We start from the raw sequence: 112,881 nt of genomic DNA, 5'->3' as shown, positions 1-112,881 counted from the left end.
GGCCCATACACCATTTACCCGGACAGATCCTGCGGAACTCCTGGCCGAGATCGGCCGGGTGCGCGTACAAGGATATGCGGTGATAGATCAGGAACTGGAGATCGGACTTTGTTCGATCGGCGTTCCCCTGCATGACGCACGCGGTCGGGTCGTGGCCGCCATCAATGTCGGCGCGCCGTCTGCTGTCCTGCCTGCCGCCGATCTGGCCGGTCATTGCCTTGACGCAATGCACGAGGTTCAGGCGCGGCTGAGATCGCTGCTGCCATAGCCGGATCTGGTCAAGTTTAGGCCAGGCGACGCATTAGCTGCTCTTCACCTCGCGGGCGGCCTGGCGGATGGTGCCCATCAGCGTCGTGAGGGGCAAGGCTGGAATGGCATCGGTTCGGACGGTGAGGCCGACAGGGCCTTTGGTCTCACTGGTGTCGATCGGCAGGCTCGCCAGAGTGCCATCATCGAGGTCGGCGGCTACCACGCCTGCGGAAATAATCCAGATTGCGTCGGTGTTACGCACAAAGGCGCGCCCGAACGAATCCGACACGGTTTCGATCTGGGTCGGAAGAGCCGAAATGCCGTTGGCAATCAGATAGCGCTCGACAAAGGGTCGGATGATCGAGGCGCGGGTGGGCATCAGCACCGGATAACGCTCGAGTGCCGCAAATACCGCCGAGCCTTCGGTGAGCAGGGGATGTCCGGCGCGAACGCAGAAAATCACCTGCTCGGAATAGAGGTGCTCGAAGGAAAATCCGGTCATCTGTTCCGGCGCAGCCAGTCGGCCGACCACGAGATCGAGATCGCCGATGCGCAGTTGTTCGAGCAGAACAGCATTCTCGCCCGTGACGATCTTGATGCGTGCCGGAATGTCCTCCTGCAGGAAAAGAGTCATGGCGCGGGGCATGATGCGGGTCGAGACCGTCGGCAGGGCGCCGATGCGGATCGGTGGGGCATCGGCGTGGACGGCATGGGACACGGAATCGAAGCCCTGGCGCAAGGCGGTCAGCGCCGCTCCGGCATGTTTCAGGAAGGCTTCACCGTAGCGGGTGATACGAATGCCGCGGCCGTCGCGTTCGAAGACCGCAACCCCGAGGACGTCTTCGAGTTCCCGGATCGTCTTCGTGACCGCGGGTTGGCTGATATTCAGCAATTGAGCCGCCTTCATCACGCTTTTCTGGCGGGCCACTTCGACGAAGGTTTGCAGATGGCGAAATTTGATGCGGTTGTCGATCATGAAGATTCATAACTCATGAGTTAATGATTGATTGGAAAACATCATTTTACCTAACCAAACGCTGCAAGCAATATGGCAGCATTGGAGGAGACATTCGTGCAATTTGTTCGTGTTAACGGCATCACGCTGCATCACCAGATCATTGGTGGTCCGGCGAGCCGCCCCGTCATCGTGTTCATCAATTCGCTTGGCACAGACTATCGCATCTGGAGGGATGTGCTGGTGCGGCTGGCGGGGGATTATCCACTGGTCGCCTACGACAAGCGGGGCCATGGCCTGTCGGATGTCGGTACCGTTCCCTATAGCATCGACGATCATGTCGATGATCTGATCGGGCTTCTGGAGCACCTGAACGTCACCCAGGCGGTGCTCTGCGGTCTGTCTGTCGGTGGACTGATTGCGCAAGGGCTCTATGCGCGGCGTCCCGATCTTGTGCGGGCCTTGGTGCTTTGCGATACGGCGCCCAAGATCGGTTCCCCGGAGATGTGGGATGCCCGCATCGCTGCGGTGAAGACGAATGGCATCGAGCATATTGCGGATATGGTGATGGAGCGCTGGTTCACCCCGCATTTCCGCCGCTCGGGCAATCTGGACTACCCTGGCTATCGCAACATGATGATCCGTCAGCCGGTTGACGGCTATATCGGAACTTGTGCTGCCATCCGCGACGCCGACCTTACCGAAGAGGCGTGCCGCATCGCGGTTCCGACGCTTTGCGTCGTCGGCGATCAAGATGGCGCGACGCCGCCTGATGTCGTGCTGGCCATGGCCAGGCTCATTCCCGATGCCCGTTACGAGGTTGTCTCCGGGGCCGGACACCTTCCCTGCATCGAGCAGCCGGAGATGATGGCCGCGATGATTACCGCTTTTCTCACGCCGCTTGTTTCAGGAGAAAAACAACATGGCTGATGCATCTGGTTCATCCGAACGATACCGGCAGGGGATGGCGACCCGTCGTTCCGTTCTGGGCGATGCCCATGTCGATCGTGCATCCGGCATGGCGACCGGGTTCGACCAGCCTTTCCAGGAGATGATCACGGAAGGCGCCTGGGGGACGGTCTGGTCGCGCCCCGGCTGGAGCAAGCGCGAACGCTCGATGGTGACGATTGCACTTCTGGCCGCGCTTGGTCACGATGAGGAAGTGGCGATGCATGTGCGGGCAACCGCCAATACGGGTGCAAGTCGCGACGATATCTGCGAGGCGTTGTTGCACGTGGCCGTCTATGCCGGGGTTCCGGCGGCCAATCGCGCATTCAAACTCGCCAAGCAGGTGTTCGAGGAAATGGATGCCGGGCAGGGGTTGGGAGAAAAACATGAGTGACCTGTCGAACAAGAAGCCGGAAACGGGGGCCTTCTTCGGTCGAGACCGGAGCCAGCATCCGCCGGCCTATACGCCCGGCTACAAGACGTCCGTGCTGCGCGCGCCGCAAAAGGCGCTGCTGTCGCTGGACGGGACCGTTTCGGAAATCACCGGGCCGGTGTTCGGCCATTCGATACTCGGCGAACTCGACAATGACCTGATCCACAACTTCGCCAAGTCCGGCGAAAGTGCCATCGGCGAGCGCATTATAGTGCATGGCCGGGTCCTGGACGAGCGGGCGCGGCCGGTGCCGGGTGCGCTGGTCGAATTCTGGCAGGCCAATGCCGGTGGTCGCTATCGGCACAAGAAGGAAAGCTATCTGGCGGCGCTCGATCCGAATTTCGGCGGCTGCGGTCGTACGATCACCGACGAGAACGGCTACTATATCTTCCGGACGGTCAAGCCGGGCGCTTATCCCTGGCCGAACGGCGTCAATGACTGGCGCCCGGCACATATCCATTTCTCGATCTTCGGCCATGGGTTCGCCCAGCGACTGATCACCCAGATGTATTTCGAAGGTGATCCCATGATCTGGAAATGTCCGATCGTGCTGACGATACCGGATCGCGCGGCGATCGAGCAACTGGTGGCCGCGCTCGACTGGTCGGCGACCATTCCGATGGATGCACGCGCCTACAAATTCGATATCGTTCTGCGTGGCCGTCGTTCGACATTGTTCGAAAACCGGCTGGAGGGAAATTGATGGTTCAGCCTCTGGGTTACCTCAAGGAAAGCGCGTCGCAGACCGCCGGTCCATACGTGCATATCGGGTTGACGCCCAATTTTGCCGAGATCACCGGCGTCTATCCCGTCGATCTCGGGACTGCGATGGTCAACGACAAGACGCAGGGTGAACGCATCACGGTCACCGGCCGCGTCATCGACGGTTCGGGTACGCCGCTGAAGGACGCGCTGATCGAGATCTGGCAGGCGGATGCCGCGGGGCTTTACAACAGCCCGTCCGAGATGCGCGGCAGTGCGGATTCGAATTTTACCGGCTGGGGGCGCTGCCCCTGCGATCTCGCAACCGGCGAATATCGTTTCGAGACAATCAAGCCGGGCCGAGTTCCATTCAAGGACGGTCGCCTGATGGCGCCGCATATCTCGTTCTGGATCGTTGCGCGCGGCATCAATCTCGGGCTGAATACGCGGATGTATTTCGGCGACGAGGAGACGGCCAATGCCGAGGATCCCATTCTGGCACGGGTTGAGCACCGCGTCCGCGTACCCACCCTGATTGCCAGCCGCGAAGGTTCCACCTATCGCTTCGACATCCATCTCCAGGGAGACAGGGAAACGGTGTTCTTCGACATCTGATCTCGATCCAGCGGGCCCCCATGAGCATTTCCGTCTTCGACCACCCCATGCTGGCCGGCCTCCTCGGCGACCGGGAAATTGCCGCGCAGTTTTCCGTTGCGGCGGAACTTGAAGCGATGCTCGCATTTGAGGTCTCCCTGGCAAGGGCCGAGGCGGAGGAAGGGTTGATTCCGCAAGCGGCGGCCGATGCGATCCTTGAACTGCCGGGGCGTTTCGAGCCCGATGTCGATGCCATTCGCGATGCTACAGGGCGCGATGGCGTCGTCATTCCCGAGCTTGTGCGGCAATGGCGCGCGGCATTGGGTGCGCATGGCGAATATATTCACTTCGGCGCGACCAGTCAGGATGTGATCGATAGCGGGCTGATGTTGCGTCTGGTGCAGGTGGTTCGCCTGCTTGATGCACGGCTTGAAGCGGTAGTCGATGCGATCGATGCGCTTGACGCGCGGTTCGGTAAGGCGCCGCTGATGGGGCAGACCCGCATGCAGGCGGCAATCGAGATCTCGGTGGGAGACCGCTTTTCATCCTGGCGCGCGCCGTTGGGGCGGTATCGACGGATGCTCGAGCCCTGGCTTCAGGGAGGCCTGCCTGTGCAATTCGGCGGCGCCGCTGGTACGCTGGATAAGCTGGGTGACAAAGCCGCTTCGGTCCGGGCGCGGCTTGCCGCCGATCTGGCACTGGCCGACCGGTCGCAATGGCATAGCCAGCGTGACGTGATTGCCGAGTTTGGCGGACTGCTGTCGCTGGTCAGCGGCAGCCTCGGCAAGATGGGGCAGGATCTGTCGCTCATGGCCGGTGCCGGCACGGCACTGATCGGCGGTGGCGGCGGATCCTCGGCGATGCCGCACAAGCGCAATCCGGTCAAGGCCGAGGTGCTTGTGACGCTGGCCAGGTTCAACGCGGTTCAACTGTCCGGCCTGCATCAGTCGATGGTGCATGAACAGGAGCGGTCCGGCAGCGCCTGGACGCTGGAATGGATGATCCTGCCGCAGTTGGCGGTTGCAACCGGTGCGGCACTTCGGACCGCTGCCGATGTACTTGGTTCCATCGAGCGGATCGGGGACGCCTGATCAATCGGATGCCGCGTCGTCTTCGGCCTTACCCGTTGCGAAATGTCGGCTCATGCGGCTGATCATGCGGATCTGGCGGCTGAAATTGCGGCATTTGTCGCAGGCAAGCAGATGGAGCCGCAAACCGATGGTTTCGCGCGCGTTGAGCCGACGGTCGAGGCCGTCAGAGGCGAACTTTGTCGCGTCCTCGCATTTCAGCATCAGCAGGTCTCCTTCGGGGCGAACCAATGGCCTTCAAGGCAGTTTCTCAGCCGCAGCCGTGCCCTATGCATCAGCACATGCAGGTTGGAGATGCTGATGCCGACCTCCGCGCAGATCTCAGGTGTCTGCATGTCGACGAATTCCCGCATCATGAACACACGGCCCTGATCCGGCGGCAGATGATCGAGGCAGGTCTCGAAGACCCGCCAGAAATCCTTGCCGAGCAGTTCCGCTTCCGGGTTTCCCCAGTCACTGGGCGCGTGTTCCGGGAGCCAGTGGCGACGCATATCGAAGAAAACCGGCTCCACATCGTCGCTCGCGGGTGACGGCAAGGGAATGACCGTTGCCTGCCGGCGCTTGAAACGAAGCTGATCGGCGATCTTGTTGCGCAGAATGGCAAATACCCAGGTGCGAAACGCCGAACGCCCGGCAAAGGCGCCGGCGTTGCGCAAGGCGCCGGCCAGCGCTTCCTGCACGGCATCTTCGGCCATAGAAACATCGGAGAGCTGAAGCGCCGCAAATTTCAGCATGCGTTCGCGCAACTCGGCCAGATAGGTGCCGTCGGCCAGAAAGGTGGCTGCCGGAAGCGCTGATGGCGCTTCAACCCGCCCGCTGTTTTTCATCGTCGCAAATCCCCTCGCCAAAGCCCAGACTAACCTTCGCATGGCGCTTTGCAAACTCGGCTCGTCGAAACATTTGTCGTCTGGCGAATTCGGTTCTTACACAAGGGGCGAAAAAATATCTGCCGGATGCGGTTGGCACGGTGTTCGCGGCGGCGATGCTGCATCCTACGAAACCGGCATCGGTGGAGCTGGCGTCCGTGGAACTGGCAAAAGGCTATCTGTCGGAACCGATCCGTTCCATTCCAGGCACACTTGCGTGTGCTGGCTTTGCCGCAGCCTGATGCCGGCGTTCTTCCGCATAAGCCATCATCAGCGGCGCGACGCCCTTGATATCATCGGCCCGCAGATCCTCGGTCAGATAGTAAGCGACGCTGCCGTCCCTGTAGATGCCCTGAAATGGGCCCAGACCGGCAACGCAACAGATATTGTTCAAGTGAACCCGGCCATCGGCGTCGCCGTACAACTCGTGTTCGACCAGCGCATGCAAGGCCTTGCGACCAAGCTCGGCATCGGTGCCGAGCCCTAGCCGCTCTGCTTTTTGCAGGGAATAGGCAAACATCGCAGTCGCGGAGCTTTCCGGATAATTGCCCGCAATCTCCGGATGATCGATCACCTGAAGCCATCGGTGGTCGGTCGTAGCGCATGTTCTGAGCTGCGCGTTCAATGCGGCGAGGCGGATGGCGAGATCGTCCCGATCCTGGCCGTGCGGCAGATTGTCGATGATATCCACGAAGGCCATGGCAAGCCAGCCAATCGAGCGCGCCCAATGGGCCGGAGACAGGCCGGTTCGTTCATCGGCCCAGGCCTGGAGGCGGGCCTCGTCGTAGCCGTGGCGATAGAGGCCGGATGCCTTGTCGAATGTGAGATCAAGCGCTGTCGCGAACTGATCAACCGCGTCGGACGCCATGTCGGTCGCTGAAAGTGCATTGGCGAGTTCGAGCTTGAAGGGTAGGGCCATATAGAGCCCATCCAGCCAGATCTGGTGCGGATAGCGAAGCTTGTGCCAGTAGGGGCCCGCCTTGGTGCGGGGATGATGCTGCAATTGCAGGCCGAGCGGCCGAGCCGCGTCGAGATAGCGCCTGTCGCCCGTCACGCGGTGCAGATAGATCAGCGCGCGTCCCGGAAGGACGTTGTCGATGTTGAATTCATCGATCCTGTATCCGGCAAGCGCACCGTCCGATCCGATCTGGCCATCGACGAGACGCGTCAGATGCTCGAGCCAGCGGGCTTCTCCCGTCGCCTCGTGCAGGCTGATCAGGCCGCGATACAGGCAGCCGTCCTCGTAGCACCAGGCGCCACCTTTGTAATAATCATAGTCGCGGGCGTAATTGTCGAAATAGGAGGTCAGCATGGATTTTCACAAGTTCGGGTGAATGGAATGTGGTGACAGCCGGGCGAGCAGGCTGAAGCGGGTGTTTTCAGCGACAATGCCCGCATGGAGCAGTTGTGGAAGGTGGCACGCCATTTCCGGCAAGCCGGGCTTGGCGCCTTCGGCATAGACGATACTCAGTCCATCGACCGACACCGCGTCGATCTCACACTCCGGCAAGCCGTAGAAGACGGCGGCCGCAGTCTCTGCACCCGATACAACCACATCCCGGATGGTAATGTTGCTGATGCGCGGTGTCTCGATCGAAAGAGGCAAAGGATTGCGGGACTGGACATATTCAGAACGCCCATCTGCATCGCAGAAATAGAAGGCGTTGACAGCAATCGGGGTTGCGACGTCGTCCATCCTGCATTGGCTGAGATGGATGTCCGAGACAGCGCCGCCGCGCCCGCGCCTTGTCTTTATACGCAGGCCGCGGTCGGTTCCGACAAAATGGCAACGGCTGATCGAGACGTCGTGAATGCCGCGGCTCATCTCGCTGCCCATGACCACCGCGCCATGGCCACGTTGCATCAGGCAGTTGCTGATTTCGACGCGCCGTGTCGGACGATCCGGCCCGCCGCGCGGATCACGCTTGCCGGCCTTGATTGCGATACAGTCGTCGCCCACGGAGATGTCGAGGCCGATCAGACGTATATCGCTGCTTGCTTCGGGGTTCAGTCCATCGGTGTTGGGCGAGAGCGGATCGTTGCGGATCGTCAGGCCCGCCGCGAGCAGGTGATCGCACAGGACCGGATGCACCGTCCATGATGGGGAATTCTGCACCGTGATTCCGGACAGGATCACATGTTTGCAGCTGGACAGGAAGATCGTGCGCGGGCGCCGCGCCCCGTCGCGGGTTTCCTTCGGCCATGTCCACCAGTCGCCCCGGTCGCCGCCGCCGTCAATTGTGCCGTGACCGGTGATCGTCAGGTTGTCACAGTCGATGGCATTGATCAGGCTGGCAAAACACGGTTCGGCAACGCCTTCCCACGTGCCGAGCACGCGGCCATCTGCATGACGGGCTGGCAGAACCTTGCGGCCCCGGCGGGAACCGGTATCGGCAAGAATTGCGCCTTCCTCCAGCAGAAGCGTCATCTCGCCTTTGAGAAATATCGGGCCACTCGACCATAATCCGGCGGGCAGACGCAGTGTCCCGCCGGCCGGCAATGAAGCGATCGCGGACTGGATCGCGCGCGCATTGTCTGCGCTCTCCGTCGATGCGCCGAAGTCGCGAATGTCGAGCAGGGCTGTTTCATTTGCGGTGGCGAAGGTAAAGCCGCCATCCGCTGTTTCCAGTCGGTAGTGTCGTCCTGGTTCGAGATTGCCCAGGTTGAGCACGACCGAATGTACTTGTCCTGTCGCCACAACCAGGCCATCACCCTCGCTGAGCTGCCAGTCGAGCGCGCCATCACGGGCAAACAGAAACCTGTCCGGCGCGATCAACAGCGTTGCCGTGCGGGCACCGGCAGTCAGCAGGGTGATGAACTGGCTGGTCACGATTGTCCTCTCAAATGCCGGTCAGGGCGTCGTTGATGCCGTCGATGATTTCTTGTGCAGCATCGGCTGCCGATGCCTGGCCATAGGCGAAGGCTTCGAACGTGCTGTCGAAAACGTCGGTGACACGCGGATGTTCGTTAAGCGGGGAGACCCCGACGCCGCTTGCCTCCAGCACTATCTTGTTGGCCTCGATCTGGACCGGCTTGATCTTGCCTTCCTTGCCCAGCACTTCAAGTGCGATCTTGCTCGACGGTATGCCGCGCGTGGCGCCGAGGATCTTGATCGCCTCGGGGTCGTTGAGCATGCAATTGATCACCTGCGCCGCCGCCTTTGGATCCTTGCTGTTCTTCGAGATGGCAAACAGCATGGACGGCTTGCGATAGACGCCTTCGGTAGTCGCGCCTTCGACCGTCAGCAGCTTGACCGGAACGAGGACCTGGCCGTCTTCCATCGGGCCGGAAATCTTGCCGTAGGTGCTGTCCCATTGATAGGTGCCGGCGACCTTGCCCTTGGCCCATTCCGGATTTTCATGCAGTGGCGCGTTGCCGCCGGCAGCTACTGTCTTCCACGATTCAATGACGCCCTTGTCGACCAAGGTCTGGTAGAATTCCAGGCCTTCGGCGAGCTCCTCCGGTGTCCATGCGACCTTGTGGGTGGTCGGATCGATCAGGTCCTTCCCGGTTTTTTGCGTGGTGCGCAGGATGACGACGAGCCTGGCGTCGAGTGCGGCGCCTTCGAAGGGGTAGTAGTCCTGGCCGAGCTTTTCCTTCATCACCGGGGCAGCGGCGATCAGTTCGTCCCAGGTGCTCGGGATGGCAAGGCCTGCCTTCTCATAGGTGGTCTTGTTGAACATGAAGACACGACCTGTCGTCGAGACGGGCAAGCCGTTGAGCTTGCCATCGACCGAGCCGCTGTTCAGGTCGTTCTCCGACCATTGACCAAGATCGATAACGTCCTTGTACTGGTTGAGATCGGCAAAGCCGTCGCCGCTCTTGGAAAAGATCGGCAGCCAGGGCCAGTTGATCTGCATGATGTCCGCCTCGGTCTTCCCGGCGAGCTGGGTTGTGACCTTTTCCTGGTGGCCGGTCCAGCCGGTGAATTCCGGGGCGATGGTGTGACCGAACTTGCCACCGCAGAGCTTCAATGCTTCCTGCGTGGCAAGGTGGCGATCGTCGCTGCCCCACCAGGACATGCGAAGATCGCTGGCATAGGCAGTGCTGAGGCTGGTGGCTGCGAGCAGTGCAGCGGTTGCAATCAAGGTTCTCATTTTGGCTCCTCCCAAGTTGAAACGATGAAAATGTCAGTTGGCCAGAGAGATGTTTTCCCCGCTCTGGCGGTCGAAGATATGCATCTGGGCGATGTCGGGGGTCAGCCAGATACGATCGTCGCGGATGGCGCCGCGGTCGAACTGGCTCGACGGGACGACGGCGATGACCCGCTCCGCTCCGATGTCGACATAGAGGTAAACCTCGTGTCCCATGAATTCGACATGGCTGATCCGGCCGCTCAAAGTGCCGCGCGTTTCGGGGGCGGCTATGCGCAGGTGCTGCGGGCGGATGCCCATGGTCACCTGTTGAGGTGCATTGGCGATCAATCGGTTGCGCAGGCCGTCGACAAGCGGAACAGTCTGGTTTGCGACGATGATCTCGTCGAGTGCCGTCAGCTTGGCCGAAATGAGGTTCATCTCCGGACTGCCGATGAAGCCGGCGACGAAGGCATTGGCTGGGCGGTTGTAGAGCGTTACCGGATCGGCGACCTGCATGATGTGGCCGTCCTTCATCACGCAGATCCGGTCACCCATGGTCATGGCCTCGGTCTGGTCATGGGTGACATAGATGACGGTCGCGGCCATGCCGTCGGCCTTCAGCCGCTTGTGCAGGTCGGTGATGCGCACACGCATCGAGGCGCGCAGTTTGGCGTCCAGGTTGGACAGCGGCTCGTCGAAGAGGAAGACCTGCGGCTTCTTGATCAGGGCCCGGCCAACGGCAACGCGCTGAGCCTGGCCGCCGGACAGCTGTTTCGGCAGGCGGTCGAGCAGGGCGCCGATTTCCAGCGTGTCGGCGACCTTGTCGGTTTCGGCATCGATCTCGCTAGCCGGGCGGCGTTTCAGGCGCATGCTGAAGGAGAGGTTCTTCTTCACCTTCATATGCGGATAGAGCGCGTAGTTCTGGAAGACCATGGAAATGCCGCGGTCACCGGGCGAACGGTCATTGACCAACTGGCCGCCGATGCGGATCTCGCCGCCGGTCACCTGTTCCAGTCCGGCGATCATGCGCAGCGTGGTCGACTTGGCGCAGCCTGACGGGCCGACCAGCACCATGAACTCGCCGTCCTCGACGTCGAGATTGATGCCATGCACGGCGCGGAAGGATCCGTAGTCTTTTTCGAGGTTCTTCAGTTGCAGCCTGGCCATCGGATTATCCCTTGATGCCGCCGGCGGAAATGCCGTCGATGAAGTATTTCTGGGCGAGGAAGAAGACCGCGAGCGCCGGCGTCAGCGCCAGCACCGACATTGCCAGCACACGGTTCCATTCGAAGGCCTCGGTCGTGTCGATCGACAGCTTGAGCGCCAGCGATACGGGGAATTTTTCGACCGAAGAGATGTAGATCAGGGGGCCGAGGAAGTCGTTCATCGTCCACATGAACTGGAACAGGCAGACGGAGATCAGCGCCGGCATCAGCAATGGAATGATGATGAAGACCAGAACCTGCCATGTATTGGCGCCATCGACACGGGCAGCCTCTTCCATGTCGCGTGGTATTGCGCGCAGGAACTGGACCAGCATGAAGACGAAGAAGGCATCGCCGGCAAGCGCCGAAGGCACCCAGAGCGGCAGGAAGGTGTCAAGCCAGCCGAGATCGCGGAACAGCAGATATTGCGGAATGCGGGTCACTACATTTGGCAGCAGCAGCGTAGCGATCAGGGTGGCGAAGAGCAGCTTCTTGAACGGGAACTCGAAGCGGGCAAAGCCGTAGGCGACCGCCGTGCAGGAAATTGCCGTGCCGATCATCTTGGGCAGGACGATCCACAGCGTGTTCAGGAAAAAGGTGCCGAAGCTGTAGGGCGTAGATGTCTTCCAGCCACTGATATAGCCGTCGAGCGTGGGCTTGCTCGGCCAGAAGCCGGGATTGGCAAATATCTCCGAATTCGTCTTGAAAGAGGCGCCGATCAGCCAGACCAGCGGATAGATCATGATCAGGCCGACAAGCGTCAGGACCGTGTAGCGGATCACGGTGGTGATCCGCTGGCGGCGCAGGTCGCGGCTACGGGCGAGCGAGACATCGTCGAGTTCTGCAGACAGGGAAGCGAGTGCGTGTTCGGCCATGGTCAGCTCCTCTTGTCGCCGGCGTAGTAGACCCAATGGCGTGACGACCAGAAGGCGATGAGGGTCAGTGCCATGATGATGACGAACAGCACCCAGGCGATGGCCGAGGCGTAACCCATGTCGAAGCGCTTGAAGGCCTCGTCGTAGATGTAGATCGGCAGCAGATAGGTGGCTTTGAGCGGCCCGCCCTGGGTGATGATGTAGGGGCCGTTGAATTCCTGGAATGCCTGGACCATCTGCATGATGAGGTTGAAGAAGATGACCGGCGTGATCAGCGGCAGGGTGATGTGGACGAAGCTCTTCCACTTGCCGGCGCCATCAATGGAGGCGGCTTCATAGAGGTTCTTGTCGATGCTCTGCAGTGCGGCAAGAAAGATCACCATCGCCGAACCGAATTGCCAGAGCCGCAGCAGCGTGATGGTGAACAGCGCATTGACCGGGTCGCCGAACCAGTTGACCGGCTCCAGGCCGATCATGCCAAGCGCCATGTTGACCAGCCCGACATCGGCGAACATGTAGCGCCATAGCACGGCAATCGCGATCGAGCCGCCCAGGATCGACGGCACATAGAAGGCGGTGCGGAAGACGTTGATGAATTTCAGCTTGTAGTTCAGGATCACTGCGACGAAGAGCGCGAAGGCAAGCTTCAGCGGCACCGTGGTGAACACATAGATCAGCGTCACCCAGAGCGACTTGCGAAAGGTGCGGTCGGCGGTGAACAGGCGGATGTAGTTGTCGAGGCCGGTGAAGATCGGCGCGCTCATCAGGTTGTAGTCGGTGAAGCTCAGGTAGAGCGACACGACGAAAGGCAGCGTGGTGAAGACCAGCAGACCGAGAATGTACGGGGAGAGGTAGAGCAGCCCGAGATAACGGTTGTCTCCGCTCATGCCGCATCCTCCTTCTCGACGAAGCCTTGATGCGAACGGTATTTCATGGTGCAGGTCGCAATGCGCCGGGCTCCGTGGCGGAGCTGCGCGACATGTTCTCTTTTATACATCGCAATACTCAAGGGTGCGCTTTCAGCTGATCCCGCCACTGCGCGGGGCCGGGTGTCGCTGCCCTTCTCCTCCAGATTTCCTCCCCGGCCTTCCCAAGAGAGCCGGTCCTATGGCTAATATCCCGCAGACGGTCCGGCGCGAAAATCGACGAATAGGGGGAAAATGATGGAGGAAACTGAAGGTCAGGTTTTGGCCGGTATTCCGATGAATGCGCTGGCGCTCAACCTGACGCGCTCGACAATCCGGATGCAGCACGCCCAGACATGGCGGATCGACAAGTCTAACCGTGTCCACGACCTGGTGATCTGCCTGACGGGCAGTGCACGGTACGAGATCGAGGGCGAGACGCTATCGATGGTGCCGGGCAGTGCGATGTTGCTGAACGCCGAAACCCGGTTTGTCGGATACTCGACCTCGTCCGAGCCCTACACCGGCATTGCGCAGCATTTCACCCTCGATCTTTTCGGGCGCCTTGATCTGATGGGGCAAATGCAGTTGAAGCGATCCGTCGCGCTGGCGCGCTGGGATATGCTGGAAAAGGTGGTCCGGCATTACCGTGAAACCGCGCCGCCCTATTCGACGACGCTGCAACAGCATCACATGTTCATGTTCCTGCTGACCGAATTCATCGAGCAGGCGTTTGTCGGCTGGCGCGAGCAGTCGGTCGGCAATGTCGCCAATCCCGATCAACTGTCCCTGGCGATCATGGTGGCGGCAAGCCAGATAGCCGCAGATCCGCTCGGCGAGCATATCGTCCGGCAGGTGCTGGACGCCGCGCCGTACAATCTGGACTATTTCAAACGCGAATTCCGCAGGCGAGTCGGCTGGACGCCTGATAAGTTTCAGGAGTTCAAACGCATGGAGCGGGCCATGGGGCTTCTCGCTGGCGGTTGTACGGTAAAGCGGGCGGCGGCGCTGTCAGGCTATGCCGACGCCTATTATTTTTCGCGGATGTTCAAACGCTATATCGGTGTGAGCCCGCAGGGGTACCGCGATGCCGAACGCAGAAGCCGCGAAGGCGCCTTTCCGCGTGGTGAAGAGGATGGCCAGATCGTCTATCCTCTCCCACGGTCATGACCAACCTGTCATATGTTTATAGCAACATGCTCTTTTTTGAACGTATGGTTTCGGGCCGATTTACGTCTGTCGGTTGTCAAAAGCAGAACTTCTATCCGTCTAGGCCGCTTTCCAGCTTGTGGTTGCTCCCTCAACCTGTATGATGAGTTTAAATACATGTTCGGGAGGTACTATGACGCATACTGATTTCACCAACCGGTTTGCAATCGATCCTATGACGGCCGCGGGCTTCGGTACCGATCAGTTGCGCGAGCATTTCCTGCTGCCGCCGCTGTTCGTGATGGGGCGGATTCAATTGCACTACACCAATTATGACCGGATGATCGTGGGCGGCGCCATGCCCGGCGCCGAGCCATTGACCCTTGAAACAATCAAGCCGGCCGGCACCAAGGAGCTTCTGGCGCGGCGCGAATTGATTGCCGTCAATATTGGTGGCCCGGGTGTCGTGACGGTGAGTGGCGAGGCCTTTGCGACCGGCCCGCGCGACATGGTTTATGCCGGCATGGGAACTTCGGTGACGTTCGCCTCCGCGTCCGCCGAAAATCCGGCAAAATTCTATCTGCTCAGTGCGCCGGCACATGCCTCTTATCCGGCTCGCCATATCGGCATAGCAGACGCCAAACGCATCGATCTGGGTGCACAGGAAACCAGCAACGAGCGCTCGATCTTTCAGTTTGTTCATCCGGAAGGCGTCAAGACCTGCCAGCTCGTGGTCGGCATGACCAGTCTTGCCAAGGGTTCCGTGTGGAACACGATGCCCTGCCATATCCATGACCGGCGTATGGAAGCCTATCTCTATTTCGACATGCCGGAAAAGGCGCGTGTCTTCCATCTGCTCGGCGAGCCTGACGAAACGCGCCACATCGTCATGAAGAACGAGGAGGCGGTCCTGTCTCCCGGCTGGTCGATCCATTCGGGTGCCGGCACCGCGAACTACTCCTTCATCTGGGCGATGGCCGGAGACAATGTCGACTATACCGATGTCGACCCGGTGGCGATCGAGGAACTGCGCTAAACCCGAATTCGCTCACGCTTCTGTTCCTAGGGCCCCCCATCGATGTAAGGGCGGGCCAGCGCCTGTCCCTCCGTGCCGTGTGCGGGATTGTCCATCCCGCACACGCATTTGCCGTGACCTCATGATGGGGGTCGCGGGCATCATTCGGGCTCTGCAATGGGCGACAAACTCCAGGGGCATCAGCCTCATCGACCGCTACTTTAGTTACGGGCCATTAAGGCGGTGTTAGCTATCCGTCACCTACTCTCGGCCGATTAGGCGTGAATGTTTCCGGTTCGCTCGGGCCCACTTTTGGTGCCGCGATTGAGACATTTGGAGGAGAGGGTAGTCCGTGTTTATTGATCGTATTTTGTCGCGGTTTAACATCCAGACCAAGGTGTTGATCTTCATTCTTCCCTTTGTCATCAGCATTTCAGCCGTCGGGTTTACCGGCCTTTATGCCTCCGGACTTCTCCAGGGCCGCATCGAAATCTCCAACAGCGTCCTGCAGTCGTTGAGCGGCTTCCGCGATGTGTCGGCCGCGATGAGCAGTTTCCTTGCCGAGACGACGGCCGCCGGACGCGAAGACGTGACCAGCCGGCTGAAGCAGCAGCAACAGGTCCTTCAGGACACACTTGCGCAGTTGCCGGCCAATGCCGATGGCCGGACCGAGCTTGAGCAGGCCGGCCAGCTGGTTGATCAGGTGGTCAAGCATATCGATGAACTCTGGCGTCTGCATGAAACCGAATCTGGGCTCGTCCAGTCGCTTCAGCAGGGTGTGGGCGTGGTTGTCGCCTCGCAGGCATTGGCGACCGATGCCATGGCCAAGGTGGAAAGCGCCGTCCAGGCCGACGATACCGCCGCCAAGTCCATGCTGCGCGATGCGGACCGCATTCGCAGCACCGGTACGTTCCTGACCGAAATGAACTCGGCCTACACCAAGGCCAAGTTGCCGGACGAAAAGTTTGCCGTCATCGCTTCGCGCCTCGACGAGATGAAGCAGCGCCACGGCGTCCTGATGACGGCCCTGCCTGAAGCCAACAAGTCGGCTGCCAAGACGATCGACAAGATCATGGGCGAGCTGACGGCCATCCTGGCGGCGAATGACAAGTCCGAAGCCGTCATCACCGACGTCACCGGCAAGCTGCGCAACTTCACCCAGCTGAACGCTTACCTCGGCCTCGCCGCACAGCAGAAGATGAAAGAAGCGACGATCAAGTTCGGCGAACTCGATGCGCCGCTGGCAAAGGCACAGGCGGTGTTGAGCGATGGCCGTGTGCTGGTCAGCTCCAGCTATCAGACGCAGATCATGATGGCGCGCTTCCTACTTGAGCCCACCGAAGAAAACCGTGCTCTTCTCGAGAGCCGGATCGCCGCAATGCGCGATGACCTTGCGACGCTGGAAAAATCCGCAGCCGACCTGCCGTTCATGGCGCAGCTCAAGGCGGACCTGTCGCCGGCCATCGAGGTCATGCAGACCGCCAGTGTCGAACTGGTCAAGATCAGCCAGGATCGCAAGGCGAGCTACGGCCAAGCCGGTGCCGATCTGAACACGATCTGGACGCAGCTGACATCGTTTGCCGAATTGCAGAAGGTCAGCGCCGGCGAAGAACGCCGCGATGCCAATTCGATTTCGATCGGTGCCACGGGCCTCGGCATCCTGATCTCCATCTTCGCCGGCATCGGTCTCGTCCTGACCTTCAAGGGGCCAATCGGCCAGATCACCGCCGCCATGCGGCGCCTCGCAGACGGCGTGCTCGATACCAAGATCAACGGCGAGGCTCGCGTCGATGAAATCGGCGAAATGGCGCGCGCGCTCGGCGTGTTCAAGCAGAATGCCCTTTCGAAGATCGAAATCGAAAGTCGCAGCGAAGCGGAGCGGGCGGAAGCTGAGGAAGATCGTCGCCGCAACGACCGCGAAAAGCAGGATGTCGACAGGCAGATCGACTTTGCAGTCAACGCACTTGCCGCCGGTCTAGGGCGAATGGCGCAAGGCGATATCTCGAAGACGATCGACACGCCGTTCCACGGCCGTCTCGAACAGTTGCGCACCGACTTCAACCAGTCGCTTGAGCGTCTGCAGGATACGGTCACGCGCATCCGGTCCAATACCTACATGATCCAGCGCAATGCTGCCGAGATGAGCAGTGCCGCTGACCAGTTGGCCAAGCGGACCGAACAGCAGGCCGCCTCGCTCGAGGAAACGGCAGCTGCGGTCGATGAGATCACCGTGACCGTCAAGTCGTCGGCCGAACAGGCCGAGGAGGCCAACAGCATCGTTGCCGACACCAAGGGTCGCGCGGACACCTCCTCGGTGGTCGTCGCCAGTGCGATCGACGCCATGGGCCGGATCGAGGATGCGTCTGGCCAGATCGTGCAGATCATCGACGTGATCGACGAAATTGCCTTCCAGACGAACCTTCTTGCGCTTAATGCCGGTATCGAAGCGGCACGCGCCGGGGAGGCCGGCAAGGGCTTTGCAGTCGTGGCGCAGGAAGTCCGCGAGCTAGCCCAGCGTTCGGCGGGGGCTGCCCAGCAGATCAAGGACCTGATCCACAAGTCGAGCACCGAAGTGTCCTCAGGCGCCAAACTGGTCCAGCAGACCGGGGCGGTGCTCGCAGAAATTTCGGCCAATATCATCACCGTCTCCGAGCGGGTCTCGATCATCGCCATGGCGAGCCGCGACCAGTCGAATGCTCTTGGCGAGGTCAATTCCTCGGTCAACGAGATGGATCAGATGACGCAGCGCAATGCGGCGATGGTGGAAGAGACCAATGCCGCAACACGGCAACTCGCCGATGAGGCGGATGCGCTGATGCAGCTTGTCGATCAGTTCAAGCTTGCGCCCGAAAGCCAGCGACGCGCTGCCGGCCCGCATTCCCGGGCAGCCTGAGCGGTTCCGGATGCTTCAAGATCAAGCCGCCAGCGACTGCTGGCGGCTTTTCTCGTTCGGCTGATGCGTCGTCGAGAGGCGGATGCGTGGTCGGCCCTTGGAAAGTTGCGCGGGGCTCGGTATCCTTGATCTCGGAGGAGGACCGAGTTTGACGACATCGAAGGCCGCAGGAAGGCCCGCAAGACCGTGGCAGCGCGTGGCGATGGCACGGCGCACGATTGGCATTCTGGTCGTCTTGCTGGTGATCGCCGCTGTCGGTGTCATGACTGCGGGTCAAAGGCTACTCACCCGCAGCGTGATGGACGAGGCCTCGTTGCAGGCCGAGAGCGCGCTGCGACTGGCCGTCGCTGCGCTCAGCGGTCACCTCAAGCGCTACGAGCCGTTGCCGGCGCTGATTGCAGACGATCCGGACATGAAGGAACTGGCGCGTCGACCCGATGATGCGGGCCCGCGCGCGCATGCCAATGCCTATCTGAAGGCGATCAACGGCCTGCTCAAGTCTTCCGACATCTACATCATGACCATGGACGGCGTGACCATTGCGGCCAGCAACTACGATGGCCCGGCCAGTTTCGTCGGCGAAAACTTCAGCTATCGTCCCTATTTTCAGGAGGCCGCGGCCGGGAAACAATCGCGCTTCTACGCGCTGGGCACGACATCGGCAAAGCGCGGCTATTATTTCGCCTCACCGATAAATGTGGATGGCGCCGTGCGTGGGGTCATCGTCTTCAAGGTCGATATCGACAGCATCGAAGCATCCTGGCGCGGCGGCGAATACAAGATCCTCGTCTCCGATCCGGAAGGCATCATTTTCATGACCGGGAGCCCGGGCTGGCTCTATTCGTCGGTATTGCCGCTCACGACCGAGCGACTGCAGCGCACGACCGCATCACGTCGCTACTCCGATGCCGTGCTCAAGGAGTTGCCGATCAAGCGCAGTCAGTTCGACAATCATGAGCTTGTCACGGTGCCGACGAACGGGGTTTTCCGTGAATACCTGGTCAAGTCGGACTACATGATCGATGCCGGCTGGAATGTCAGTGTTCTTCTGGACACCGGCTCGATCCGTGGACAGGCCCGCACCATGCAGATCGCCATCCTCCTGTCCTTGTGCCTGATGTTTCTGCTGCTTGCTGTCGTGATCCAACGCCGCGCCCGGCTGGAAGAGAGAATGCTGATGCAGGTCGAGGCTCAGACGGAACTGGAGCGGCGTGTCGACGAGCGCACCGCCGATCTGGCGCGGGTCAACTCTCAACTCCGCCAGACCCAGGCGGATCTGATCCAGGCCGGAAAACTCGCCGGTCTTGGCCAGATGTCGGCGGCTCTTTCGCACGAGTTCAACCAGCCGCTCGCCGCCGCCAAGACCTATGCGGACAGCGCGGCTATGCTGATCGATCGTCAGCGGGTGGGCGAGGCGCGCGAGAACCTGACGCGCATTTCCGGCCTGATCGACAGGATGGCTTCGATCAGCCGGCATCTGCGCAACTTTGCCCGCAAGCCGAACGAGAAGCTTGCGGCGGTGGCGCTAGAGGATGTGGTGCATGATACGCTGGAGATCATATCCGCACGCCTGTCCACAGCCGATGCCGAACTGATCATCGATATCGCCCCTGATCTGCCGCCGGTCCATGGCGGCTCGGTGCGCCTGCAGCAGGTGCTGGTGAACATCCTCTCCAACGCCTGCGATGCCGTGGAAGGTCTCGACAACCGCACAATCCATCTCAATGGGCGGCGGGAGGGTGATCGTGTGGTGATCGAGATCGGCGACCGGGGCCCGGGCGTGCCGCCGGCGATCACCGAGCGCATCTTCGATCCGTTCTTCACCACCAAGGGCGTCGGACGGGGGCTCGGCCTCGGCTTGTCGATCTCCTACAATATCATCAAGGATTTCGGCGGCAGCCTGACGGTCGGTCCGCGCGACGGCGGTGGTGCGCTGTTCAGGATCGAGCTTTGCGTTTCGGAAGCCGTCAGTGAGGCTGCAGAATGAGCGATGGTCTTGTGCTTCTGGTTGATGACGAGGAGGAATTGCGGTTCTCCACCGCGCAGGCGCTTGAGCTGCACGGATTGAAGGTGAAGGCCTTTTCCTCGGGCGAGGATGTTCTGGAGCGGGTTGGCTACGGCTTCGACGGGGTCGTGGTGACGGATATCCGCATGCCTGGAATCGATGGCATGACGTTGCTGCACCGGATCCGGGAACTCGATCATGAAATTCCGGTGATCCTCGTTACCGGCCATGGCGATGTGCAACTGGCCGTCAAGGCCATGCGCGAGGGTGCCTATGACTTCATCGAGAAGCCGTTTGCCAGCCAGGGTCTGGCGGGTGTCGTGCGGCATGCGCTGGATCGTCGGTCGCTGGTGCTGGAAAACCGGCGCCTGCGGGCCGTGGCCGGCAAGCGCGACGACATCGAGAGCCGGCTTCCGGGCCGGACACCGATCATGGTTGACCTGCGCTATCGGATCCGGGCGATCGGAGCGACGGAAGCCGATACGCTGATCATTGGTGAAACCGGCGTGGGCAAGGAAGTCGTGGCACGCAGCCTGCATGATATCAGTGCGCGCGCCAAGGGGCCGTTCCTGGCGATCAATTGCGCCTCGCTGCCGGAAACTTTGATCGAGAGCGAGCTTTTCGGCCATGAGGTCGGGGCGTTCCCGGGGGCGCTGAGGGCACGCTACGGCAAGTTCGAACACGGCCGCGGCGGGACGATCCTGCTCGATGAAATCGGCTCCATGCCGATCGATCTGCAGGCGAAATTCCTGCGGGTCCTGCAGGAGCGGACGATCACTCGGCTCGGATCGAACGAGACCGTACCACTGGACGTGCGCTTTCTGGCGACCAGCAAGGTGGATCTGGCCGAAGAAGTCGCAGCCGGACGGTTTCGCGCCGATCTCTTCTACCGGCTGAACGTGGTCACCATCCGCGTGCCCTCGCTCGTCCAGAGGCGGGCGGATATTCCCCTGCTGTTTCTCCAACTGGTGCGCGAGGCCTGCGCCCGCTATGGCCGCGACGACATGCAGGTCGCGCCCGAGATCATTTCAGAGATCGCCGAACGGGACTGGCCGGGCAATGTTCGCGAACTGCGCAACGCCGCCGACCGGCTGGTGCTTGGCCTTGAAACTGGGCTCGATTCCGCCGCAGCCGATGTGCGTGCGGGCCTGCGGCTGATCGACAAGGTCGGCGCCTATGAGAAGCAGGTCATTGCCGGCGCCATCGCGGCGCATGGCGGCAGTCTCCGGCCGGTCTATGAACAGCTCGGCATTTCGCGCAAGACGCTCTACGAGAAAATGCAAAAATACGGCCTCGACAAGAAACTGGCGCTTGGCGAGCGCGATTCCGACGCATTCGGCGCGGAGAATTGAGTATTCCTTACAATGGCTGACGGCGATTGCAGCAAGATGGGTGGAATTCCACCCGTCGCTTTTCTTGCATGGGAACGAATCCACCCATGATGCGGCGCAGCACGCGCCATAAGTCCATTCTGCGTATCTTCCGAGCATTGCGCGACGGGCAAATGCGGCAAAAAACTGATCCATCCGAGACCGGCCTGGGAGGAGCCAAGCCGGCGGGAGACGTCATATCGGGAGGATTCGATGACATTTCTGAAGTCGCTTTTCAGCGCAACCGCCATTGCCGCTACGCTTTTTTCCGCACAGGCATCCGCCCAAGGTTATCCGGAGCGTTCGATCACCATGGTCGTGCCCTTTGCCGCCGGTGGTCCGACGGATACCGTTGCCCGTCTCGTGGCGGAAGCCATGTCCAAGGATCTCGGCCAGCAGATCCTGGTCGAAAATGTTGGCGGAGCGGGTGGTACGCTGGGTGCCGGTCGCGTCGCTTCATCCGAGCCGGATGGCTATACACTGCTGCTGCATCATATCGGCATGGCGACCTCTGCCAGCCTTTATCGCAAGCTCGCCTATGATCCGCTCAATGCCTTCGACTATGTCGGCCTTGTCACCGATGTGCCGATGACGATCGTCGCGCGCAAGGATTTCGAGCCGGCCGATCTGAAAAGCCTGGTCGAGTATGTCAAGGCGAACAAGGATACGGTGACCGTCGCCAATGCCGGTATCGGGGCGGCGTCGCATCTTTGCGGCATGCTGCTGATGAGCCAGATCGAGACGCCGCTGGTGACCGTACCCTATAAGGGGACCGGTCCTGCCATGACCGATTTGCTCGGTGGCCAGGTCGATATCATGTGCGACCAGACCACCAACACGACGAAACAGATCCAGGGCGGAACGATCAAGGCCTATGCCGTGACGTCGCCCGCACGCCTCGACGTGTTGCCGGATGTGCCGACGGCTGTCGAAGGCGGACTGGCCGATTTTCAGGTTGGTATCTGGCACGGCGTCTACGTGCCGAAGGGTACGCCCGGCGAAGCCATCGACAAGCTCAACGCATCGCTGAAGAAGGCGTTGACCAACGAGAACGTGGTTGCCCGCTTTGCCGAACTGGGCACGGCTCCGTCGCCGGAAGCTGATGTGACGCCGGCTGCGCTGAAGGCCAAGCTGGAAAGTGAAATTGCCCGCTGGAAGCCTGTCATCGAAGCGGCTGGCCAGTATGCCGACTGATACCTGACAATCGAAGCGTGCGCGGATCCGGTCATCTGGCCGGATCCGCCAATCGTTTCGCCGGGCTGCCATACCCTGTCGCGAAACCATTCATTTCGGGGGACCCAATGAAATCTGTTCGTCTCGATCCAGCCAATACGCTTTGCGGTCTGCTCTTCATCGGGCTTGGTCTTTTCTTCGTCTATCAATCCTTCCAGCTTGAACTCGGCACGGCCTTCCGCATGGGGCCGGGCTATTTCCCGCTGGTGCTTGCCATCATCCTCGCCTTGCTCGGCATCGTGATCCTTGTCCAGGCGACCCGCGTCGCGGGTGAACCGATCGGGCCGATTGCCTGGCGCGGCATGCTGTTCATCCTACCGGCCCCTGTCGTCTTCGGGCTTCTGGTGCGCGGTGCGGGTTTCGTGCCGGCGCTGTTTGTCGCGGCTTTCATCGCAAGCTTCGCGTCCGAGCGACTGCGCGTGCCGGCGGCGCTGGCGCTGGCGACCGGTATCACCATCTTCTCCGTGCTCGTGTTCAGCTATGGCCTCGGCCTGCCGTTCGAGCGTTTCGGCCCCTGGCTCCGCTTCTGAGGTCCCGACATGGAATTCATCGACAATCTTGCGCTTGGCTTTTCGACGGCAGGTTCGATCGAAAATCTCTTCTTCTGCCTGATCGGGGTCATTCTCGGCACCTTGATCGGCGTGCTTCCGGGCATCGGCGCGACGGCCACCATCGCCATGCTGTTGCCGATCACCTTCCAGCTTGAACCGGTGTCATCGCTGATCATGCTGGCCGGCATCTATTATGGCGCGCAGTATGGCGGCTCGACGACGGCGATCCTGATCAACATGCCGGGAGAATCCTCCTCGGCCGTCACTGCGATTGACGGCTACCAGATGGCCCGAAAGGGGCGGGCGGGGGCGGCCCTTGCGATCGCGGCTATCGGCTCGTTTTTTGCTGGCACCGTCTCGACATTCCTGGTTGCGATCTTTGCGCCACCGCTGACGGCAATCGCGCTCCAGTTTGGCTCAGCCGAATATTTCTCGCTGATGATCGTCGGTCTCGTGTCGTCCATTGCCCTGGCACACGGTTCAATCATCAAGGCGCTTGCGATGGTGTCGCTCGGCCTGCTGCTCGGCCTGGTCGGCACCGACATCTATTCCGGCACGCCGCGCTTTACCTTGGGGATTACGGAATATGCCGATGGCCTGAATTTCGTCGCGGTCGCCGTTGGCGTCTTCGGGGTCGCGGAAATCCTGCGCAACCTGGAAAGCGACCGGAACCGTACAGTGCTTATCTCCAAGGTCAGCGGACTGATGCCGACACGGGATGATTTCCGTCGGATGTTATGGCCGGTTCTGCGCGGCACCGGCATCGGCTCGGCTCTTGGCATTCTGCCCGGTGGTGGCGCGATCCTGGCCTCCTTTGCCTCCTACACCGTCGAAAAGCGGATGTCGAAGACCCCGGAGGAATTCGGTCACGGAGCCATCGAGGGCGTTGCCGGTCCGGAATCGGCCAACAATGCCGGCGCGCAGACCTCCTTCATTCCATTGCTGACACTCGGCATCCCGGCCAATCCAGTCATGGCGCTTATGGTTGGCGCGATGATCATCCAGGGCATCGTTCCGGGACCCAATGTCGCTGTCGAACAGCCGGCGCTGTTCTGGGGCATCATTGCGTCGATGTGGATCGGCAACCTGATGCTGCTGGTGCTGAACCTGCCGTTGATCGGCCTCTGGGTGAAGCTGCTGACGATCCCTTACTACGTGCTGTTCCCGATCATCATGGCTTTCTGCTCGATCGGCGTCTACAGCGTCAATGCCAATATCTACGACCTCTATGCCGTCGCCTTCTTCGGCTTCATCGGCTACCTGCTGGTCAAGTTGCGCTGCGAGCCGGCACCGCTCCTGCTCGGCTTCGTACTCGGGCCCTTGCTGGAGGAAAACCTTCGCCGTGCAATGATCCTTTCGCGAGGCGATCCGTCGACCTTCGTGACCCGACCGATCAGTGCGACGCTGCTCCTGATCGCGCTCGCCGTCTTGATCATCGTCTTCCTGCCAAGCGTGAAGAAGAAGCGCGAGGAGGTTTTCCAGGAAGAGGATTGATCGAAATCCTCGCTCATCCTTCATGCAGGGCCCGGCACACGTGTCGGGCCTTGTCGATTCAAGGATCGGGTGCGGTGAAGAGCGCGGTCCAGTTGCGGATGAAGCGTTCGCGCGTGGCACGATCCTGCGCTGCAAGCAGTGCTGGTCCGATACGGATCGGTCGACCAATGCCGGACTCGATCAATGAAGCCGGGCCTTCAACTCCGTCGGGCAGGGGGTCGTCCTCGGAGAGGAAGAATGCCTTTTCGCGCGCGACCGTCTTGCCACGGGACGAGAATAGGTAATCTATAAAGCGGCGGGCAAGATCGGTTTGCTGCGATTTTACCGGGATCAGGGCTGCGCGTGGCAGGATGAGCGCATAGTCGCGCGGTATGACGACCCGCAGGTCGGGGTTCTTGAGGAAAGCCGCATAGGCATAGGAGCCCAGGATATTGTAGGCGATGCGCAAGCGCCCGCTGGCAATCTGGTCCAGTACCTCGTTGTTGCAACATCCGGTCACGACTTCCGCACGGCTGAAGCTTTCCAGCAGTCGGCCGTAGATCGTCGGCGCCTGGAGTGCATCGTGAAAGGCCAGCAGGTATCCGACGCCGGAGAGCTGGATATTGTAGGTTCCTATCCTGTCGCGGTATTCCTCCGGCTTGCGGCGCAGGAGATCGGCAATGTCCGCATGGCTGCGCGGTACATCCGCTTGAGGAACACGCGACGCATCGTAGACGATGACGGCGGGCTCGAAGACAAAGCCGAAGACCTCGTTTCGCCAATTCGCCCAGCTGGCGAGCGCATCGGTCTCTGAGGAGCTGTGGGGTATGGCACAGCCGTCATTGGCCAGCTTGACCAATTGGTCGGCCGAGGATGAAATCAGCAGGTCACCGTAATTTTGCCCTGTGCTGCAAGCCCGCTCGGCCTCACGGAAAAGGTCATTGGAAACGTAGTCATTGAATTCAACGGTGACGTCCGGCGCCAGTTGCTGAAAATCCAGTATCAGCGGTTTGATCGCATCGGCATCCGTAACGCCGTTGATGACCAGCCGGGATTTCTCAGCGCTTGGTGACTGGAACACCGTCTTCTCTCCCTCGATCGCCGAAGCATGAACAGGCGAAAGCAGGACAAGGGCGGCAAAAAGCAGGGGTTTCTTCAGCATCAGCTTGTCATCTCGGCGTGAAGCGGCAGTTCAAGCACAATGGTAAAGCCTTTTTCAGGCGTCTTTTCACGGAAGGAAAGGCCGCCTCTCAGCGCGATTGCGACTTCGGAGGCGATGGCGAAACCAAGGCCGGAACTGCCGCTGCCTGATTTCGACGACACGAAGCGCTTGGTCACTTGGCTCCAATCGGCCGGTGGTATTCCGGGGCCGTCATCTTCAACTTCGACGAGGGCGAAATTGCCGCGTCTGAGGACGCGCACGTCCAGCTTGAACCGGGTGCCGTGGCGCAGGGAATTGTCGATGATATTGACGATGGCCTCGCGCAGGCTGAGGCCGTCCCCCAGCACGATCAATGTTTCGTCCGGGCCTTCGAACGACACGACCGTGTCCGGATCGATGGTGATGGGTACGGCGGCCCGGAAGGCCTTTCGCGCGATCTCGGTCACATCGAGCGGGCCCAGTTGGGCGCTGTCGAAGCGGTGAATGACCATGGCATGGTTGAGCAACTGGCCCGTGAAGTGGGCGAGTTCGCCGGCGCGGTCCTTGACGCGTTCCAGATGCCGCCGATCACTGTCGGAGAGCGCATCTTCGTGGATCAGGCTGACCTGGGCCGACAATGCCGTGAGCGGGGTCCTTATCTGATGGGCGCTGTCGGCAATGAAACGCTGCAGCAGGCGGACGCGCTCATCAAGCCGTCGCATGAAATGATTGATGGAGTCGACGAAGGGAGAGAGTTCACCCGGCACGGCGACCGAGAGCGGTGTAAGATCCTGGGGATCACGGCGCAACAGCATGTCCCCGAGCTGATTGACGGGGCGCAAGGAATAACGGATGGCAAGCGCCGTGCCGGCAAGCGCCACCGCACTCATGATCAGGACGATGACGAGCGCGCGGGTGGTGAGCTCGGTGACGAATTCCTTTCGCGCTTCTGTCGTTTGCCCGACGAGCACGTAAGCCCATCCACCGGTCGCTGCCTCGCTGATGGCGCGGCCGACGATGCCGATGCGCAATGGCACGTTGCGGTAGTCCTCGGAGAGAAAGACCGGGCCGGAGCGGGCGGGTGTGAGGTCGGCGGACACCGCCAGATCGTCATAGCCGGTCAGCGTCAAGCCATCGGGCGAGACGACGCGGTAGAATATGCGATCGCGCGGCGCCTGGCCGAGGAGCTCGAAGGCGGCCGGGGGCAGGTTTATGCCGATGCGCCCGTCCTCCACGGACAGTCCGTCAAGGATCTGGATCGCTGCCCCTTGCAGCAACCGGTCGTAGGCTTCGTCGGCTGCTGCCTTGGCATAAAACCATGCGGCCGTGATCAGGACGGCGGCGCCGACGGACAGAACCAGCGCGACGCGGACGACCAGCCGGTAAAACAGCGAGCGTCTATTCTTCGTCATCAGACACCAGCTGATAACCCAGTCCGCGCACCGTCACGATCCTCGCCCTGGCGCCCTCCAGCTTCTTGCGCAATCGGCCGACATAAAGCTCGATCGCGTTTGGCCCGGCCGGTTCGTCGAATCCAAAGATCTGGTCGAGCAGTTGATCCTTGCTGAACACGCGGCCGGGACGCGAGGCGAGGATTTCAAGAAGCGTCATTTCCCGGCGCTTGAGCTGTACTTCGCGTTTGCCGACATGCACCGAACGATTGGTGCGATCGAGCATGACGTCGCCGCAGGCGATGACGTTGGTCGCCTCGCCGCCGGAGCGTCGGCGCAACAATACGCGCGCTCTCGCCTCAAGTTCTCTAAAATCGAAAGGCTTGACCAGGTAGTCGTCCGCTCCCAGGTCGAGGGCACTGACCCGGTCGTCGATTTCCGAACGGGCCGTCAGGACCATTACCGGGACGGCGTTGCGGTTCTGGCGCAGCCGCTTGAGGATTTCGAAGCCGTCAAGGCCGGGCAGCATGACGTCGAGAATGACCAGGTCGTAGTCGGTGAAATCGAGGATCTCCGAGGCTGCGCGGCCATCCGTTTCCCAGTCGACCGTATGGCCGGTTGTCTCGAACCGGCGACTGATCGCTTCCCCCACGTCGTGTGTGTCTTCCACCAGCAATATTCGCATGGCGCAAAACCTGTCACGGATCGACAGGTCGATCAAGGTGGAGCAGGGGCCTTGCCGTCGATCAGGAAACGGCGCCGGCTTTCGGGTGGTGTTATTCGACGATGGGTTTCGCCGGAGGAGCGGACATCGCCTCGATCAGTGAATTCATGATGGCTGTGCGCAGGGCGTATGTGTTGGCCGTCGTTTTCTTGTGATCCAGCCGCTGGGCCGCAACCACAAGATTGGCGCCATGATGCATGATAATCTGCTGAGCCCGGACCATGGCCCAGGTCTCCAAGTCTGCTTGCTGTTCCATGTCCGCCACCTCAGCTAAATCATTTAGCCTGCGAGACTTTCTCGAATCAGTCTCTATTGGACAGAGTATTCGATTATGCGCATCTGATAAATCGGCGGCCAAAAAAGGTCAGCCTGGAACAGCGCCGGTTCCGATTTCTCCCGCTGTCAACGGCTCGCCGGGTCGCCTCGTCCGCCACCCAGCACAGTCTGGAACAGCAGCTTGATGTCGCCGGCCAAGGTCTGGTTATCCACGTAGCTCCGGTCTGCCGCCGCAAGGCGCTCCGGTTCCGACATGTCAATACCGGCAACCTGGGCTGGACCCGTTATGCCCGGGCGCACCGAAAAGACGTTCTGGGCGCGGCGCGCGACAATCACATCTGCCTGATTTGGCAGGCACGGCCTTGGGCCGACAAGGCTCATCTCACCCTTCAGCACATTGATTAGCTGCGGGAGCTCGTCGAGCTTGTAGGCGCGCAGCCAGCGGCCGGTGGGGGTGATCCAACTTGTGGATGCGGCATGCGAGGCCACGTCGGGCGTGCCGGTCGCCATGGTGCGAAACTTCAAGCAAGTGAAGGACGCTTCGTTGCGTCCCACTCTCGTTTGCACGAAGAGCGCCGGGCCGGGCGATGTCTGCCGGATGATGACGGCAAGCACCGCCATGATCGGACTTGCGATGATCAATCCGAGCAGTGCGGCGGTGATGTCGAATGAACGCTTCAGCATGGGCTCACGCAGGGATTGTCGGCGCAGATGATCTGGCATCGGCGCGGAGCATGATGGAAATGGCAAAGACCGCAGCGCCGGCGAGCAGGAAGAAACTCTCTCCGATCGCCAGGCGGTTGTTCGAATTGGAGGCCATGGTGATGAAGAAAAACAGGCTCATGCTGAACAGATACAGCATCAGACTGGACGGGATGATGCCGCGTTTCCATGCCAGCCTGATGCGGTAGAAGGCCGTTGCGGAAAAGATCAGCAGCATCGCCATTCCGAGCAGGCCGTGGCGCACCAGGATTTCGAGATAGCCATTGTGGATCAGGGTAAACCTGACGTTAGCATATTTCGCGTGCTGCCAGTGCTCCAGCCAAAGGTTGCCCGACCCTACGAGGGGTGATTCAAGGAATATGTCTATGGCATTTGTCCAGAGCATCAATCGCTCTCGCATAGATTTCGGTGTTTCAGGCATCCCCACGGAATTTTCCATGGCCTTTTCGATTTCTTCCTGGCTCACGGCTTGCTCTGAAAGGCGCAGGGCTGCCGAAACAGTTGGACCGGCATAGTGCTTTATGTTGTCGTAGGTGGCCCCGGCTGCAAGCATGCAGAGCAGCAAAGCCAACGCACCGGGAACGAGCATTCGCCGGCGACCATAGTGGACGACAGCCGTAACACTCATGAAGCCGAACACAAGTGAAAAGGCGAGCCAGACGCCTTTCGACTTGGCGGCAAATATGCCGACTAGACAGAGCATTGCGGTTGTTATTGCGATGGCCGCCAGAGCTTTTCCGCGGACTGTTTTCAGAGCGTTTGTGTCAGCAGCGTAAGCCAGCCAGTAAACGCTGGAAATGAACAGCAATCCGCAGCCTACCGCAGCATGGATAGAATTGTGGTGATAAAGCGGGCTGAAACGACCGCCTTGGATGAGTGCCGGAAAATCCAGCGTGAGAAGTAGGCCAATGAAACCTGCAACGATCACAAACGTCACCGCGGCGAAGAGGCGGTCACGCGTGACGTAGAGGCAGGCGCCAAGCGATGGTATTAGCAGTGGAAAGACGTAGAGCCATTCTGATGCCCCTCTCTCTCCATGGACGACGATGCCCCAAGTAAAGCGGAATAAGGCATAGAACGCCCACGCGAAGCACATTTTGGCCAGCCAATCGTCTTTGATGAGCTTCAGGGCGTCGTAATGAAATGCGCAACAGAAGATAAGTAGAGCGATTGCCGCATAGCGGTATATATCGCTTTCCACCAACATTGCAGATGCCATAGATGCCCATCCTATGGAAACTAGGATGGGCCAATAAGGCATTTGTAGAAGGCTTTGTTTTCTTGAGTTATTTTTCAGGACAAGCAATATCGTATCCTGCGAATGTAGTCCAAGGCACGCAGGAGGTGAGTAATCGCGCGGCGAGGCCCGCGGAACTTACCTTTTCGATAGTCGTCGCGCGTTGCGATTTCGGTCGTTTTACTCGCTGAGCTTAGATTTAGAACGTTCAGTCGCACAGTAAAAACACCAAGTTCGGTGTGCCAGCCACGCTCAAGGGCAACATCGACGGGATAACGCATGACTTTCATATGTTTCAGAATTTTCTCAGCCCCGGAGCGGGTAATGAGATAACATGCAGCCGATCCCTGTGGGCCGTGGATACTGCGCCCAACCTCGTCTCCCAGTCGACTGGTCGCCCTTTTTCGGAACCATTTAGTCCGATGATTGAGGAGTTTGACCAGCTCGGCCTCAGGAACGGCTTCAAGGATCGCGGTGGCCCTCTCGACAAGGCCGGCTGCCAGTTCGACGTCATCTTCCAGAATGATCGCTGCTTCATGTTCGCTGGCTTGGAACTTCGAGACTGCAAGGAGGTGGCTACGATAGCAGCCGTATTCACCAGGCAAAACGGCTCGACCGTTCTCGCGTAGAAAACTTGTCAAGTCGAGATCATTGCGCTCTTCTGTTGCAAGGGCCGCGCCATCGACGCCTTCAACGCGCTCAAGCAAGATGCCAAGTTTGTCAGCCTTCTGGCTCAAGCCATCCCAACGTGCACGCGATCGCGCGAGATTTATGACATAGATGCCGATCTTCATATTTTCGCTCAGTTTCTGCCTGGCCCTCCGGCCGGGGCAGCATTTCATAGTTTCAGCTGGATATTTTAGCAATCTATTGCCGTTTTATTGCTCAGCCAACGGTGTTGCAATGTTGGGTGGACACATTCATCCGCCAATCCCCAAGGCTATGCTCGGACGTCTAGGAACGTGCGCCGTTTTGCTGTTTGCGGTGTTCGCCACAACCGCTTCAACTGAGCGCGCTGGAACTCGCATCTCCTAGCGCGGCGTTGTTGCACAATACCGAGCGAGCACGCGCGATCCTGTCCTCGAATACGCTGCACATCTATGCCCCTGTTTTACGATTTCTATCCGTCCTCACTCTGTTTCCGCTTGCAGGCCGAGCAAAAACCGTCCGTCGTGCGATGGTCAGTTCCATCATTGACGATGTGCGCTATGCAGGATGAGATGTTATGCGTGCGGAAGCTGTGGTTTCTCATGGTGCAAGTTATCATACTCGCCCGTAGCTCGTACTGTCTGGATTGGGCAGTTCTGCCGAATCCTCAGTCTGCTCGGCGTTACGCAGTACAACAAGGTCAACCACTTCAGCACTGGGCCGATAGCCCGTGACCAGTGATGACAGTATCTCCCTGCTCCCCGCCGCGTCGCCAGCATCCATCGTCTGTTCCAATTGCCGCAGTTTTTCTTCAAGCTTTTTCCATGGAAGAAACTCGTCGCGCGCTTTCATGATCAGCGGATGTGGCGTTGGCCCGGGATTGTCGCCTATCAGTAGCTCTTCATAAAGCTTCTCGGCCGGGCGAAGACCCGTCATGACAAACGCGATGTCGCCATCCGGGTGCTTGTCGTCCTTGACCGTCAGGCCTGAAAGCTCGACCATCCGGCGTGCAAGGTCGATGATCTTGACTGGTTCACCCATGTTGAGAACGAACACATCTCCGCCCTCAGCCATTGCACCAGCTTGAATCACCAGTTGCGAGGCCTCCGGAATGGTCATGAAGAATCGCGTAATCTCTCGATGGGTCAAGGTAATGGGCCCGCCGCTCCGAATCTGCTGGCGAAAAAGCGGGACCACGGATCCGGACGAGCCCAGCACGTTGCCGAAACGAACCATGCAAAACGTCGTGGTCCGGCAATTTTGTGCGAGTGCCTGAAGCAACATTTCAGCGATCCGCTTGCTCGCTCCCATGATGTTGGTCGGGCGGACCGCCTTGTCGGTGCTGATCAGTACGAATTGCGGCACTTCCATTTCAATGGCAACTTTAGCCATGACTTCGGTGCCGAAGACATTGTTCTTGATGCCTTCGATCGGATTGTGTTCGACCAGCGGCACGTGCTTGTAGGCGGCGGCGTGGTAGATTGTGTCAACAGGCCAAGATCGAAGAATCTCCCGCATGCGACGGCGATCACGCACGGAACCTAGCAAAGGCAGTATTGCTGCTGCCTTTTCGCCATAATCGCGCGTCAGTTCGGCGTGGATCGAATAGAGGGCGTATTCGTTTTGCTCAACGAGGAGCAGTCGATTGGCCCCCACTGCCATGATCTGTCTGCAGAGTTCACTGCCGATCGAGCCACCCGCCCCGGTTACCATTACCGTCTTATTTGCAATGTTGCGTGTTAGGAGTTGCGGATTTGGTGCGACTGCATCACGTCCCAAAAGATCCTTGATGTCGAGTTCGTGAAAATCAGAAAAATTGACGCGGCCTTGAGCGATTTCGCTAACATTCGGTACCAGCCTTACGGCAACATGAGCGCCTCGCAGACTTTCTATGATCGCGTTGCGTCTGGCAGAAGATATGTTGGGGATCGCCAAAAGGACCGTGCGGACGTCAAGCTTTTCTACAAGCGCGTTCAATTCCTTCGGATCGTAGACCCGCACGCTGCCGATCATCGAGCCATGAAGACTCTTGTCATCGTCCAGAAAGCCCTTAACCTTCAGATCAGCACCGTTTTCAAGCGCGCTTGCCAACTGACGTCCCATCGTGCCCGCTCCGTAAATCAGAACATGCGACTGACTCTCACTTCGCAATATTCGGCGGTATGATTCCCCGAGCATGGAACGGGTAAAGAGACGCGAAAGTCCAACCGCAATCAGAAGTAGTAGTGGCTGAAGTATGCCGACGGTGCGTGGAACGCCGGAAACGCTGATCAACGTGAAAATTGTCATGTAGATCAGGCCGTATAGCGATATCGCCTTCAATATCGAGAGAAACGCAGCCCATCCGATGTAGCGGAAAATCGCACGGTACAGCCCAAGCTTTATAAATATCGGGATGGCGATGGCGATCGAGATGGGAATGGTCAGCCATTGCACGCCCGACAGGATGACCCATTGATCCAGTCGAAAACAGAAAGCAAACCATACAGTTAACGAGCACAAGACCATATCGACGACGAGCGCAACGCAACGCTTGAGCCAGCGCGGCAAACGCAAGATCTGAATTATGAAATCGTCCGGCATCATTCCCAATACCAACTGCCTTGCGCGCGACATGCCGCGAAGGCAACTCTTGTAGAGATCTTATGATATCCCTGCCATCAGAGCCACAGCAAAGCAACGTTTGGTTGGGCTTTTCCCAGATATCGTTGTTCGATATCGTTGTCGCTGCTCAGGTCGGCCGGGCGATCGTGCAGGTTACGCCGGCTGTTTCCAGTGCGGCGCGGACGTCTTGGGGCGGTGTGCCGTCGGTGACGAGATCCGTCAGGTCGCTGAAATCGCAAACCTTGACCAGGCCGCTGCGATTGAACTTGCTTTGATCGGTAACCGCGATCCGCCTATCGCCGCGGGTCAGCAACGTGCGGGCGAATTCGGCTTCCTCGAAATCGAAGTCCAGTATGCCCGAACCGGCGCTCACCGCGCCCACCGAGATGACGGCATGCAGGACGTGGAAACGGCTGATGAAGTCGATCGCTGTCGAGCCGAACGCGGCGCCATTGTCCGAGCGTAGCTCGCCGCCGGCCATATAGACCCGGTTTTCGTTGCTGGTCGCCAATGTCCGGGCGATGTCGGACGAGTTGGTGATCACCGTCAGGCGACGGTGGCCGAGCAGTTCGCGCGCCAGAATGCTCGTTGTCGTTCCCGTGTCGAGCATGATGGAATCGCCGTCGCGGATGGTTGCAGCCAGAGTGCGTGCAATTGCCTTCTTGGCTTGCGCATTTTCGCGCAGTCGCCTTTCAAACGGCGCCTCGCCGACGATCGAGGGAAGCGCTACGGCACCGTGCATGCGCACGATCGTGTGGCGGTCGGCAAGCGGCTTGAGGTCGCGCCGGATAGTCTCAAGCGAGACTCCGAGGCGTCCGGCAAGGTCGGCGATCGACAATGTGCCGTCTTGCTGGAGCAGTTTCAGAATGTCCCGGTGTCGTTTCGACTCAACCATGTCTGATATCTCTGGGTCTGGTGTCTCTGGCTTCGTCCTCGCTCAGCGATGCAGTCGCGCGGCAGAAATGTAAAGTCACTAAATCGGGCATATTACCACAAAATACCACAATTTCCGATTGACAGCGTGTGTCTGCTGGATGAAGCTCCATCATCTTCGGGTTACCCAACGAAAAAAACGGGGACGGGACCTGGAGGCAGGACTGTATCTGTTGGACTGCATTTGTTGAACCGCTGGGAGGTCATGCGTGCTTTATGCGAACAAGGCGTCGCGCCGATGAGCGTGACGGACGTTGCGACCGGCGAGGTTGGTAAGGCCAGTGCAAACAGGGATCGCATCCGGCACTTGCCCTGCTGGAAAGGCCCGATCGAAATCGCCCTCCTCAAGGGCGGCATCAGCAATGAGAGTTACGTTGTCACCGATGCGGTCGACCGCCATGTCGTGCGTTTCGGTCAGGATTATCCGTTTCATCATGTATCCCGGAAGCGCGAATTGATGGTGGCGCAAAGTGCGCATGCGGCGGGTTTTGGGCCGGAAGTCCGGTATGCCGAACCCGGCGTGATGGTGACGGCGTTTCTGGGTGCCAAGACCTATGGTGCCGAAGATGTTGTCGCCAATGCGGAGGCTGTTGCCCGGCTGTTAAAACGTTTTCATGAAACAATGGCCCGCTATGTCAGCGGCAGTGCCTATCTGTTCTGGCCTTTTCACGTTGTGCGGGACTATGCGCGGACGCTCGCCGCCGGCGGAAGCCGGATGGTCCTGCAGCTGCCCGGCTACCTTGATCTGGCCGAAACGCTGGAGCAGGCGCAGGTGCCGCTGCCGATCGTCTTTGGCCACAATGACCTGCTGCCAGCCAATATACTCGATGATGGCGAAAGGCTCTGGCTGATCGATTTCGAGTATGCCGGCTATTCCACCGCAATGTTCGATCTGGCGGGCGCAACGTCGAATTCCGGCTTTTCCGACGATGCCAGCCTTGAATTTCTTGCCCACTACCTTGGCCGGACGCCCGACCCGGATTTCCTCAAGGCGTTTGCCGCCATGCAATGTGCGTCCCTGCTGCGTGAAGCCATGTGGAGCATGGTTTCCGAGCTTCATCTGAATGCACCCGGTGCCGACTACGTCACCTACACCGCTGAAAATCTCCTTCGCCTTCAGGTGGCTCTCGACCGCTATCGTTCTCTCTATGGAAAGACATCCGCATGACCACGCTTCCCTCCCATGCCCAGATCGTCGTCATCGGCGGCGGCATCATCGGCTGCTCGACCGCCTATCACCTGGCGCGAGATCACAAGGCGGACGTCGTTCTTCTGGAACAGGGCACGCTGACGTCCGGTTCGACCTGGCATGCAGCGGGCCTGGTCGGTCAGTTGCGCTCGTCGGCCTCGATCACGCGGGTGCTGAAATATTCCGTCGACCTCTACAAGGGGCTGGAGGCGGAGACGGGACTTGCCACCGGTTGGAAGATGACCGGTTGCCTGCGTCTGGCAACCAATCAGGACCGCTGGAAGGAATTCCGCCGGCTTGCCACGACCGCCGGCAGTTTCGGCATGGACATGCACCTGATCTCGCCGGAAGAGGTCAAGCAGATGTGGCCGCTGTTGAATGTCGACGATCTCGTCGGCGCAAGCTGGCTGCCGACCGACGGGCAGGCGAGCCCGTCCGATATCACGCAGTCGCTCGCCAAGGGCGCACGCATGCATGGCGCGAAGATCGTCGAGAATGTCCGGGTCACCGGTTTCGAAATGCATGATGGCCGCATTCTCAAGGTCAAGACGACGCTTGGCGACATCGCCTGTGAAAAGGTGGTCAATTGCGCGGGCCAATGGGCTCGCCAGGTCGGGGCGATGGCGGGCATCAATGTGCCGCTGCAACCGGTCAAGCATCAATATATCATCACCGAGAAGCTGGATGGCCTGTCGACGGATGCGCCGACGATCCGCGATCCGGATCGGCTGACCTATTTCAAGGAGGAGGTTGGCGGCCTCGTGATGGGCGGTTACGAGCCGAACCCGCAGCCCTGGACGACGGGCGACGTGCCGGACGAATGGGCGTTCCGGCTGTTCGACGATGACTTCGATCATTTCGAGCAGCATATGGTGCAGGCGATCGAGCGTATCCCGGCGCTGGAAAAGGCTGGGGTCAAGCAGATGATCAACGGGCCTGAGAGCTTTACACCCGATGGCAATTTCATTCTCGGCGTGGCGCCCGAGTGCAAGAACATGTTCGTCGGCGCCGGGTTCAACGCCTTCGGTATCGCATCCGGCGGCGGCGCGGGTTGGGTGCTGGCGCAGTGGGTGGTCGATGGCGAGGCGCCGCTTGATCTCTGGGTGGTCGATATCCGTCGCTTCGCCGGCATGCACCGGGATCGCCAATGGGTGCTCGACCGCACGCTCGAAGCCTATGGCAAGCACTACACGATCGGGTTCCCGCATGAAGAATACCAGAGTGGTCGGCCGCGGCTGGTCTCGCCGCTCTATGATCGGCTGAAAGGACACGGTGCCGTGTTTGGCTCGAAGCTCGGCTGGGAGCGACCGAACTGGTTTGCGCCTGCCGGCACCGAAGGCCGGGATGTCTATTCCATGGGGCGGCAGAACTGGTTCGATGCTGTCGGCCAGGAGCATCACCACGTGCGCGAGGCGGTCGGCATATTCGATCAGTCCTCGTTTGCCAAATACGAGATGAGCGGTCCGGACGCGGCCACGGTTCTTGATCTTATCTGCGCCAATGACGTGACGAAGCCGGTCGGGCGGTTGAGCTATACGCAATTGCTCAACACGCGCGGTGGCATCGAAGCGGATCTGACGGTGGCCCGGATTGCGGAGGACAAATTTTACATCGTGACCGGTACCGGTTTTCGCACGCATGACTTCGGCTGGATCGCCGATCATATCCCGTCCGATGCCAAGGTCAGCTTCACCGATGTCACCGAGGAATGGGGGACGTTGTCGCTGATGGGGCCGCGGGCGCGTAATGTGCTTTCACAGGTGACAAAGGCGGATGTGTCGAATGGTGCATTTCCATTCGCGCAGGTGCGAGACATAGAAATCGCCGGCAGTCCTGTCCGGGCATTGCGTATCACTTATGTCGGCGAACTCGGTTGGGAGTTGCATGTGCCTATCGCCGCGATCGGAGAGGTTTTCGACGTGTTGATGGCAGCCGGTGCTGCGCATGGAATAAAGCCGATCGGCTACCGGGCGCTGGAATCCCTGCGGCTGGAGAAAGGCTATCGTGCCTGGGGATCGGATATCACGCCGAACGATACACCGCTGGAAGCGGGCCTTGGCTTTGCGGTCAAGATGAAGAGCGATGCCAATTTCATCGGGCGTTCGGCATTGGCTGCAGTCGCCGGCCAACCGTTGAAAAAGCGAATGGTTGGATTTACCGCCGGAGCGGATGTGGTCCTGCTCGGACGCGAGACGATCCTGCGCAATGGGGAGCCGGTCGGCTATCTGACCAGCGGCGGCTACGGATATACGCTCGGCAAGGCAATTGGTTATGGCTACGTCCGCCATGCCGATGGGGTCTCGGATGACTACCTGACAGAAGCGACGTATGAACTTGTGGTCGCGATGGACAGGGTGCCGGCGCAGGTTCACCTCGGCCCGATGTTCGATCCATCTATGGCCCGGATCAAGGCTTGATTGGTGCTGGACACGGAGCCGGAGATCAGAAGCCGCGTTGGCGGCGTGACCTCCGGCACTTTGACCTCAAGCCACGGCCTTCCGGTTTGGCCGAAAGCTGATCAGGCGTGACGGGTCGGTGCATTGGGGCATGCCCGTCTCGTCGGCGGCTGCGATAAAGGCTGCGCGTGCCAGTTCACTGGCGCGTGGGCTGCGCAGCGCGTTTCGGCAGAGAAGAACGGCACGTTGATAGGCGATGCCCCTTCGCGTCGGCCATTCCGCCTCGAGAAAATCGAGCGCGTCATAGACATTGCAAAATCGTCTTGTCAGGCCGCAGTGCAGATCCAGTTCGACGGGAATAGTCCATGCGATATTCGCTTCGGTCATGCAGTCCTCCATTTCGATCCCACGAACTCGCGAGATGGCATGGAAGTTCCCGGCAAGGGCGCAAATAAACTTGCTATTTATTTGATTTTTCTGTGAACATCGCCTCGCGTTCCGCGAGCCACTCCGCCGTGGTGCGGCTGGCATGCAAGGCTGCATCGGTGATTTTTGCGCCATTCAGCAGACCGTTTATCAGGGCGCCGCTGAATGTGTCTCCGGCGCCGATTGTGTCGCGCACTGTGACATGGAGGGGGACCGGGATCCTGCTCTCGCTGTCGCCATCGAAAATGGAGGTCGGCTCCGGACCGTCCGTCATGACGAGATGGCGAAGCCTAGCACCGGCAAGCGCCTGTGCGTCCCGCCAGATGGCCTCGATTGACCTGCCGGGCATGTCGGCCTTGGAGCCGACGATGACATCGGCAGGGCGCGGTTCGCCGTTGCGCAGCGGCAATTGCGAGACGACCAGCGGGGCGGTGCTCAGCGACTGGCGGATGGTTTCGCAAAGATGCGGACCGTTGATGTAGAAGGCATCCGCCGTGACCGGCTCTGCCAGCGCGAATGTGCGGGCGAGACGCCGTTCGTTGGAGAGGATGGTGCGTTCTCCGGTCGGGTCGAGAAGGATGTCGGCAAAATCCGTTTCACCCTGACGTTGCGTGATCAGGCCGGTGTCGAAGCCTTGCTCGGCAAGCGCAGCAATCGCTTCCTGGCCATGGCTGTCGCTCATCAGGTTGGACAGGATGCGAACATGGTGGCCGAAATCAAGCAGGCGGCGGGCCGTGAAATAGCCGCCACCACCCAGTCGCGCCTCGCGGGAGCGCCAGGCAATTCGCCCGCCGGCGCGCAATGGCTCGGTCAGGTGCCAGATCCTGTCGTGGTTGATGTGACCGATAACGATGACGGTCTTGCCGGTCTTGGTGTCGGTCATGCAGGTAGATCCAGTGGAGCAGGCTTGCTGGAGTCTCTGAGGATCAGTTCGACCGGCCACAGTTCGCGAATCTCGACGGGGTCGCGGCCCGCCAGAATTTGCAGCAGCAGGTCCGCAATGCGGCTGCCCGCGGCGCGGATCGACGAGCGTGTGGTCGACAGGGACGGGGCCATGTTCTCTGCGGTCAGGTAGGGAAAGACGTCGTCATGGGCGATTACCGAGATGTCCGTGCCGATGCCAAGGTTCATCGAGCGTGCCGCCCGGTAGACGCCCAGGGTCGTCATCATTGAGCCGGCAACAAAGGCTGTCGGCCGTGGCTGCATGGCGAGCGCCGCGCGGGCAAGCCGAAAACCGACTTCATCGGTGAAGTTGCCATGGCCGACAATGCCGGCATCGTAAGGAATATCCCTTGCCTGCAGCGCCGAACGATAACCAAGATCGCGATGTCGGGTGAAGGTCAGGCCTTCGTTTCCATTGATCAGGGCGATCCGCCGGTGGCCTAGATCCAGCAAATGGTCGGTGGCACGGCGTATGGCGCCTTCGTTGTCGATGTCGAGCCACGCATGCGGAACATCGGTTTGCGAGCGACCGTGAACGATGAAGGGTATCTTCAACCGGTGCAGCAGGGCGATGCGCGGATCGTTCGGGCGCGGGGAGTGGATCACCATGGCGTCGACCCTGCGGCTTTCAGCCAGGCGTTTGTAGATCTGAAGCTCGTCGCGGCTGTCCTGCTCGGCCATGGGCGAAACCAGAATGTCGATGTCTTCGCGGCCCAGTCGTTCCGCCATGCCGCCCATGAATTCGGAGAATTGGTATTCCCCAGCTTGGCTCATCGCCACGCCGATGGCACCGGCGCGCCCTGTCGCCAGGCGTACCGCATTGATGTTCGGCCGATATCCAAGACGGTTGGCCTCGTCCATGACGCGTGTGCGCGTTGCTTCGCTGACCTCCGGATAGCCACTCAATGCACGACTGATCGTGGTTTGGGACAGGCCGATCTTCAGGGCGAATTCCTTGAGCTTCATTGCCTTGTTCATCGCTTCAACGGGTGGAAATTCCTGCAGCATGAATGGCAAGGTTTTGCTGGAGGAGCAAGAAGATAAAAGGGCGAAAGCGCTTTCAATAAAATTCGACATGCGTTTGTTCAAACGAGAATTGTCGTGTCCCTATTTGTCTCAATAGTGGCTATTTTTTAACAGAATGTTTTTTGACAAAGACCTGGTATTTTGCCAGTTTATCGTAGCCAAAGCGGTTTCAATTCAATGTGTGCATGGATCCGTTCGGGTGATCATACATTGTAGAGGCCAGTCAGTGCCGCAGGGATGTGGCGTGTGAAAAAGGAGAGTTTACGTGCCAATCAGAACCGTTGTCTGGGGAGAAAACATTCATGAGCTGGAGAATGCTGTCGTTCGCGGCATTTATCCCGATGGCATGCATGCGACGATTGCGGCTGCACTCAATGTCGATGGTGAGATCGAGGCCACGACCGCGACGTTGCAGGAACCGGAGCACGGTCTGCCGGTCGATCGGCTGGCCAAGACGGATGTACTGGTCTGGTGGGGACACAAGGCTCATGGCGATGTCTCCGACGAGATTGTCGAGCGGGTTGCCCGCCGCGTCTGGGAGGGAATGGGCTTGCTCGTTCTGCATTCAGGACATTTCTCCAAGCCGTTCAAGCGGTTGATGGGAACGCCCTGCGCCTTGAAATGGCGGGAGGCGGGCGAGCGGGAGCGTCTCTGGACCGTCAATCCTGGCCATCCGATCGCGGCCGGCATTCCGGAAAACTTCGTGCTCGAAAACGAGGAGATGTACGGCGAATTCTTCTCGGTGCCGGAGCCGCTTGAAACCGTGTTCATTTCCTGGTTCGCCGGCGGCGAAGTCTTCCGGTCGGGCCTGACCTGGCGGCGCGGGGCGGGCAATATCTTCTATTTCCGCCCGGGTCATGAGACCTATCCGACCTATCACGACGCGAACGCGCAGCAGGTGATCCGCAACGGGGTGAAATGGGCCTATAATCCGATGCCGCGCTATGGAGCGGTGCATGATGCGCCGAATGTTCCTGTGGAAGCAGCGCTGGAGCCGATTACAGAGCGTGGCCCGCGCCTGCATCAGGCTGGCGAGGAAGGTTACAAATGATGAAGTCGATCCGTCTGCTCGTGCTCGGCACCGGTGGCATGGCCAATACCCATGTGATGCATTTTTCCACGATCAGCGATGTTCAAATCGTTGCCGCGGTGGATGTCGATATCGCCACGGTGCGCGCATTCGCCACGCGACACGGCATTCCCAACACATTCACGTCCCTCGAGGAGGCGATCGCCTGGGGCGAGTTCGATGCGGTCACCAATGTCACGCCCGACCGCATCCACTATCCGACGACGTTGCAGCTTTTGGCGGCGGGCAAGCATGTCATGTGTGAAAAACCGCTTGCCGAAAACTATGCCAAGGCCGATGAAATGGCGGTCGCGGCAGAGAAGTCCGGCCTGGTCAACATGGTCAACCTGACCTATCGGAATGTCGCGCAGGTGCAGAAGGCACGGCAGATGGTGATCGGCGGCGAGATCGGACGGGTGCGCCACATCGAGGCCTCCTATCTGCAGAGCTGGCTGGTCTCCAAGGCTTGGGGCGACTGGGCGACGGAGAGCCAATGGCTCTGGCGTCTGTCGACCAAGCATGGCTCCAACGGCGTGCTTGGCGATGTCGGCATTCACATCCTCGACTTCGCGGGATATGGCGCCGCGACCGATATCGATCATGTCTTTGCCCGGCTGAAAACCTTCGACAAGGCCCCCGGCAACAAGATCGGCGAATATGACCTCGACGCCAATGACAGCTTCACCATGACAACCGAATTCACCAATGGTGCAATGGGCGTGATTCACGCCAGCCGTTGGGCAACCGGGCATCTGAACGAATTGCGGCTCAGGGTGCATGGCGACAAGGGTGCGCTGGAGGTGATCCACACGCCGGAAGACTCCTCGCTGCGGGCCTGCCTGCAGGACGATGTGGAAAAGGCGGTCTGGCGCGAGTTGGAGGTCGATCCGGTCGAGACCAACTACCAGAAATTCATCACGGCTATTCAGGCGGGCAATATTGCCCAGGAGCCCGGCTTTCGCCATGCCGCCAATCTGCAGAAGATCCTCGATCTGGCTATGCTGACGGAAGTTGAAAGACGGGAAATGGCGGTCTGAGCGGCCCTGGCCGGCCCAAAAACAAAACGCCGCCCGAGGAGGTTCGGGCGGCGCTTCTGTTTGGTGCAGTCAAAAAGTGACCGCGCCAAAATACTGGTCACTCGAGATCAGTAGGCAACCTTCACTGCGGTCTTTTCCTTGGCGGCCTTGATGGCAGCGTCGGCCAGCGCGAGCGCGATCAGGCCGTCTTCCGCCGACGGCGACATGGCGGTTCCCTGTTCCAGGCTGTCGATGAAGGCCGAGATTTCGGCCGCATAGGCGGCGGTGTAGCGGGTCATGAAGAAGTCATGCAGCGGCGGGCGGGTGTAGCCGTCCTTGTTGGCGACCTCGATGGAGACCGGGCGCTGGTTTTCGGCCGAGACGGAGCCCAGCGAGCCGTGCACCTCGATGCGCTGGTCGTAGCCGTAGGAGGCGCGACGCGAATTCGAGATGATCGCCTGGCGGCCGCTCTTGGTGGTCAGGATCAGCGAGGCGCTGTCGAAATCGCCGAGTTCACCGATCTTCGGGTCGACGAGCACAGCGCCCGAGGCCATCACGGTCTCGATTTCCTCGCCGAGCAGGAAGCGTGCCATGTCGAAGTCATGGATGGTCATGTCGCGGAAAATGCCGCCGGAAACCTTGATATATTCCGCCGGCGGTGCGCCCGGATCGCGGCTGGTAATCGTCACCATCTCGACCTCGCCGATCGAGCCCTTGTCGATTTCCTTGCGCACGGCCTGGAAATGCGGGTCGAAGCGTCGGTTGAAGCCGAGCATGACCTTGCCGCCGACAGCGCGCACTGTTTCCAGGCAGGCCTTAGCTCGGGCAACATCAAGATCGATCGGCTTTTCGCAGAAGATCGCCTTGCCGGCCTTGGCGAAACGCTCGATCAGGTCCGCATGGGTATTGGTCGGCGTGCAGATGATGACGGCGTCGATATCCTTGTCGGCCTCGATCTCCTCGATCGTTTTCACCGCGCAGCCGGTCTGGGCGGCGATGGCGTTTGCAGCCTCGGCAAAGGCGTCGGCGACCGCCACCAGCTTGGCGCGCTTGTCTTCCGCGATGGCTTTCGCATGTACCTTGCCGATGCGGCCGGCGCCCAGAAGTGCCAATCTCGTGACCATGTTCATTTCCTCCCTTGCACGCTCTGCCGAGGTCCATCGGCGGCGGCGTTGTTGCTGTGGCGGACCCGACTTTCGGCAGGAGCCAGCCTCGTGACTGGTCCCGACATCCATCTCCTCGATGATTATTCCAGATCCGCATTTGGAATATACGTTCTATTTTGCTAGATTGTGATATGGTTCGTGTCAAGCGTGGTTCGTGGAAAGGGCGTGAATGGAAGAGATCGGTGGGCCGGCAACGGTGAAGGCGTTCGAGGAGCGGTTGCTGGAGGTCTCCGGCAGCTTGCCAAAACGGCTTCGCCAATGCGCAGATTTTGTCGCGGCCAATCAGGATCGCATTGCCGTTTCCACTGTGGCCGAGATGGCGGAAGGGGCGGGCGTTCAGCCGTCGGCCTTCATGCGGTTTTGCCAGATCATGGGTTTTTCCGGGTTTTCCGAAATGCAGCGGCTGTTTCGCGACAGCTTCGTCGGTGGCTGGCCGGACTATTCGACGCGGCTCGACCGCCTGCGCGAAAAGGCCGAGGACAGCCCTTCGGCACTGCTCGCCGAATTCGTCGAGGCGGGCCGTCTGTCGCTGGAAAATCTCGTGAAAACCGTTGATCCGCAGGCGCTGGACAAGGCGGTGGAAACGCTTTCCTCGGCGCATATGATCCATATCGTTGGCCTTCGGAGATCTTTCCCGGTGGCAAGCTACATGGCCTACGCATTCGAAAAGATGGGTGTGCCCGCCATGTTGCACAGCGTGGTCGGGCGGCTGGAAAATCATCATGCTATCCGAGATGGCGATGCCCTTTTGGCGATCACCTTTGCGCCCTATTCGACAGAGACGATCGATCTGGTCGAGCAGGCGTCAGCTCGCGGCATTCCGGTCGTGGCGGTGACCGACACGGCGGTCAGTCCGCTGCGCCGCTTCGATGCAATTGCGCTCTCGGTTTCCGAGGTTGATTTCGGAGCCTTTCGGTCACTCTCGGCGACACTTTGCCTGGCGATCACGCTGTCGGTTGCGGTTGGGACTGCCCGACAGGATGGCTGAATATTTGTGTTGAAAGTTCTAAAAATAGAATTTATAGTCCATTTCGGAAGAGGAATTTGATCGGCATTCCATTCGAATGCGATCGGCAACGGCTGGCGAGGCATTGAGACCCCGCGACCGTCAGGGAGTTTTCAGCGTGGCAGCACTCGATCTCATCACGATCGGCCGATCATCCGTGGATTTGTACGGCGCCCAGGTGGGCGGTCGTCTGGAAGATATGGCTTCCTTCAACAAATATATCGGCGGGTCGCCGACCAATATCGCCGCCGGCACCGCGCGGCTCGGCCTGAAATCGGGTCTGATCACCCGGGTCGGCAACGAGCACATGGGGCGCTTCATCCGCGAACAGCTGGTGCGGGAAGGGGTCGATGTCCGCGGCGTGGTCACCGATCCGCAGCGCCTGACGGCACTGGTTCTTCTTGGCATTCGCGACGAACACCAGTTCCCGCTGATCTTCTACCGTGAAAACTGTGCCGACATGGCGCTCTGCGAAGACGATATCGATGTGGATTTCGTCTCCGAGGCGCGCTGCGTCTGTGTCACGGGCACGCATCTGTCCAATCCGCGCACCGAACAAGCCGTGCTCAAGGCGCTGGAAATCTCGCGCCAGCATGGCGGCCTGACGGCGCTCGACATCGATTATCGCCCCAATCTCTGGGGCCTTGCCGGCCATGGCGATGGCGAAAGCCGCTTCATCGAATCCGCCAAGGTGACCGCCAAGCTGCAGTCGACACTGCATCTGTTCAACCTGATCGTCGGCACTGAGGAAGAATTCCACATCGCCGGCGGCTCGACCGACACGATCGAGGCGCTCAGGGCCGTTCGCCAGGTGTCTCCCGCGACGCTGGTCTGCAAGCGTGGGCCGATGGGCGCGGTCGTGTTCGAGGATGCCATCCCGGACAGTCTCGACGAGGGGCAGACCGGCGAAGGCTTCCCGATCGAGGTCTTCAACGTGCTCGGGGCTGGTGACGGCTTCATGTCTGGTCTTTTGAAGGGCTGGCTGACCGGTGAGGACTGGCCGACCTCACTGAAATTTGCCAATGCCTGCGGCGCTTTCGCCGTCTCCCGCCACGGCTGCACACCCGCCTATCCGAGCTGGGAAGAGCTGCAGTATTTCTTCAGGACCGGCATCCAGAACAAGGCATTGCGCAAGGACAAGGCGCTGGAGCAGGTGCATTGGTCGACCAATCGCAAGGGCGACTGGTCGACGATGCGGGTCTTTGCCTTCGATCATCGCATGCAGCTCGAGGCCATGGCCAAGGAGGCGGGCGTCGCCGATAGCCGTATCGGCGCGTTCAAGACGCTTTGCCTGAATGCTGTGCTCAGCGTTGCGGATGGACAGGCCGGCTACGGCATTCTCTGCGACAGCCGCGTTGGCCGCGACGCGCTTTATGCCGCGAGCGGTTCAGGACTGTGGATCGGCCGTCCGGTCGAATGGCCAGGGTCGCGGCCCCTGACGCTGGAGCCGGAGATCGGCCCGGATTTCGGTGGCCTCAACGAATGGCCGGTCGAAAACGTCGTCAAGGTTCTGTGCTTCTACCATCCGGACGATACGGCCGAGATGAAGGCCGAGCAGGAAGAGACGGTTGTCCGGCTGTTTCATGCGGCGCGCCGCAACAATCTCGAATTCCTGCTCGAGATCATTCCATCGAAGGTTGGTCCGGTCGATGACCATACGGCTGCCAAGATCATCGAGCGTTTCTATGAAATCGGCGTTTATCCGGACTGGTGGAAACTCGAGCCGATGAAGACCAGGGCGTCATGGGCCAATGCCTGCGCCGCTGTCGAGCGCAATGACGCCTATACGCGCGGCATCGTCGTGCTTGGCCTCGATGCACCGCAAGCCGAACTTGAGGAAAGTTTCGCGCTTGCCGCCGGGTTCGACCTGGTCAAGGGATTTGCTGTCGGCCGAACGATCTTCGGCGATGCGGCGCGCAAGTGGCTTTCGGGCGCGATCAGCGACCAGGAGGCCGTGGAGGATATGGTGAGGCGTTATCGCAATCTCTGTGCGGTCTGGGACAAGGCCCGCGAAGGGGCCGGCAGCGGGGTAGGCGCTGCCAAGGGAGAGAAGGCATGAAAACGGTAAGACTGACGGCGGCACAGGCGCTGGTGCGCTATCTCGCCAACCAATATAACGAGCATGGCGAGGCCTATATCGCCGGTGTCTGGGCGATCTTCGGCCATGGCAATGTCGCCGGCCTCGGCGAAGCGCTGCATGGCATTCGCGACGAGCTGCAGACCTATCGCGGCCAGAACGAACAGTCGATGGCCCATGCCGCGATTGCCTATTCCAAGCAGATCGGCCGTCGCCGGGCGATGGCGGTGACGTCGTCGATCGGTCCGGGCGCGCTGAACATGGTGACGGCAGCAGCACTCGCCCATGTCAATCGCCTGCCGGTCCTGTTCATCCCCGGCGATGTGTTCGCCAATCGCGGGCCGGATCCGGTGCTGCAGCAGATCGAGGATTTCGGCGACGGCACGATGTCGGCCAATGACTGCTTCAAGCCTGTCAGCCGTTATTTCGACCGCATCACGCGTCCGGAACAATTGCTGACGGCGCTGCCGCGTGCCTTCCGCACGATGACCGATCCTGCCGATTGCGGACCTGTCACGCTTGCCTTCTGCCAGGACGTGCAGGCGGAAGCCTATGATTATCCGGAAAGCTTCTTTGCCAGGAAGGTCTGGCATCAGCGGCGCCCGGAGCCGGATGCGCAGGAATTCGAGGCGGCGATCGCAGCCCTGAAGGCGGCGAAGAACCCGATCGTCGTCGCTGGCGGCGGCGTGCACTTTTCCGGCGCGACCGAGACGCTGAAGGCTTTTGTCGAAAAGCACCAGATCCCGGTCGTCGAGACGCAGGCTGGCAAGTCTGCACTGTCCTGGGATCACAGCCTCAACTTCGGCCCGGTCGGGGTGACCGGTGCGGAAAGTGCCAATGTGGTTTCCGAGAAGGCCGATCTGGTGATCGGCGTCGGCACGCGCTTCCAGGATTTCACCACCGGTTCCTGGGCGCTGTTCAAGAACCCGAACCGCAGGATTCTGGCCCTCAACGTCCAACCCTATGACAGTGCCAAGCACGAGGCGACCCCGTTGACGGCCGATGCCAAGGTCGGGCTTGAAAAGCTCAGCAAGGCGCTTGGCGATCATCGTTACGGTGCGCCGGATAGCGGTCTCAAGGCACAGTGGTTTGCCAAGGCCGATGCGGTGACCGCCGCACCGAAGGATGGCAACGCGCTGCCGACCGACATGCAGGTGATCGGGGCCGTCCAGCGTGCCTCGCGCGACAATACCGTGGTCATGTGCGCGGCCGGCACCATGCCGGGCGAGTTGCATCAGCTGTGGAAGGCCAAGCTGCCGCTGTCCTATCACATGGAATACGGCTTCTCCTGCATGGGTTATGAAGTGGCGGGCGGTCTCGGCATCAAGATGGCAGAGCCCGATCGCGACGTTATCGTCATGGTTGGCGACGGCTCCTACATGATGATGAACTCGGAACTGGCGACGGCCGTCGGCATGGGGTTGAAGATCACGCTGGTGATCACCGACAACCGTGGCTACGGCTGCATCAACCGGCTGCAGATGGGCACCGGCGGCGCCGAATTCAACAATCTCTACGCCCACACCAACGTCAATCCGATTGCCATCGATTTTGCCGGTCATGCGGCCTCGATGGGGGCGGTGTCGCACAAGGTTTCTTCGATCGCCGAACTGGAAAGGGCGCTCGATGTAGCGCGAGACAGCACGGCAACCACGGTGATCGTCATCGACACCGACCCTTATCCGACGACCGGTGCCGGTGGTTACTGGTGGGATGTCGCCGTGCCGGAAGTCTCGGCGCGCCAGGAAGTCAACAAGGCTCGCGCGGCCTATGAAGCAGCGCTCAAGGAAAGAACGTAATCATGATCCTGTTTGGTACCAATCCGATTGCCTGGACGAATGACGATGATCGCTCGCTCGGCGCCCATATCAGCCTCGACCAGTGCCTCGACGAGACGGCCAAGATCGGTTTCGACGGCATCGAGAAGGGTCACAAGTTCCCGCAGGATCCGGCCGGCCTCAAGGCGGTTCTTGAGCCGCGTGGCCTGCGTTATGTGTCCGGCTGGCACTCACTCAACCTGCTGACCCAGTCGATCGAGGAAGAGAAGGCGGCGATGCAGCCGGCTCTCGATCTGCTCAAGGCCATGGGTTCGAAGGTCATCATCGTCTGCGAAACATCCAACGCCATTCACGGCGCTGACGACACGGCGGTCAACAATCGCCCGAAGCTCGCTGATGCTGACTGGAAGGCGTTCGGCGCCGGCGTCGAGGCGCTGGCCGAATATGCCGCCGCCCAGGGCATTGCCCTGGTCTACCATCATCACATGGGCACGATCGTCGAAAGCCCGGAAGAGATCGACAAGCTGATGGCCAATACCGGGCCGCATGCCAAGCTGCTGCTCGATACCGGCCACTGCCTGTTCGGCGGCGGCAATCCGGAAGCGCTTGCGAAAAAGTACATGAACCGCGTTGGTCATATCCACGCGAAAAATGTCCGACCGGTCATCGCCAAACAGGTGCGTGACGAAAATCTCTCCTTCCTCGAAGGCGTGCGTCGTGGCGTGTTCACGGTTCCCGGCGATAGCGAAGGCGGCGTCGATTTCCCGCCGGTGCTGAAGCTTGCGGCAGAGAACGGCTATCAGGGCTGGATCGTCATCGAAGCCGAACAGGACCCGGATGTGCGCAATCCGTTCGAATACCAGAGCCTCGGCCTCAAGTCGCTGAAGGCCATGGCCAAGGAAGCCGGTCTCAACTGAAGCCATGGCGAAGGCCGCCTGCGGGATGGCCTTCGCCTTTGACACACTGCAGGTTTGCGGAATAACTGCAGATCAGTTTTCCGCGACTTTCAGGAGCAGCCGTGCAGATCCTCGACCCGAAGCATCCGTTTTTCAAACCTCTCTGGCGGCGCATTCTGACCGTTCTTCTGCCGGCAGCCTGGGGCGGTGTTGAGCTTTATAACAATGCCATGGGCTGGGCCGTCGTGTTCCTCGGCGCTTCTGCTTTTGCGGCATACGAATTGCTGTTCATGTACGGCCACACAATAGCGAAGGCCAAGGCTGCCGAGGAGGCTGCGAAGGCCCGACAGGAAGACGAGGGAGATGACGATGACGGGCCTGCTCCGCAAACCGGTGGCCAAGACCGGTAAAGTCCATGATATCACGCCGGCCAGCGCCAATTGGGGCTATGTCGGCTTCGGGCTCTATCACCTGCGGCCCGGTGAAAGCGCATCTGAAGTGACCGGCGAGACAGAAGTCATTCTCGTTCTCGTCGAAGGCAAGGCGACGGTGTCCGGCGGGGGCAAGGATTTTGGCGAACTCGGCGACCGCATGAATGTCTTCGAAAAGAAGCCGCCGCATTGCGTCTATGTCCCGGCCGGTTCCGACTGGTCGGCGACCGCGACCACCGACTGCGTACTCGCCATCTGCACGGCGCCCGCCATGCCCGGCCGCGAAGCCCAGAAGATCGGGCCGGAGGGCATTGCCTATGTCCAGCGCGGCAAGGATGCCAATACCCGTTACATCTATCCGATCGCCATGGAGGACCGTGACGTGGCCGACAGCCTGCTGGTGACGGAAGTGTTCACCCCGTCCGGTAACTGGTCGTCCTATCCGCCGCACCGGCATGACGAGGACAATTATCCCGAGATGACCTATCTTGAGGAGACTTATTATCACCGGCTGAACCCCGCCCAGGGCTTCGGCTTCCAGCGCGTGTTCACCGAGGACGGTTCGCTGGACGAGACCATGGCGGTGTCGGATGGCGACGTGGTTCTGGTGCCGAAGGGCCATCATCCCTGCGGCGCGCCCTATGGCTACGAGATGTATTATCTCAACGTCATGGCAGGTCCCTTGCGCAAGTGGCGCTTCCAGAACCACCCGGACCACGACTGGATCTATCAGCGCGACAATCCGCCGTCCTGACAGGCGACCAGTCGGCGCGATGATATTTTGATCGCGTCACGACAAACCGGACGATGTCGGTCTGCGTACTGGATGCACATTGCACCAGTCATGGAGACGCGAAATGTCCAAGGTCGGATTTGCCCTTTTCGGTTTAGCACTGAGTTTGATGTCGTCCGCAGGCCATGCCGCGGACGCCTTCACCTTCGAGGACTATTTCACCGGACGGACGGAAGCGGTGGGATCGTTCCGGGCGATCAACGGCGTCAAGCGCAGCTTCACCGTCGACCTGACCGGCAAGTGGGATGGACGAACATTGACGTTGCGCGAGGATTTCGTTTTCGATGACGGTACGAAGGATCGCAAGACTTGGCGCTTCGTCAAGACCGGGCCTTCGACCTATTCCGGCACGCGAGAGGATGTGATCGGCGAGACCAAGGTGACGCTGAACGGGCCGGTGGCGAAGTTCAACTATCTGGTCTATCTGGATTCCGCCAAGCAGGCGAACAAGGTGCATTTCTACGACAAGATGGTCTTGCGCGAAGACGGCACGGTGCTGAATACCGCGCTTGTGACCAAATTCGGCTTCCCAGTCGCCAAGACCACGGTCGAGTTTCGCAAGCCGGGTCTGAAGAAATAGCCGATATGGAACTGAGTTTTCTGGATGCCGCTCAGTTGGCGGCGAGCCAAGCGTTGATGCCGCTTGCCGCCGCCTTGCCGGTGGCAAAACACGCAGTCAGCAGATAGCCTCCGGTCGGGGCTTCCCAATCGAGCATCTCGCCAGCGACAAATATGCCGGGCAGCGCCTTCAGCATGAAATGCGGATCGACGGCGTCCAGGGTCACGCCGCCGGCAGATGAAATCGCCTCGGCAATTGGCCGTGGCCGGGTGACCCGCAGCGGCAGGGTCTTGATCAAGCTTGCCAGGGCATCTGCCGGCAATCGGTTGGCATCGGGGTCAACCTCACGCAGCAATGCCGCCTTGACGCCGTCGAGGCCGGTTGCTTTTTTCAATCGCGTCGCAAAACTTGCCTTGGCATCCTGCCTCTCCAGATCGAGGGCAAGGCGGGCCTGCTCACGACCGGGTGCCAGATCGAGCGACAGAGCGGCTTGCCCGGTGTCGATCAGCGCATCCCGTAGCGCGGCTGCATGGGCATAAATCAAGCTACCCTCGATGCCGCCACGGCTGATGACGAATTCGCCTTGCGTGGTTCCGGCTGTCGATGTGGCCTTGACGGATTTGACCGGCGTACCCGAAAACCGGGCATCGAACATTGCGCTGAAATCGCAGTCAAAGCCGCAGTTTGCCGGCAGGAGATCGCGGATGGCGACGCCCTGTCCGCGCAGGAGTGCCACCCAGGCTGCATCCGATCCCAGCCTCGGCCAGCTCGCTCCGCCAAGCGCGAACAGCGTCGCGTCGGGCTCGATCTGGGCAGGGCCATCCGGCGTTTCGAATGTCAGGGCCCGGCCGGCAAAGCCGGTCCAGCGATGGCGGGTCAGAATGCGAATGCCTTGCGCTTCCAGCCGCTTCAGCCAGGCGCGCAGCAATGGCGAGGCTTTCATGGCCTTCGGGAAAACGCGTCCGGAGGTGCCGACGAAGGTTTCCGTGCCGAGTTCCGCTGCCCAGATGCGGATATCCTCCGGTGTCATCAGGTCCAGCGCGCTTCTCAGCCAATCGTTGGCCGCGCCAAAGCGGGTGACGAAGCGAGTATAGTCTTCGGCATGAGTGATGTTGAGCCCGGATTTTCCGGCGAGCAGAAACTTGCGCGCGACCGTCGGCATGGCATCGTAGACGGTCACGGCATGGCCTTTTCGGCTCAGCGTTTCCGCTGCCATCAAACCCGCCGGCCCGCCACCGACAATTGCGATCTGCCGCTTGCTCATGCTGGATCTCAGTCGAGGGTGAAATTGGAGAGGCGCGCGGTCAGGCCACGGATCGTTTCGCTGTCGGCATTGGCAAAGGCAAAGCGCAGATAGGCCTCCTGGCCTTCGCCGAAATAGGCGCCGGGAATGCAGAGAATGCCGGCGCGTTTTGCCAGTTGCTCCGCGACCACTGCCGAAGGCTGACCTTCGAAAGGATGGCGGATGAAGGCGAAATAGGCGCCGAGCGAGTCCATCTTCCATGCCGGCAGCTCGGCCATCACGCTTTTCAGGGTATCTGCCCGGGTGAGGATTTCGGCGCGGTTGACCTCGCGCCAGTCGCGCAGTGCCGGGATGGCCCTGGCAACGGCTGCCTGCGGCGCGCGTGGAGCGCAGATCTGCAGATTGTCCATGACCTTGGCAATTTCGGCGACGGCGCGTGGGCCGGCCGTGATCGCGCCAAGGCGATGGCCAGGAATGCAGAAGGACTTGGAGAAGGAATATAGCAGGATCAGATTGTCTTCCCAACCGGGGACGGACAGGAGGTCGTGCGGGTGTTCGTGGCCCGGCAGAAAGTCGCGATAGGTCTCGTCGAGAATGAGGAAGGCGCCGGCGCTGCGGCAAGCCTCGAAGATGTCGCGCAGCAGTTCTGCCGGATAGATTGCGCCGGTGGGGTTATTGGGCGAGACAAGTGCAATCGCCTTCACGCCTCTTGAAAGGACGGTCCGGACGCCCTCGATTGTCGGAACGAAACCGGTTTCCGGTGCCAGGGGCAGGAGTTGGCGACGGATGCCCAGCATGCCGAGCGTCGTTTCCTGATTGAAATAGAAAGGCTCCGTGAGACCTATACTATCGCCATTGCCGGCGAGTGCCATGGCGGCGGCTATGAAGGCCTGATTGCAGCCGGCGGTGATGTGGATGTTGTCGGCGGTGACGTTCGCGCCATAGATCGCTTGTTGTTCGGTGGCATAGGCGGTCCGCAATTCGGTCTCGCCCTCGATCGGGCCATAGCCGGCATAGGCGCGGGATCCGGCCGATTCGGCAAGCCAAGCCAGCATGTCCGGATGCGGCGGATAGCCGGGGACGGCCTGCGAGAGGTCGATCAGCGGTCCGCACGCGCCATTATAGGCGCGGCCCCAGGCAAAGACCGATGGTACGGGCGGAGGCGAAAGCTTGGAGACGAGTGGATTGAAGGAGGCAGCGGGCATTGGGTCGATCCTTATGCGGTCATTCCCCGTCTTCAACGGACTGGGGGCTGGTTGCGCGGCGGCGTGGTGTCGGGACGATGGTGCGGGTGGTCTGGCGGGCGATCGGTCTTGGCTGGACCGCCCGTTCCGTTTCGATGGTGTCGAAGAGCCAGTCGATGAAGACCTTGGCGATCGGTGCGCCGCGGACTTCGTTGCGGGCAGCAACATAAAATGCGTCGGCTGCAGGGACAGCCAGGTCGAATGGAATGATCAACTCGCCGGCGGCAATCAGGCTGGAAGCGGTGATGCTGTCCCCGAGGGCAACTCCCTGGCCATGGCGTGCAGCCTCGGTCGACAGTCGCGCATCGCCCATGAAATGTTCGCGCGGATGCGGCATGTCCAACTGGTCGGCGGCGGCGAGCCAGCTGCGCCATTCGCGGCCATCATCGCCATGCAGCAGCACATGATCCTGCAGGTCGCGCACCGAGCGCAGAGATCTGGTGTTCAGCAGCGTCGGGCTGACGACCGGAAACAGGTCGAACGTGCTCCACAGCCTCGTCCAGCAATCGCGCCAGCCGCCGGCACCATAGAGGATGGCGATGTCGATTTCCGGCGAGTAGATCAGGTCGGCATCGTTGCTGGAGGTCAGCGTCAGGCTGATTTCCGGATAGCGCTCGGTGAACGAGCCCATGCGCGGCACCAGCCACAAGGCCATCAGAGCCGGCACGCAGCTGATGCGCAGGTTGCCGCTCGTGGAGGGGCGGTCGAGCAAGGCGGTCGCCGCCGCAATGCCGTCGAATGCCTGGCTGACGGCGGGCAGCAACAGCGCGCCTTGCGGGGTCAGTTTCAGGCGTTTGCCGCCCCGCTCGAAAAGCGTAGTCTTCAGCGTCTCTTCAAGGCTCTTGATCTGATGCGAGATGGCGCCGTGTGTTACATTGAGCTCGCGCGCCGCAGCCGAAATCGAACCACGACGTGCAGCTGCCTCGAAGGCGCGCAAGGGATTCAGAGGTGGCAGGCGGTTGGCCATGATGCCCATTCATTGTGAATTTTTCTCATATAGAATGCTATAACATCGTGAATTGATTTTCCAAGAGGCTTGCGGATTAATGCTCACAATAAAGGCAGCGAAAACAGCTGCCGTAAAAACAGCCTAGGTGGCGGTGTCTTTCGCCACTCCAAAGCAGGGAACAGGTTCATGGCATTCGACGCGGAAAAGCTTGCGGCATTGCGGGCAAAATACGGTGAAAGCCGCAATGGCGAGATTTTCGATGCCGACTTCAGCAAGGTTGGCGACAAGATCTTCTCCAAGGGCACGCGTGCGGCACCCTTTGCCGGCTTGCCGACTTTTCTTTCCGCCCCCTATCGCGAGGTGACTGCGCAAGATCCCGATTTCGGTGATCTGCAGGTGGCGATCACCGGTGTTCCGATGGATCTGGGCGTGACCAATCGCCCCGGCTCCCGGTTCGGACCGCGTGCGCTGCGAGCGATCGACCGGATCGGCCCCTACAACCATGTTCTCGGCTGTGCGCCGGTTCATGAACTCAAGGTCGCCGATATCGGAGATGTGCCGTTGCGCAGCCGCTACCGGCTGGAAACCGCACATGAGGATATCGAGCGCCGCTTCAACCAGATCGTCGATGCCGGTGTGACGCCGCTGGCGGTCGGGGGCGATCACTCGATCACCTATTCCATCCTGAAGGCAGTGGGCAAGCAAGCGCCCGTCGGCCTCATCCATATCGATGCGCATTGCGATACCAGCGCGCCGTTCGAGGATACCAAATTCCATCACGGCGGACCGTTCCGCCAGGCGGTGCTCGACGGCGTTCTCGACCCGACGCGGACGATCCAGATCGGCATCCGCGGTTCGGCCGAATATCTTTGGGAGTTCACCTACGAATCCGGCATGACCGTGATCCATGCCGAAGAAGTGACGGGGCTCGGCATGCCGGCGATCATCGAGAAGGCCAGGGCGATCGTCGGCGATGGTCCGACCTATCTGTCTTTCGACATCGACAGCCTGGATCCGAGCTTCGCGCCGGGGACGGGCACGCCGGAAGTGGGCGGTCTCACCACGCGCGAGGTGCTGGAACTGCTGCGCGGCCTGAAGGGCATCAATCTCGTCGGCGGCGACGTCGTGGAAGTCGCACCCCAGTATGACGCAACAGCGAATACCGCCCATGCCGGCGCGCAGGTGCTGTTTGAAATCCTGAGCCTGATGGTCTTCAGCCCGCATCTTAAGGGCGCGCGCTGACATAGCATTACCGCTGACCGAAAAGGTCGGCGGCTGGCGGCCGGATTGCCCGCATCACCCAACGCAATGTCCGAAAAAGGGGAACAAGAGATGAAAACCAACTTCGCAGTGAAATCGACCGTCGCCGCCATGCTCATGCTGGGCGGTGCCGTTCTTGGCTTCGCGTCTTCAGCCAATGCGGACGCGATCGACGACATCACCAAGGCCGGCGTGCTCAATGTCGGCGTCTTTGCTGATTTCCCGCCGTTTTCCTCGGCGAGCGCCGACATGAGCCTCAAGGGTTATGATATCGATGTCGCGCAGTACATTGCCGACGCGCTCAAGGTGAAGCTTGTTCCGGTGCCGATTACCGGCCAGAATCGCATTCCCTACCTGACTGAAAAGCGTGTCGATATGCTGGTGAGCGTCGGCTACAGCAAGGAGCGCGCCGAGGTTATCGACTTTGCCGCCGCTTATGCGCCGTATTACATCGCCGTCATCGGCCCGGCCGCAATGGAAGTGAAAGGCAAGGAAGACCTCGCCGACAAGAGCATTGCCGTCAATCGTGGCACGCTGGAAGACACCTCGCTGACCGAAGCGGCACCCAAATCTGCCGACATCAAGCGTTTCGACAACTACAATTCCGTCATCCAGGCCTTCATCTCCGGCCAGACCGATCTGATGGTGGTCGGCAATGACGTTGGTGCGCAGGTCCTGGCCCGCCAGGAAGCCCTGAAGCCGGAGCAGAAGTTCCAGCTTCTGACCTCGCCATCGCATATTGCCCTCAACAAGGGCGAGGAGCGTCTGAAGACGGCGATCAACGATGCGGTTGCCAAGATGCTGGCCGACGGCAAGCTGAACGAAAGCTCGGAAATGTGGCTGAAGACGCCGCTCAATCCTGAAAACCTGAAGGATTGATCCTTTGGGCTATCAGCTCGATTTCGGCTGGCTTACCGACGCGATCCACCTGATCGCGCAGGGTGCAGCCATGACGATCTTCCTGATTGCGGTGTCGGCGGTTGCCGGCATCGTTCTCAGCGTGCTGGGCGCGGCCGCCCGGCGCAGCCGGTATGCGGTGCTGCGCCGGATGATCGGCGCCTATGTCGAGCTGATTCGCAATACGCCGTTTCTGGTGCAGTTGTTCTTCATCTTCTTCGGTCTTCCAAGCCTTGGAATTCGCCTCGACCCAGTGGTCGCGGCAATCCTCGCTATGACGCTGAACATGACGGCATACACGACCGAGATTGTGGGTGCCGGTCTCGATGCCGTGCCGAAGGGGCAGAAGGAAGCGGCCTTGTCGCTCGGGCTCCGCCCGCGTCAGGTCTTCTTCAAGATCGTACTGCCGCAAGGGCTGAAAGTCATCTTTCCGGCGCTGACGAGCCAGATCGTCATCATGATGCTGGAATCGGCCGTCGTCTCGCAGATCGCCGTGCGCGAGCTGACCTATGAGGCGGATATGCTGCAGGCACGGACCTTTCGCGCCTTCGAGACCTATTTCGTCGTGACCCTGGTCTATCTGGCTTTGAGCATCGGCCTGCGTCGCCTGCTTGTCGCCGGGGGCAACCGGATGCTGGCGGGAGGTGTCACGTGATCGAATTCACCTTCTGGGACATCGTTCGCAATCTTTTGCTCGCAGCACGCTGGACAATCCTCCTGTCGGTCGTTGCCTTTATCGGCGGCACTGTGGTCGGCGTGTTGATCCTGCTGATGCGGATTTCAAAGCGTCGCGCATTCAGGCGGTTTGCGGAATACTACATCGGCCTGTTCCAGGGCACGCCGCTTCTGATGCAGCTTTTCCTGCTGTTCTTCGGCCTGCCGCTGATTGGCATCCGCATCGAGGCATGGACGGCCGCCGTTCTCGGTCTCACTCTTTGCGCCAGCGCCTATCTTGCCGAAATCTGGCGCGGCGGTGTCGAGGCATTGCCGCTCGGGCAATGGGATGCCGGAAGCAGCCTCGGGCTGCACTATGTCGCGCAATTGCGACTGATCGTGCTGCCGCAGGCGTTCTCGATCACCCGGGCACCGACCGTTGGGTTTCTGGTGCAACTGATCAAGAATACCGCGCTGACCTCGATCATCGGGTTTGAGGAACTGGTTCGGACCTCGAACGCGATCAACAATGCAACCTTCGAACCATTCAAGGTTTATGGCATGGTCGCATTGATCTATTTTGCCCTGTGTTTTCCGCTGACGCGGTACGCGCGGGCACTTGAACTCCGTGCCGCCAGATACGGATGACGTCGGCACGCGCTTCTTCTAAAAACGGGAACAGGCCAAAGGCCAAAAAACAAGGAGACACATAATGAAGGATCTCATCAACGCTTCCATCAGCCGCCGCGGCGTGCTGGCCGGATCGCTGGTTGCAGCCGGAACGCTTGCAATGCCGTCCATCCTGCGGGCGCAGGACAAGTCGCTGAAGGTCGGCGTCTATGGTGGCTACTTCAAGGATTCGTTCGACAAGAACATCTTTCCGGACTTCACCAAGGCGACCGGGATCGCGGTTGAATCGATCGCCGAGCCGACTGGCGAAGCCTGGCTCGTGCAGCTCGAACAGGCAGCCAAGGCCGGCCAGGCTCCGGCCGACCTCTCGATGATGTCGCAGGTGTCGATGCTCAAGGGCCAGGCGACCGAGCTGTGGGCGCCGATCGACATGGCAAAGCTCAAGAATGCCTCCGGCCTGATCGACCGTTTCGTCAACAAGTATCCGGACGGCCGCGTTGCCGGCGTCGGCGCCGTTGCCTGGTACATCACGCTAGTGACCAATACAGATGTCTTCAAGGAGGCTCCGACCTCCTGGGAAGCGCTGTGGGATCCGGCCAATGCCGACAAGCTCGGCCTGCTTGCCCTGGTGTCGAATTCCTTCCTGCTCGAAGTGACGGCCAAAACCCATTTCGGCGGCACCAATGCGCTCGACACGGAAGAGGGCATCCTGAAGGCCTTCGAAAAGCTTGCCGAAGTGAAGCCGAATGTCCGCCTCTGGTATCGCGACGAAGCTCAGTTCGAGCAGTCGCTGAAGTCGGGAGAAATCCCGATGGGTCAGTACTATCACGACGTCACGGGCCTTGCCGCCGCCGATGGCCAGCCGGTTCGTTCGACCTTCCCGAAAGAGGGCGGCATCCAGGATTCGGGTTGCTGGGCCCTGTCGCGCGCTTCGACCAAGACCGAAGAGGCGCATATCTTCATCGACTACATGTGCCAGCCGGCGATCCAGGCGACGCTGTCGCGCAAGGTCGGAACCGCACCCACCGTCAAGCGCGAATTGCTCGACCTGACCGAGGCGGAATTTGCGTCCGTTTCGTCCGACATCGAGCCGATCACCCCGCGTTACGATCTCTACCAGACCAAGTCGGATTGGCTGAACCAGAAGTGGACCGAGCTGATCGTCGGCTGATCAGAGGTCAGGACGGTTCAGGTAGCCGTTCCTCACCCTGACCCTCTCTCCCCGCAGGCAGGGAGCGGGAGGCTGGCGACGAGCGTACCGCATATTCCCTTCTCCCCGCTCGTGGGGAGAAGGTGCCCGGCAGGGCGGCGAGGAGCTGTGGGAAGCGCAGCTTCCTTTGAGTTCTTTGCAAGGCAATTCAAGCGCACAATGCTATTGTGGCGCCATAGGGCTCTGAGCCCACACCAATTGATTTCGGAGACATGATGTCCGGCCTCGTCCTCAATTCCGTCACCAAGCAATTCGGCCCCTTCACCGCCGTCGATCAGGTGCAACTGACCGTGCCGCATGGCACCTTCGTCTGCATGCTCGGGCCTTCCGGCTGCGGCAAGACCACGCTTCTCCGAATGATCGCCGGGCTCGACCTGCCGACCGGTGGTGAAATCGTGCTTGACGGGCAAGACATCACCCGCATGCCGACCCACAAGCGCAATCTCGGTATGGTCTTCCAGTCGCTGGCGCTGTTTCCGCATCTGACCGTGGGTGAAAACATCGCCTATCCGCTGCGTATCCGCGGTGTCGGGCGCGAGGAGCAGGTCAAGCGCGTCCAGGACCTGCTCGCCATGATCCATCTGCCGGGCTATGCCGACCGTCCGGTGAACAAGCTGTCGGGTGGCCAGCGCCAGCGCGTGGCGATTGCCCGCGCGCTTGCCATTTCGCCGAAACTCTTCCTGCTCGACGAACCGCTTTCGGCGCTTGATGCCAAGCTGCGCGAAGCCATGCAGGTCGAGTTGCGCAAGCTGCAGCAGCAGCTCGGCATTACAACCATCGTCGTCACCCATGACCAACGCGAGGCGATGACCATGGCCGACACCGTCGTTGTCATGAATGGCGGCAAGATCCGCCAGGCGGCAAGCCCGATCGAGATCTATCGCAAGCCGGCAGACCGGTTCGTTGCCGACTTCATCGGCTCGACCAATCTGATGCCTCTCAGCGTGCAGGGCAGCCAGACGCTGGTGCTCGGTCAGCCGGTTTCCGGCATTGCGCCGCCCGCAGGCCAGTCGTCCTGCAGCCTGTCGGTGCGGCCGGAGGACATCAGGCTTTCGGCGCCCGGCGAAGGCCGGTTGACCGGAAGGGTCACCTTCATCCGCGACCTTGGCGGCACGATCGAAACCTTTCTTGACGTGGCCGGCACCGAGGTTGTCGCGGTTTCGACGCCGCGCGAACGGCCGGTAGTGTCCGTTGGTCAGGACGTCGGCTTGGTGATCGATCCCGAAACCGCCGTGGTACTTGCATCATGAGACGCGAACCGCCCAAGACAGCGCTCGACTACGCGCCGCTCGCCTTTCCGGCGGGCATGCTGATCCTGTTCTTCGTCGTGCCGTTTGCGACGATGATTGCCGTGTCCTTCTTCAAGCGGGACCCTGCCGGCTTCTATTCCACCGCCTTCGTCTTCGACAATTATGCCCGCTTCATCTCAACCTTCTTTGCTGGTGTGCTCGGTTTCTCGCTGATGCTGGCAATTGCGGTCGCCGTCGTCTGCGTCTCGCTGGGGCTGCCGTTTACCTATCTCCTGGCCCGCATGTCGCGCAAAGCGCAGGTCGTGTGGCTGGTGGCGCTGCTCTCCATTCTTTCGCTCTCGGAAGTCATTATCGGCTTCGCCTGGTCGACGCTGTTTTCGCGAACGGCCGGCATCACCAATCTGCTGGTGATAATCGGGCTGATGGAAAAGCCTGTCGCCCTGATGCCGAATTTCGGCGCGGTGCTCACCGGCATGGTCTATCAGGCGCTGCCCTATACCGTGCTGGTCCTCTATCCCGCGCTCGTCCGGCTTGACCCGACGCTGACGGAAGCGGCCCGCACGCTCGGGGCCTCGCCGATCAAGGCCTTCTTCACCGTCGTGGTGCCGGCCTTGCGCAATACGCTGATCGCCACGTTGATCATGGTCTTCATCTTCGCGCTCGGCTCCTATCTTCTGCCGCAGATCCTCGGCCGGCCCTCGCACTGGACGCTGTCGGTGTTGATCACCGACCAGGCGATCTACCAGTCCAACATGCCGTTTGCCGCAGCCATGGCCGTCTTCCTCGTACTGGTAACACTTGGCATGGTGGCGCTGACGCTGCTTATCGGTCGCAAGGGAGAAGCCGCATGAACAAGGTTCTCACCCGGATCTATTTTACCCTGATCGCGATCTTCCTGGCCGCGCCGATCGTCGTCGTCGCCGGCGTCTCGGTCAACGAGAAGCAAAGCCTGAACTTTCCGCCACAGGGTTTCTCGCTTGCCTGGTACGGGGCAATCTTCACCGATGCCGGCTGGCGTTCTGCCCTGTTTGCATCGCTGATCCTGGCGCTGACGGCGGCAGCCCTCGCGGTTGCCATCGCGCTTCCACTCGCCTGGTTCCTGTGGCGCAGGCTGGCACCCTGGGCGCAGATCTTCCAGCTGCTCGGTATCGCGCCCTTCACGCTGCCGCCGGTCATCACCGCGCTCGGACTGTTGACGTTTTGGGCGACCACCGGTTTCTATGGCCAGCCGTGGACCGCGGTCATCAGTCACGCGATCTTCTTTGTCACCCTGCCGCTGGTGACGCTGTCGCTCGGGTTCTCGGCGATCGACCGCTCGCTGGTCGAGGCTGCCTCGACGATGGGCGCCGATGACAGGACGATCTTCCGCACGGTCGTGTTGCCGCTCATCATGCCCTACCTTGTCTCCGGCTATGCCTTCGCCTTCGTCCTGTCGCTCAACGAATATATCGTTGCCTACATGACCGTCGGCTTCACCATGGAGACGCTGCCGATCAAGATCTTCAACGCCCTGCGCTACGGTTATACGCCGGTCATGGCCTCGGTGACGGTCCTGTTCGTCTTGATGGCCGCGCTAATCTTCGGTCTGGTGGCCCGCTTCGGCGACCTGCCGAAGCTGCTTGGAGCGAATGCTGCCGACGACAAGTAGGCGCAGTCGGATCAGCTGTTCTTGAGCTTGCCTTCCAGCAGATCAAGAACAGCGCGGGCGGCATCCATGACATTGGTGCCGGGACCGAAGACGGCGGAGACGCCATGTTCGATGAGGAAGTCATAATCCTGACGCGGAATTACGCCGCCGACCACGACGATGATGTGGTCGGCGCCTTTCGCCTTCAACGCCTCGACCAGTTGCGGGGCGAGTGTCTTGTGACCGGCCGCCAGCGAGGACATGCCAACGACATGGACCTTTTCCGCGATGGCGAGGTCGGCCGCTTCCTCCGGCGTCTGGAACAAGGGCCCTGCCACAACATCGAAGCCGATATCGCCGAAGGCAGACGCAATCACCTTGGCGCCGCGGTCATGGCCATCCTGGCCGAGCTTGGCGATCAGGATATGCGGCTTGGCGGCGGCCTTGCCATAGTCCTTCAGCCGATTGCTCAGCGTCTCCATCTCCGGATCGCCCTCATAGGCCTTGCCATAGATGTCGTGCACCACCTCGGGCGTCGCGGCATGGTCGCCGAAGACGGCGCGCATGGCATCCGAAATTTCGCCTACGGTGGCGCGGGCACGGGCAGCCTCAACGGCGGCTTCCAGCAGGTTGCCGGTGCCTGTGCGAGCGAACTCGGTCAGGCGGGCGAGGGTTTCAGTGACCCGCTTCGGATCGCGCTGGCGGCGCGTCTGCTCGATGCGCTTGACCTGCGACAGGCGCACGGCGGTGTTGTCGATCTCAAGAATGTCGATGGCTTGTTCGTTCTCCAGGCGGAACTTGTTGACCCCGACGATCACCTCCTCGCCGCGGTCGACAGCGGCCTGGCGGCGGGTGGCGGCTTCCTCGATCAGGCGCTTCGGCAGGCCGTCATCGACGGCCTTGGTCATGCCGCCAAGACTTTCAACCTCTTCGATCAAGGCCCAGGCTTTTTCCGCCATCTCGTTGGTCAGGCTCTCGACATAGTAGGAGCCGGCGAGCGGATCGACGACCTTGGTGACGCCGGTTTCGTTCTGCAGGATCAGCTGCGTATTGCGGGCGATGCGGGCGGAGAATTCCGTCGGCAGCGCAATGGCTTCGTCAAAGGAATTGGTGTGCAGCGACTGCGTGCCGCCAAGGGCGGCCGACATCGCCTCGAAGGCGGTGCGCACGATGTTGTTGTAGGGATCCTGTTCGGCGAGCGACACGCCCGAGGTCTGGCAATGGGTGCGCAGCATCAGGCTCGATGCCTTTTTCGGCTCGAATTCCTGCATGATGCGGGTCCAGAGCAGGCGGGCGGCGCGGAGCTTGGCTGCCTCCATGAAGAAGTTCATGCCGATGGCGAAGAAGAAGGAGAGGCGGCCGGCGAAATCGTCGACGTTCAGTCCCTTGGCAATGGCGGCGCGCACATATTCGCGTCCGTCGGCCAGCGTGAAGGCAAGCTCCTGCACCAGCGTCGCGCCGGCCTCCTGCATGTGATAGCCGGAGATCGAGATCGAGTTGAACTTCGGCATCTCACGCGCGGTGTATTCGATGATGTCGGCGATGATCCGCATCGAGGGTTCGGGCGGATAGATATAGGTGTTGCGGACCATGAACTCCTTGAGGATATCGTTCTGGATGGTGCCGGAGAGCTTGTCGCGGGAGACACCCTGTTCCTCGCCGGTGACGATGAAACTCGCAAGGATCGGGATCACCGCGCCGTTCATGGTCATTGAGACGGAGATGTCCTCAAGCGGAATGCCGTCGAACAGGATCTTCATGTCCTCGACTGAGTCGATCGCCACACCCGCCTTGCCGACATCGCCCTCGACGCGCGGATGGTCACTGTCGTAACCGCGATGGGTGGCGAGATCGAAGGCAACGGAGACACCCTGCTGTCCGGCCAAGAGCGCCTTGCGGTAGAAGGCATTGCTCTCCTCCGCCGTCGAGAAACCGGCATATTGCCGGATCGTCCAGGGGCGACCGGCATACATGGTAGCGCGCGGTCCACGGGTGAAGGGGGCAAAGCCCGGCAGGCTGTCGAGATGGCCGATGCCGTCAAGGTCATCAGCCGTATAGAGCGGCTTCACCGGAATGCCCTCGGGCGTATTCCAGACGAGGCTTTCCGCCGGACGCTTCAATTCCTTCTCGGCAAGCGCCTGCCAGTCGGCGATGGTTTTCTTGGTCATCCGGTTTTCTCCCTGCTCCGCACGGACTGCGGGCCGATCTGATTTTCCTGTGGCGTCGAGGTACCCCCTTAGGCACGCCGTCGGCGCCAGCCTGCCCGCTCCCTCACCCCTCGAACTCCATGATCAGCTCATCGACCGCCAGGCTCTGGCCCGGCTTGACGGCGATCGTCTTTACGGTGCCTCGGCGTTCGGCTTTCAGGACATTCTCCATCTTCATCGCCTCGACCGTTGCCAAGGGCTGGCCCGCCTCGACGGTTTCGCCTTCCTTGACCGCGACGCCGGTGATGACGCCCGGCATCGGGCAGAGCAGCAGCTTGGAGGTATCCGGGGGCAGCTTTTCCGGCATCAGTCCGGCAAGTTCGGCGACGCGCGGGCTGCGCACCCGTGCGGTCACGTCGATGCCGCGCCAGCGCAGGCGGATGGCGGGGCCCTTGAGGTCGATCTTCACGGCAATCGTCGCACCGCCGATATCGAAGCGGCCGAGGGTTTCGCCGGGCTTCCAGGTGCTGGCGACGAGAAGCTCCTCGCCCGTTGCAAAGGTCACCCGGTTGTTGCCGGAACCTTCGGCGATGGTGACGGCGTGGTTACCGCCTGCAAGGTTCACCACCCAGTCCGAACCGAGCAAGCGGGCGTGATTGCCGATCGTGCCGGAGATCCGGATGGCGCGGGCCTGCAGGCGGTGGTTGACGACCGTGGCGATGGCCGCGAGCTTTTCGATCGATGACCGGTCCGGTGCAACGCCGGTGAAGCCGTCCTTGAATTCCTCCGCGATATAGGCCGTGGTGATTTCGCCCGAGCGAAAACGGTCCTGGCCCATGACGGCCGACAGGAAGGGCAGGTTGTGTCCAATACCCTCGACCTCGAAACTGTCGAGCGCGACACTCATTGCATCGATTGCCGCAAGCCTGTCGGGAGCCCAGGTGCAGAGCTTGGCGATCATCGGGTCGTAATACATCGAGATCTCGCCTCCCTCGAAGACGCCGGTGTCGTTGCGAACGACGGTGCCATCTGCCGTCTTGCCTTCGGCCGGCGGACGGTAGCGGGTGAGGCGGCCGATGGAGGGCAGGAAGTTGCGATAGGGGTCTTCGGCATAGAGGCGGCTTTCGATGGCCCAGCCGTTCAGCTGAACGTCGTCCTGGCCGAAGGACAGTTTTTCGCCCGAGGCAACCCGGATCATCTGCTCGACGAGATCAAGGCCGGTCACCAGTTCCGTTACGGGATGCTCCACCTGCAGGCGGGTGTTCATCTCGAGGAAGTAGAACTTGTTCTCTTTGCCGTCGACGATGAACTCGACCGTGCCGGCCGAGTGGTAACCGACGGCTTTTGCCAGCGCGACCGCCTGTTCGCCCATGGCCTTGCGCGTGGCAGCATCGAGGAAGGGAGAGGGGGCCTCTTCGATGACCTTCTGGTTTCGCCGCTGGATCGAGCATTCGCGCTCGCCGAGATAAAGCGTGTTGCCATGCTTGTCACCGAGCACCTGGATTTCGATGTGGCGCGGTTCGGTGACGAATTTCTCGATGAAGATGCGATCGTCGCCAAACGAGTTCTTCGCCTCGTTCTTCGATGACTGGAAGCCTTCGCGGGCCTCGTCGTCGTTCCAGGCGATGCGCATGCCCTTGCCGCCGCCGCCGGCAGAGGCCTTGATCATGACGGGATAACCGATCTCACCCGAGATCTTCACCGCTTCGTCGGCATCGACGATCAGGCCCATATGGCCGGGAACGGTGGAAACGCCGGCCTCGGCCGCCAGTTTCTTCGAGGTGATCTTGTCGCCCATGGCCTGGATCGCACCCACAGGCGGGCCGATGAAAGTCACGCCTGCCTTCTCCAAGGCCTCGGCAAAGGCGGCGTTTTCCGAGAGGAAGCCGTAGCCGGGATGGACCGCATCGGCGCCGGTCTGTCGGATGGCATCGAGGATCTTGTCGATGACGATATAGGACTGGTTCGACGGCGCCGGACCGATATGCACCGCCTCATCGGCCATCTCGACATGCAGCGCATTCCGATCGGCATCGGAATAGACGGCGACCGTCTTGATGCCGAGCTTCTTCGCGGTCTTGATGACGCGGCAGGCGATCTCGCCTCTGTTGGCGATGAGGATTTTCTGGATCATTGTTGTCACTCGGCAGCTTGAGCAGGTGGGACGGCGCCGGGAGCGGCTCCTCCGATGATGAGCGCCTTGGCGCTGATGTATTCGTCGATCTCTTCCCAGCCGACGGCGTCACCAAAGGGGAGCATTTTACCCTTAGCACGCTGCTCGGGAGAGGCCTTGGCGAGGCGCGGATACCACCAGAGCGGCGCCTCGATCCTGCGCCCATCCATCATGTCGAAGATGATGCTGTCGTCCGTGACGTCCACGGAGCGGATCTGCAACTGTCGCTCGTCAATGTCCAAAGTGGTCATTCCATGCCTCCTCCCGGCCCCAAATTCCGCCGCCCGCTATTCCCTGACCTTCTTCTTCAAACCCTTGGCCACGCTCTTCTCGTCCTTCACGTCCCCGAACGCTTCGGGGAAATTCTTCCGCGCGAGCGGTTCGTTCAGCTTCAGCTTGGCAAAATAGGATTGCGGATCGAAGCCGCGCTCGGCGGCGATCACTTCGCGGCCGAAGAGGCGGCAGAGGCGTTCGCCGTCGAGATTGCCGCGCTCGAAGGGTTCCGTGCCGAAATACTGCCAGAGCGCATGGACGAAGCCGAGATCGGCGAGCGCCACGGACTGGTCCATGGTCCGGTGACGCGGCCAGTTGGTCAGCGGCGTCACCTTGGGGTTCGGCCGGCGCAGCGTGTATTGCCACTGCGTTCCGGGCAGGCCCGGCGGAAACCCCTGATGTTTGGGCATAAGCGGTTCTTTGGCCATGGGGTCAAACCTCGAACACGTCTTCAAAGGCATCCGGAAAACTCTTGCGGCCGACCTTTTCGTCGATCCGCAACAGGGCTTCGTAGGATGTCGGATCGAAAGGCGTTTCCGCCGGCACGACCTCGCGGCCGAACAGCAGGTTCAACCGGCCGGCATCGAGATTGCCACGCATGAAGGGCTGGTCACCGAAATGATGCCAGAGCGCATGCAGGAAGGCGGCGTCAACCTTCTGCTCGATGGTGTTCGGACGGGCGAGACGTTGCAACGCCTTGAGCGGCGTTGCTCCTTTCTCGTTGGCACGGCGAATGGTGAAGTGATGGCCATGGCCCGGCAGGCCGGAGGGAAAGCCCCTGTGCTTGGTCATTTCGGGTGGTCTGGCCATCCTGGTCTCCTTTACGCCGTCTTCTGGGTAGGCTGGGCGATCTTGTCTTGTGTCTTCGTATCGAAGTCGGAGGCGTCGTGGCGCTCATGCAGCTGTTCGGCCAGTTCACCGGACGTCTTGTTGACGATGCTGCCGCGCTTGACGGCCGGGCGGGCGGCAATTTCGTTGGTCCAGCGCAGCACGTTCTCGTAGCTTGCGGCGTCGAGGAAGGTGCCGGCATCGCCATAGGCCTGGCCGAGTGCGATCTTGCCGTACCAGGGCCAGATCGCCATGTCGGCGATCGTATAGTCAGAGCCTGCCATGAACTGGTTGTCGGCGAGATGGCGGTCGAGCACGTCGAGCTGGCGTTTCACTTCCATGGCATAACGGTCGATCGCGTACTGGATCTTGATCGGCGCATAGGCATAGAAATGGCCGAAGCCGCCGCCGAGGAAGGGGGCGGAGCCCATCTGCCAGAATAGCCAGTTCAACGTCTCGGCGCGGGCGCGCACGTCCGTCGGCAGGAAGGCGCCGAACTTTTCCGCCAGGTAAGTCATGATTGAGGCGGATTCGAACAGGCGGATCGGTTTGCCGCCATCCTTCGGGGCATGGTCCATCAGGGCGGGGATCTTGGAGTTCGGATTGACCTCGACAAAGCCTGAGCCGAACTGGTCGCCATCGCCGATCTTGATCAGCCAGGCGTCATATTCCGCGCCTGTGTGGCCGGCGGCCAAAAGTTCCTCGAGCAGGATCGTGACTTTCTGGCCGTTCGGCGTGGCCAGTGAATAGAGCTGCAGCGGGTGCTTGCCGATTGGCAGTTCCTTCTCGACCTGCGCGCCTGCGGTCGGGCGATTGATGCTGGCAAAGGCGCCACCATTGCCCTTGTCCCAGGTCCAGACCTTCGGGGGCACATAGCCTGCGGGGAAATTGTCGGCGGGGGATTTCTCGGTCATGAAATACGGTCCTTGGTTTCGTCGATGCGCATGCGGGATGACGCGCACATGGCAGGCATATATAGAACCTGAAATTCGGTTTGCCTCGGCAGATATCGCTTTTCAATCATCGTTCAATTTTATTCAGCGACCTGTGTTTGACGACCATCGGCATTCGGTCACCTCACAGCGGTATCGTGTCGTGCTTCTTCCAGTGCGTGCCGACCCGCTTGTTCCTCAGGCTGGCGAAGGCCCGTGCAATCCGGCGGCGGGAGGAATGCGGCATGATGACCTCGTCGACAAAGCCGCGTTCGGCGGCCTTGAACGGGTTGGCGAAATTGACCTCGTATTCCTTCGTGCGCGCCGCGATCTTGTCCGGATCGGACAGTTCCGAACGGTAGAGGATTTCGGTTGCGCCCTTTGCACCCATGACGGCGATCTCGGCGGTCGGCCAGGCATAGTTGATGTCGGCGCCGATATGCTTGGAGGCCATGACGTCATAGGCGCCGCCATAGGCCTTGCGGGTGATCAGGGTGACCATGGGCACAGTCGCCTGGCTATAGGCGAACAGCAGCTTGGCGCCGTGCTTGATGACACCGCCATATTCCTGGGCGGTGCCGGGCAGGAAGCCGGGCACGTCGACCAGCGTCAGGATCGGGATGGAGAAGGCATCGCAGAAGCGGACGAAGCGGGCGGCCTTGCGGGACGCGTCGATATCGAGGCAACCGGCGAGCACCATCGGCTGGTTGGCGACGACGCCGACCGTCTGGCCTTCGATGCGGATGTAGCCGGTGATGATATTGCGGGCGAAGGCTTCCTGTATCTCGAAGAAATCGCCTTCATCGGCAAGCGCCAGGATTAGCTCCTTCATGTCGTAGGGCTTGTTGGACGAGTCGGGGATCAGGGTGTCGAGGCGCATTTCGATGCGGGCCGGATCGTCGTGGAAGGGGCGGACCGGCGGCTTGTCGCGATTGTTGAGCGGCAGGAAGTCGAAGAGCAGGCGCACATGTTCCAGAGTCTCGATGTCGTTCTCATAGGCGCCATCGGCGACAGAGGATTTCTTCGTGTGCGTGGAGGCGCCGCCGAGCTCCTCGGCCGTGACGATCTCGTTGGTCACGGTCTTGACCACGTCCGGACCCGTGACGAACATGTAGGACGAGTCCCGCACCATGAAGATGAAGTCGGTCATGGCCGGCGAATAGACGGCGCCACCGGCGCAGGGGCCCATAATGACGGAAATCTGCGGGATGACTCCCGACGCATCGACATTGCGCTTGAAGACGTCGGCATAACCGGCGAGCGAGGCGACGCCCTCCTGGATGCGGGCACCGCCACTGTCGTTCAGGCCGATCACCGGCGCGCCGTTCTTCACAGCCATGTCCATGATCTTGCAGATCTTCTGGGCATGGGTTTCAGACAGGGAGCCGCCGAGCACGGTGAAATCCTGGGAGAAGACATAGACCTGCCGGCCATTGATCGTGCCCCAGCCGGTGACGACGCCGTCGCCGGCGATCTTCTGCTCGGCCATGCCGAAATCGACGGCGCGGTGGGTGACATACATGTCGTATTCTTCAAACGAACCCTCGTCGAGCAGCACGTCGATGCGCTCGCGGGCGGTCAGCTTGCCCTTGGCATGCTGGGCGGCAATGCGTTTTTCGCCGCCGCCGAGGCGGGCTTCCGCGCGACGGGCTTCGAGCTGGTCCAGGATTGTGTGCATCTATCCCCCCGATTGAAGAACGCCCCCCGGTGAAGAAGGCTGGCTTTGCGCCTGATATCTGAGCCTTAAACTGCATTGCTGGCAAAGAAAATGATTGAACAGGTGCAATTGCGGATTTATGAATTTGCAAACTGAATATTGCGAATTTGCGAAATGGCCATAGGAAAACTCTTCATCGGCCGCAAGGTCCGCGAAATCCGCCAGACAAGCAGCGCCACGCAGGCGCAGTTTGCCGACATGATCGGCATTTCGACAAGCTATCTCAATCAGATCGAAAACAACCAGCGGCCGGTATCGGCCGCGGTGCTTCTGGCACTGGCGGAAAAGTTCGGCATCGACATCACGGAACTCTCCTCCGGCCAGAACGACCGGCTGCTGTCCGCCTTGACCGAGGCGTTGTCCGATCCCCTGTTCGAGACCTATGCGCCCAGCCTGCAGGAGCTGAAGCTGGTGACGCAGAATGCGCCGGGCATGGCGCATGCCCTGATCGCGGCGCATCAGGCCTATCGCCGTGGCAACGAGCAGCTGGCGAGTTTCGACGACCGGCTGGGATCGGCGCCGGCCCAGGAAGCCACACCCTATGACGAAGTGCGCGACTTCTTCCATTTCGTCGACAACTACATTCACGAGCTCGACCTGGCCGCCGAAGCGCTGGCGATCGAATTGAAGCTGGGCGAGGGGGAAAACCATGCGGCGCTGAACGGCTGTCTCGAAAGCCGGCATGGCGTGCGCGTGGTGCGCGGCGAGGCGGGCGACGAGGCGATCCGCCGGTTTGATCCGGTCGGGCGCATCCTGACGGTCAGCCGCTACGCGTCGGCGCCGACCCGCGATTTCCATATTGCCGTCCAGATTGCCCAGCTGCACGCTGCCGAAAAGATTGACGCCGTGTTGAAGCAGGCAAGTTTTCGATCCGATGAAGCGATCGAGATCTGTCGCATGGGCCTGCACAACTACTTCGCCGGCGCCCTGATCCTGCCCTATCGCAACTTCCATCAGGCGGCCCGCGAATTGCGCCACGATATCGAGCTGATCGCCGCACGGTTCGGCGCCTCGCTGGAGCAGGTCTGTCACCGGCTGTCGACGCTGCAGCGGCCGGGGCTGAAGGGCGTGCCGATCTTCTTCGCCCGTATCGACCGGGCCGGCAATATCACCAAGCGCCACAGCGCGGCGCGGCTGCAGTTTGCCCGGTTCGGTGCCGCCTGTCCGCTGTGGAATGCGCACCAGGCCTTCGAGACGCCTGGCCGGATCAATCGCCAGCTTGCCGAGACGCCGGACGGCGTGCGTTATCTTTGCATTGCCACCCAGGTGTCGAAAGGCTCAGCCGGATTTCGCGCCGCCCAGCCGCGCTACGCCTTGGCGTTCGGCTGCGAGATTTCCTATGCCGACCAGTTCGTCTATGCCGACGATCTCGATCTTTCGAACCGCGCTGCCTATGATCCGATCGGCATCTCCTGCCGGATCTGCGAACGGGTCACATGCACCAGCCGCGCCGTGCCGCCGCTGAAGCGGAAGCTGGTGGTGGATCACCGGGTGCGCAACCCGATGCCGTATGAGATCGAGTGAGGCGCCCTTAAGTCGGGTTCGTCAGCCGAACAGCCGCGCATCCCCCGCCGCAAAGAACGCCTCGACACTCTCCGGCGCCACATCCGCCAGCGTCGCCGGATACCATTTCGGGTTCCTGTCCTTGTCGATGATCGCCGCCCTGATGCCTTCGTAGAAATCGGGTACCTTCACCACATGCAAGGTGCCGGCGAATTCGCGTTCGAGACAGGTTTGGAGGTCCTTCGAGCGGCGGGCCTCGCGCAGCATGCGGAGCGTCACCTTCAGGCTGGTCGGAGACTTGGCGTGCATGGCGGCCAAGGTTTGGGCAGGGAGGGTTTGGGCGACCAGGGTCTTGGCGACCAGGTCGCTTGTGTCCTTTTCGAGTGCCGCGACGATCTCCTCCACCGTATCGAAGGCGAAGCAACGATCGATCAGGTTCCGGCCCTCGCAAAAAAGGCCGACCGGACCGTCCACCGTGTAGTCGCGGATCGTCGAGGATATGGTCTGACCAAGGGTTGGGGCGGGGAGGGCGGCAATGGTCTCCAGGAGTTCCGCCACACGGTCCTGCGAAACGAACCAGTCGGCTAAGCCGGCTGTGATCGCGTCGGCGCCGTTGATGGCCTCGCCTGTCAGGCCCATCCAGGTGCCGAGTTCTCCGGGGGCGCGAGACAGGAGCCAGCTTGCGCCGATGTCCGGGAAAAAGCCGATGCCGGTTTCGGGCATGGCGAGCCTCGTGCTGCCCGTGACGATGCGATGGCTGCCATGGCTGGAAACGCCGACGCCGCCGCCCATGGTGATGCCGTCCATGACGACGATATAGGGTTTCGGGAAGGATGCGATGCGGGCATTCAGCCGGTATTCGGCCTTGAGGAAATCCGAAGCCTTGCCGTCGCCGGCCTTGCCGCTGTCATGGAACATGCGAATGTCGCCGCCGGCGCACAGGCCCCGGTCGCCTTCACCGGTGACAAGCACCGCCACCACCTGCGGATCGCTCTCGAACGCGTCGAGTGCCTTGCCGAAGTCGATCACCATATCGTGGGAAAGACTGTTGAGCACCCGCGGCCTGTTGAGCGCGATCAGGCCGAGCGCGCCCTTCCTCGCCGTCAGGATCTCGTTGCCCTGATAGTTCGCCTCCAGATACCGCATGCCATCCTCCCTTGTCTTTCCAGAGAGTTAGACATGCGTCGTCGCTCAAGAGCAAGTGCGGCGATGGTCGTGCTTACCCGACGAGATGGCACGGGGTGCCGGCGATGAAGAGTTCGATATTCTCGATCAGCTGGTCTGCCAGCGCCTGGATCGCCTCGCGGCTCGCCCAGGCGACATGCGGCGTCAGGATGACGTTGGAGCGGCTGGCAATGCGCATCATCGGACTGTCTGCCGCCGGTGGTTCACCATCGGTGACGTCGAAGCCGGCGCCGGCGATCTGGCCCTTGTCGAGGGCTTGTTCCAGCGCCGTTTCATCGACGAGGCCGCCGCGGCCGGTGTTGATGATCAGCGGCTTCTTCTGCATCAGGGCAAATTCGCGCGCGCCGATGATGCCGCGCGTCTCGGCGTTGAGCGGGCAATGCAGGGTAATAGCATCGGCGCGGCGCATGACATCGTCGAAGGCGGTCTGGCCGGGTTTCAGTGCATCCGAACCGCGCCGGCCGGCAACAAGGACCGTCATGCCAAAGGCCTCGGCGATGCGGCCGACGGATTGGCCCAACGTGCCGTGGCCGATGATGCCGAGCGTCGAGCCGCCGAGATCGGCGATTGGATGATCGAAGAAGCAGAATTGTGCGGCCTCCTGCCAGCGGCCGTCGAGGACGGATTGGCGATAGGCGAGGATCGAGCGGCGCAGGGCGAGCAGCAGCGCGAAGGTATGCTCGGGCACGGTATGTCTTGCATAGTTGCGGATGTTGCAGACTGCGACGCCGGCACCTTTCGCTGCGGCAAGGTCGATGACGTCGGTGCCGGTCGCGGCGACCGCGACCAGTTTCAGGCGGCTGGCCACGGCCAGGGCTTCGGCTTTGACCGGCGCCTTGTTGGTGATGACGATATCGGCATCCCTGATGCGCTCGGCGACCTGATCGGGACGCGTCCGGTCGTGGATGACCATCTCGTGGGCAAAGGCCGGCGACCGCAGCAGAGTTTCCGGCGAAAGCGTGTCGCGGTCGAGAAAGACGATGCGGGTCATGGCGTGGCCTCCTGGGAATGCGATGCGGCGCCGGGCCGGACACGCCGGCGGGCGGGCCTCAGTGATAGTCCGGGATACCCGGCATGGTGATGAAGCCGTCGAGCTTGCGGACATGGCGCAGCCAGCGGCGCAAGGCCGGAAACTCGTCATGGTCCTGACCGAAGTCGCGCGACAGGGCAAAGCTTGCGATCAGCGCCACATCGGCAATGCTCGGCCTGTCGGCGACGAAGAACTCGAGGCCGCGGATCTGCTGCAGCGTCATGTGGTCGTCCATGATGCGGAAGGCGTGACGGGCGTCGGCCACGGACCTGGGCTCGGCACCCTGCGGGGTGAACAGCGATTGTTGGCGGGCGATGATCGCGGCCCGCAACTGCTGGCCGGCAAATCCCAGCCATTGCTGGACCTGACCGAACGCTGCGGGTTGCGTGGGTAGCCATTGGCGGGAGGCATCATGGGCATGGGCGAGATAGGCCAGGATCGCTTCCGTTCCCGACAGCGTCAGGTCACCGTCGACGAGGATCGGCAAGGTGCCGGCGGGATTGATCGCCAGCATATGCGGCTGTTCCTGCTCGCGGCCCGGCTGCATGTCGACGGCGATGGTCTTGTATTCGAGGCCGAGCAGCGACAGCAGGAGACGAACGCGATAGCAGCTGTCGTCGAGGTCGTAGTTATAGAGCGTGAGGGAGGACATCAGGCGGCCTTGGCAAAGGAGTGTTCGAGCATGAAGCGCAGGCCGGCCGTCCAGATGGCGAGCTCGACTCGGGCCTCCGTCGAGACCTGTCCGGAGGCCAGGACATGCAGGGCCGTCCTGTCGGTGGCGACCGGCTGAAGGGCGATCACCAGGACCTTGTCCCCGGCGTCGAGCTGCAGACAGAACGGAGAAAGCACGCTGATTTCGATTTCGGCCATGTGCGGCGGACAATTCGTGGCGAGTTGATCGCGGCAGAACTCGAGGGAGGCATCGACATAGAGGCTGCGCACGGACAGAAGGTCGTTGGGCAGAGCAGGCAGGGAAAGCTGGTCTGCGCTTTCCGACGGCGCCATCCAGATCAGTCCACCCGCTTCGGCAACGGCGAAGGTCGGCACCTTGATCGTCTTGGGCACATCGAGATCCGGATGCGCGGGAATATGGCGACACTGGCCGGCGCTGTCGTAGCGCCATCCGTGATAGAGGCAGGCAATCTGGTCGCCGCGCACGAAGCCGAAGCTGAGGCGCATGCCGCGGTGCGGACAGCGATCCTCCCAGACATGCGGCTTGCCTTCGTCGTCGCGCCAGACGACATATTCCACGCCGTCGATCCTCGTGCCGGCGGACGTCGCGGGCTCGATGGAGGTTGACAGGGCGACTGGAACCCAAGGGGTGGTATCTGTCATCTGAAAGATCTCCGGATCAGCCATGGGCATGATCCCTCCGTTCAATATCGAGAATGATGCAATCGTAAGGCCCGAGGCTGACGGCCATCTCAAAGGCGTCGATCAGCGGGTCAGGGCCGCTGACGGTCAATTCGCAAGCGGCGGCATCGCAGGTCCTGATCGTCAGCGCGAGGTCCAGACGGGCGGCGCGGTGTCTGGCAAAACCCAGGAAACTGTCCGACATGATCGCCCCGCGAAAGACGAAATCGCTGGTTGTGCGATTGCTTTTCCGGTCGCTGGGCTGGGGAATGTTGTTGCCTGACAATTGTACGCGCTCTATTTTTTGGGCAATCTAGCGGCGGGTTGCAGCGGGGTTCAAGCGGAATTTGCGCGTTCCCCAGATGAAGGAACACGAGAATGGCAGCAGGCGAAATCGATCGAGCATCACTCGACCAGTGGTACGTGATCGACACCGAAGCGGTCATTCCGGTTGGCCGCTCGTCCAATCGCCTGCTGGGCACGGATTTGACTGTGGTCAAGGAGGAGACCGGAGCGATCGCGGTGTTTGCCGAGGGGCGCGCCGAGGCGCTGGCTTTGCGCCATCGTTTCGGCTTCCTCTGGACCACGCTCGGAAATCCGGAACGCGAGATCTTTCCGCTGCCGGAGGCCGACGAGCCGGATCGTCGCTACGTGGCGTGCGGCGTGGTGACGGTGAAGGCGTCGGGTCTCCGCATCGTCGAGAACTTTCTCGACATGGCGCATTTTCCCTTCGTGCACACGGATGTTCTCGGCGCGGAGCCTTACACCGAGGTCGAGCAATATGATGTCGAGATCCGTCGGGACGCCGATGAGGTCTGGGCGACGAATTGCAAGTTCTTCCAGCCGCAGGCGGCATTTTCGGCAACCGACGGCATTACCACCCAGTACATGTACCGGGTGATGACGCCATTCACGACCATTCTCTACAAAACCTGCCCGAACTCGGACACGCGCTGGGATGTCATCGGACTGTTCGTGCAGCCGCTCGATCCGGACCGCTGCCGGGCCCATCCGATCATGTATCTGATCGACGATGTTTCGACGACGACGGAACTGGTGCATTTCCAGCAGCTCATCTTCCTGCAGGACCGGATCATTCTGGAAAACCAGAGGCCGGTTCTCCTGCCGCTTGAACCGCGCAAGGAAATCCCGACACGGGCGGATGCCTCGTCGATCGCCTATCGGCGCTGGCTGAAGGAAAAGGGCGTCACCTACGGCGCAACGACGGCGGCATAAGCCAAAGAAAAAGCCCGGAGGCGGTTGCCTCCGGGCCATTCCGATAGATGATCCGGTCGAGCTTAGTTCTTGCTCATCCAGTCGTCGATTTCGCGATCGGCCTCTTCCTGGGTCTTGCCATAAGCGGCTTGGATCTTGCCGGACAGTTCCTTGCGCTTGCCGGCGACCACATCGAGATCATCGCCGGTGAGCTTGCCCCACTGAACCTGGGCCTTGCCCTTGAACTGTTCCCAATTGCCTTCAACCTGATTCCAATTCATCGGAAATCTCCCGTGTCTTGTGTTTGATGAGAGGCTCGTGTCCTCGACATCTACAACGTGCCGGCGTCTCGGAAGTTCCGGTTTTGGCAACCGAAGAAAGAGCGTTCGGCGAGGGAACCGAAACGGCTTTCCCGCGTTGTCGTCCGGAACACAGGATCGTTGTGATCGCTCAAGACGCTCGAAGGAGGCTCCGGACATGGCGCTATCGACCACCAGCAAACGGAAGATCGAGGACACGGCAAATGATATTGCCGATCGCATCGAGGCGCTTGCTTCGACCGATGCATCGGCAACGCCCGCCGATATCCAGGCCGAACTCGATAACCTTCGTCGGGATCTGGCGTCGTTGACCAAGACGGTTGCGTCCTTCGGCAGCGGCAAGATCCGGGAAGCCGGCAGCGTGGCTAGCCAGTTGGGTGCCGATGCCGCCGAAACCTCGACGCAGTACGTCGAAGCGGCACGTGATACGCTGGTCGGCGTGGAGCAGGATCTGAAAGCGCAGGTGCAGGCCCATCCGTTCCAGTCGCTCGCGATTGCGGCCGGCATCGGCTATTTCTTCGCGTTGCTCAGCCGGCGTTGATCATGCTGCAATTAATGCAACACCTCGGTGTTCTGGTCTTCGGCAAGGTGCGGCCGACGGCGAGGCGCATGGCACGGTCCCTGATTGGGGCCGTGGTCGCGGGCATCTTCGGATTGACCGCCTATATCGCGCTGTTTCTGGCGCTCGGCATTTACCTGTCGCGGGCCTATGATCCGGTGACGGCCGCCTTGATCATTGCAGCAGTTACGGCATTCGCCGCTCTTGTTGTGGTCGGGGTAATTTCCGGGCTCAATCGGCGGTCGGAGCGACGGCTTCTGGCGCGGCAGAGGGCTGCACGGGCACAATTGCCGGATCCGGTGACGCTGCAGATCCTTGCGGGGCTTCCGACGATGATGCGCGGGAAATCGCTGTTTGCCACCCTGGCCATTGCTGCGGTTGTCTTTGCCATGGCCAAAAGCCAGGGGGCGGGCTCATCGAGGTCAGATGACGATTGAGAGCTTCGGCATTGAAGATCTTGACGATCCGGATCTTGATATGCCGCCTGGCGATATCCCGGGCTGGCCATTGAAGATGGTCGTTACTTCTTCGCCTTGATCTCGGCTTCATGAAGCCGTTCGAGCAGGTCGATCAGATGCGACGGGGTGCCTTCATCGATAATGGTGTCGTAATATCCGCGCAGTTTCGAGGCGATCAATGCATTGGAATTCTGGGCGTTGGAATTCTGGCCCTTGGAATTCTGGCCCTTGGTATTGGCAGATTTGCTTTTTTCGGGCTTGTCTTGGGGGCTCTTGGCCATCTTTGTCCAATTCCGTCAGTTCACTAGGCAGGAGCGAATAGCCTGATAACCTTTTTGATGCAAAAAAGTTCCGCTGCGATGGAACTATTTTTTGAGCCGAACGTTTTCAGCCGAGTCCGCACCCGTATTTCCATATGCGATTGGAGAAATGCATGTCCCTTACTGCCCGCGTCGCCGTACATCTTCCCTATCTGAGGCGGTATGCACGCGCCGTTACCGGTTCACAGACGTCAGGCGATGCCTATGTCGCCGCTGTTCTGGAAGCGCTGATTGCCGACATATCGATTTTCCCCGACAAGGGCGATGATCGAGTGGCGCTCTATAACCTGTTTGTGTCGATCTATGATTCAACCACGGTCGAGCTGCCGCCCATCACCTCCCCCTTCGCCTGGGAAAAGCGCGCCGCTGCCAATCTTGCGGCCGTTCCGACCCGTGCACGCCACGCCTTCCTGCTTGTCACGGTCGAGGGCTTCACAACCGCTGAAGCGTCGGCCGTTCTCGGTGTGAGCGAGGGCGAATTCAACACCTTCTTCAACGAGGCGTCGGCCGAGATTTCGCGCCAGGTCGCAACCGACATCATGATCATCGAGGATGAACCGCTGATCGCGCTCGACATCGAGCAGATGGTGGAAGATCTCGGTCACCGCGTGACGGGCATCGCCCGGACGCATAGCGAGGCGGTCGAGCTCTACAAGCGCACCAGCCCGAAGATGGTGCTGGCGGACATCCAGCTTGCCGACGGAAGTTCAGGTATCGATGCGGTTAACGATATCCTGAAGGTGGACACCATTCCGGTGATCTTCATCACGGCTTTCCCCGAGCGTCTGCTGACCGGCGAACGACCGGAACCCGCCTTCCTGGTCACGAAGCCATTCAACCCGGACATGGTCAAGGCTCTGATCAGCCAAGCCCTGTTCTTCAATGAACAGGTCGCTGAACAGGCGTGACACGCGGACAAATGCAATAAAGTCAGGGGCTTTGGATCAAGTGCTGGCGCATGGAGCGCCGGCGCTGATCCGAAGGGCCGAGCAACGGCGGAGCAGGACAGTTGGTACATCGATTGACATGGTTTGAACCTCAGCGCGGCGAGGAGCAATTGCGCGAGTTCTTCATAACCGCTCTTATCGATATGGGTGCCAGCCTGATCCTGCAGGACAAGGATGGAACCTATGTCTGCATCACCGCGCTTCCGCCCCAGTGGCGCCTGGAAGCCGGTGCGCGGCCGACGGACGTTTCCATCTTCGGGCCGGATATCGGCGAACGGCTGACAGAGTTGAAATCGACCCTGGTCAAGGCGGGCGACCGGGCCGACCTCGAGATCGAGGCCGGTGACGACAGCTTCTTCGAGTTTCGCTGCCGGCTGGTCGAAATGGCCGATGCCGAGCTGCACCTGATCACCGTTGTCATCGATCGCACCGAGGATCGCCGTCGCGAACGGCTGCTGCGGGCCTTGCTGCGCGAGGTCAGTCATCGGTCAAAAAATCTGCTGGCGATCATCCAGAGCATAGCGTCGCAAACGGCCCGCTATGCCGGAACGCTGGACATGTTTCTCGGCAAATTCCGCGGTCGATTGCATGCGCTGTCGCAATCGCAGGATCTGATCACCGACAGCAGTTGGCGGGGCGCTTATTTTCGAGATCTGCTGAAGCAGCAGGTAGACCGCTACGTTCAGGAAAATGCGGATCTGGTGCATGTTTCGGGCGACGATGTGCTTCTCACGCCGAACGCTTCGCTGCATATCGGGCTTGCCCTGCACGAACTGGTCGTCAATGCGGTCAGCCACGGCGACTTCCTGCAGCGCCGCCGGTCCATCGAGGTCACCTGCACGCGGCTGGATACGCCTGAAGGTCCCATGGTACGTATTCTCTGGGTCGAGCCCTTCGGGATGGCGAATGCCGAAGACATCAAGGCAGTCAAGACCAACAGGTTTGGCAGTACCGTTCTTGAACGGGTGGTGCCGTCGTCTGTCAACGGAACGGCAACGCACGAATTCGGGCAGGCAGAAATCCGCTACGAGCTGACCTTCCCGCTTGAGATCTTCGACTAGTTGCGATGAATTCATCCGGGGGCGGCCTTCCACACTCTCCAGACAATGGTGATTGATCATGCGCCTGTTCAGTTGTTCCAACTGTTCGAACGTCGTTCATTTCGAAAACAATGGCTGCGTCACATGCGGCTCGCGCCTGGCCTTCAGGCCAAGTGCGCTGGACATGGTTGCCTTGCGGCCGGACGGTAGCGCCGTTCTCAGCGATCCTGCAGAAAGCGGCTGGGCGGCTCATCCCTGTGCGAATGCCGATATCGGCGGATGCAACTGGCTGGTCGATGACAATGACGTCTCGGGCTTTTGTGTCGCCTGCCGGCACAATATGACCATTCCGGATATCTCGATTCCCGAGAACATCGCCAACTGGCAGAAAATCGAGCTCGCCAAGCGCAACCTGTTCTATTCCCTGCTGCGCTTCGATCTGCCGATGACGACCCGCGCCGAAGATCCCGCGCAGGGGCTCGGCTTCAAGTTTCTTGCCGACGAGGTCATCGCGACCGAGGAGGGGCCTGTGCTGACCGGCCATGAGGACGGCTTGATCACCCTCAACATCGCCGAAGCTTCGGATGTCGAGCGCGAAGCCCGGAGAGTTGCACTGGGTGAACCGTTCCGTACTCTGCTTGGCCATTTCCGTCATGAGGTCGGGCACTACTACTGGAATGTTCTGGTGCGCGACCGGGGCGAATATGATGCGTTTCGCGCAGCCTTTGGCGACGAGAGGGTCGACTATGGTGAGGCCCTCAAGCGGCACTATGCCGAAGGTCCGATGATCGGCTGGGAACTGAGCTACATTACCGCCTATGCGGCAAGCCACCCCTGGGAGGATTTCGCCGAAACGTTTGCCCACTATTTCCATATCGTAGATGCGCTCGACACGGCCGATGCGTTTGGTCTCAGAACCAGTCCTGAAGCCGATACGGACGTATCGGGGCTGACGCTGAGCAAGACGTTCGACAGCTATCGCAGCGGCAGCTCCGAGGCGTTGATCCGCGCCTGGGTACCACTGACGCTTGCGATCAACAGCATCAACCGCAGCATGGGCCAACACGACCTTTATCCCTTCATCCTGTCCGAGCCGGTTTTCGAAAAGCTCAGATACATTCATCAACTGATCCGCTCGGGTCGGATGTCCTGAAAGACGGCTGACGTCTAAATGCCAAAGACCCCGGAACTTCGGGGTTTTTCCCGCGTTAACATTTAAATAACGCGGAGATCAGTGATGAACACCCTGGCTGCTTTGATGGTAATCGTTGCTTGCCACGCACAAGACACTTCCTGTCTGGAAGAGCCAGTGGCGGTTATTTCCTACGAAACCGGCCAGGCTTGCCGGGTCGCGCTGCCGCAGCAAATGCGGAAGGCAGAACGTCTTGCCGGCGTCGTCTACGGTGACTGCATTCCTGTTGATGCCGAGCTTGTCGCTGGGCGGGACATCCATCGTTCGATTGATCCGGCCAAGCTTGCCAGCCTCGAAAAGCCCACAGATGCGCCGACGGTCGAGGCGCAGGCCATGATGCCGCAGGTTCCCGTCCGTATTCCCATTCCGCTTGAGCGTTTCCAGGAGGTCCGATGACAGACCCGGCTCGAAATCCTGACTATCCGCCAAACGTTGCAGTCGATCGTCAGACACTCGATATGGCGCAACGCGCGGGGCTTGATGCCGACCTCGGCTCCAAAGTCCCGCCGCGTTACGGCACATTTACGGTTGCCGTCATGGTCGGCATCCTGATCGCACTGCTCGCCGCGCTATTCTGGATCATTCGATAAAACTTGCATGCAAAGTAAAAAGGGGCCTCGCGTCGCGCGAGGCCCCTTTTTATATCCCGGTTTCTGATATTACGCCTGTCGAAACAGGCGCATTGCAAGAGAGATCAGGAAGAGGATGATGAAGATCGTGAAAAGGATCTTGGCGATACCGGCGGATGCACCAGCAATGCCACCAAAGCCGAGAACGCCGGCGATCAATGCAACGACGAGGAAGACGAGAGCGTAGTAAAGCATGATGTTTCTCCTGTTCTGGTGGCGGAAAAACGTCATGGACGCGGCTTTGTTCCATTCAGGTCGCCGACAACCCACCTAAATTCCACCGTCACTAAAAAAAGACATGTCAGGCGGAACCTATTGGCTTCGTAGCCGTTGTCCGCCAACAAAGAAACAGAGCCGTTGGAACACATGACACATGACTCAAAGAAACCGCCGGTGGCGAACGGGTTGCCCGGCGTGAGCGCCGTTCACCCCGGCGTATCGGCGCAATTGCGTGAGTATTATCAGTCGGTGCAGGAGGAGGGCATTCCGGAGCGTTTTCTGAACCTGCTCGAACGTCTGGACATGGCTGAACGACAGGCCGGCGATGGCCATCGGATCAAGGATACCACCCAATGACTGCTGACGATGAAGCGAACCAGCGCGCTTTCAAGCGCGACCTTCTCGCCGCCCTGCCAAACCTGCGTGCGTTCGCGGTGTCACTGACAGGGCGTCATCACGTGGCCGATGATCTGGTGCAGGACACCATCATGAAGGCATGGGCCAAGCAGGACCATTTCGAGCCCGGCAGCAACATGAAAGCCTGGCTGTTCACCATCCTGCGCAACGAGTTCTATTCGCAGATGCGCAAGCGTGGCCGCGAAGTGTCCGATACCGACGGCATCTTTACTTCGCAACTGTCCACGCACCCGCAACAATACGGTTCGCTGGACCTGCAGGATTTCAAGCGGGCGCTTGACCAGTTGCCCAGCGACCAGCGCGAGGCGATCATCCTGGTTGGTGCTTCCGGTTTTGCCTATGAGGAAGCAGCCGAAATCTGCGGCTGTGCTGTCGGCACCATCAAAAGCCGCATCAACCGTGCGCGCAACAAGCTGCAGGAAATTCTCGGTGTCAGCGGGGAAGGGGACTACGGCCCCGATGCACACAGTTCAGCGGTCACCAAGAAAGCCTTCGCCCTTTGACGATGCGCCTTGCCGCTTTGCCTGGGTCACTGCGTCTGCCAGTGCCTCAGGCTGCGGCGGCTTGGTGACGAACGGGTAGTCTGTCCGGCTTGTGCCGCTCTGCGGGAACTGGTCATAGGAGGACAGGAAGACAGGGTTGGCACCGGCCGCCTCGATCATGCGGCCACGCACAGTATTGAGGTTGTCGTTGGGGGCTGCGTCCAGAATGACGACATCGAAGGGGCTTCTCGAGAGTTCGCTTTCAAGCCGTGTGAGAGGGACGATCGTCACCTCGCAGGCCAGCGTTTCAGCGAGGATCCTTTCGACCTCCATCGCAATCAGATATTGGTTCTCGGCAATGAGAACGCGAAGCGACGGGTTTTGCATGACTAATCCTTTTTCCAGAACCGCTTATGGTGCCGGGCTTCTCCATCGTCATTTAAAAAAGACATGTGCGGCGTTGGTTGTGTTCCTGTGAGGGAACAAACTGGCAAACAAACGAGGTAATCCCATGGCCGGGGAAACTCGCCTGAATCCGGTTCGCGTCAGCTGTTACGAATGTCCCTTGCGGCGCATGCCGCATTTTCGAACCTTTACGGAGGACGAGCTGGAATTCGTCGCGCAGTTCAAGCGCGGCGAACTGATGGCCGATCCGGGAACAACGGTTCTGGTCGAAGGCGCCCGCAGTGCGCATCTCTACACCGTCCTGTCCGGCTGGGGCTTCCGCTACAAGATCCTTGAGGACGGCCGTCGGCAGATCCTCAACTACGTGGTGCCTGGCGACATGATCGGGTTGCAGGGGGCGGTGATGGCCGAAATGCAGCATTCCGTCGAGGCGATGACGCCGATGAAGCTGTGTGTGTTCGAGCGCAGTCGTCTGTTCAGCCTGTTTGAGCGCCATCCCGGCCTTGGTTTCGATCTGACATGGCTCGCGTCACGGGAGGAGACAATCCTCGATGAGCATCTGCTGAGCATCGGTCGGCGCTCGGCGATCGAACGTGCGTCTTACCTGTTGGCGTTCCTGTTCGAACGGGGACGCATCGCCGGTCTGCTCGATGACGTTCGCCGCCATATTCCCATCACCCAGACACACTTTGCCGACACGCTCGGGCTGTCCATCGTTCATACCAACAAGACGCTGAAAAAGCTGTCCGATCGCGGCTATATCCTGTGGCGTGACAGAGGCTGCGAAGTTCTGGATCCGGAGGGGCTGCAGGCGACCGCGCGCTGGACGCCGGGCGATCCCCGGATGCGGCCTTTCATCTGATGCGAGATGCGGCCTGGACAGATAGATAGATGGTGCACATGAAATCGGCCGGCTCGTTGGAGCCGGCCGATTTCGTCTGGTCGCACGGTTTGCCTTATCAGGCGACGATGAGCACGCCGGTAAACAGAGCGATGATCAGGATCACCAGAACGATGAAAATCAGAATCTTGGCAATTCCGGCAGAGGCTCCGGCCACGCCGCGAAAACCGAGAAGGCTCGCAACGGCGGCAATCAGAAGCAAGATCAGGATCCAGTGCAGCATGGTCATCTCCGTTTGATTAAATTCGAACAGGTAACCGACAGGTGCCGCAATTGTTCCATTTTCGCGCCGGCCGCTGAATTGTGCGGCGCAACAAAAATCGTTTTAAGCTATTCCCAATGCGACAAAAACCGACACTTGCGCCGCCAAGCGTACTAGACAGCCGCGCGTGCATCTGATCGTTTCCGCCGTGAAGAGTCCCTGCGACTTTTGGTGGAGGGATTGGGCTTGATGGAGCGAGGTTCGAGAGGGAGATGGGTTTGAAGATCGGTTCGCCTAGGGAAATTTACGGGGGAGAGGCGCGCGTCGCGATGACGCCGGATAGTGCCGTCCAGCTGCAAAAGCTCGGTTACGAATGTTTGATCGAGACCGGCGCCGGCAAGGCAGCCGGCTTTTCGGACGAGGCCTATCGTGCCGCCGGCGTCACCGTCGTTGAAGGCGCCGAGGCGCTCTATTCGGCATCCGATGTGATCGCCAAGGTTCGTCCGCCGGAGACGGCAGAGGTCAATCGACTGTCTGCCGGAAAGACGCTGATCTCGTTCTTCTACCCGGCTCAGAACGCCGATCTGCTCGAGCAGTCGAAATCGACCGGTGCCAATGTGATCGCCATGGACATGGTGCCGCGTATTTCGCGCGCCCAGAAGATGGACGCGCTGTCTTCGATGGCCAATATCGCCGGTTACCGCGCGGTGATCGAGGCGGGCAACAATTTCGGCCGGTTCTTCACCGGCCAGGTAACGGCTGCCGGCAAGGTGCCGCCGGCCAAGGTCCTGGTCATCGGCGCCGGCGTCGCCGGTCTTGCCGCGATCGGTACGGCGACCTCGCTCGGTGCGATCACCTATGCCTTCGACGTGCGTCCGGAAGTGGCCGAGCAGATCGAATCGATGGGTGCGCAGTTCGTCTATCTGGCGTTCGAAGACAGCCAGGACGGTGCCGCGACCGGCGGCTATGCGGCACCTTCGTCGCCGGAATTCCGCGAAAAGCAGCTTGCCAAGTTCCGCGAGCTTGCGCCCGACATGGACATCGTCATTACCACGGCGCTGATCCCCGGCCGTGACGCGCCCAAGCTCTGGCTGGCCGACATGGTTGCGGCGATGAAGCCCGGTTCGGTCGTGATCGATCTTGCCGCCGAGCGTGGCGGCAATTGCGACCTGACGGTTGCCGACCAGAAGATCGTCTCGGACAATGGCGTCACGATCGTCGGCTATACCGATTTCCCAAGCCGCATGGCGGCCCAGGCCTCGACGCTTTATGCGACCAATATCCGCCACATGATGACCGACCTGACCCCGGCCAAGGATGGTGCGGTCGTTCACAACATGGAAGACGACGTCATTCGCGGCGCGACCGTTGCCTTCCAGGGTGGGATCACTTATCCCCCGCCGCCACCGAAGATCCAGGCGATCGCGGCTGCAAAGCCGAAGGAGAAGATCAAGGAGCTGACGCCGGAGGAGAAGCGGGCCAAGGAAATTGCGGCGTTCAAGACGCAGACCCGCAATCAGGTCGGGCTGCTGGTGCTTGCCACGGCGCTGCTGCTTGTCGTCGGTGCCTACGCGCCGGAAAGCTTCATGTCCCACTTCATCGTCTTTGTCCTGTCCTGCTTCATCGGCTTCTCGGTGATCTGGAATGTCAGCCACTCCCTGCACACGCCGCTGATGGCGGTGACCAATGCCATTTCCGGCATCGTCATCCTGGGTGCGCTGCTGCAGGTCGGCTCCAGCAATTGGCTGGTGGTGATCCTGGCGGCTTTGTCGGTGCTGATCGCGACGATCAATATCGTCGGCGGCTTCCTCGTGACACGGCGCATGCTCGCCATGTTCCAGAAGTCGTGATCGGGGAGGGGAAAAGACTATGACAATCGGTATCGTTTCTGCGGCCTATATTGCCGCTGCTGTTCTCTTCATCCTTTCTCTCGGCGGTCTGTCCGGCCAGGAAAGCGCCAAGCGCGCCGTCTGGTACGGCATTGTCGGCATGGGGCTCGCCGTCATCGCCACGGTTTTCGGCCCGGGTGTCGGCAACTGGTTCATCATCCTTGTGATGATCGCCGGTGGTTCGGTCATGGGATACTACGTCGCTGCCCGCGTGCAGATGACGGAAATGCCGCAGCTGGTTGCGGCGCTGCACTCTTTCGTCGGCCTAGCCGCCGTGTTCATCGGCTATAATGCCGAACTGGAACTCAGCACGGTGCTGGCGCTGAAGGCGGCGGGCGGCGACCTGTCGACGCTGGCCGGCTTTGCCGAAAAGCTCGCACACAAGGACATGGTGGAAATCGCCATTCTCAAGGTCGAGGTCTTCCTCGGCGTGTTCATCGGCGCGGTCACCTTCACCGGTTCGGTCATCGCCTTCGGCAAGCTTGCCGGCAAGGTGGACGGCAAGGCGAAGAAGCTGCCGGGCGGGCATTTCCTCAATGCAGGCGCGGCTCTCGGGTCGATCATCCTGCTGGTGATGTTCTTCAACGGCGCGGGCATCTGGACGCTGGTGCTGATGACGCTTCTTGCCTTCTTCATCGGCTATCATCTGATCATGGGCATCGGCGGCGCCGACATGCCTGTCGTCGTGTCGATGCTCAACAGCTATTCCGGCTGGGCCGCGGCTGCCATCGGCTTTTCGCTCGGCAACGATCTCCTGATCGTCACCGGCGCGCTGGTCGGCTCTTCCGGTGCGATCCTGTCCTATATCATGTGCAAGGCGATGAACCGCTCGTTTGTCTCGGTCATTCTCGGCGGCTTCGGCGGCACGACAGGGCCGGCGATGGAGATCGAGGGCGAACAGATCGCCATCGATGCGGAAGGCGTCGCCAACGCACTGAACGATGCCGACAGTGTCATCATCGTGCCGGGCTATGGCATGGCGGTTGCCCAGGCGCAGCAGGCCGTGTCGGAGCTGACCCGCAAGTTGCGGGCCGCCGGCAAGACCGTGCGCTTCGCCATCCATCCGGTGGCCGGGCGTCTGCCGGGCCACATGAACGTGCTGCTCGCCGAAGCCAAGGTGCCCTATGATATCGTCATGGAAATGGACGAGATCAACGACGACTTCCCGACGACAGACGTCGTCATCGTCATCGGCTCCAACGACATCGTCAATCCGGCGGCCGAGGAAGACCCGAACAGCCCGATCGCCGGCATGCCCGTGCTGCAGGTGTGGAAGGCCAAGCAGGTCTTCGTTTCCAAACGCGGCCAAGGCACAGGCTATTCCGGCATCGAGAATCCGCTGTTTTACAAGGACAACACGCGGATGTTCTATGGCGACGCGAAGAAGTCGGTGAGCGAGTTGCTACCGATGATCAAGTAAACTTCGGCTTACTTCGAAATGTACAAAGCCGGGCTGCGAGGCCCGGCTTTTCTTTTTGTACCTGTCTACCCTGACGTCAAAGGAGCCAGCAGTTTTGGCCGCAGGAAGCCGGTACGTCAGACATCTGCCTTGAACGTCTGTTTCTGGCTGCCCAGACCTTCGATGCCGAGTTCGACGACATCGCCGGCTTTCAGGAAGCGTTGCGGCTTCATGCCGAGACCGACGCCGGGGGGCGTGCCGGTCGAGATGACGTCGCCGGGATGCAGGGACATGAACTGGCTGAGATAGGAGACCAGGTGGGCGACGCCGTATACCATGGTCTTCGACGAGCCGTTCTGCATGGTCTGGCCATTGACCTTGAGCCACATGCCGAGGGCCTGCGGATCGGCAATTTCGTCCTTCGTCACCAGCCATGGGCCGATCGGGCCGAAGGTGTCGCAGGACTTGCCCTTGGTCCACTGACCGGCGCGCTCGGTCTGGAAGGCGCGTTCCGATACGTCGTGGGACACGCAGTAGCCGGCGACATAGTCCATGGCTTCGGCTTCCGAGACATATTTCGCCGTCTTGCTGATGACGACGCCGAGTTCGACTTCCCAGTCGGTCTTCTCAGAGCCGCGCGGGATCAGCACGTCGTCGTTCGGGCCGCAGATGGCGGAGGTCGCCTTCATGAAGATCACGGGTTCAGGCGGAACCTGCGCGCCGGTCTCGGCGGCATGGTCGGAATAGTTGAGGCCGATGCAGATGAATTTTCCCGTGCCGGCGACACAGGCGCCTATGCGCTCGGCACTGATTTCCGGCAGGCTTGCCGGATCAAGGGCGGCGATCCTGGCGAGGCCTTCCGGCGAGATGGCGCTGCCGCCGATGTCGGCGACATGGCCGGAGAGATCGCGGATCTTGCCGTTTTTGTCCTGGAGGGCCGGCTTTTCCTGGCCGAGTGGGCCGACGCGCATGAGTTTCATTTGTCTGGGTTCCTTTCCTGCTGAGTGGAGCGCGTGCGGCGCCCTCTGCTTTATTGTCGCGCGGTCGCAAAACCTGCCACATCATTCGGGTTTTTGTCAGATGCCCCAGCCGCCGTCGATCGAATAGGCCTGGCCTGAAGTATAGGTGGCGCCGGCGAGATAGACGGCCAGGTCGGCGATTTCTTCCGGCGTGCCGAGGCGGCCCATCGGCTGGCGGGCGATGAAGGCGGCGCGCGCTTCGTCGTAGTTGCCCTGTGCCTTCATGCGATCCTGCAGCGACGGGCTCTCGACCGTGCCCGGGCAGATGGCGTTGCAGCGGATGCCCTGCGTGACATAGTCGGCGGCGACGGATTTGGTCAGGCCGATGACGGCGGCCTTGGTGACGGTATAGGCGCAGCGGTTCGGCACGCCCTTGATCGAGCTTGCGACCGAGGCCATGTTGATGATCGAGCCACCGCCCCGCTCGAGCATAGACGGCAAGACGGCGCGGATGGTGCGGATCATGGCGCGGACATTGAGGTCGAAGGCAAAGTCGAGGTCCTTGTCGGCCATGTCGAGCACCGAACCCGAATGGACGAAACCGGCGCAGTTGAACAGGATATCGAATGGGCCGGAGGCCGCGATGACGGCGTTCACCGCGTCATCCTTCAGCACGTCGAGAACCCTGGTCTCAATTCCCCTTTCGCCATCGAGGCTTTTCAGGGCGTCGGCATTGATATCCGTGGCAACGACACTGGCGCCGGCCTCAGCGAAAGCCAGAGCGCTGGCGCGGCCGATGCCCTGGCCGGCGGCCGTGATCAAAACGCGTTTGTCCTGCAGGGGTAGTCTCATCTTCCTTGCGTCCTCTCGCTTGTGGTCGAACCATTTTACGCAGCTGCGGCTCCCTTGCCGCCCCGCGCTCCCCTCCGGGCTCCAGCCTTCGACCACTCCTGCGCCCCGCCCTGCACACCGCTCGATCAGTGCTGCGCAAAACACGGGGCCGCTCCCAATATGCGTTCATATGGGTTGCATAAAACGATCGCCAATGCGAGCCTAATTCACAGACAAAGCACCTATTCATGAATCGCATGGCAGACGCAGAGTGCTGCAAGGGGGCAGGGTTGACTGAGGCCGAGCATGAACAAGACCGCTACCGGGCGCCCGCTCTCGACAAGGGGCTCGATATCGTCGAGCTGCTGGCGGGTGTCGACGGCGGCTTGACCCAGGCGGAGATCGCCAAGCGGCTGGACCGCAGTCCGAACGAGTTCTATCGCATGCTCGATCGCCTCGTGCGCCGTGGCTACGTGGCGCGGCTCGACGGTGATCGGTTTGCACTGACGCTGAAGTTGTTCGGCCTTGCCCAGATGCATGTGCCGACGCGCCGGCTGGCCTCGTTTGCCATGCCGTTGATGCGTGAACTCGGCGAGACGTCACGCCAGGCCAACCATCTCGTCGTCTATGACCGCGGCAACCCGGTGGTCATTGCCCAGCAGGAAGCGCCCGGATACTGGGGGATTTCCATCCGGATCGGCTCCCGAGTCGGCTTGTTCGACACCGGTTCCGGTCACGTCCTGCTTGCCTTTCGCAGCAAGGATGCGCGGGCGATGATGGTGTCCGAACATGTCGGCAGCGGCGGCGAAGGCGATCGCATGACGCCGGCATTCGAGGCGCGGCTGAACCAGGTGGTGGCGCGTGGCTACGAAATGATGCCAAGCGCCCAGACCGCGGGCGTCATCAACCTGACGGCACCGATCGTGATTGCCGATGGAACGGCCATTGCCGCATTGACGGTGCCCTATATCACCCTGATCAACACGCCCGGTGCGCCGGATATCACCAACACGATCCAGCTCCTGCTCGCCACCGCAAAGCGGCTTTCTGATCTTGCCGGAGCCGGCATATCGAGCCAAGAGTAGTTCACCGCGGAATTTGCCGTTTACCAGTGGGCAGTTTACGTGTGGCCAGTCGGCGCTTTGGAGGAGGCACCCATGATCATCGATACCCATCTGCATCTGATCTATCGCGACTGGTTGCGCTATCCGTGGCTGAAGGACGTGCCGGCGCTCGACGCGGACTTTACCTATGAGCGTTATGCGCGCGAGGCCCGCCGACTCGGCATCAGCGCGGTGCTTCACATGGAGGTCGATGTCGATGCCGTCGACATGGCAGCCGAGACGGAGATGGTACAGTCGATCTCGCACAAGCCCGGCAACATGATCCGGGGCGTGATTGCCGCCTGCCGGCCGGAGGAGGAGGATTTCCCCGCCTATCTGGAGCAGCAGCGCGGCAATCGCTTCGTCAAGGGTTTCCGCCGCGTGCTGCATGTCGTGCCTGACGATGTCTCCGAAGGCGCTCTGTTTCGTGAAAACATCAAGCGCCTGTCCGGCACGGGACTGACCTTCGACCTCTGCATGTTGCCGCATCAGATCGACAAGGCAAAGGCACTGGTCGATCTCGCTCCGGACGTGACATTCATCCTCGATCATTGCGGGGTTCCTGATATCAAGGGCAATGGCTATGACGTCTGGAAAGATGGCATTAGCGAGATCGCCAGGCGTGACAATGTCCGCGTCAAGATTTCAGGCATCCCGGCCTATGGCGATCTGGAAAACTGGACGCTCGATGACATGAAGCCCTATTTCGAGCATGTCATCGCAGCCTTCGGTTTCGATCGCGCGGTCTGGGGTTCGGATTGGCCGGTGTGCACGCTGGGCGGCGGGCTTTCCACCTGGGTCGCAACGACGCAGGCGCTGTTGTCCGGCGTCAGTCTCGAGGACAGGCAGGCGTTGTTTGCCGACAATGCGAAGCGCTTGTGGAGGCTTTCCTAGCCTTCTCCAGCCATGCTGCTGTCGGCCATCATGCGGCGCAGGTAGCCGCGCATGGCGATGATCAACGCCTCGACATCGTCATTGGAGGCAGACTGATCCTGCAGGGCGTAGCTCTGCAGGATGATGCCATCGATACCGATCAGGATCTGGCGGGCGACGGCACGGCCGATGCGCCAGCGCTCGCCGGTGAGCTGGTCGTTGTCGGCAAAGACAAGATGGCCGTAAAAATCGATATAGGCATTGTACTGGCGCGCCGCGAGCCATTCGGAGCCTTTTGTCCTAAGCGCATAGAGGGTCAGTTCCGTCTGGGCGATCTGCTTGGAGCGCGTGTGCTGGATGTAGCGCCAGCTGGCGCGGATCAGCGCCTCGACCCGGTCTTCGGGATTTTCCGGCAAGGGTTCATCCCGCTGATAGGCATTGTCCATGTCGGCAATCAGGTCTTCGAGCACGGCCAGCAGCAGGCTTTCCTTGCTGTCGAAATAATAGTGCAAGGTGGCGAGCTTGACGCCGGCGCTTTCTGCGATGCGACGGGTGGTGAGCGCGCCCATGCCGCCGTCCTCCAGGGCATCCATTGCGCCCTTGATGATCCGCGCACGCGTCTCAAGGCCCTTGCGGGTCGCGCCAGCCGGCCGGCCGCGCTGGCTTTCGTCGCCGCGCGGCAGTTTGGTTGCGGTCTCGTCCTCGTCCGGCGGCCTGCTGCTCATGAGTGTCCTATCGTGCCTCGTAGGTGATGCGGCCGTCGCAGATGGTAACAACCGGAGTGAGATTGACTATCTCGGCAACGGGTCGCATTTCGATATCACCTGACAGCATGACAATGTCGGCATAATAGCCGGCTTTCAGCAGGCCTTTCCGGTCTTCCATAAACTCCACCCAGGCGCTGGTGCGCGTATAGGCGGCAAGCGTCTGGGCCAAAGTCAGCCGGTGATCCGGCATGTCGTCACGCCAGGGTGCACGGATCATCGCGTCGGTGATGCAACTGAGCGGCGGGAGCGGCGAAACCGGCCAGTCGGTGGCAAAGACGATGGTCGCGCCGGCATCGACCAGAAGCTTCCAGGCGAAGGCATATTGCCAGCGATCCTCACCGATATAGGTCAGGTAAGGTTCCAACGGCAGGCCGGCCGAGCCGGGTGGATGGGTCGGTTGCATCGAGGCGACGGTGCCGAGTTTCGCGAAGCGTGGCACGTCGTCGGGATGCACCACCTCGATATGTTCGACCCGGTTGCGGCTGTCGCGCCGGCCATTGGCGTTGATCGCCGCCTCGTAGCCGTCGAGCACCATGCGTACCGCGCCGTCACCGATGGCATGCACGGTGACCGGCAGGCCGAGCCGGTCAGCTTCGACGGCAATGGCGTTGAAGTGTTCGGCTGAAAACAGTGGTTCTCCCTTCCAGCCGGGCTTGTGGCTGTAATCGTCGACAAAGACCGCCGTCTCGCCTTCGGTCACGCCATCCATAAACATCTTGACGAAGTTGCAGCGCAGCTTGTCTGAGTTGAAGCGTGCGCGCCAGAGCGCTGCCTTGTCAGCCAGATCGCTGAGTGGCATGAAGTTCTTCATGTGGTAGGGCATGCGGACGCGGACCGGAAGGCCCTCGGTATCCTCGATCTCCTGCAGCATTTCCAGCTGGTAGAGGCTGCCGTCCATGTTCTGGATCGAGGTAATGCCTTGCGATGCGCAATAGGCGAGGCCCTTTTTCAGAACCGCGATGTCCGTTGCCCGCTCCTCCGGCGTTACATGCGCCGGGTCGCCGCCGGTCGCGCTGCCGAGCATTTCGCGTCCGCCGGTTTCACTGAGTGCCATCACGGGGCTGAAAGCATTGGTCTCGCGCAATTCGCCGGCGGCAAGTCCGTCGGGCCCCATCACGATCTCGTTGCCGATGCCGACGTCGCGGCCCTCCAGGATGCCGGCCTTTTTCAGCGCAGCGGTGTTGGCCCAGGCGGTGTGGCGATCCGGCGCCATCATCACGAAGGGCCGATCGGGGATGATCGCATCGAGATGGTGGCGGGTGACGCGCTCGTCCTCCGACAGGATCGTATAGTCGGCATAAAGTCCTTCAAGCAGGGGCTTGTCGGGATTTTGCTCGGCATAGGCGCGAATGGCATCCTTAAGCGCATCAAAACCCTTAACGCCCATCAGCGACAGCTGGCTGAGGCCGACCGAGCCGCCGAAAATGTGCATATGCGCTTCGTTGAAGCCGGGCAGGACCGATGCGCCACCAGCATCGATCATCCGGGTGGCGGGCGCGCAATGGGTCATGATCTCGGCATCGGTGCCCACGGCCAGAATGCGGTTTCCGGCGAGGGCAATCGCCTGCGCCTTCGGCATGGCGTCGTCCATGGTCAGGACGCGTGCATTGTGAATGATGATATCGGCAGGGATGCTCATGATGCTGTTACTTTCGCTCGCTGCGCTCAATCAGGCTTGATAGGTGATCCGTCCATCGCAGATGGTGATCGCGGCGCGGACTTTTGCCATGATCTCGTTGGGTGCGACGGTTTCGATATCGGTCGACAGGACCACGACATCGGCGAGAAAGCCGGGTTTCAGCCTGCCCTTTCGGTCTTCCATGAATTCGACCCAGGCGCCGATCGCCGTATAGGCCTCAAGCGATTCCTCGAGCGAGAAGCGCTGGTCGGGCAAGCCGTCCTTCCAGGGTTTGCGGGTCAGGGCATCCTGGATGCACTGGAAGGGCGAAACCGGCGAGACCGGCCAGTCGGAGGCAAAGACGACCGGGGCGCCTACCTCCTTCATCGTCCGCCAGGCATAGGCATATTGCCAACGGTCTTCGCCGATCTTTGCGGTGGTGGGTTCTGCCGGGAAGCAGGTGCCGCCCGGATAGTGCACCGGCTGCATCGAGGCGACGATGCCAAGGGTGGCAAAGCGCGGAATGTCGTCCGGGTGAATGATCTCGATATGCTCGATGCGGTGGCGGTTGTCCTGTTTGCCATTTGCCGCGAGCGCGGCCTCGTAGCCGTCGAGGGTCTGGCGGATGGCGGCGCTGCCAATGGCATGCACGGCGACCTGTAGGCCGAGGGCATCGGCCCTTGTGGCAATCGCGTTGAAGGCGTGTGGGGAGAACAGTGGTTCGTAGTCATAGTCGGGGCGATCGCCATAGCCGCCGAGCATATAGGCGGTCTGGCTGTCGAGCACGCCATCCATGAACACCTTGACGAAGTCGCCGCGCACCATGTCGGTGGCGAATTCCTTCTTCCATTCGGCGGCCTTGTCGAGTTCGCCAAGGTCCATGAAGTTTTTCATGTGGAAGGGGATGCGGATCCGGCAGGGCAACTCGCCGGCCTGTTCCAGATCGCGCATCAGGCGCAACTGGTAGTGATTGCCATCGAAATTCTGGATCGAGGTGACGCCCCAGGATGCGCAGTAGTTCAGCCCCGCCTTGAGGATTGACCGGTCGAGTGCGTATTGCTCCGGGGTCACTGTTTCCGGGTCCATGCCGGTGACCATGCCCAGTTCCTCGCGGCCACCGGTCGAGGCGAGTGCCGCGACCGGGCCGAAGGCATTGCCTTCTCGCAATTCGCCGCTGGCCAGGCCGTCGGCCCCCATGACAACTTCGTTGCCGATGCCGACATCCTTGCCGTACAGAAGGCCTGCCTGCTGCAGAGCCTTGGTGTTGGCCCATGCCGTATGGTGGTCGGGTGCGAACATCATGAAGGGGCGGTCGGGCAGGATGGAGTCGAGATGCTGGCGGGTTACCGGTTCACCGAGGCCGATGATCGAATAGTCGGCGGAAAAGCCCATCAGCAGCGGTTCATCGGGATTGGCGGCCGCATAGTCAAGGATTGCGGTCTTCATCTGGTCGATACCCTGGATGCCGTGCAGGTTGAGTTGGCGCAGCGACACGGAGCCCGGGAAAATATGCATATGCGCTTCGTTGAAGCCGGGCAGGACCGTTGCGCCATTGGCATCGATGACGCGGGTTGCTGCATCGGCAAGTGCGTCGATCTCGGGTGCGGAACCGACCGCCAGGATCCGGTTTCCGAGAAGTGCAATCGCTTCAGCGCGCGGTTTGGCTGGGTCCATCGTCAGCACGCGGGCATTGGTGATGATCAGGTCGGCGGTCTGGGACATGGCGGTCATTCCGGTTGTCAATAATTCGGGTCAGGCGTTTCTCAGGCGTTCAGGCCGCTGAGGGCGCGGAAAAAGGCGAAATTGTCCTGCTTCAACTCGTCATCCAGCGGGTTGGGCTGGGACGAGAGCTTGACGATCACTGTCTCGGTGGACGGATCGACATAGAGCCACTGGCCATGGATACCGATGGCGCAGAAGGCGCCATCCGCCTCGCCACTCTGGTACCACTGGCTTCGGTAGCGTCCGTTCGGCAAAAGGTTGGGCTTGCCGTCCACCCAGGATTGATGGTCCCCGGCTTGCAGCATGTCGGCGACCCAGGCTTGCGGCACCACCTGCTGGCCATCGACCAGACCATTGTTGCGCACCATTTCGCCGACGCGGGCGAGATCGCGTGCGGTCACCGAGACACCGCCGGCTGCGCGGGCCGAACCTTCGGTATCCACGGTCACGCTGGCGTGGTTCTTCGCGCCGAGCGGTTTCCACAGGCGCTCGGAAAAAACCTCGGCATAACGCTTGCCGGTGGCGCGCTCGACCAGGATGCCGAGCAGGTCGGAATTCGGCGATGCGTAGAAATGCGCGCCGCCATGGGCATGATCCGCCTTTTTCAGGGTGAGCAGAAAGGCAAGCAGCGTCTCGGTCGGCGTTTCCGGATCGGCGGGGTTCCACAGCGTCGCGCGGCGATAGCGGGCATAGGCGCCATCGGTGTTGAGATAGGCTTCGTCGAATGCCAGGCTGACGCGCATGTCGAGCACGTCGCGGATCGTGCAGTCGCCATAGGCGGAGCCCTCCGCTTCGGGCAGAAGGCTGGTCACCGGCTTGTCCGGATCGATCAGTCCATCGGCTTCAAGGTTTGCCATCAAGAGCGCGGTCAGCGACTTGCTCACCGAAAAGACGATATGCGGCTGGTTGACCTCGGCATGCGGCGCATAGTGCTCGGCAATCACCTGTCCGCTGCGCATCATGACGAAGGCATCCGTGTGGGCATAGGCGAGAAAGTCGCGGGCCGTGCCATGGCCGGCGAGGCCGGTGTCCATCGGACGGTCGAGCAAAGGTGACTGGTGCAATGCCGTTTCCGGCTGCTCGGCTGCGGCGTGGATTGCTGCACTCGGCACCACTTCGGCCGCATGGGCAAAGCTCCAGCGGCTGAACGGGGCCGTGCGCCAGTTGGCAAGGGACACGGCGCTGCGTTCAAAGCCGTGCGCCCTGGCAAAATCGGTGGTCATGGAAATGCTCCTCCAGACGGGAGCGCCGTGCGGCGCTCCCGCTGGTCATTGTCGTCAGTTGAGTGTCGGACCGGCTTACTTCTGCACTTCGGTCCAGATCTTGGAGTAGAGTTGCTGGACTTCCGGGTCGCAAGCGATGAGGAACTCGCCTGCTGCTTCGAATTCAGTTGGGACCACCAGTTCCGGTGCCGTCTGCATGTCAGCCGGCAGGAATTTCTCCGAGCCCTTGATGCCGTTGGCGTATTTCGCGAAGGCGGAAATCATCGCGGCATTTTCCGGATCCATGATGAAGTTCATGAACAGCTTGGCATTTTCCGGGTTTTTTGCATCCTTCAGGATGGCAACGCTGTCCATGAAGAAGGGGAAGCCCTCCTTCGGGTAGCCGAACTTGATGTCGGCGTTCTTGGCGCGCGAGCGCATGATGGCGCCGTTCCAGTAGTAGACGGCCGAATAGTCGCCGGCGGGTAGCTTCTCGGTGACGCTGTAGTCCATGGCCAGCCACTTCGCTTTTGCTTCGACAAGCTTGTCGCGCGTCTTGCGCAGCACGTCCTTGTCCATCGTGCACCAGTCACCGCCGAAGTACTTGATCGTGGCGAAGAGCACGTCGTTCATTTCCGGTGCGACATTGATCTTGCCGGCCAGTTCCGCCGGCGGATCGAGGAAGATTGCCGAGGTGTTGATGTCACCCTTATAGACCGAGGTGTTGACGCCGATGCCGGTCAGGCCCCACTGCCACGGAACAGTGTAGTGACGGCCCGGGTCCCAGGCGACGTCGATCCAGCGCGGATCGACATTCTTGAAGTTTTCCATCTGGTCGGGACGCGCTTCGACAAGCAGGCCTTCCTTGACCCAGATCGGCACGTAGTTCGCCGAGGGCACGACGATGTCGAAGCCGTGGCCGCCGGCGCGTACCTTGGCCAGCGCCGTATCGTTGGAATCGTAGTCGGTGACCGTCACCTTGACGTCGAATTGCTGTTCGAACTTCTTGATCAATTCGGGGCTGGTATAGTCACCCCAGTTGTAGATGTTGAGTTCGCCGGCAGCAGAAGCCGCACCGGCGAAGGCAAGCGTCGCGATCAGCGCTGTTGCGGTTGTCGTCATCCATTTCATTGTCATTCTTCGTTCCTCTCTGTTGTTATGACGTCGAATTACTGTTGCTTTCGCCTGTTGACGATGAAGACGATGATCACAAGCGCTGTCGACAGCGCCAGGAAGACCGTGGCAATCGCGTTGATTTCGGGCGTGGTCTCGCGCCGCAGCTGACCCAGCATGTAAGTCGGCAGGGTGTCCTGCCCGCCGGATTTGACAAATTCAGTGATGACGACGTCATCGAGCGAAATGACGAAGGCCAGCATGAAACCGGCGATCAGGGCGGGGCGCAGCAGCGGGAAGGTCACATGGCGGAACGCCATCCAGGGGGTGGCGTAGAGGTCTGCGGCTGCCCGCTCCAGCGTCAGGTCCATGCTCTCCAGCCGCGCCCTTATCGGCAGATAGGCGAATGGAATGCAAAACGCGGTATGCGCTGCGATCAGGTAGCCGAGGCCGGAATAGCCGGTCCAGACCTTGATCCGGGAGAAGACGATCAACAGCGCCACGGCCGTGACGATTTCCGGAACCATGATCGGTTGATTGATCAGCGCATATTTGAAGGTCAGGCCGCGATAAGGCTCGGTCCGGGTGGTGGCAAGCGCTGCCATGGTGGCGGCCATCGTCGCAAGCGTCGCGGCCCAGACCGCGATGATCAGCGACCGGATGGCGGCATCCTGCACGGCAGAGTTCTGCCAGGCGGCTTCAAACCAGCGCAGCGAGAACCCGTCCCAGTGGGACAGGGATTCCGCACCGTTGAAGGAATAGGCGACGAGCGCGCCGATCGGCAGATAGAGCGCGAAGAAGGTGAAGAGGGCGATGAAGCCGAAGCCGGGCTGGGCGCGGATATCGAAGCGGGGCTTAAACATGGCCTGCTCCCGAGCGTGAAGCGTTGCGCACATAGAAAATCAGGGCGATCATCACCAGCGCCATCAGCGTGATCGACATGGCGGCCCCCAGTGGCCAGTTGCGACCCGAGCCGAACTGCATCTCGATCAGGTTGCCGAGCATCATGTTCTTGCCGCCCCCGAGCACGCGCGGAATGACATAGGCGCCGAGCGAGGGAATAAAAACCAGGATCGAGCCGGCGATGATGCCGGGCATGACCAGTGGGATGACGATGCGCCTCAACACCTGGAAGCGGTTGGCATAGAGATCATATCCCGCCTCCACCAGCCTGAAGTCGAGTTTCTCGATCGAGGCATAGAGCGGCAGGACCATCAGCGGCAGATAGACATAGGTCATGCCGAGCAGGTTGGCCGTGTCGGTATACATGATCTGCAGCGGGCTGCTGATCACCCCGAGCCAGATCAGCGCGTTGTTCAGCAGTCCCTCGTTGCGGATCACCTGCTGCATGGCAAAAGTGCGGATCAAGAGATTGGTCCAGAACGGGATCGTCACCAGGAAGACCCAGATCTCGCGCGAGCTTGGCGGCCTTGTCGCAATGAAATAGGCGGTCGGAAAGCCGAGGATCACGGTCAGTAGCGTGGTGAAGAACGATAGCTGGATCGAACGCCAGATGATCGACAGATGGGCCGTGGCCAGGCCGAACGTGTCGTCGAACATGTCGCGCTGGAAGAAGACCGAGAACCAGCCCTCCGACGAGAATTCGCCGAACTTCACGTCGCCATAGTCGCCCTTCGCCATGAACGAATACAGCAGCATGACGAGAAGCGGTCCGGCGGCGGCGATGAAGATGATGAGAAGCGCGGGCAGGCTCAGCAGCCAGCGGTTCTTGATGTCGCGCGATCTGGCATTTTCTGGGGCCGTTTTCATCGCGCTCATCGTCAATCCCTCAGGATCTGCGCGACATCGTCGCTGAGCTCGATGCCTACCGTGTCGCCTTCGGTGATGCCGCAATGACCGCTGCGGGCATTCTGCTGGCGGATCATGAACGGGGCGCCGTCGCCCAGCCGAATGTGAATATGCGTATCCGTTCCGAGATAGACGACGGTCTCGACAGTGCCCGACAGGACGGAGGCGGCATCGGGACCGGCAATGCGGGCATGTTCCGGGCGGATGACCACGGTGACCTTGCCCGAAGGCGTGGTCTGATCCGGGAAGGTCGCTGCAATTTCCGTTCCCGACGCGAGCCGGACCATGGCACGGTCACCTTCGACCGACAGCACGTCGGCCTCGAGGAAGTTCGTTTCGCCGATGAAATCGGCGACGAAACGTTCGGCCGGGCGGTCATAGATGTCCCAGGGCGAACCGACCTGGCGCAGGCTTCCCATCGACATGACCGCGATGCGGTCGGACATGGTCAGGGCTTCTTCCTGGTCATGGGTGACGAAGATGAAGGTGATGCCGGTTTCAGCCTGCACCCGCTTCAGCTCGATCTGCATTTCCTTGCGCAGCTTGTAGTCGAGGGCCGACAGCGGCTCATCGAGCAGCAGGACCTTCGGCTTCGGGGCAAGCGCGCGGGCAAGCGCCACGCGCTGCTGCTGGCCACCGGAGATCTGGCTCACCTGGCGATCGCGCATCGGGACCATATGGACCAGTTCGAGCATTTCGTCGACGCGCGCCTTGACCTCGGCAGCCGGCTTGCCGAGCATCTTCAGGCCGAAGCAGATGTTTTCGGCGACGGTCATGTGCGGGAAGAGCGCGTAGCTCTGGAACACCGTGTTGACCGGCCGCTTGAACGGCGGAAGCGGTGCGATGTCCTCGCCGTGCAGCAGGATCTCGCCGGTGGTCGGAAAATCGAAGCCGGCAATCAGGCGCAGGAGCGTGGTCTTGCCGCAGCCGGATGGTCCGAGCAGGGTGAAAAATTCGTTTTCACGGATCCTCAGGTTGATGCCGTCCAATGCGGTCACCTTGCCTCCGCCCGATCCATAAACACGGCTGACGCCGCGGATCTCAATGGCTGCCTTCTGTGATATGGAACTCAAGCAGTGCCCCCGTTTTTTATGTTGGGTTTATGCGTGGAGTGGTTCACACAGCAGCCGCAACCTGCCAAAGCGGATCAGCAACTGCTTCTTGCAACTTTCGTCACGCAATTCGCGTGCCATCCCGGTCGCCGTCTTCGAAAGCCTCCACTCATTGCGGCGGCGCAAGGCAGAGCGCCGAAAACCCGCATGTAAACCTGTCTCGCCGATGTTCCCGTTTGTTTGAGCTGACCCGTTCGGCGTGTCCGGATCAGCCTGATTAACGGCATGTTGCCTCTAAATTGGTCGTTTGACCATTTTTATTTCGCGGCTTCGACAAGATTTTCGCAAGCTGCATGGCAGGGCTGTGATTTGCGCGTGGACCATCGGCTTGACGGGTTTGCGGCAGCGCTCCATCGTCGGTGCCACATGCACCGTTGCACCCCGATCCTGATCGGGCAAACCGCAACGCAGCCATTCGGGAGCCCGCCTTGACCGATCCGACCGCCCTCAGCGCAACAGCACTTTCTGCCGCAATCCAGTCCGGCGCGCTCACGGCAGAGGCCGTGATGCAGGCGTTTCTCCGGCGCATCGAGGCGCTGAACCCGAAGATCAATGCGATCGTCAGCCTGCGGCCGGCGGATCAGCTTCTGGCCGAGGCGAAGGCGGCGGACCGTGAGCGCGAGGCCGGTCGCAGTCTCGGCTGGATGCACGGATTACCGATCGCGATCAAGGATCTCTCCGAGGTGAAGGGCATTCCCTGCACCTATGGTTCGCCGCTGTTTCGCAACTTCATTCCCGATTTCGACGAGATACAGGTGGAGCGGATACGGGCCGCCGGCGCGATCATCATCGGCAAGACCAATACGCCGGAAGGGGGCTTCGGTTCGCATAGCTACAACCCGGTTTTCGGCACGACCCGCAACCCTCACGATCTCAGCCGCTCGGCCGGCGGATCGAGCGGCGGGGCAGGGGCGGCGCTGGCGGCGCGGCTCGTGCCGGTCGCCGATGGCAGCGACATGATGGGCTCGCTGCGCAATCCGGCCGCCTTCAACAATGTCGTCGGGTTTCGCCCCAGTTTCGGCCGGGTGCCGTCGCTGCCGGGCCGCGACGCCTATCTCAACCAGCTTGCGACCACCGGGCCGATGGGGCGCTCCGTTGCCGACGTGGTGGCGCTGCTGAACACCCAGTCCGGTTATGATCGGCGTGATCCGTCGTCTCATGACAGCGCGCCGATCTTGCTCGATGCAGCCGTCGCCAAATCGGGCGGGCGGATCGGCTGGCTGGGTGACTATAACGGCTATCTGCCATTCGAGCCGGGTGTGCTGGCTTTGTCCGAAAGGGCCTTGAAGGTGTTCGACGGGCTCGGCTTCGTGGTCGAAAAGGCCATGCCCGATTTCGACATGGAGCGGCTGTGGTGGGCGTGGACGACGCTGCGCAGTTTCCTGACCGCCGGCAGCATGCGGGATTTCTATGAGGATCCCGGCAAGCGCGGTTCGCTCAAGCCGGAAATCCTGCATGAAGTGCGACTGGGGCTGAAGGTGACGGCGAGCGAAGTCTACGATGCCTCGGCGCTGCGCACGGCCTGGTACCAGGCGATGCTCAAGCTTTTCGACCGCTACGACTACCTGATCGCACCCGCTGCCCAGGTCTTTCCCTTCGATGCTGATATCCCCTGGCCGCGAACGATTGCCGGTCGGCACATGGATACCTATCATCGCTGGATGGAGGTTGTGATCGGGCCGAGCATGGCCGGTCTGCCGGTGGCGGCACTGCCGGCCGGCTTCAATGCGCATGGCCTGCCGACCGGATTCCAGCTGATCGGCCGGCCGCGTTGCGATGGCGAGGTGCTGTCGCTGGCGGCGCTTTACGAGCAGGCGACCGATTGGCTCGGCCACCTTCCGAAGCTCGAATAGTTTCAGTTGGGGTAAAATTTTTTCACCCTTGAATATCGAGGGGATTTGGTCCTACCATCTGAATACACGGTTCTACCGTGACTTAACTCTGCCAGCCCCCGATCACGGGGACCGCGCTTCTCCTCCTGTTTGACTGAAAAGCGGAATTCATTTTCATGGACTTGATCTTCGACGGCCATAACGACGTGTTGCTTCGCCTGTGGCGCAGCCGCAAGGACGGGACAGATCCGGTCGTTGAATTCACCCAGGGCACGACGGCCGGCCATATCGACGGGCCGCGCGCCAAGGCTGGCGGACTGGCTGGCGGCCTCTGCGCCATCTACATTCCGTCGCCGCATGACTTCTCGTTGCAGGTGCCGGACGCGGCTGGCCACTATGTCACGCCGCTCGATCCGCCGCTGGACCGGCCGCGGTCGCTCGACATCGCTCTCGAAATGGCATCGGTCGCTCAGCGTCTCGACCGCGCCGGCGCCTGGAGGCTCTGCCGCTCGACCGCCGATATCCGCAAGGCCATGGCAGAAGGCGTGTTTGCCGCCGTCCTCCACATGGAAGGCTGCGAAGCGATCGACAAGGATCTCGACGTGCTGGAAACCTTCCACGCATCGGGCCTGCGTTCGCTGGGCCCGGTGTGGAGCCGTAACAATATCTTCGGCCATGGCGTGCCGTTCGCCTATCCGATGTCGCCCGATACCGGCCCCGGTCTGACGGATGCCGGCGTGGCGCTGGTCAAGCGCTGCAATGAACTGGGCATTCTGATCGATCTGGCGCACATTACCGAAAAAGGCTTCTGGGATGTCGCCAAGATCACCGACCAGCCGCTGATTGCCAGCCATTCCAATGTGCACGCGCTGACGCCGGTTGCCCGCAACCTGACCGACAAGCAGCTGGATGCGATCAAGGAAAGCCGGGGTCTGGTCGGCCTGAACTATGCCGTCACCATGCTGCGGCCGGACGCTCGCGACAGCGCCGACACGCCGGTATCGGCCATGGTCCAGCATATCGACTATCTGGTCGAGCGCATGGGCATCGATTGCGTGGCCATCGGCTCTGATTTCGACGGTGCGACCATCCCCGCCGAGATCGCCGATGCGGCGGGCAATCAAAAGCTGGTTGAAGCGCTGAAGGCTGCTGGATACGGTGGCGAAGACCTGGACAAGATCTGCCGGGAAAACTGGCTGAGAGTACTCGCATCGGCCTGGCACGAATAGTGCCGAGCCATACGATCGTTATCCACCAACAACCAAGAAGGGGAATAATAGGATGATGAATTCATTCAACAAGCGCTTGAAGTTGATGACGACCAGCGCGGCGCTCGCGCTGATCCTGGCGGGTGCGCCGCAGGCCTATGCCGCGACGCCGGCCGATACGCTGGTTCTGGCCTGGGCGATCGATGACATCATTACGCTCGATCCGGGCGAAGCCTTCGAAATCTCGACGGCCGAAGTGACGGCCAACACCTACAACAAGCTGGTCGCGCTCGATCCGGCCGACACGTCGAAGGTAATCGGCGACCTCGCCGAGAGCTGGACCATTTCGGATGACGGCCTGACCTATACGTTCAAGCTCAAGTCGGGCCTGAAATTTGCCTCTGGCAATCCGATCACGGCGGCCGACGTGGCCTACTCGTTCGAGCGCGCCGTCAAGCTCGACAAGTCGCCGGCCTTCCTGCTCACCCAGTTCGGCCTGACCGGCGACAATGTCACCGAAAAGGCAAAAGCCACCGACGACATGACATTCGTTCTGACCGTCGACAAGGCCTATGCGCCGAGCTTCGTGCTCAACGTTTTGACCTCCACGGTTGCCTCGGTTGTCGATAAGGTGCTGGTCACCGAGAAGGCCAAGGCGATGACGCCGACGGCTGAGTACAAGTATGACACCGATTTCGGCAACGAATTCCTGAAGACCGGCTATGCCGGCTCGGGTCCTTTCAAGATCCGCGAATGGCGCGCCAACGAAGTGGTCGTGCTCGAGCGCAACGACAACTTCTATGGCGAAAAGGCAAAGCTTGCCCGCGTCATCTATCGCTACATGAAGGAAAGCGCTGGACAGCGCCTGGCGCTTGAAAACGGCGATATCGACGTTGCACGCAACCTCGAGCCGGGCGATTTCGAGGCCGTTGCGAAGAAGGAAGGCATTGCCACGACGTCCGCGCCGAAGGGCACGCTCTACTATTTCAGCCTCAACCAGAAGAACCCGAACCTGGCCAAGCCGGAAGTCATCGAAGCCTTCAAGTATCTGGTCGACTATGATGCGCTTGGCGAAACCCTGATCAAGGGCATCGGCTCGATCCACCAGACCTTCCTGCCGTCCGGCCAGCTCGGTGCGCTTGAGGACAAGCCCTACAAGCTCGACGTGGCTAAGGCCAAGGAACTGTTGGCCAAGGCCGGTCTTGCGGACGGCTTCACCGTCACCATGGACGTGCGCAATACCCAGCCGGTCACCGGCATTGCCGAAAACGTCCAGCAGACACTGGCTCAGGCCGGCATCAAGCTGGAAATCATTCCGGGTGACGGAAAGCAGACGCTGACCAAGTTCCGTGCCCGCCAGCACGACATCTATATCGGCCAGTGGGGTTCGGACTATTTCGACCCGAACTCGAATGCCGAGACGTTTACCTTCAACCCGGACAATTCCGACGAGGGCAAGAACAAGACGCTCGCATGGCGTAATGCCTGGGACCCGACGGAGCTTTCGGCCAAGACCCAGGCCGCCTTACTCGAAAAGGACACGGCAAAGCGTGCGGCGATCTATGAGGACCTGCAGAGGCAGGTGCTTGCGACCGGCCCGTTCGTTATGATCTTCCAGCAGACCGAAATCGCCGGCTATTCGGACAAGGTGAAGGATTACAAGCTCGGACCGAGCTTCGACACCAACTTCGTCTATACCGTCTCCAAGGACTGATCCCCTTGACGGATGTCTCCAATCGGACCGAGGCGCGGCGCAGTAGCGCGCGCGCCTCGGCGCTTGCCATCTCGCTGTTGAAGTTCATTCTGACAGTGTTGACGACGTATCTCGGCCTCCTGGCCGTGACCTTTTTCATCGGTCGTGTCGTGCCGATCGATCCCGCGCTCGCCATTGTTGGCGACCGTGCGCCGGCGCATGTCGTCGAGCGCGTGCGCGAGGAACTCGGCCTGAACCTGCCGCTCTACGAGCAGTTCTTCATCTACATTCGCCAGGTGCTCAGCGGCGATTTCGGCACGTCGGTTCTGACCACCAATCCGGTGCTGACCGATATCGCCCGGGTGTTTCCAGCGACCATGGAACTGGCCACGGTTGGGACGATCATCGGCGTCCTGTTCGGCGTGCCGCTCGGCATCCTGGCTGCCGTCAAGCGCGGCTCGATCGCCGACCAGATCGTCCGGGTGATCGGGCTGATCGGTTATTCAGTGCCGATCTTCTGGCTCGGCCTGCTGGCGCTTTTGTTCTTTTATGCCAAGCTCAACTGGGTGGCCTATCCGGGACGCGTCGACATCGTCTACGAATACAGCTTTACCCCTGTTACCGGCTTCTTCCTGCTGGATGCCGCCATGCAGCAGCAGTGGGACGTGCTCTGGGACCTGTTCCGCCACATCATCCTGCCGGGCGCCTTGCTTGGCTATTTCTCGCTCGCCTATATCAGCCGCATGACGCGCTCCTTCATGCTGAACGAGCTTTCGCAGGAATATATCGTCGCGGCGCGGGCCAAGGGCCTGTCTGAAACGCGGATCATCTGGTTCCATGCGCTACGCAATGCGGCGGTGCCGCTGATCACCGTAATCGCGCTGTCCTATGCCGGCTTGCTCGAAGGCTCCGTGCTGACGGAGACGATCTTCTCCTGGCCGGGGCTTGGCCTCTACATCACCAATTCCTTGCAGAATGCCGACATGAACGCAGTGCTGGGCGGGACGATTGTCATCGGTTCCGTGTTCATCGCGATCAACCTGCTGTCGGACGTTCTCTACCGCATGCTTGACCCGAGGACGCGCAGCCGATGACCGGATCCGAACTCACGGCAAAACCGAGTCTCCGCCAATGGCTGCTCTCCGACCGGCCGCAGTCACGCTGGCAGGCCCGTTGCGGTCGCCTCTACATGATCTGGCGGCGGTTTTCCGAAAACCGGCTGGCGCTGCTCGGTCTGGCCATCCTGATCGCGCTGCTGTTCGTCGCCGCCTTCGCCGACGTGCTGGCGCCGCATTCGCCGATCCAGGGTGACCTGCGCAATGCGCGCCTCCTGCCGCCGGGAACGGAAGGCTACTTGCTCGGCACCGACGACCAGGGGCGCGACATCCTCTCAAGGTTGATCCATGGCTCGCGCCTGACCCTGTTCGTCATCGCGCTGGTCGCGATCATCGCGGCCCCGATCGGGCTGATCGTCGGCACTGTGTCGGGCTATGCCGGCGGCTGGGTCGATGCGGTGCTGATGCGCGTCACCGACATCTTCCTCGCCTTTCCGAAACTGGTTCTGGCGCTGGCGCTGGTTGCGGCACTCGGTCCGGGTATCGAGAATGCGGTTCTTGCCATCGCGATCACATCCTGGCCGCCTTATGCCCGCATCGCCCGCGCCGAAACGATGACCTTCCGCAATTCGGATTACATCTCGGCGGTCAAGCTGATGGGGGCGTCGCCGCTGCGCATCGTGCTGTTCCACATCATCCCGCTCTGCATGTCGTCGCTGATCGTGCGCGTGACGCTCGACATGGCGGGTATCATCCTGACGGCGGCCGGCCTCGGCTTTCTCGGCCTCGGTGCCCAGCCACCGCTGCCGGAATGGGGCGCGATGATCGCCTCGGGTCGCCGCTTCATCCTCGACCAGTGGTGGGTCGCAGCCATGCCGGGCTTTGCCATCCTGATCGTTTCGCTCGGCTTCAATCTTTTGGGCGACGGGTTGCGCGATGCGCTTGATCCGAAGGAGGCCGGCCAATGACGCCACTTCTGACGGTTGAAAACCTGAGGGTCAGTTTCCCGACCCGCACCGGCACGATCGAAGCGGTGCGCGGCGTCAACTTCACGCTCGGCAAGGAACGTCTCGGCATTGTCGGCGAATCCGGTTCCGGCAAGTCGCAGACCGGGCGCGCCATCATGGGGCTGACACCCGGCCATGCGCGGATCACCGCGGATCGGCTGGCGTTCGGCGACATCGATTTGCTCAAGGCACCGGCTTCGCAACGGCGGTCGCTGCGCGGCAAGCGCCTGGCAATGATCCTGCAGGATCCGAAATACTCGCTCAATCCGGTCATGCCGATCGGCCGGCAAATCATGGAAACCCTTAGAACCCATGAACGGGTCTCGAAAGGCGAGGGGCGTGCGCGTGCGCTTGCCATGCTGGAAGCGGTGCAGATCCGTGATCCGGAGCGTGTGTTCAATCTCTATCCGCACGAGGTTTCGGGCGGCATGGGCCAGCGCGTGATGATCGCGATGATGCTGGTCTGCGGTCCGGAACTGCTGATCGCAGATGAGCCGACATCGGCGCTCGACGTGACGGTACAGCTCGAAGTGCTGGCCATTCTCGACAAGCTGGTGTCCGAGCGTGGCATGGGGCTGATCTTCATCAGCCACGACCTCAGGCTCGTCTCGTCCTTCTGCGACCGGGTGCTGGTGATGTATGCCGGCAAGGTGGTCGAGGAGATCGAGGCATCGAAACTGTCCGAGGCCAAACATCCCTATACCCAAGGTCTCCTCAACTGCCTGCCGCAGATCGCGGCCGACCGGCATCCGCTGCCGGTGCTGGAGCGCCAGGCGGAGTGGAAGCTATGAAACTGTCCCTGTCCATCCGTGACATGATCGTGCGCTTTGATGGTTTTCGGGCGCTCGATACCGTCAGTCTCGATGTCGAGACGGGCCAGTCCTTCGGCATCGTCGGCGAATCCGGGTCGGGAAAGTCGACGCTTCTGCGCGCTGTCGCCGGACTGAACCCGTTCGATGAGGGCACATTGACTGTGAGCGGCCGCAGTTACAGCGGCCGCCGGCGCGACCGCGAATTCTACCGCACGGTCCAGATGGTCTTTCAGGATCCCTATGGCTCGCTGCATCCGCGCCAGACCGTCGACCGGCTGCTGCTCGAACCGCTCGCGATCCATGGGATTCCGGATGCGGAGGTGCGTATCGCCCGCGCCCTCGACGAGGTGGGCCTTGGCAGCGGCTTCCGCTTCCGCTTTTCGCACCAGCTGTCGGGCGGTCAGCGCCAGCGCATCGCAATTGCCCGCGCGCTGATCCTCGAGCCGAAGATCCTGCTGCTCGACGAGCCGACCTCGGCACTCGATGCCTCGATCCAGGCGGAGATCCTCAACCTGCTCGAACAGGTGCGCAAGGATCGCGGCCTCACCTTTGTCATGGTCAGCCACGACCTCTCGGTGATCAGCCACATGTGCGAAAAGCTGGTGGTGATGAAGTCCGGCAAAGTGGTGGAAACCCTGTCGACAGAGCAGTTGCGCAGCCGCGACTTTTCCACCGACTACACGCGCCAGCTCCTGACCGCCAGCGAAGGTTTCCGCCGCGACTGATATAGAGCGCGACGGATCAGTTCAGCGGGGCTGGCTCAGGCTACCCGCATGCCTGACCGCCAGGCAGTCTTCAGGAACGGATGACCGTCATGCAGGTCGGTGCGGATCAGGTCGGCGCGCAGGCCGAGCGAGATTTCGCCGCGATCCTTGAGCCCACCGGCCAGTGCCGGTGCGCGGGTGACCATGGCCACTGCGCGGGGCAGGTCGTAGCTCAGCCCCGGATCGGCGGCGATCATGAAGGCCGCATCAAGCAGCGAGCGTGGCACATAGTCGGATGCCAGGATGTCGACGAGGTCGGCCGCCAGCAGGTCGCGCACGGCGATGTTGCCCGATTGGGAGCCGCCGCGCAGGATGTTCGGGGCGCCGGCGACGATGCCAAGCCCCTTGTCGCGGGCAGCCTGTGCCGCCTCGACCGTGCAGGGGAATTCCGAAATGCTGACGCCATCGGCAAGGGCTTCGTCGATATGCTCGATATCGGTGTCGTCGTGGCTCATCAGCGGCAGGGCGCGCGACTTTGCGAGCGCCACGATTTCCGGCCGGATGGCGACGCCGATCTCACCCTTCTCGGCAACCAGCAACTTGATCTTCTCGCGCACCAGTTCAGGACGTTCGCCGGTCGACTTGGCGGCGCGGTCGACATAGGCGTCGATATCGCGGCTCTGGCGGATGCCGGGCAGATGTTCCATGACCGACATGACGCGGACAATGGTGCGGTCGATATTGGCGGCCGTCAGCGCCGGCGTCGCCGGATCGGTGATCTCGCAGCGCAGATGGACCAGGTGTTCGGCGCGCAGCATGCCGGCGGCGGTTGCCTGTTCCAGGGCCTCGATCATCGGCGTCAGGATTTCGGCGCGGTGCGGATTGTCGGTGGTGGCGCCGACGCAGAGGCTGTCGAACACGGTGGTGACACCGCCGCCGATGATCTGGGCATCGTGGGCAAGGGCGGCACGCATGAAGTCCCAGCGCACATGGGCGCGCGGGTAGATGTGCTTTTCGAAATGGTCGGTATGAATGTCGACAAGGCCCGGAAGCAGGTAGTCGCCGGCAAAATCGATCGCCCCTTCCAGCCGCGACGGGCCTTCGTGGATCTCGGTGATCAGGCCGTCCTCGACCACCACGGTACCATGCATGACATGGCCGGGTAAAACGACGCGGGCATTGGTGATGACGATGGCGGTCCGGTCCGCACGACGCTCGGCCTCACCCGTTGCATTCATCTCCTGCAGCATGCGGCGTGCTCCCGTTTGGACTGATTTGGACCGAGTGTCGGCCCGTCTCTAAGCGCGCTTCATGACGGTTTGTTGTCAATCGCGAACGATTGCAACTCAACGCTGCCGATCGAGGACCGACAGCGTATCGTCGGCGATCACCTGTTCCTCGTCGGTCGCGATGACCCGGACCGTGATCCCGCTCGAGGCCGTCGAGATCACCGCGGCATTCCGGTCATTGGCGAGCGGATCGAGCGCGACGGCGAGAAAGCCCAGGCGGTCGCAGACCGCCTTGCGGATCGCCGGCTGGTTCTCGCCGATGCCGGCGGTGAAGACCAGTGTATCCAGTCCACCGAGGCTTGCGGTCAGTCGGGCGATTTCACCGGCGATGCGGAAGGTGAAGACGTCGATCGCCTCGCGAGCCTCGCGCCTGTCACTCTCCAGCAGCAGGCGGCTGTCGGCACTGATGCCCGACAGACCAAGCAGGCCGGATTGCTGGTAGATCATGCTCTCGACCTGATCGGCCGTCAGGCCATGCCCCTTCATGAGATGAAACAGCACGCCGGGATCGATTGCGCCGCTGCGGGTTGCCATCGGGACGCCGTCGATGGTGGAAAAGCCCATAGAGGTGTCGCGGCTGATGCCATGTTCCATGGCGCAGAGGCTGGCGCCGCTGCCGAGATGGGCGACAACCGCATTTCCGCCGGCGCTCTCCGGTTCCAGCGCCTTGAGGGCTCGGGCGATATAGGCATAGGACAGGCCATGGAAGCCGTAGCGCTTGATGCCCTTGTCGAACCATTCGCGCGGTATGGCAAAACGCTGCACGGTCTCGCTCTGGCTGCGATGAAAGGCCGTGTCAAAGGACACGGTTTGCGGCAGGCCGGGCTTCAGGTCGTGGATCGCCTGGATCAGCCTGATGTTTTGCGGCTGGTGCAAAGGCGCCAGCGGGATCAGTGCCGCGATCTCGGCCGTGCTCTCGTCGGTGACCAGCACCGGATCGGCGAAGCGGTCGCCGCCATGCACGACGCGGTGGCCGACTGCGGAGACGGCATCAAGATCGTAGTGCTCGGAGAGCCATTCGAAGGTTTCGTCGAGCACATCATGCAGCAGGTCGTCGCTTCTGGCTTCGAGCGGCACGTCGAAGGTCTGCGGGCCCTCGACCAGGTGGAAGGTCAGCGGCTGGTGGCGAAAGTCGATCATGCCCTTGCCGATGCGTCTCGCCCTGTCGTCTTCGCGGACAAACAGGCCGATCTTCACCGACGACGAACCGGCATTGAATGTCAGCAGCAGTTTTTCGCTCATGCAATGATCAGCCCCATTTCCGACCTTGGGGCAGCGGCGCGCCTGGCCGCCACCAGCTTGGCAAGGGCGGCGGATGTCATGCGCACCCGCAGGCTGTCGGAACGGCTGGTCAGGATGATCGGCACGCGGGCGCCGAGCACCAGGGCTGCGGCATCGGCATTGGCAAAATAGAGCAACTGCTTGGCCAGCATGTTGCCGGCTTCGAGATCCGGCACCAGCAGGATATCGGCATCGCCCGCGACGGAGGAGACGATGCCTTTGGTGCGCGCGGCCTCCGGGCTGATGGCATTGTCGAAGGCAAGCGGTCCGTCGACCAAGGCACCCTTGATCTGGCCGCGCGCCGCCATGACGGTCAGGGCTGCGGCATCCAGCGTTGCCGGCATCTTGTCGTTGACCGTCTCGACGGCGGCGAGCACCGCCACCTTGGGGTTTGCGACACCGAGCATGTGCATGAGGTCGACGGCGTTCTGGCAGATGTCGCGTTTCTGGTCGAGCGAGGGCGCGATGTTGATCGCGGCGTCGGTGACAACGAGCAGTTTCGAATAGGCGGGCACGTCCATGACATAGACGTGGCTGATGCGGCGTTCGGTGCGCAGGCCGGAACCGCCGGCAACGACCGCGCCGAGGATCTCGTCGGAATGCAGGCTGCCCTTCATCACCGAGCCGACCTTGCCGGCGATGGCAAGCTCGACCGCAAGTGCCGCCGCCGCATGGCTGTGTTCGGTCGACATGATTTCGAAGCCGTCGAGCGCAATGCCGGCTTCGGCCGCTGCTGCGCGGATCTTGGCTTCGGGACCGATCAGGATCGGCTCCAGCAGGCCTTCGTCGCGGATCTCGACGGCGGCTTCGATCACATCCGGCGTGCAGGGATGGACGAGCGCCGTTCTCAGCATCGGCAGGGCTCTCGCTTCGGCAACGATGGCGTCGAAGCGGTCATGGCGTTGCAGCGAGACGTCGGGAATGGAATTTTCCGACCAGACGACGCGTCTTTCCGGCGCCTTCACCCGCGCCTGGCCGGCCAGGATCGTTTCGCCGTGCTGGTTGACGCATAGGGTATCGAAGATCACGGTGTGGCCGTCCGCCTGTTTCTGAACGAGGGTGACCGTCGCCGTGATCGTATCGCCGGGAGACAGCGATTTCTGGAACTGCAGGTCCTGGCCGAGATAGACGGTGCCGGGGCCGGGCAGGCGGGTGTCGAG

111 protein-coding genes (2 of these 111 running past the window's edge) are annotated in these 112,881 nt (G+C 61.0%); 56 read left to right on the top strand and 55 right to left on the bottom strand.

Features of this window, described 5'->3' with window-relative positions; all coding sequences use genetic code 11:
• On the top strand, positions 1-268 hold the end of the coding sequence (locus IM739_RS18690; RefSeq protein ID WP_237369160.1) for an IclR family transcriptional regulator domain-containing protein. 494 nt of this gene lie to the left of the window's left edge; the window shows 268 of its 762 coding nt (coding positions 495-762); its start codon lies beyond the left edge, outside the window; its stop codon occupies positions 266-268.
• Positions 269-301: 33 nt separating this feature from the next.
• On the opposite strand, the gene pcaQ is transcribed toward IM739_RS18690, so the two are convergent.
• The gene (gene pcaQ / locus IM739_RS18685) at positions 302-1,225 is read right to left on the bottom strand and encodes a pca operon transcription factor PcaQ (protein WP_237369159.1); all 924 of its coding nucleotides are present in this window, start codon (positions 1,223-1,225) and stop codon (positions 302-304) included.
• Between the two features lie 96 nt (positions 1,226-1,321).
• Here pcaQ and pcaD point away from each other — a divergent pair, with 96 nt between their 5' ends.
• Genes pcaD through IM739_RS18660 form a run of 5 tightly spaced genes read left to right on the top strand, consistent with a single transcriptional unit; the run spans position 1,322 to position 4,972 of the window.
• Positions 1,322-2,134, top strand: a complete 813-nt coding sequence (gene pcaD / locus IM739_RS18680; RefSeq protein WP_237369158.1) for a 3-oxoadipate enol-lactonase — start codon at positions 1,322-1,324, stop codon at positions 2,132-2,134.
• A complete protein-coding gene (pcaC, locus tag IM739_RS18675; protein ID WP_237369157.1) occupies positions 2,127-2,546 on the top strand; it encodes a 4-carboxymuconolactone decarboxylase in 420 nt (139 codons plus the stop codon). Before pcaD ends, pcaC begins: the two co-directional genes overlap by 8 nt.
• The gene (gene pcaH, locus IM739_RS18670; RefSeq protein WP_237369156.1) at positions 2,539-3,288 is read left to right on the top strand and encodes a protocatechuate 3,4-dioxygenase subunit beta; all 750 of its coding nucleotides are present in this window, start codon (positions 2,539-2,541) and stop codon (positions 3,286-3,288) included. Before pcaC ends, pcaH begins: the two co-directional genes overlap by 8 nt.
• A complete protein-coding gene (pcaG, locus tag IM739_RS18665) occupies positions 3,288-3,902 on the top strand; it encodes a protocatechuate 3,4-dioxygenase subunit alpha (RefSeq protein ID WP_237369155.1) in 615 nt (204 codons plus the stop codon). The genes pcaH and pcaG overlap by 1 nt, the downstream gene beginning before the upstream one ends.
• A gap of 20 nt (positions 3,903-3,922) precedes the next feature.
• Entirely contained in the window at positions 3,923-4,972 is a 1,050-nt protein-coding gene (locus IM739_RS18660) for a 3-carboxy-cis,cis-muconate cycloisomerase (RefSeq protein ID WP_237369154.1), read from the top strand.
• On the opposite strand, the gene IM739_RS18655 is transcribed toward IM739_RS18660, so the two are convergent.
• The 8 genes from IM739_RS18655 to IM739_RS18620 all read right to left on the bottom strand — a co-directional run bounded on the left by IM739_RS18655 (position 4,973) and on the right by IM739_RS18620 (position 12,878).
• Complete coding sequence (locus IM739_RS18655) at positions 4,973-5,173, bottom strand: zf-HC2 domain-containing protein (protein WP_237369153.1); 201 nt, start codon at positions 5,171-5,173, stop codon at positions 4,973-4,975.
• Complete coding sequence (locus IM739_RS18650) at positions 5,173-5,796, bottom strand: sigma-70 family RNA polymerase sigma factor (protein WP_237369152.1); 624 nt, start codon at positions 5,794-5,796, stop codon at positions 5,173-5,175. Before IM739_RS18650 ends, IM739_RS18655 begins: the two co-directional genes overlap by 1 nt.
• A 214-nt stretch (positions 5,797-6,010) precedes the next feature.
• Entirely contained in the window at positions 6,011-7,147 is a 1,137-nt protein-coding gene (locus tag IM739_RS18645) for a glycoside hydrolase family 88/105 protein (RefSeq protein ID WP_237369151.1), read from the bottom strand.
• A gap of 6 nt (positions 7,148-7,153) precedes the next feature.
• On the bottom strand, positions 7,154-8,665 hold the full coding sequence (gene pglA, locus IM739_RS18640; RefSeq protein ID WP_237369150.1) for a polygalacturonase PglA: 1,512 nt from the start codon (positions 8,663-8,665) through the stop codon (positions 7,154-7,156).
• Positions 8,666-8,675: 10 nt separating this feature from the next.
• Positions 8,676-9,932: an ABC transporter substrate-binding protein gene (locus tag IM739_RS18635; protein WP_237369149.1), complete on the bottom strand. Its 1,257-nt coding sequence runs from the start codon at positions 9,930-9,932 to the stop codon at positions 8,676-8,678.
• Between the two features lie 33 nt (positions 9,933-9,965).
• A complete protein-coding gene (locus IM739_RS18630) occupies positions 9,966-11,078 on the bottom strand; it encodes an ABC transporter ATP-binding protein (RefSeq protein WP_237369148.1) in 1,113 nt (370 codons plus the stop codon).
• A 4-nt stretch (positions 11,079-11,082) separates the two neighbouring features.
• A complete protein-coding gene (locus IM739_RS18625; protein ID WP_237369147.1) occupies positions 11,083-11,991 on the bottom strand; it encodes a carbohydrate ABC transporter permease in 909 nt (302 codons plus the stop codon).
• Between the two features lie 2 nt (positions 11,992-11,993).
• On the bottom strand, positions 11,994-12,878 hold the full coding sequence (locus IM739_RS18620) for a carbohydrate ABC transporter permease (protein ID WP_237369146.1): 885 nt from the start codon (positions 12,876-12,878) through the stop codon (positions 11,994-11,996).
• Between the two features lie 276 nt (positions 12,879-13,154).
• Here IM739_RS18620 and IM739_RS18615 point away from each other — a divergent pair, with 276 nt between their 5' ends.
• From IM739_RS18615 to IM739_RS18580, 8 genes are all read left to right on the top strand, one after another.
• Positions 13,155-14,066: a helix-turn-helix domain-containing protein gene (locus tag IM739_RS18615; RefSeq protein ID WP_442981151.1), complete on the top strand. Its 912-nt coding sequence runs from the start codon at positions 13,155-13,157 to the stop codon at positions 14,064-14,066.
• Positions 14,067-14,238: 172 nt separating this feature from the next.
• Positions 14,239-15,081 carry a 5-dehydro-4-deoxy-D-glucuronate isomerase gene (kduI, locus tag IM739_RS18610; RefSeq protein ID WP_237369144.1) on the top strand — a complete coding sequence of 281 codons (843 nt, stop codon included), beginning with the start codon at positions 14,239-14,241 and terminating at the stop codon, positions 15,079-15,081.
• Between the two features lie 331 nt (positions 15,082-15,412).
• On the top strand, positions 15,413-17,953 hold the full coding sequence (locus tag IM739_RS18605; protein WP_237369143.1) for a methyl-accepting chemotaxis protein: 2,541 nt from the start codon (positions 15,413-15,415) through the stop codon (positions 17,951-17,953).
• Between the two features lie 202 nt (positions 17,954-18,155).
• Complete coding sequence (locus IM739_RS18600) at positions 18,156-19,940, top strand: sensor histidine kinase (RefSeq protein ID WP_272911343.1); 1,785 nt, start codon at positions 18,156-18,158, stop codon at positions 19,938-19,940.
• Positions 19,937-21,310 (top strand): sigma-54-dependent transcriptional regulator, encoded by a 1,374-nt coding sequence (locus IM739_RS18595; RefSeq protein WP_237369142.1) that lies wholly within the window; start codon positions 19,937-19,939, stop codon positions 21,308-21,310. The genes IM739_RS18600 and IM739_RS18595 overlap by 4 nt, the downstream gene beginning before the upstream one ends.
• Positions 21,311-21,541: 231 nt before the next feature.
• Entirely contained in the window at positions 21,542-22,522 is a 981-nt protein-coding gene (locus tag IM739_RS18590) for a tripartite tricarboxylate transporter substrate-binding protein (RefSeq protein WP_237369141.1), read from the top strand.
• Positions 22,523-22,629: 107 nt separating this feature from the next.
• On the top strand, positions 22,630-23,091 hold the full coding sequence (locus IM739_RS18585; protein ID WP_237369140.1) for a tripartite tricarboxylate transporter TctB family protein: 462 nt from the start codon (positions 22,630-22,632) through the stop codon (positions 23,089-23,091).
• Positions 23,092-23,100: 9 nt separating this feature from the next.
• Positions 23,101-24,606, top strand: a complete 1,506-nt coding sequence (locus IM739_RS18580; protein WP_237369139.1) for a tripartite tricarboxylate transporter permease — start codon at positions 23,101-23,103, stop codon at positions 24,604-24,606.
• A gap of 58 nt (positions 24,607-24,664) precedes the next feature.
• Here the strand turns inward: IM739_RS18580 and IM739_RS18575 are convergent, their stop codons facing one another.
• The 9 genes from IM739_RS18575 to IM739_RS18535 all read right to left on the bottom strand — a co-directional run bounded on the left by IM739_RS18575 (position 24,665) and on the right by IM739_RS18535 (position 34,224).
• The gene (locus tag IM739_RS18575) at positions 24,665-25,747 is read right to left on the bottom strand and encodes an ABC transporter substrate-binding protein (RefSeq protein ID WP_237369138.1); all 1,083 of its coding nucleotides are present in this window, start codon (positions 25,745-25,747) and stop codon (positions 24,665-24,667) included.
• Complete coding sequence (locus IM739_RS18570; RefSeq protein WP_237369137.1) at positions 25,747-27,138, bottom strand: sensor histidine kinase; 1,392 nt, start codon at positions 27,136-27,138, stop codon at positions 25,747-25,749. Before IM739_RS18570 ends, IM739_RS18575 begins: the two co-directional genes overlap by 1 nt.
• On the bottom strand, positions 27,125-27,802 hold the full coding sequence (locus IM739_RS18565) for a response regulator transcription factor (protein ID WP_237369136.1): 678 nt from the start codon (positions 27,800-27,802) through the stop codon (positions 27,125-27,127). The genes IM739_RS18570 and IM739_RS18565 overlap by 14 nt, the downstream gene beginning before the upstream one ends.
• Before the next feature lie 91 nt (positions 27,803-27,893).
• On the bottom strand, positions 27,894-28,097 hold the full coding sequence (locus IM739_RS18560) for a hypothetical protein (protein ID WP_237369135.1): 204 nt from the start codon (positions 28,095-28,097) through the stop codon (positions 27,894-27,896).
• Positions 28,098-28,243: 146 nt separating this feature from the next.
• Positions 28,244-28,801 (bottom strand): sugar transferase, encoded by a 558-nt coding sequence (locus IM739_RS18555; RefSeq protein WP_237369134.1) that lies wholly within the window; start codon positions 28,799-28,801, stop codon positions 28,244-28,246.
• A gap of 4 nt (positions 28,802-28,805) precedes the next feature.
• Positions 28,806-30,059: an O-antigen ligase family protein gene (locus tag IM739_RS18550; RefSeq protein ID WP_237369133.1), complete on the bottom strand. Its 1,254-nt coding sequence runs from the start codon at positions 30,057-30,059 to the stop codon at positions 28,806-28,808.
• A 74-nt stretch (positions 30,060-30,133) separates the two neighbouring features.
• Complete coding sequence (locus tag IM739_RS18545; RefSeq protein ID WP_237369132.1) at positions 30,134-30,871, bottom strand: glycosyltransferase family 25 protein; 738 nt, start codon at positions 30,869-30,871, stop codon at positions 30,134-30,136.
• Positions 30,872-31,340: 469 nt separating this feature from the next.
• Entirely contained in the window at positions 31,341-33,311 is a 1,971-nt protein-coding gene (locus IM739_RS18540; protein WP_237369131.1) for a polysaccharide biosynthesis protein, read from the bottom strand.
• A gap of 145 nt (positions 33,312-33,456) precedes the next feature.
• Positions 33,457-34,224, bottom strand: coding sequence for a DeoR/GlpR family DNA-binding transcription regulator (locus IM739_RS18535; protein WP_237369130.1), 768 nt, complete (start codon positions 34,222-34,224; stop codon positions 33,457-33,459).
• Between the two features lie 276 nt (positions 34,225-34,500).
• Between IM739_RS18535 and IM739_RS18530 the strand changes: the two genes are divergently transcribed.
• Positions 34,501-35,430: a choline/ethanolamine kinase family protein gene (locus tag IM739_RS18530; protein ID WP_237371116.1), complete on the top strand. Its 930-nt coding sequence runs from the start codon at positions 34,501-34,503 to the stop codon at positions 35,428-35,430.
• Complete coding sequence (locus tag IM739_RS18525) at positions 35,427-37,868, top strand: GcvT family protein (RefSeq protein WP_237369129.1); 2,442 nt, start codon at positions 35,427-35,429, stop codon at positions 37,866-37,868. Before IM739_RS18530 ends, IM739_RS18525 begins: the two co-directional genes overlap by 4 nt.
• Positions 37,869-37,934: 66 nt before the next feature.
• Here the strand turns inward: IM739_RS18525 and IM739_RS18520 are convergent, their stop codons facing one another.
• The 3 genes from IM739_RS18520 to IM739_RS18510 form a co-directional block, all read right to left on the bottom strand.
• Positions 37,935-38,234 carry a DUF982 domain-containing protein gene (locus IM739_RS18520; RefSeq protein ID WP_237369128.1) on the bottom strand — a complete coding sequence of 100 codons (300 nt, stop codon included), beginning with the start codon at positions 38,232-38,234 and terminating at the stop codon, positions 37,935-37,937.
• A 73-nt stretch (positions 38,235-38,307) separates the two neighbouring features.
• On the bottom strand, positions 38,308-39,156 hold the full coding sequence (locus IM739_RS18515; RefSeq protein ID WP_237369127.1) for a PfkB family carbohydrate kinase: 849 nt from the start codon (positions 39,154-39,156) through the stop codon (positions 38,308-38,310).
• Positions 39,153-40,181 carry a substrate-binding domain-containing protein gene (locus tag IM739_RS18510; RefSeq protein WP_237371115.1) on the bottom strand — a complete coding sequence of 343 codons (1,029 nt, stop codon included), beginning with the start codon at positions 40,179-40,181 and terminating at the stop codon, positions 39,153-39,155. The genes IM739_RS18515 and IM739_RS18510 overlap by 4 nt, the downstream gene beginning before the upstream one ends.
• A gap of 325 nt (positions 40,182-40,506) precedes the next feature.
• Here IM739_RS18510 and IM739_RS18505 point away from each other — a divergent pair, with 325 nt between their 5' ends.
• Positions 40,507-41,292, top strand: a complete 786-nt coding sequence (locus IM739_RS18505) for a ThuA domain-containing protein (RefSeq protein WP_237369126.1) — start codon at positions 40,507-40,509, stop codon at positions 41,290-41,292.
• 8 nt (positions 41,293-41,300) lie between these two features.
• On the top strand, positions 41,301-42,347 hold the full coding sequence (locus IM739_RS18500) for a Gfo/Idh/MocA family protein (RefSeq protein WP_237371114.1): 1,047 nt from the start codon (positions 41,301-41,303) through the stop codon (positions 42,345-42,347).
• A 107-nt stretch (positions 42,348-42,454) separates the two neighbouring features.
• Here the strand turns inward: IM739_RS18500 and iolG are convergent, their stop codons facing one another.
• Positions 42,455-43,450, bottom strand: coding sequence for an inositol 2-dehydrogenase (iolG, locus tag IM739_RS18495; protein ID WP_237369125.1), 996 nt, complete (start codon positions 43,448-43,450; stop codon positions 42,455-42,457).
• Positions 43,451-43,661: 211 nt separating this feature from the next.
• Between iolG and IM739_RS18490 the strand changes: the two genes are divergently transcribed.
• From IM739_RS18490 to IM739_RS18460, 7 genes are all read left to right on the top strand, one after another.
• Positions 43,662-44,480: a MurR/RpiR family transcriptional regulator gene (locus tag IM739_RS18490; RefSeq protein ID WP_237369124.1), complete on the top strand. Its 819-nt coding sequence runs from the start codon at positions 43,662-43,664 to the stop codon at positions 44,478-44,480.
• Positions 44,481-44,616: 136 nt separating this feature from the next.
• Positions 44,617-46,557, top strand: a complete 1,941-nt coding sequence (locus tag IM739_RS18485) for a bifunctional 5-dehydro-2-deoxygluconokinase/5-dehydro-2-deoxyphosphogluconate aldolase (protein ID WP_237369123.1) — start codon at positions 44,617-44,619, stop codon at positions 46,555-46,557.
• A complete protein-coding gene (iolD, locus tag IM739_RS18480; protein ID WP_237369122.1) occupies positions 46,554-48,374 on the top strand; it encodes a 3D-(3,5/4)-trihydroxycyclohexane-1,2-dione acylhydrolase (decyclizing) in 1,821 nt (606 codons plus the stop codon). The genes IM739_RS18485 and iolD overlap by 4 nt, the downstream gene beginning before the upstream one ends.
• A 2-nt stretch (positions 48,375-48,376) precedes the next feature.
• Positions 48,377-49,270 carry a myo-inosose-2 dehydratase gene (gene iolE / locus IM739_RS18475; RefSeq protein WP_237369121.1) on the top strand — a complete coding sequence of 298 codons (894 nt, stop codon included), beginning with the start codon at positions 48,377-48,379 and terminating at the stop codon, positions 49,268-49,270.
• 101 nt (positions 49,271-49,371) lie between these two features.
• Positions 49,372-49,659 carry a hypothetical protein gene (locus IM739_RS18470; RefSeq protein WP_237369120.1) on the top strand — a complete coding sequence of 96 codons (288 nt, stop codon included), beginning with the start codon at positions 49,372-49,374 and terminating at the stop codon, positions 49,657-49,659.
• A complete protein-coding gene (gene iolB, locus IM739_RS18465) occupies positions 49,619-50,434 on the top strand; it encodes a 5-deoxy-glucuronate isomerase (protein WP_237369119.1) in 816 nt (271 codons plus the stop codon). Before IM739_RS18470 ends, iolB begins: the two co-directional genes overlap by 41 nt.
• Before the next feature lie 103 nt (positions 50,435-50,537).
• On the top strand, positions 50,538-51,053 hold the full coding sequence (locus IM739_RS18460; protein ID WP_007607612.1) for a DUF3833 family protein: 516 nt from the start codon (positions 50,538-50,540) through the stop codon (positions 51,051-51,053).
• 31 nt (positions 51,054-51,084) lie between these two features.
• Here the strand turns inward: IM739_RS18460 and IM739_RS18455 are convergent, their stop codons facing one another.
• From IM739_RS18455 to IM739_RS18445, 3 genes are read right to left on the bottom strand one after another with little or no spacing between them, the layout of a single operon-like run.
• Positions 51,085-52,296, bottom strand: a complete 1,212-nt coding sequence (locus tag IM739_RS18455; protein ID WP_237369118.1) for a TIGR03862 family flavoprotein — start codon at positions 52,294-52,296, stop codon at positions 51,085-51,087.
• Between the two features lie 8 nt (positions 52,297-52,304).
• Positions 52,305-53,480 carry an aminotransferase gene (locus tag IM739_RS18450; protein ID WP_237369117.1) on the bottom strand — a complete coding sequence of 392 codons (1,176 nt, stop codon included), beginning with the start codon at positions 53,478-53,480 and terminating at the stop codon, positions 52,305-52,307.
• A gap of 19 nt (positions 53,481-53,499) precedes the next feature.
• The gene (locus IM739_RS18445; protein ID WP_237369116.1) at positions 53,500-54,486 is read right to left on the bottom strand and encodes a LysR substrate-binding domain-containing protein; all 987 of its coding nucleotides are present in this window, start codon (positions 54,484-54,486) and stop codon (positions 53,500-53,502) included.
• A gap of 168 nt (positions 54,487-54,654) precedes the next feature.
• Here IM739_RS18445 and speB point away from each other — a divergent pair, with 168 nt between their 5' ends.
• The 8 genes from speB (at position 54,655) to IM739_RS18405 (ending at position 62,017) form a co-directional block, all read left to right on the top strand.
• Complete coding sequence (gene speB / locus IM739_RS18440) at positions 54,655-55,710, top strand: agmatinase (RefSeq protein WP_237369115.1); 1,056 nt, start codon at positions 54,655-54,657, stop codon at positions 55,708-55,710.
• A gap of 90 nt (positions 55,711-55,800) precedes the next feature.
• A complete protein-coding gene (locus IM739_RS18435; protein WP_237369114.1) occupies positions 55,801-56,607 on the top strand; it encodes a transporter substrate-binding domain-containing protein in 807 nt (268 codons plus the stop codon).
• Positions 56,608-56,611: 4 nt separating this feature from the next.
• Positions 56,612-57,280: an amino acid ABC transporter permease gene (locus IM739_RS18430; RefSeq protein WP_230172705.1), complete on the top strand. Its 669-nt coding sequence runs from the start codon at positions 56,612-56,614 to the stop codon at positions 57,278-57,280.
• A complete protein-coding gene (locus IM739_RS18425; RefSeq protein WP_237369113.1) occupies positions 57,277-57,927 on the top strand; it encodes an amino acid ABC transporter permease in 651 nt (216 codons plus the stop codon). Before IM739_RS18430 ends, IM739_RS18425 begins: the two co-directional genes overlap by 4 nt.
• A gap of 64 nt (positions 57,928-57,991) precedes the next feature.
• Entirely contained in the window at positions 57,992-59,080 is a 1,089-nt protein-coding gene (locus tag IM739_RS18420) for an ABC transporter substrate-binding protein (RefSeq protein ID WP_442981070.1), read from the top strand.
• A 254-nt stretch (positions 59,081-59,334) separates the two neighbouring features.
• On the top strand, positions 59,335-60,369 hold the full coding sequence (locus IM739_RS18415; RefSeq protein ID WP_237369112.1) for an ABC transporter ATP-binding protein: 1,035 nt from the start codon (positions 59,335-59,337) through the stop codon (positions 60,367-60,369).
• The gene (locus IM739_RS18410; RefSeq protein ID WP_237369111.1) at positions 60,366-61,220 is read left to right on the top strand and encodes an ABC transporter permease; all 855 of its coding nucleotides are present in this window, start codon (positions 60,366-60,368) and stop codon (positions 61,218-61,220) included. The genes IM739_RS18415 and IM739_RS18410 overlap by 4 nt, the downstream gene beginning before the upstream one ends.
• On the top strand, positions 61,217-62,017 hold the full coding sequence (locus IM739_RS18405; protein ID WP_237369110.1) for an ABC transporter permease: 801 nt from the start codon (positions 61,217-61,219) through the stop codon (positions 62,015-62,017). Before IM739_RS18410 ends, IM739_RS18405 begins: the two co-directional genes overlap by 4 nt.
• 11 nt (positions 62,018-62,028) lie before the next feature.
• Here the strand turns inward: IM739_RS18405 and scpA are convergent, their stop codons facing one another.
• The 7 genes from scpA to IM739_RS18370 all read right to left on the bottom strand — a co-directional run bounded on the left by scpA (position 62,029) and on the right by IM739_RS18370 (position 70,027).
• A complete protein-coding gene (gene scpA, locus IM739_RS18400; RefSeq protein WP_237369109.1) occupies positions 62,029-64,164 on the bottom strand; it encodes a methylmalonyl-CoA mutase in 2,136 nt (711 codons plus the stop codon).
• 103 nt (positions 64,165-64,267) lie between these two features.
• Complete coding sequence (locus IM739_RS18395) at positions 64,268-66,277, bottom strand: acetyl-CoA carboxylase biotin carboxylase subunit (protein ID WP_237369108.1); 2,010 nt, start codon at positions 66,275-66,277, stop codon at positions 64,268-64,270.
• Between the two features lie 5 nt (positions 66,278-66,282).
• Positions 66,283-66,567, bottom strand: coding sequence for a DUF2442 domain-containing protein (locus IM739_RS18390; protein ID WP_237369107.1), 285 nt, complete (start codon positions 66,565-66,567; stop codon positions 66,283-66,285).
• A gap of 36 nt (positions 66,568-66,603) precedes the next feature.
• Complete coding sequence (locus tag IM739_RS18385; RefSeq protein WP_237369106.1) at positions 66,604-67,017, bottom strand: hypothetical protein; 414 nt, start codon at positions 67,015-67,017, stop codon at positions 66,604-66,606.
• A 4-nt stretch (positions 67,018-67,021) separates the two neighbouring features.
• Positions 67,022-67,399, bottom strand: coding sequence for a hypothetical protein (locus IM739_RS18380; RefSeq protein ID WP_237369105.1), 378 nt, complete (start codon positions 67,397-67,399; stop codon positions 67,022-67,024).
• 11 nt (positions 67,400-67,410) lie between these two features.
• Positions 67,411-68,331 (bottom strand): glutathione-dependent disulfide-bond oxidoreductase, encoded by a 921-nt coding sequence (gene yghU, locus IM739_RS18375; RefSeq protein WP_237369104.1) that lies wholly within the window; start codon positions 68,329-68,331, stop codon positions 67,411-67,413.
• Between the two features lie 163 nt (positions 68,332-68,494).
• Positions 68,495-70,027, bottom strand: a complete 1,533-nt coding sequence (locus IM739_RS18370) for an acyl-CoA carboxylase subunit beta (RefSeq protein WP_237369103.1) — start codon at positions 70,025-70,027, stop codon at positions 68,495-68,497.
• A 153-nt stretch (positions 70,028-70,180) separates the two neighbouring features.
• Between IM739_RS18370 and IM739_RS18365 the strand changes: the two genes are divergently transcribed.
• A complete protein-coding gene (locus IM739_RS18365; RefSeq protein WP_237369102.1) occupies positions 70,181-71,590 on the top strand; it encodes a helix-turn-helix domain-containing protein in 1,410 nt (469 codons plus the stop codon).
• Positions 71,591-71,611: 21 nt separating this feature from the next.
• Here IM739_RS18365 and IM739_RS18360 read toward each other — a convergent pair whose 3' ends face one another.
• The 5 genes from IM739_RS18360 to IM739_RS18340 all read right to left on the bottom strand — a co-directional run bounded on the left by IM739_RS18360 (position 71,612) and on the right by IM739_RS18340 (position 75,342).
• Positions 71,612-72,715, bottom strand: coding sequence for an enoyl-CoA hydratase/isomerase family protein (locus IM739_RS18360; RefSeq protein ID WP_237369101.1), 1,104 nt, complete (start codon positions 72,713-72,715; stop codon positions 71,612-71,614).
• A gap of 73 nt (positions 72,716-72,788) precedes the next feature.
• Entirely contained in the window at positions 72,789-73,745 is a 957-nt protein-coding gene (locus IM739_RS18355) for a D-2-hydroxyacid dehydrogenase (protein ID WP_237369100.1), read from the bottom strand.
• A 58-nt stretch (positions 73,746-73,803) separates the two neighbouring features.
• Positions 73,804-74,436: a glutathione S-transferase family protein gene (locus tag IM739_RS18350; RefSeq protein WP_237369099.1), complete on the bottom strand. Its 633-nt coding sequence runs from the start codon at positions 74,434-74,436 to the stop codon at positions 73,804-73,806.
• Positions 74,436-75,119: a Rieske (2Fe-2S) protein gene (locus IM739_RS18345; RefSeq protein WP_237369098.1), complete on the bottom strand. Its 684-nt coding sequence runs from the start codon at positions 75,117-75,119 to the stop codon at positions 74,436-74,438. The genes IM739_RS18350 and IM739_RS18345 overlap by 1 nt, the downstream gene beginning before the upstream one ends.
• A gap of 16 nt (positions 75,120-75,135) precedes the next feature.
• Positions 75,136-75,342 (bottom strand): hypothetical protein, encoded by a 207-nt coding sequence (locus IM739_RS18340; RefSeq protein WP_237369097.1) that lies wholly within the window; start codon positions 75,340-75,342, stop codon positions 75,136-75,138.
• Positions 75,343-75,515: 173 nt separating this feature from the next.
• Between IM739_RS18340 and IM739_RS18335 the strand changes: the two genes are divergently transcribed.
• A complete protein-coding gene (locus IM739_RS18335; RefSeq protein ID WP_237369096.1) occupies positions 75,516-76,373 on the top strand; it encodes an aromatic ring-hydroxylating oxygenase subunit alpha in 858 nt (285 codons plus the stop codon).
• Between the two features lie 62 nt (positions 76,374-76,435).
• Here the strand turns inward: IM739_RS18335 and IM739_RS18330 are convergent, their stop codons facing one another.
• On the bottom strand, positions 76,436-76,633 hold the full coding sequence (locus IM739_RS18330; protein WP_237369095.1) for a CsbD family protein: 198 nt from the start codon (positions 76,631-76,633) through the stop codon (positions 76,436-76,438).
• Positions 76,634-76,829: 196 nt separating this feature from the next.
• Between IM739_RS18330 and IM739_RS18325 the strand changes: the two genes are divergently transcribed.
• The gene (locus IM739_RS18325) at positions 76,830-77,213 is read left to right on the top strand and encodes a DUF883 family protein (RefSeq protein ID WP_237369094.1); all 384 of its coding nucleotides are present in this window, start codon (positions 76,830-76,832) and stop codon (positions 77,211-77,213) included.
• A 2-nt stretch (positions 77,214-77,215) separates the two neighbouring features.
• Positions 77,216-77,668 (top strand): hypothetical protein, encoded by a 453-nt coding sequence (locus IM739_RS18320; RefSeq protein ID WP_237369093.1) that lies wholly within the window; start codon positions 77,216-77,218, stop codon positions 77,666-77,668.
• 83 nt (positions 77,669-77,751) lie between these two features.
• Here the strand turns inward: IM739_RS18320 and IM739_RS18315 are convergent, their stop codons facing one another.
• The gene (locus tag IM739_RS18315; RefSeq protein WP_237369092.1) at positions 77,752-77,970 is read right to left on the bottom strand and encodes a NepR family anti-sigma factor; all 219 of its coding nucleotides are present in this window, start codon (positions 77,968-77,970) and stop codon (positions 77,752-77,754) included.
• A 152-nt stretch (positions 77,971-78,122) separates the two neighbouring features.
• Between IM739_RS18315 and IM739_RS18310 the strand changes: the two genes are divergently transcribed.
• The 5 genes from IM739_RS18310 to IM739_RS18290 all read left to right on the top strand — a co-directional run bounded on the left by IM739_RS18310 (position 78,123) and on the right by IM739_RS18290 (position 81,778).
• Positions 78,123-78,917: a response regulator gene (locus IM739_RS18310; protein ID WP_237369091.1), complete on the top strand. Its 795-nt coding sequence runs from the start codon at positions 78,123-78,125 to the stop codon at positions 78,915-78,917.
• 113 nt (positions 78,918-79,030) lie between these two features.
• Positions 79,031-80,017 (top strand): sensor histidine kinase, encoded by a 987-nt coding sequence (locus IM739_RS18305; RefSeq protein WP_237369090.1) that lies wholly within the window; start codon positions 79,031-79,033, stop codon positions 80,015-80,017.
• A 58-nt stretch (positions 80,018-80,075) separates the two neighbouring features.
• Positions 80,076-81,149 carry a zinc-binding metallopeptidase family protein gene (locus IM739_RS18300; protein ID WP_237369089.1) on the top strand — a complete coding sequence of 358 codons (1,074 nt, stop codon included), beginning with the start codon at positions 80,076-80,078 and terminating at the stop codon, positions 81,147-81,149.
• Between the two features lie 84 nt (positions 81,150-81,233).
• Positions 81,234-81,584, top strand: a complete 351-nt coding sequence (locus IM739_RS18295; protein ID WP_237369088.1) for a hypothetical protein — start codon at positions 81,234-81,236, stop codon at positions 81,582-81,584.
• Positions 81,581-81,778 carry a hypothetical protein gene (locus tag IM739_RS18290; protein WP_237369087.1) on the top strand — a complete coding sequence of 66 codons (198 nt, stop codon included), beginning with the start codon at positions 81,581-81,583 and terminating at the stop codon, positions 81,776-81,778. Before IM739_RS18295 ends, IM739_RS18290 begins: the two co-directional genes overlap by 4 nt.
• Before the next feature lie 69 nt (positions 81,779-81,847).
• Here the strand turns inward: IM739_RS18290 and IM739_RS18285 are convergent, their stop codons facing one another.
• The gene (locus IM739_RS18285; RefSeq protein ID WP_159949961.1) at positions 81,848-82,012 is read right to left on the bottom strand and encodes a DUF1328 domain-containing protein; all 165 of its coding nucleotides are present in this window, start codon (positions 82,010-82,012) and stop codon (positions 81,848-81,850) included.
• Positions 82,013-82,183: 171 nt separating this feature from the next.
• Here IM739_RS18285 and IM739_RS18280 point away from each other — a divergent pair, with 171 nt between their 5' ends.
• Entirely contained in the window at positions 82,184-82,393 is a 210-nt protein-coding gene (locus IM739_RS18280) for a NepR family anti-sigma factor (RefSeq protein ID WP_237369086.1), read from the top strand.
• Entirely contained in the window at positions 82,390-82,956 is a 567-nt protein-coding gene (locus IM739_RS18275) for an RNA polymerase sigma factor (protein ID WP_007605918.1), read from the top strand. The genes IM739_RS18280 and IM739_RS18275 overlap by 4 nt, the downstream gene beginning before the upstream one ends.
• Here the strand turns inward: IM739_RS18275 and IM739_RS18270 are convergent.
• Complete coding sequence (locus IM739_RS18270; protein WP_237369085.1) at positions 82,924-83,322, bottom strand: hypothetical protein; 399 nt, start codon at positions 83,320-83,322, stop codon at positions 82,924-82,926. The two genes, IM739_RS18275 and IM739_RS18270, sit on opposite strands and share 33 nt — an antisense overlap.
• Before the next feature lie 124 nt (positions 83,323-83,446).
• On the opposite strand from IM739_RS18270, the gene IM739_RS18265 reads away from it, so the two are divergent.
• Positions 83,447-84,202, top strand: a complete 756-nt coding sequence (locus tag IM739_RS18265; RefSeq protein ID WP_237369084.1) for a Crp/Fnr family transcriptional regulator — start codon at positions 83,447-83,449, stop codon at positions 84,200-84,202.
• A 97-nt stretch (positions 84,203-84,299) separates the two neighbouring features.
• Here IM739_RS18265 and IM739_RS18260 read toward each other — a convergent pair whose 3' ends face one another.
• A complete protein-coding gene (locus tag IM739_RS18260) occupies positions 84,300-84,464 on the bottom strand; it encodes a DUF1328 family protein (protein ID WP_007605921.1) in 165 nt (54 codons plus the stop codon).
• 251 nt (positions 84,465-84,715) lie between these two features.
• Between IM739_RS18260 and IM739_RS18255 the strand changes: the two genes are divergently transcribed.
• Positions 84,716-86,293 carry a Re/Si-specific NAD(P)(+) transhydrogenase subunit alpha gene (locus IM739_RS18255; RefSeq protein ID WP_442981069.1) on the top strand — a complete coding sequence of 526 codons (1,578 nt, stop codon included), beginning with the start codon at positions 84,716-84,718 and terminating at the stop codon, positions 86,291-86,293.
• Positions 86,294-86,312: 19 nt separating this feature from the next.
• The gene (locus tag IM739_RS18250) at positions 86,313-87,752 is read left to right on the top strand and encodes an NAD(P)(+) transhydrogenase (Re/Si-specific) subunit beta (protein ID WP_237369083.1); all 1,440 of its coding nucleotides are present in this window, start codon (positions 86,313-86,315) and stop codon (positions 87,750-87,752) included.
• 116 nt (positions 87,753-87,868) lie between these two features.
• Here IM739_RS18250 and IM739_RS18245 read toward each other — a convergent pair whose 3' ends face one another.
• Together IM739_RS18245 and IM739_RS18240 are read right to left on the bottom strand one after the other, a co-directional pair.
• Positions 87,869-88,711 (bottom strand): fumarylacetoacetate hydrolase family protein, encoded by an 843-nt coding sequence (locus tag IM739_RS18245; RefSeq protein WP_237369082.1) that lies wholly within the window; start codon positions 88,709-88,711, stop codon positions 87,869-87,871.
• Positions 88,712-88,807: 96 nt separating this feature from the next.
• On the bottom strand, positions 88,808-89,542 hold the full coding sequence (locus IM739_RS18240) for an SDR family oxidoreductase (RefSeq protein ID WP_237369081.1): 735 nt from the start codon (positions 89,540-89,542) through the stop codon (positions 88,808-88,810).
• A 227-nt stretch (positions 89,543-89,769) separates the two neighbouring features.
• Here IM739_RS18240 and IM739_RS18235 point away from each other — a divergent pair, with 227 nt between their 5' ends.
• Positions 89,770-90,606, top strand: coding sequence for an IclR family transcriptional regulator (locus IM739_RS18235; RefSeq protein ID WP_442981068.1), 837 nt, complete (start codon positions 89,770-89,772; stop codon positions 90,604-90,606).
• Between the two features lie 72 nt (positions 90,607-90,678).
• Positions 90,679-91,518 carry an amidohydrolase family protein gene (locus tag IM739_RS18230; RefSeq protein ID WP_237369080.1) on the top strand — a complete coding sequence of 280 codons (840 nt, stop codon included), beginning with the start codon at positions 90,679-90,681 and terminating at the stop codon, positions 91,516-91,518.
• Here the strand turns inward: IM739_RS18230 and IM739_RS18225 are convergent.
• The 8 genes from IM739_RS18225 to IM739_RS18190 form a co-directional block, all read right to left on the bottom strand.
• Positions 91,515-92,222, bottom strand: coding sequence for a TetR/AcrR family transcriptional regulator (locus IM739_RS18225; protein WP_237369079.1), 708 nt, complete (start codon positions 92,220-92,222; stop codon positions 91,515-91,517). The genes IM739_RS18230 and IM739_RS18225 overlap by 4 nt on opposite strands.
• 7 nt (positions 92,223-92,229) lie before the next feature.
• Positions 92,230-93,903 (bottom strand): amidohydrolase, encoded by a 1,674-nt coding sequence (locus IM739_RS18220; RefSeq protein WP_237369078.1) that lies wholly within the window; start codon positions 93,901-93,903, stop codon positions 92,230-92,232.
• 30 nt (positions 93,904-93,933) lie between these two features.
• On the bottom strand, positions 93,934-95,604 hold the full coding sequence (locus IM739_RS18215) for an amidohydrolase (protein ID WP_237369077.1): 1,671 nt from the start codon (positions 95,602-95,604) through the stop codon (positions 93,934-93,936).
• Positions 95,605-95,645: 41 nt separating this feature from the next.
• Positions 95,646-96,827, bottom strand: coding sequence for a serine hydrolase domain-containing protein (locus IM739_RS18210; RefSeq protein ID WP_237369076.1), 1,182 nt, complete (start codon positions 96,825-96,827; stop codon positions 95,646-95,648).
• 75 nt (positions 96,828-96,902) lie between these two features.
• Complete coding sequence (locus IM739_RS18205) at positions 96,903-97,937, bottom strand: ABC transporter substrate-binding protein (protein ID WP_237371110.1); 1,035 nt, start codon at positions 97,935-97,937, stop codon at positions 96,903-96,905.
• Positions 97,938-97,975: 38 nt separating this feature from the next.
• Entirely contained in the window at positions 97,976-98,782 is an 807-nt protein-coding gene (locus IM739_RS18200) for an ABC transporter permease (protein WP_237369075.1), read from the bottom strand.
• On the bottom strand, positions 98,775-99,689 hold the full coding sequence (locus IM739_RS18195; protein ID WP_237371109.1) for an ABC transporter permease: 915 nt from the start codon (positions 99,687-99,689) through the stop codon (positions 98,775-98,777). Before IM739_RS18195 ends, IM739_RS18200 begins: the two co-directional genes overlap by 8 nt.
• An 11-nt stretch (positions 99,690-99,700) precedes the next feature.
• Positions 99,701-100,801: an ABC transporter ATP-binding protein gene (locus IM739_RS18190; protein WP_237369074.1), complete on the bottom strand. Its 1,101-nt coding sequence runs from the start codon at positions 100,799-100,801 to the stop codon at positions 99,701-99,703.
• 467 nt (positions 100,802-101,268) lie between these two features.
• Between IM739_RS18190 and IM739_RS18185 the strand changes: the two genes are divergently transcribed.
• The 7 genes from IM739_RS18185 (at position 101,269) to IM739_RS18155 (ending at position 109,172) form a co-directional block, all read left to right on the top strand.
• On the top strand, positions 101,269-102,693 hold the full coding sequence (locus tag IM739_RS18185) for an amidase (protein WP_237369073.1): 1,425 nt from the start codon (positions 101,269-101,271) through the stop codon (positions 102,691-102,693).
• 155 nt (positions 102,694-102,848) lie between these two features.
• On the top strand, positions 102,849-103,901 hold the full coding sequence (locus tag IM739_RS18180) for a dipeptidase (RefSeq protein WP_237369072.1): 1,053 nt from the start codon (positions 102,849-102,851) through the stop codon (positions 103,899-103,901).
• Between the two features lie 52 nt (positions 103,902-103,953).
• Complete coding sequence (locus tag IM739_RS18175; protein ID WP_237369071.1) at positions 103,954-105,594, top strand: ABC transporter substrate-binding protein; 1,641 nt, start codon at positions 103,954-103,956, stop codon at positions 105,592-105,594.
• 5 nt (positions 105,595-105,599) lie between these two features.
• A complete protein-coding gene (locus IM739_RS18170; RefSeq protein ID WP_442981067.1) occupies positions 105,600-106,667 on the top strand; it encodes an ABC transporter permease in 1,068 nt (355 codons plus the stop codon).
• Positions 106,664-107,596 (top strand): ABC transporter permease, encoded by a 933-nt coding sequence (locus IM739_RS18165; RefSeq protein ID WP_237369070.1) that lies wholly within the window; start codon positions 106,664-106,666, stop codon positions 107,594-107,596. The genes IM739_RS18170 and IM739_RS18165 overlap by 4 nt, the downstream gene beginning before the upstream one ends.
• Positions 107,593-108,426, top strand: a complete 834-nt coding sequence (locus tag IM739_RS18160) for an ABC transporter ATP-binding protein (protein WP_237369069.1) — start codon at positions 107,593-107,595, stop codon at positions 108,424-108,426. Before IM739_RS18165 ends, IM739_RS18160 begins: the two co-directional genes overlap by 4 nt.
• Positions 108,423-109,172 carry an ABC transporter ATP-binding protein gene (locus IM739_RS18155; protein WP_237369068.1) on the top strand — a complete coding sequence of 250 codons (750 nt, stop codon included), beginning with the start codon at positions 108,423-108,425 and terminating at the stop codon, positions 109,170-109,172. The genes IM739_RS18160 and IM739_RS18155 overlap by 4 nt, the downstream gene beginning before the upstream one ends.
• Positions 109,173-109,207: 35 nt before the next feature.
• Here the strand turns inward: IM739_RS18155 and IM739_RS18150 are convergent, their stop codons facing one another.
• The 3 genes from IM739_RS18150 to IM739_RS18140 all read right to left on the bottom strand — a co-directional run.
• Positions 109,208-110,401: an alpha-D-ribose 1-methylphosphonate 5-triphosphate diphosphatase gene (locus IM739_RS18150; protein WP_237369067.1), complete on the bottom strand. Its 1,194-nt coding sequence runs from the start codon at positions 110,399-110,401 to the stop codon at positions 109,208-109,210.
• Between the two features lie 96 nt (positions 110,402-110,497).
• The gene (locus tag IM739_RS18145) at positions 110,498-111,682 is read right to left on the bottom strand and encodes an acetate/propionate family kinase (protein WP_237369066.1); all 1,185 of its coding nucleotides are present in this window, start codon (positions 111,680-111,682) and stop codon (positions 110,498-110,500) included.
• Positions 111,679-112,881, bottom strand: partial view of a bifunctional enoyl-CoA hydratase/phosphate acetyltransferase gene (locus tag IM739_RS18140; RefSeq protein ID WP_237369065.1) — the 3' portion only. 195 nt of this gene lie beyond the right edge of the window; the window shows 1,203 of its 1,398 coding nt (coding positions 196-1,398); its start codon lies beyond the right edge, outside the window; the stop codon is at positions 111,679-111,681. Before IM739_RS18140 ends, IM739_RS18145 begins: the two co-directional genes overlap by 4 nt.

The sequence above is a fragment of the Rhizobium sp. SL42 genome, from assembly GCF_021729845.1.
Lineage (GTDB): Bacteria > Pseudomonadota > Alphaproteobacteria > Rhizobiales > Rhizobiaceae > Allorhizobium.
The sequence above is the reverse complement of the archived record's forward strand: the minus strand, read 5'-3'. Positions and strand labels throughout refer to the sequence as shown.

Excerpts from the sequence above, each read along its gene's own strand:
- pcaQ (WP_237369159.1), bottom strand. The coding sequence starts at position 1,225 with ATGATCGACAACCGCATCAAATTTCGCCATCTGCAAACCTTCGTCGAA.
- pcaC (WP_237369157.1), top strand. The coding sequence starts at position 2,127 with ATGGCTGATGCATCTGGTTCATCCGAACGATACCGGCAGGGGATGGCG.
- pcaH (WP_237369156.1), top strand. The coding sequence starts at position 2,539 with ATGAGTGACCTGTCGAACAAGAAGCCGGAAACGGGGGCCTTCTTCGGT.
- pcaG (WP_237369155.1), top strand. The coding sequence starts at position 3,288 with ATGGTTCAGCCTCTGGGTTACCTCAAGGAAAGCGCGTCGCAGACCGCC.
- IM739_RS18660 (WP_237369154.1), top strand. The coding sequence starts at position 3,923 with ATGAGCATTTCCGTCTTCGACCACCCCATGCTGGCCGGCCTCCTCGGC.
- IM739_RS18655 (WP_237369153.1), bottom strand. The coding sequence starts at position 5,173 with ATGCTGAAATGCGAGGACGCGACAAAGTTCGCCTCTGACGGCCTCGAC.
- IM739_RS18650 (WP_237369152.1), bottom strand. The coding sequence starts at position 5,796 with ATGAAAAACAGCGGGCGGGTTGAAGCGCCATCAGCGCTTCCGGCAGCC.
- IM739_RS18645 (WP_237369151.1), bottom strand. The coding sequence starts at position 7,147 with ATGCTGACCTCCTATTTCGACAATTACGCCCGCGACTATGATTATTAC.
- IM739_RS18635 (WP_237369149.1), bottom strand. The coding sequence starts at position 9,932 with ATGAGAACCTTGATTGCAACCGCTGCACTGCTCGCAGCCACCAGCCTC.
- IM739_RS18630 (WP_237369148.1), bottom strand. The coding sequence starts at position 11,078 with ATGGCCAGGCTGCAACTGAAGAACCTCGAAAAAGACTACGGATCCTTC.
- IM739_RS18625 (WP_237369147.1), bottom strand. The coding sequence starts at position 11,991 with ATGGCCGAACACGCACTCGCTTCCCTGTCTGCAGAACTCGACGATGTC.
- IM739_RS18620 (WP_237369146.1), bottom strand. The coding sequence starts at position 12,878 with ATGAGCGGAGACAACCGTTATCTCGGGCTGCTCTACCTCTCCCCGTAC.
- IM739_RS18615 (WP_442981151.1), top strand. The coding sequence starts at position 13,155 with ATGGAGGAAACTGAAGGTCAGGTTTTGGCCGGTATTCCGATGAATGCG.
- kduI (WP_237369144.1), top strand. The coding sequence starts at position 14,239 with ATGACGCATACTGATTTCACCAACCGGTTTGCAATCGATCCTATGACG.
- IM739_RS18600 (WP_272911343.1), top strand. The coding sequence starts at position 18,156 with ATGGCACGGCGCACGATTGGCATTCTGGTCGTCTTGCTGGTGATCGCC.
- IM739_RS18595 (WP_237369142.1), top strand. The coding sequence starts at position 19,937 with ATGAGCGATGGTCTTGTGCTTCTGGTTGATGACGAGGAGGAATTGCGG.
- IM739_RS18590 (WP_237369141.1), top strand. The coding sequence starts at position 21,542 with ATGACATTTCTGAAGTCGCTTTTCAGCGCAACCGCCATTGCCGCTACG.
- IM739_RS18585 (WP_237369140.1), top strand. The coding sequence starts at position 22,630 with ATGAAATCTGTTCGTCTCGATCCAGCCAATACGCTTTGCGGTCTGCTC.
- IM739_RS18580 (WP_237369139.1), top strand. The coding sequence starts at position 23,101 with ATGGAATTCATCGACAATCTTGCGCTTGGCTTTTCGACGGCAGGTTCG.
- IM739_RS18575 (WP_237369138.1), bottom strand. The coding sequence starts at position 25,747 with ATGCTGAAGAAACCCCTGCTTTTTGCCGCCCTTGTCCTGCTTTCGCCT.
- IM739_RS18570 (WP_237369137.1), bottom strand. The coding sequence starts at position 27,138 with ATGACGAAGAATAGACGCTCGCTGTTTTACCGGCTGGTCGTCCGCGTC.
- IM739_RS18565 (WP_237369136.1), bottom strand. The coding sequence starts at position 27,802 with ATGCGAATATTGCTGGTGGAAGACACACACGACGTGGGGGAAGCGATC.
- IM739_RS18560 (WP_237369135.1), bottom strand. The coding sequence starts at position 28,097 with ATGGAACAGCAAGCAGACTTGGAGACCTGGGCCATGGTCCGGGCTCAG.
- IM739_RS18555 (WP_237369134.1), bottom strand. The coding sequence starts at position 28,801 with ATGCTGAAGCGTTCATTCGACATCACCGCCGCACTGCTCGGATTGATC.
- IM739_RS18550 (WP_237369133.1), bottom strand. The coding sequence starts at position 30,059 with ATGGCATCTGCAATGTTGGTGGAAAGCGATATATACCGCTATGCGGCA.
- IM739_RS18545 (WP_237369132.1), bottom strand. The coding sequence starts at position 30,871 with ATGAAGATCGGCATCTATGTCATAAATCTCGCGCGATCGCGTGCACGT.
- IM739_RS18540 (WP_237369131.1), bottom strand. The coding sequence starts at position 33,311 with ATGATGCCGGACGATTTCATAATTCAGATCTTGCGTTTGCCGCGCTGG.
- IM739_RS18535 (WP_237369130.1), bottom strand. The coding sequence starts at position 34,224 with ATGGTTGAGTCGAAACGACACCGGGACATTCTGAAACTGCTCCAGCAA.
- IM739_RS18530 (WP_237371116.1), top strand. The coding sequence starts at position 34,501 with ATGAGCGTGACGGACGTTGCGACCGGCGAGGTTGGTAAGGCCAGTGCA.
- IM739_RS18525 (WP_237369129.1), top strand. The coding sequence starts at position 35,427 with ATGACCACGCTTCCCTCCCATGCCCAGATCGTCGTCATCGGCGGCGGC.
- IM739_RS18520 (WP_237369128.1), bottom strand. The coding sequence starts at position 38,234 with ATGACCGAAGCGAATATCGCATGGACTATTCCCGTCGAACTGGATCTG.
- IM739_RS18515 (WP_237369127.1), bottom strand. The coding sequence starts at position 39,156 with ATGACCGACACCAAGACCGGCAAGACCGTCATCGTTATCGGTCACATC.
- IM739_RS18510 (WP_237371115.1), bottom strand. The coding sequence starts at position 40,181 with ATGAAGCTCAAGGAATTCGCCCTGAAGATCGGCCTGTCCCAAACCACG.
- iolG (WP_237369125.1), bottom strand. The coding sequence starts at position 43,450 with ATGGTCACGAGATTGGCACTTCTGGGCGCCGGCCGCATCGGCAAGGTA.
- IM739_RS18490 (WP_237369124.1), top strand. The coding sequence starts at position 43,662 with ATGGAAGAGATCGGTGGGCCGGCAACGGTGAAGGCGTTCGAGGAGCGG.
- iolD (WP_237369122.1), top strand. The coding sequence starts at position 46,554 with ATGAAAACGGTAAGACTGACGGCGGCACAGGCGCTGGTGCGCTATCTC.
- iolE (WP_237369121.1), top strand. The coding sequence starts at position 48,377 with ATGATCCTGTTTGGTACCAATCCGATTGCCTGGACGAATGACGATGAT.
- iolB (WP_237369119.1), top strand. The coding sequence starts at position 49,619 with ATGACGGGCCTGCTCCGCAAACCGGTGGCCAAGACCGGTAAAGTCCAT.
- IM739_RS18460 (WP_007607612.1), top strand. The coding sequence starts at position 50,538 with ATGTCCAAGGTCGGATTTGCCCTTTTCGGTTTAGCACTGAGTTTGATG.
- IM739_RS18455 (WP_237369118.1), bottom strand. The coding sequence starts at position 52,296 with ATGAGCAAGCGGCAGATCGCAATTGTCGGTGGCGGGCCGGCGGGTTTG.
- IM739_RS18450 (WP_237369117.1), bottom strand. The coding sequence starts at position 53,480 with ATGCCCGCTGCCTCCTTCAATCCACTCGTCTCCAAGCTTTCGCCTCCG.
- IM739_RS18445 (WP_237369116.1), bottom strand. The coding sequence starts at position 54,486 with ATGGCCAACCGCCTGCCACCTCTGAATCCCTTGCGCGCCTTCGAGGCA.
- speB (WP_237369115.1), top strand. The coding sequence starts at position 54,655 with ATGGCATTCGACGCGGAAAAGCTTGCGGCATTGCGGGCAAAATACGGT.
- IM739_RS18435 (WP_237369114.1), top strand. The coding sequence starts at position 55,801 with ATGAAAACCAACTTCGCAGTGAAATCGACCGTCGCCGCCATGCTCATG.
- IM739_RS18420 (WP_442981070.1), top strand. The coding sequence starts at position 57,992 with ATGAAGGATCTCATCAACGCTTCCATCAGCCGCCGCGGCGTGCTGGCC.
- IM739_RS18415 (WP_237369112.1), top strand. The coding sequence starts at position 59,335 with ATGTCCGGCCTCGTCCTCAATTCCGTCACCAAGCAATTCGGCCCCTTC.
- IM739_RS18410 (WP_237369111.1), top strand. The coding sequence starts at position 60,366 with ATGAGACGCGAACCGCCCAAGACAGCGCTCGACTACGCGCCGCTCGCC.
- IM739_RS18405 (WP_237369110.1), top strand. The coding sequence starts at position 61,217 with ATGAACAAGGTTCTCACCCGGATCTATTTTACCCTGATCGCGATCTTC.
- scpA (WP_237369109.1), bottom strand. The coding sequence starts at position 64,164 with ATGACCAAGAAAACCATCGCCGACTGGCAGGCGCTTGCCGAGAAGGAA.
- IM739_RS18395 (WP_237369108.1), bottom strand. The coding sequence starts at position 66,277 with ATGATCCAGAAAATCCTCATCGCCAACAGAGGCGAGATCGCCTGCCGC.
- IM739_RS18390 (WP_237369107.1), bottom strand. The coding sequence starts at position 66,567 with ATGACCACTTTGGACATTGACGAGCGACAGTTGCAGATCCGCTCCGTG.
- IM739_RS18385 (WP_237369106.1), bottom strand. The coding sequence starts at position 67,017 with ATGGCCAAAGAACCGCTTATGCCCAAACATCAGGGGTTTCCGCCGGGC.
- IM739_RS18380 (WP_237369105.1), bottom strand. The coding sequence starts at position 67,399 with ATGGCCAGACCACCCGAAATGACCAAGCACAGGGGCTTTCCCTCCGGC.
- yghU (WP_237369104.1), bottom strand. The coding sequence starts at position 68,331 with ATGACCGAGAAATCCCCCGCCGACAATTTCCCCGCAGGCTATGTGCCC.
- IM739_RS18370 (WP_237369103.1), bottom strand. The coding sequence starts at position 70,027 with ATGCACACAATCCTGGACCAGCTCGAAGCCCGTCGCGCGGAAGCCCGC.
- IM739_RS18365 (WP_237369102.1), top strand. The coding sequence starts at position 70,181 with ATGGCCATAGGAAAACTCTTCATCGGCCGCAAGGTCCGCGAAATCCGC.
- IM739_RS18360 (WP_237369101.1), bottom strand. The coding sequence starts at position 72,715 with ATGCGGTATCTGGAGGCGAACTATCAGGGCAACGAGATCCTGACGGCG.
- IM739_RS18355 (WP_237369100.1), bottom strand. The coding sequence starts at position 73,745 with ATGACCCGCATCGTCTTTCTCGACCGCGACACGCTTTCGCCGGAAACT.
- IM739_RS18350 (WP_237369099.1), bottom strand. The coding sequence starts at position 74,436 with ATGTCCTCCCTCACGCTCTATAACTACGACCTCGACGACAGCTGCTAT.
- IM739_RS18345 (WP_237369098.1), bottom strand. The coding sequence starts at position 75,119 with ATGACAGATACCACCCCTTGGGTTCCAGTCGCCCTGTCAACCTCCATC.
- IM739_RS18340 (WP_237369097.1), bottom strand. The coding sequence starts at position 75,342 with ATGTCGGACAGTTTCCTGGGTTTTGCCAGACACCGCGCCGCCCGTCTG.
- IM739_RS18335 (WP_237369096.1), top strand. The coding sequence starts at position 75,516 with ATGGCAGCAGGCGAAATCGATCGAGCATCACTCGACCAGTGGTACGTG.
- IM739_RS18330 (WP_237369095.1), bottom strand. The coding sequence starts at position 76,633 with ATGAATTGGAATCAGGTTGAAGGCAATTGGGAACAGTTCAAGGGCAAG.
- IM739_RS18325 (WP_237369094.1), top strand. The coding sequence starts at position 76,830 with ATGGCGCTATCGACCACCAGCAAACGGAAGATCGAGGACACGGCAAAT.
- IM739_RS18320 (WP_237369093.1), top strand. The coding sequence starts at position 77,216 with ATGCTGCAATTAATGCAACACCTCGGTGTTCTGGTCTTCGGCAAGGTG.
- IM739_RS18315 (WP_237369092.1), bottom strand. The coding sequence starts at position 77,970 with ATGGCCAAGAGCCCCCAAGACAAGCCCGAAAAAAGCAAATCTGCCAAT.
- IM739_RS18310 (WP_237369091.1), top strand. The coding sequence starts at position 78,123 with ATGTCCCTTACTGCCCGCGTCGCCGTACATCTTCCCTATCTGAGGCGG.
- IM739_RS18300 (WP_237369089.1), top strand. The coding sequence starts at position 80,076 with ATGCGCCTGTTCAGTTGTTCCAACTGTTCGAACGTCGTTCATTTCGAA.
- IM739_RS18295 (WP_237369088.1), top strand. The coding sequence starts at position 81,234 with ATGAACACCCTGGCTGCTTTGATGGTAATCGTTGCTTGCCACGCACAA.
- IM739_RS18290 (WP_237369087.1), top strand. The coding sequence starts at position 81,581 with ATGACAGACCCGGCTCGAAATCCTGACTATCCGCCAAACGTTGCAGTC.
- IM739_RS18285 (WP_159949961.1), bottom strand. The coding sequence starts at position 82,012 with ATGCTTTACTACGCTCTCGTCTTCCTCGTCGTTGCATTGATCGCCGGC.
- IM739_RS18280 (WP_237369086.1), top strand. The coding sequence starts at position 82,184 with ATGACACATGACTCAAAGAAACCGCCGGTGGCGAACGGGTTGCCCGGC.
- IM739_RS18275 (WP_007605918.1), top strand. The coding sequence starts at position 82,390 with ATGACTGCTGACGATGAAGCGAACCAGCGCGCTTTCAAGCGCGACCTT.
- IM739_RS18270 (WP_237369085.1), bottom strand. The coding sequence starts at position 83,322 with ATGCAAAACCCGTCGCTTCGCGTTCTCATTGCCGAGAACCAATATCTG.
- IM739_RS18265 (WP_237369084.1), top strand. The coding sequence starts at position 83,447 with ATGGCCGGGGAAACTCGCCTGAATCCGGTTCGCGTCAGCTGTTACGAA.
- IM739_RS18260 (WP_007605921.1), bottom strand. The coding sequence starts at position 84,464 with ATGCTGCACTGGATCCTGATCTTGCTTCTGATTGCCGCCGTTGCGAGC.
- IM739_RS18255 (WP_442981069.1), top strand. The coding sequence starts at position 84,716 with ATGGGTTTGAAGATCGGTTCGCCTAGGGAAATTTACGGGGGAGAGGCG.
- IM739_RS18250 (WP_237369083.1), top strand. The coding sequence starts at position 86,313 with ATGACAATCGGTATCGTTTCTGCGGCCTATATTGCCGCTGCTGTTCTC.
- IM739_RS18245 (WP_237369082.1), bottom strand. The coding sequence starts at position 88,711 with ATGAAACTCATGCGCGTCGGCCCACTCGGCCAGGAAAAGCCGGCCCTC.
- IM739_RS18240 (WP_237369081.1), bottom strand. The coding sequence starts at position 89,542 with ATGAGACTACCCCTGCAGGACAAACGCGTTTTGATCACGGCCGCCGGC.
- IM739_RS18235 (WP_442981068.1), top strand. The coding sequence starts at position 89,770 with ATGAATCGCATGGCAGACGCAGAGTGCTGCAAGGGGGCAGGGTTGACT.
- IM739_RS18230 (WP_237369080.1), top strand. The coding sequence starts at position 90,679 with ATGATCATCGATACCCATCTGCATCTGATCTATCGCGACTGGTTGCGC.
- IM739_RS18225 (WP_237369079.1), bottom strand. The coding sequence starts at position 92,222 with ATGAGCAGCAGGCCGCCGGACGAGGACGAGACCGCAACCAAACTGCCG.
- IM739_RS18220 (WP_237369078.1), bottom strand. The coding sequence starts at position 93,903 with ATGAGCATCCCTGCCGATATCATCATTCACAATGCACGCGTCCTGACC.
- IM739_RS18215 (WP_237369077.1), bottom strand. The coding sequence starts at position 95,604 with ATGTCCCAGACCGCCGACCTGATCATCACCAATGCCCGCGTGCTGACG.
- IM739_RS18210 (WP_237369076.1), bottom strand. The coding sequence starts at position 96,827 with ATGACCACCGATTTTGCCAGGGCGCACGGCTTTGAACGCAGCGCCGTG.
- IM739_RS18205 (WP_237371110.1), bottom strand. The coding sequence starts at position 97,937 with ATGAAATGGATGACGACAACCGCAACAGCGCTGATCGCGACGCTTGCC.
- IM739_RS18200 (WP_237369075.1), bottom strand. The coding sequence starts at position 98,782 with ATGTTTAAGCCCCGCTTCGATATCCGCGCCCAGCCCGGCTTCGGCTTC.
- IM739_RS18195 (WP_237371109.1), bottom strand. The coding sequence starts at position 99,689 with ATGAAAACGGCCCCAGAAAATGCCAGATCGCGCGACATCAAGAACCGC.
- IM739_RS18180 (WP_237369072.1), top strand. The coding sequence starts at position 102,849 with ATGGACTTGATCTTCGACGGCCATAACGACGTGTTGCTTCGCCTGTGG.
- IM739_RS18175 (WP_237369071.1), top strand. The coding sequence starts at position 103,954 with ATGATGAATTCATTCAACAAGCGCTTGAAGTTGATGACGACCAGCGCG.
- IM739_RS18165 (WP_237369070.1), top strand. The coding sequence starts at position 106,664 with ATGACCGGATCCGAACTCACGGCAAAACCGAGTCTCCGCCAATGGCTG.
- IM739_RS18160 (WP_237369069.1), top strand. The coding sequence starts at position 107,593 with ATGACGCCACTTCTGACGGTTGAAAACCTGAGGGTCAGTTTCCCGACC.
- IM739_RS18155 (WP_237369068.1), top strand. The coding sequence starts at position 108,423 with ATGAAACTGTCCCTGTCCATCCGTGACATGATCGTGCGCTTTGATGGT.
- IM739_RS18150 (WP_237369067.1), bottom strand. The coding sequence starts at position 110,401 with ATGCTGCAGGAGATGAATGCAACGGGTGAGGCCGAGCGTCGTGCGGAC.
- IM739_RS18145 (WP_237369066.1), bottom strand. The coding sequence starts at position 111,682 with ATGAGCGAAAAACTGCTGCTGACATTCAATGCCGGTTCGTCGTCGGTG.